This is a genomic window from Acinetobacter sp. DSM 11652 (assembly GCF_900109815.1).
In the GTDB taxonomy this organism is placed as follows: domain Bacteria; phylum Pseudomonadota; class Gammaproteobacteria; order Pseudomonadales; family Moraxellaceae; genus Acinetobacter.
The window spans coordinates 115,343-230,685 of sequence record NZ_FOBK01000003.1; the positions used below are offsets into that span (position 1 = coordinate 115,343).

The following is a 115,343-nucleotide window of genomic DNA, read 5'->3' on the forward strand; positions in this document are numbered from 1 at the left end:
GTTTCCAATGACATCAAGACCAACAAATACCAGCCCCTTCTCACGCAAGAATGGTCCAACTTTAGCAGCAATCACCTTATCATTTTCAGTCAACGGACGTGCTTCACCACGCCCACCAGCAGCAAGGTTACCTCGCGTTTCACCATTTTGTGGGATACGCGCTAAACAATATGGAATTGGCTCACCATTGACCATCAGAATACGCTTATCTCCATCCACAATTTCAGGAATATAACGTTGCGCCATAATCGGTTGCTGCCCCATTTGAGTCAACATTTCCAAAGTTGAACCGATATTTGCCCCTGCAGCAGTTAAACGGAAAATCCCCATACCGCCCATCCCATCTAGCGGTTTTACAATCACATCTTGATGTTCAGCAATAAACTCTCGGATTAAACTTTGCTGTGAAGTTACCAAAGTCGGAACCTGCAGTTCTGGAAATTGTGTAGCGAACAGCTTTTCGTTACAGTCTCGCAAACTTTGAGGTTTATTGATAATCCAGGAACCTTCACGTTCCGCTTGTTCCAGAATATAAGTTGTATAAACAAAGTTCATATCAAAAGGTGGATCTTTACGCATGAGTACAACATCGTATGCGGCTAAAGATTCTTTCTGTTTTTCACCAAGTTCATAGTAATGATTATAATCCTCAAACACTTTAAGTGGTGAGATCAAACCAAAAGCTTTGCCTTGATCGATATATAAATCTTCCTGAAGTGCATACCCTAACTCATGACCGCGACGTGCAGCAGCCCAAAGCATTGCCATGGTCGAATCTTTTTTGAGGTTTACATTTTCGATGGGATCCATCACCACAAGTACGCGCATGATCTGTTCTCTATTTTATCAATGAAGCGATTATAACGAAGTTTAGTGAACGATCTACTGATCTATCAAAGGATCAATTGTATAAATTCAGAGAAGCTCTTTCCTATTTCTGCTGAGCACTAGAATTTGGATTCATATCAAACTACTAAAAAAAATAATAAAAAACGGCGCAATGAGCGTCAGGAAAAATCCACTGAGAATTGCAATTTGTACATCTAATGGTGAACAATTGTTTTTTACAAAGGGTAAAGTCGAGTCCATCGCCGTGGCACCACATACACCAATGATTGGCTTTGGATAACGCTGACCTAATAAATACAACAATGCAATCGCATAAAACTCTCGTACAAGATCTGTGATCAAAGCAAAAGTTCCCTGCTCAGGTCCTAAAACTTTAGCAACTAAAGGACCAGAAAGAGAGAACCAACCAAATCCACTCCCCATCACAACGAGTTCGACAAAAGATTGAGTCATGATATGACTCGTCAAATAAGCCGCAATAAATAGTGCAATGATTGAAAAAAATGGCACTTTAATATGATTCATAGTGAGGGCTTGAATTTTAATCGCAGACAAATCCACTCCGATTAAAAAAATCAACACATACAATAGTATCGCGCTTAACATTTCCCCTGATAAAGTCTTGGGTAATAGCCAATATAGCCCCATCCCGATCAACACCATTCCAATCGCAATCAAGCATTCGGTAATAGGTTTGAGCATATCCTTGAATGATTTTTGGTGCTCAGCCTTAAAGTGGCTACGATTAAATAAAAGCCCAAAGGTAATCACACTTAACACTGTAGAATAAATAAAAGCTTCAATTAATATTTTTGAACCAAGATCTTTATCAAACAAGACACTGCCAAATTGAAAGCCTATAGAGATGAGGAGCAACCACACCAAAAACGTAATTTGACCAACCAATATATTGCGAACTTGAACGTTTGCAGCTTTACCTATGCCCCAACCCAATATAAGAGAAATGAGAATAGGTAAAAGCGAAATTATTAAATTTTGAATCATATTTTTTGCTTTGTAAGAGAGAAATCAATCAAAATCATCCAGCGCTCACCAGCCTCAGCATTTGTGCCTTGATCTATTTTTCTAATAGGTGATACATAATGTGAAACTGCTGGATCGTGTACAGCAAAACTTTCAGAAGCTTGTCTCAACGTAAATTTTTGATAAATATTATAATTATTTACCTCATCTAAACGCTTATTTCTTTCCTGAGGTGATGCAATAAAGTTTTCACCTCCTTCAATGTTATTACTCCTATAAAACAAATGAGCAAATGTGAATGGCTCACCATCCTGATGAAAACAATTAGGCGAACTAATTCCTAGCTGATCGGCATGAGTTGAACGCAGTTTGACAAAATGGACACCCACGTAAATTGGCAGATAGGCATTTTCCAAACCAAAAGTAAGTTGATAATCATCTACAATCAAATCATTAAGATATTGCGTAGATTTAGCTTCTTGGCTCAACGCGTTAAAATAACGAATCGACTGATGCTCGGGATTGTTCCCTCCCTGATCATATCCAGATAACTCCTGCCCTATATTATCACGCACTGTCGGCAACCAAATAGGCTTAAGATCTTTTTCCCAAGGTAAAATTAAGGCATTTCCGTATCTTCTAAACCTTTGAGTATGTGTAGGTGCAAAAGGATCTTTTTCAAGTTTTTCAAACTCTTTAGCTAGTAATAGTTTAGAAAAATGATCCACCTCTATAGATTTATAATGTAGATACCCTTTTGCTTTGAAGGTATTCTTCAAATCAATTTCTTGATGTTTTATAGCAGTCAAATTGCTATACGATTCAGTATTAGCGTCTAATTGATCAAGCACAATTAATCCTTAAGAATAACTAAATAAATATCATAGTCACGCTAAAATTATTACGTTTTTATTAAGGTTTACTCACAAAATAATATTACTATTTCAAATTAAATTATTAAGAAAAATTACAAAATTATTGTTACAACTTCAAATACGAATTACATCAAACGTTAACATCGTTGAATAAAACTAACAGGACTTAATATTCCAACAATAGGTACAAGTCCATGATTAAAATAATTTCTACACTATGTTTACTCACTATCAGTTCAGTTACTTTAGCAGCAGGCAATCCTACACGAGTCGGTGATGTACTCGGTCGAGACCTCAACGTTCCAATTGTTGGTGCATTAGGGCATACAGGTGTATATGTAAGTTCAAACAATATTGTTCAAGTCATGAACAAAACGGCATATGTAGATGTGATTGAATATGTCAGCTTAAGTGGATTTAAAACTACAAAATATTGGGGAGCAAAGGCCAAAACAAGTTTTGGATATAAATCTCCTTACTCATCTGCTGCTAATCAAATCACTGCGGTATCAAATCAGCAACGACCCCATGTCGCTTACACGCTGTATTCAGCAACACCAAACCCAGCTGTGCAAGTCTGTTCACAATATAACTCCAATGGTGCTTGTAGCAAATATACATGGCAAAAGGGAACGTTCCGATGTGACAGCTTTACGAAATGGCTCTACACTCAGACAGGTAATGGTAATCTAGGAGGAAGCACACCGCGTGGAACTTTCAATAGTAGCTTACTCACAATTACACGAGTGTAAATAAATCATTCCATTATATTGCCTTCACATCTCTGATGTTGAAGGCAACGACAGCTTAATATTTTAATATTATGAATAAGAAAAATATTTTTTTGGTTATTTTGATCTTCGTGATCTGTGCAGTAATTTTATGGATGTATTTGAAATCGACAGCAGATACGACTCAAAGTATATCAAATCAAAATAATAATACGTCAACGCTAAAAAGCAATGAAGATCGCGCGACTAGCTTGTCTGAAAATACTGCAGATATGAAACTCAACACTAACCTACCCGTATGGGCAAAAAAGTTACTTCAACTGGATCAATCTGCTGCGAATCGAGAAGAAAAAATACATGATTTAATTCAGCTCCTTGAACAAAACCAGCATGATGAAAATGCAATAGAAGAAATCCTGACTCAACTTACTTCTCTCAATCCTTTAGAAGCAACTGAACAAATTTTGCCATTTCTCACACATCAAAATCCTAAAATTCAAAGCTTAGCGATAGGCGCACTGAATAATGCGATGTTGCTGACTGATCGAGAACATGAACTCAAAAAATCCCTACCTGAAAATGATTTGATTCGACAGAAAATTAGTCACGCTTTAGAGCAACGTTTTCAGGATCCAAATTTAGATCCAAAGGTTAAACAAGTTCTTATTTCTAGCCTACCGCATACCGCATCTGTCCAAACTCAGCACAATCTTGTACAAGAACTTCTTCAACAAAATTCTATCTCACCAAACGAAGCACAATTTCTTTCTCAATATCTGCTAAATGGTCAGGGAAATAACACAACTTTAGAACAACTTGCGCATAAAAATCCGAAGATGATTGAAGACATTATTGCGAATTTAAATAATCAAATTGTCGACCAACCAGCTATTGTTGAAGTTCTGAATAATGATCAAAAAAAGCAACTACATAATTTTATCTTACAGCATCCACCAAGCTCGAAAGATGAAAGCTATGGATATAAAAATGATATATGGCGATTTTCTTTAAACCAACTTCAACAATAAATAAAAGTTAGACTGGTTTTATATGAATATTTTTCAAGCTTATAATTACATAAAATTTACATTTAAAATAATTAAATAACTTCTCACTCCTATTTTAACTATAAATCAACATAGATTTAATACATTAATCTTTTTTATTTTAAGCTAAATTAATATTACATTTTAATCATTCATGATTTCATTTTTTAATCGTGATGACTAAATATTTAGCACTCCAATAATCATAGTTATAAATTTAATGAGGGCATTATGAAAATAGTTTTAATTGGTGCAACAGGCATGGCAGGTTCTCGTATTCTTGAAGAGCTTGTTTCACGTGGACACTACGTCAAAGCGATTGCGCGTAATACAAGCAAAGTTTCAGATACAGAGCGTGTGTTAACTGTAGATTTAGATTTAAATGATCAAGAAGCACTTGTAAATGAGCTGAAAGGTCAAGATGCTGTAATTAGTGCAGTACGTTTCCAAGGTCTTGATATCAATTCACTTCTTAATGCTATTCGTGAATCAAAAGTTAAACGTTATATTGTTGTTGGTGGCGCTGGCGGTTTAACTGTACCAAATCAAAATGTGCGTGTAATCGATACAGAAGACTTCCCTGATGCATATAAAGCTGAGGCGGAAGCAGGCATTCAGTTCTTTGATAAGTTAAAACAAGTGGACGACATTGACTGGACCTTTATTGCTCCTGCAGCGGAATTCGGTCCTGGTAAGCGAACTGGTGAATATCGCTCTGGTAAAGATGAACTTATCGTTGGTGAAGAAGGCAGTAAAATCTCTGCAGAAGATTTCGCAGTAGCGCTCAGTGATGAGCTTGAAAATAATAACCATATTCAAGAGCGCTTTAGCGTAGGTTATTAATATTCAGTGATATTATTAAAAAAGGAAGCTTAGGCTTCCTTTTTTATTATTTATTTCGCTCTATGAGATATTTTAAATAAATGAGATGAATGAAATCTAAAGAGGTTATAATATTTATATAAATAAAATTTAAAAAGTAGTATTTTCATGAATTATCTTGAGTATTTTTTATATATTTTCACTGTCATTATTATGATTGCCACTCCAGGCCCTGTTATGATTTTGGTGGCCAGTGCAGGTGCAAAAGGTGGTTATCGAAAAGCATTACAAACCATTTTAGGCACTAATGTTGCCTCACTATGTTTAATTGCGCTTTCAATTCTTGCACTTAAGGGTGTTCTTCATTTTAATGAGCATATTTTCAACATCATCAAAGTCCTAGGATGTCTTTATATTGGCTATTTAGGTTTTGAAATTCTTAGAGAAACTTTTCAGCACAATCAAACTGCCTCTTCAAAGATCAAGCCGATGGATAGCGGTTTTTCCAAAGGGTTTTTAGTTGGAATTTCCAATCCAAAAGATATTATTTTCTTCACTGCTTTTTTTCCGCAGTTTATTCAAATTACACCAAATATAGATTTAAGTTTGTCGCTGTTAATCATCACATGGATTCTTCTAGATTTTGTCGTACTATCTTTGGTCTATTTAGGTTTTAACGCTATTTCTCAACAACGTATTTATTCAAAAATCTTAGCCTTGTGTGGCGCGATCCTCATGACCATCGCTGGGTATGGGATATTCAGCACAGCGCTCTTTTATGAGTCTCTTTAACTTATTTAAACTACAATTTATGAATGAATTTATTCCCGGGGTTTCTAATGATGCAACCCGCCATGATCGTCTTTTATTCAGAAGATAAAAATCATTGATTAGATGATTCTTGCCTGCGATCAGGTTATGCATTTGATATACCCCACCGTGGCAAAATCGTCCTTGAGTGATGAGGTTACAAGAACTGAATGAAAAGTTGGGCATAACGTAAAAATGTAATTTGTGTGATGCAGATAAGAATTTCGCATAACGCCTATTATGTTAATTTTAGAGAAACTATTACAAATATAATATTACTTTTGCATTCTCAAATAAGCCGTTATATTTCTTAAAAAATCTATAAAGAACTGTTATTGCTGATTATTATTTTTTAAATCAGGCCGAATTTTATAAATATTATTTTGGAGTTCAAAAATATGACTGAGAGCTTTTCCTATCAGTAAAATATTCTCTCTATTTTCTAGTGATGGATCCGATTGAATCTTACTAGGAATACTGTCTAATAATATTGCGGCTTGATATAAATCATCATTTATTTTTTTTAATTGATCCATTTTTCTCTTCTATAGATGTTGGTAAGGATCCCAATCATATTACATTGAGATCCTGATTTATTAGACCGTGGTATATATTGTTTTAGCTTCTCTAGTTTCTGAACTAAAAAGGTTTAATAATCTATTCGATGATGGCACAGGAAGATTTGGTGGATTCCAGTCACCTGTAGTGATGCATGTATTTAAAGAGTTTCCACACTCTGACATTCCACCGCTACCAGTAGACCCATAGACATCAATACAGTCTGCATAATATTCTGCACACAATTTTTAGTTAAATAATATGAAGGCGTTGTAGGATCATATGCAAGAGCAAGACTACTAGTCATTATTGTACTAATTAAAACTATTTTTTTTAATAACATAAGAAAACCAACTTTATTGTTAATTTGATATTTAAATATAGTTTATTAAAAGTTAAGCATTATTAAAATTACTTAAATCAAACATATTTTTAAATAAATTTACTTCTATTTAACATAATGGTCGTTATGCGAAATGAAACTAAAATAATGATTTAAAATCAATAACTTAAAAATTTTCACCCACCCCGAAAAACAGTAAAAAGTCGACTGTGAAACATATCGACTGCTTTTTAAGCAAATTTGTCATTTTTCGCCAATAAAAATGGTTAAAAAGTGATCAAAAACCGCAATTCCCTATAAGATATATGCCTCTCGGAATCAAATCCATCCCCAATTTCTGCGGACAAATTTTTGGATAATTTAAGAGAATTTGAGTATTGGATACTTAGCTTACCTTTATTCAAAATCCAGCTGATATTCATCTGTTGTGATTCTTATTTTTATTTTCTTATATTTTCTTTTCGTAGTACTTAATGCTGAATTGATAACTTCTTCATGAAATTTAGAATCATTCATTAATTCACCAAATAATTTATAACCGATTAGGATTTTCTTTACTTCTTTGTCTGCTTTTCGATATTTTTCAATCAATAAATCTAAATCATTAACGCTAAAATTTTTCATTTCTATTCTAATTGACCTCTAGGTGATGATAAAATACACTCATATTTTTAGATAATATATAATATCTTCATCTATTATTTATCTAGTTTTTAATGACTCGTCTGCATCCTGTTCAGGAAGTATTATTCTTACTTAAAAATGATGAATCTAATATGAAAAGATTATTAAAATTTTCTCTTTTGCTCAGTAACCCTATGGTTGAGCTTTTTTTCATGTATAAAAATTCGAATAAGGTTTGATATTAAATCAAGAGGATTAAGTAAATCCACTTATCAATTTTTGATAAAGTCGTCTAATTAAAGAATAGATAAAATATTGCAGATAGTTAACGTAATTATGCGCCTAATCAAATCATTAAAAGTTGGCGGTTCATCCAAACTGGATACAACTTGCTCTAATTTTATGATTTTAAATGGTTTTTCATTAGATTATGAAAAACCCTGAAGAAGATAGTTATGTATGTCTAAAATTTTGGTGGATACCTAGTATTTTCGATCAAAATCTAATTAAAAATATTTAAGAAAGTGATAGTTATTTAGATAATCTCTTTTAATCACCACGATATGACCAATGTACAGTTTTATAATCTTCATCACTATTTCTATATTCACTAATGAGATCATTTCGTTCATCTAATGCATCTTGATAATCATCTTCATGAAAACAAATAGCCATACGGGCTTGACCACCAAATTCAGCTTCAATAAAAGAATTAAAACTATTTTTTATTCCAATATCTGAGCGAGATATACTCAAGTTATTACGGAAAACTGAAGATACAACCCAAAATGATTTATCCCAAGATATAGCACTTTCTGTAATTAGAGAACGACAAAATGTATATCTAGTATCTTGTGCATTTGTATATGCTGCACCACAGATTAAGGTTATCCCTAGGAATGTAGAAGATAATTTTTTGTAAAAACTCATAGCATCACCGGTAGTTTATTTGTATTTACACTTTTCATGTAAGTAATCAAGAGCTGCATTCATCTTTTTAGCATGACTATCTTTTACGTACCATATAGCAGCACCGCCTGTTCTTGTAGGATCTAACTTCCATCCATTTAATAAAGTATATTGTGAATATTTTACAGGACCAACATAAAGCTTATTAATCGTATATCCATCTCCTCTCACACTAGCTCTTGTCCAATCTATAGAAATTTCTCGCAGATATTTTCCATTATTGCCACTACGATCTTTATCAGTAAACATTATTGAATAACTAGTTGAACATCCTGAACTCTCAAATGAAAAAAGATCAGCTCGGATATTATTACCTACTATTTCTTGGGTATAGAGCCCTGCTTCGTCTATAACCTCATGAGCATCTTGTAATGAAGAAAAACTATCAACTTTTTTTGCGTAAGTAGATGAACAAAAAATAGCAATTAAAGCTAAGCTATAAATTTTCATGATCTGAGCCTTATCTAAAGGTTTAACAATATTTATTTCTTAAAAATATAAGCTTTCTAGTAGTTAGATTGGTGACTAATAGAAATGAGTTAAAACAGGATTTTTTAGTAACCAAATAATATAAAAATGATTTTCACGAGGATCATACGCCTTACTACTCTATTATGAAATATCTTTCTTTAATTCTCATTCTATCTAATTAAAAGAAAGTCTATAGAAATAGTGGTAATTGAATAATCACATCATTTTTTTTATTTACTATTAGCTAACTGACTTAACAGTAGTTCAAGTTTATTAATCTCACTTTTACTAACTTTTTTCGTTAAAGGGAATTCTATTGTATCTGTAACTTCTCTTGTTGGACGGGGTGATTTATAAGTATTTACTTTTATCAACTTTATGTTAGGTTTCTTAAAAAACAAGAACCCATTAACATTTTCCTTATTAATTGTTAAATATTTACCATTATTATTTTTTTTCATGTCTGACCATTTAATATTATCATAGGCTTCAACATAAACTGGACGATCATAATCATACTTCAGTCTTTGTCCAACCATCATCACATCAACGTTTATAGCAGCACTACTATAAAATGTTTCTTGTGGAACTTTTTTATCTTCTACAAATTCATCTACGACATGTTCAGTTAACCAAGAATTAATTTTCTTAATTATTTCACTTTTATCATTAATATCTGATGCATAAGCAGCATTAGCTATTAGTGTAAAAGACATACATAAGAATAAATATAATATATTTCTCATAATATCACCTGAAAATACCTTTTGTGTTTTAAAAAATATTATTATATTATAATTAAGAGTAGATTAAAAAAGGAAATTAATTATGAAATTAAAAAAAATTATTATTGGGGGATTATTAGCTTCATTAGCTACTCTGGTATTTGCTAATAAGCCCTTGTTCCTATTATGTAAACATAATTCTCATGGAGAGACTTGGCATCTAATAGGTGGACCTTATAATAAAATCGCTGATTGTGACAGAGTTGCTGATCGCCATAGAGATTATCATTCTAATCGAGGGGATCAATATCCGACTGTCCAATGTTCATGGAGAACTCAAAGTGAGATCAATGATATGTTGTACAATGGTAGATTGAGCCGTTGGTAATTATTTCTATTAAAAAGCCCGACATCATGTCGGGCTTTTTAATAAGAGGCTTAATGGTGCTGGACGTTTAACATTCCCTGTTTATCCATATCTTATTTTCTAGAACTTCCTGCTCTATATTTATTTATAATAAAAGAACGAATAATTACATCCAAGATGACAAATACTAGAAACAATGTACACCATGGATTACATGGTTGATTAAAAAATACTCATTTAATTTGATTACTCATTTTTCCTTAAAAGAACACCTAATTTCTTTAGTTATTGTTTTAATATATTTCACATAAGAGATTTTATGTTAAATAAATCAAACATAAAAAAATTATTAGATTTTTTATGTTTGATAAAGTATTTCTGAATTAATAGTTAGTTTTTAGAATAATGAAATTTTTTCCTGCAAGTGCTTATCAAGATGAATTGAAAATTCTTTTTAATGAATATGAAAAGAAAATTATAAGATTACTTCCAAATGCTAGAGTTGAGCATATAGGATCTTCAGCAATACCTAATGCATATTCTAAGGGTGATCTCGATATTTTAGTTTGTATCCCTGAAAAAGAGTTTAAAAAATCTATAAATTTATTAAAAAAATTAAATTTTAGAGAGAAAAGCAATACGTTAAGAACAAATGATCTTTGCATGCTAGAAGCTATTAACTCTGAGAAAGATATAGCATTTCAAGTTATTACTGAAGATTCTTTGTACTTAAATTTTCTAACTTTTAGAGATATCTTAATTTCTTCACCACATTTAGTAGATCAATATAATCAGTTAAAAATCGACTGTATTGGATTTGAAGAAGATGATTATAGAAAGGTAAAAGCTTCTTTCATTGAAGAGATATTATATAAAAATATTTCTTAAAATATTTATATTTTCTTAATTTAAATCAAAATGTTACGTTTTGTATTAAGGTCAAAATAGGATCCTTATCTACTATTTTTGATTTCGCATAACGACCATTATGTTAAATGAGGCGGATTTATTTAATCCGCTTACCATTTTTATCGATGATTATTTCACCATCTTCTTTAGTAAAAGCACCTATTTGAGGTGCAGATAAAATATCTAAAACGAGTTCAGATGGTCTACAAAGTTTTACACCGATCTCAGTTACTACGAATGGACGATTAATCAAAATTGGATACTCAAGCATAAAATTAATGAGCTGTTCATCTGTCCAGTGTGGCTGATCCAATTTATGAGTTTCAAAAGGTTCTACATTTTTACGAATAGCTTCATGTACAGAAAGACCTGATTTTTCAATTAAATTAATCAGTTCTCTCTTGCTCGGAGGGTTGAGAAGATACTCAATAATTTCAGGTTCCTCTCCGGTATTTCGAATTAAAGCCAGTGTATTTCTTGATGTTCCGCAAGCAGGGTTGTGATAGATCTTAACTTTTGATGACATTGGATTAACTCAAAGCTTAGTAATATTGCATTTATATACGGATATGCGTATATTCGCAATAGCATATATTGGAGTGTAGATGATGGATCAAGCAGATTTCTTTAAATGCCTATCTGACCCGACACGTCTAGATATTTTAAAAATTATTTTAGCAAGACAAAATGTATGTGTTTGTGAAATCACAGAGATATTACAACTGAGCCAACCCAAAATTTCTCGTCACTTGGCTTTACTCCGTAACCTCTCAATTTTGCTAGATGAGCGCAAGGGACAATGGGTGTATTACCGATTAAATCCTGATTTACCAGAATGGGTAAATGCAGTGCTCAATGTCTTAAATGATGAAGTACTGAATAAACCTGCAAGCAACTTATCTATCTCTATGCAATGCGAGTAATTCAATGTCCGGATCAAAGCTCTCATTCTTAGATCGAAATCTAACGCTATGGATTTTTATTGCCATGGCATTAGGAGTAGGTATTGGTGTATTTTTTCCTCAAGCATCTGTGGTACTCGATCAATTAAGCATTAATTCAGTGAATATCCCTATCGCAATAGGGCTTATTTTGATGATGTATCCACCACTTGCCAAAGTAGACTATGCGACTTTGCCTAAAGTCTTTGAGGACAAGCGAACCCTTACATTATCTCTCGTTCAAAACTGGCTAATAGCACCTTGCTTAATGTTTGGTTTGGCAATCATTTTTTTACATGCCTATCCTGAATACATGACTGGCCTAATTCTCATAGGCTTAGCCCGATGTATTGCGATGGTCCTCGTCTGGAACGATCTGGCATGTGGGGATAATCAATATGTCGCTGCCTTAGTCGCGTTTAACAGTATCTTCCAGATCTTATTCTTTAGTACTTATGCCTGGTTATTCTTAACCTTCTTACCACCATTCTTTGGGGTAGAAGCACAAATCATTAATGTGAGCTTTTGGACAATTACCCATGCTGTTCTTATTTATCTAGGTATTCCGTTCTTACTTGGGTGTTTAACCCGACTGATTTTGGTTAAAAAGAATGGTTTGGCTTGGTATCAGGATAAATTTATCCCAAAGATTAGCCCAATCAGCCTTATTGCCCTTTTATTCACGATTGTAGCCATGTTCAGTCTTAAAGGTGGTGAAGTGATTAGCCTTCCTCTAGACGTGCTTAGAATCGCTATTCCTTTGACAATTTACTTTGTTGCGATGTTCTTCATCAGCTTCTTTATGAGTAAGTGGATGGGCAATGATTACCCTAAAACGACTGCTATTTCCTTTACTGCGGCAGGCAACAATTTTGAATTAGCACTGGCTGTAGCGATTGCCACTTTTGGATTAGCTTCACCTGTAGCTTTCACAACCGTGATTGGTCCGCTTGTTGAAGTTCCTGTATTGATTGCTTTAGTGACAGTGTCGCTATGGCTGAGAAAAAAAGTGTTTAAAGAGGCATGAGTCGAATGAACCTACCAAATATTGATCCTAGTCTTTTAGAAAAACCGACTTTAGAAAAAGTTCAGGCAAAGAACCTTAAACATCCACCAAGAATACTGCTTTTGTATGGCTCAAATCGTGATAGATCATATAGCCGTTTAGCTGTTCAGGAAGCTGGTCGAATTCTTGAATATTTTGGTGCGGAAGTGAAAATCTTCCATCCAAAAGGGCTACCCCTCCCTGAAGATGGTGATATGCAACATACAAAGGTTAAGGAACTCCATGAACTCTTAGCATGGTCAGAAGGCATGGTGTGGTGCTCTCCTGAGCGTCATGGCTCAATGAGTTCGATATTGAAAGCTCAAATTGATTGGATTCCATTAGCAGCGGGTGCAATCCGTGCAACGCAAGGTAAAACCTTAGCTGTAATGCAAGTGTGTGGAGGTTCGCAATCCTTTAATGCTGTAAATCAATTACGTATTTTAGGGCGTTGGATGCGTATGATCACGATACCAAATCAGTCCTCAGTCCCTAAAGCATTTCTAGAGTTTGAAGAGGATGGTCGTATGAAGCCTTCTTCTTATTACATGAGGATTGTCGATGTGATGGAAGAACTTTATAAATTTACGCTTTTAACCAGGGGACAGTCCTCATATCTCACAGACCGTTACTCTGAACGTGTAGAAAGTGCAGAAGAGCTTTCAAAGCGTGTGAATCAAAAGAGTATCTAGATTTCCTAAAATTAACATAATACACCTTATGCGAAATGATTTTTTATTAAATACAAATCAATAACTTATATCAATATAAAAAACCCAGACCTATAGATCTGGGCTTTTTTATAGATTCTTCAAGTTCCACGCTTATTTATTAAGCAATGTTCACATTAATATTAAGTAGAACTTTATAAGACTTAGATTCCGTACTTCACACGGTACGCTTCCATTTTCGCTAAAGCATCTTTGTCGCCTTTAGCATCTAAGTAATCCATTAAATCTTTCATTGTGATAAGCGCATGCACAGGAATTTCAAGCTCTTTTTGAACTTCTTGAATCGCAGACAATTCACCCTGACCTTTTTCTTGACGGTCAAGCGCAACCAATACACCCGCTATTTGCGCGCCTGCATTTTTTAAAATGGTCACAACTTCACGAATGGCTGTACCCGCAGTGATTACATCATCAATGATCCATACCTTTTTACCTTCAACTGAAGCACCAACTAAAACCCCCCCCTCACCGTGATCTTTAACTTCTTTACGGTTGAAGCCCCAAGGTACACTTACACCGTGGTTTTGTGACAATGCCACAGCCGTTGCAGCGACAAATGGAATACCTTTATACGCAGGGCCAAAAATCACTTCAACATTATCACATTCAGTTAATTTTGCTGCATAGCCAGAAGCCAAGCCAGTTAAGGCTTCACCGTCATTTAACAAACCGGCGTTAAAAAAATAAGGACTCACACGACCTGATTTTAAAGTAAACTCACCAAATTTAAGCACACCACGTGATAATGCCAGTTCGATAAAAGCTTGTGGATTAAATGCCGCTTGCGCTGTCATGAGGTGCTCCATTTATTAAATTGAGGTTAAACTCGAGCATGATACCAAAGAGTAGCTATCCTAGTGATCAAAAAATTTTACGTGTCGTATCAATCAACGTAAATGGTCTTCGTTCTGCAGAAAAAAAAGGAATTTTTGACTGGATGGCAACTTCAGATGCCGATGTCATTTGCATGCAAGAATCCCGTATTACACACGAACAATGGACAGATAAATTTAAGCCAGAAGGTTGGTATACACACCTATTCCCAGCTGAGCGTCCTGGCTATGCTGGTACCGCAATCTATAGTCGTTTGCCGTTTATCTCAGTTACCGATGGTCTGGGTTTTGAATTGGCTGATTCACAAGGTCGTTTTATCTCAGCAGAATTTGATCTAGGCTTAGAGAAAACAGCTCATATTTGCTCACTCTATTTACCATCAGGTTCTTCTGGTGAAGAAGCACAAGCACGTAAAGATCACTTCCTAAATGAATACAAGCAGATCTTGAAACAATGGCGTGATGAAGGTAAATCTGTGATTGTTTGCGGTGACTACAATATCGTACATAAACGCATTGATATTAAGAACTGGTCAGGCAATCAAAAAGCTTCAGGTTGTTTACCACATGAACGTGCATGGCTCGATCATATTTATGATGATTTAGGCTATGTCGATACCTTCCGTGAAGTGCGTAAAGAAGCAGAACTTTATTCATGGTGGTCAAACCGAGGACAAGCCCGTGCCAAGAACGTGGGTTGGCGGATTGACTATCAAGCTTGCTCACCAGATTGGAAAGATCGTACTGTGAATGCATGGGTATATAAAGAAACGTGGTTTAGCGATCATGCCCCTGTCATTATCGATTATAAAATTTAGTGCCGTGCAAACTGAGTGAACAACTGTTTACTAAATGCACGCTAATTGCTCACAAATCTTGTCGTGTTAACGTATTTTTATTCCGACTAATTCAGTGCATTATTGTCGCACGGCACAGGGACATGTCAGGATGACAATAGGGATTGGAAGCCGTAGGATGAAAAGAAAATAAATTTCGGTTTATTTTCCAAGGATGAAGACATTGGACGTTGAATTGAGACCCGCATGATCAGGATGATTTAATGCGGGTTTTCTCTATTTAAAAGATCAATACAAATTTTAAGATAAGAAATTTTCCACCATTTTATTGATAACCACCATGAAGCCACACTGTAGATTTCAAACCTATTTAAAATATTCTGATCACATTTATGTTTTTGCGTAAATTTTGCTAAGCTCTAGACTGATCACAATGAATAAGACTGTTAGAGATGATTAAAGTTTACGGCATTAAAAATTGCAACTCGATGAAAAAAGCATTCGATTTACTCAATGAGTTGGGGCTTAGTTATGAGTTCCACGATTATAAGAAACAAGGTATTGATGCTGAAACAGTACAAAAATGGCTAAATGATCTTGGTGCTGAACTTGTCCTCAATAAAAAGGGAACGACTTGGCGTAAATTGTCTGAGGAAGATCAACAAATTGCCCTTGCATCTGAACAGGGTTTGATTGAAGCACTGACTACACATACGAGCCTTATTAAAAGACCAGTGATCACTACTGAATCAGGCTATGTAGTAGGTTTTGATGAGAATGCGATAAAAGCATTAAAGAAATAAGAAATAAAAAAAGCCGAGCAACTACTCGGCTTTTTTATGAATCTTAAATTAGTTCACGCGTACCCAAGTTTGGTTACGACCAAGCGCTGATACGCCGATGAAACCACGAAGTTCGAGCTTTTGACCACCGTCTTTCAATGAACCCTTCAATTTGTAAGTTTTTCCAGATTGTGGGTCTAAGATTGAACCACCATCGTAATTCGTTCCACCTACATTTTTAAGACCCTTCACAATGGTTAAACCTTTTAAAGATTTCTTGTGATAGGGACCTTCACAGTTCGTACATGAATTTTCTTGACCCGGTGTGACAACACTCTGAATCGTTGCATTCAATGTTCCGTTTGGCTGTTCAGTGAATTTTACAAAAGCTTTAGCTTTTTTAGTTTTCTCATCAATCGTATTCCACACGGTACCATTGAGTGGATCTGCAGCATTTGCAAATACTGCTGAAGCGAGTAATCCTAACGCTAGTGCAATTTTTTTCATTGTTTTTTGTTTCCCTTGCTGAATTGACTTTAATATTATTAAAAATTGATAACATTTAAGCAATTTTTGAATGTGACTATTTAGTGTACCATTGTAATGCTGTGTGCTGATAATAAACATAATTTCATTAATATGGAAAAACAATGAAGATCAATCCGGTTTTGAAACAATACATAACAGAGTCTTTTTTAAAAACGAGTCTTCGCTTTCCGAGTCGCTTTAATCTTCCCCCCACCGTACTTCGTGTTGCCTTAGAGCAGATGACGCGTGTTTTTCCACAGTCCAAAGATGTCAGTATTCGAAAACTAAGAATCGCAGGTATTCGTGCCGAAGAAATTTTGCCTCAACCTGAAACGACTCAGCTCATTTTTCACATTCATGGTGGCGCATTCTTTTTAGGATCGTTAAATACACATCGCGCATTGATGACTGAAATGGCACTTCGGACTCAAATGCAAGTGCTACATATCGATTACCCTCTTTCACCTGAACAACGTTTCCCCGATCTCGGAGAAGCAATCTATGATGTGTACCAATTATTGGTAGAGCAAGGTGCTCAACCGAAAGATATTATTTTATCTGGCGATTCTTGTGGTGCCAATTTAGCACTTGCACTGGCTTTACGTTTAAAAGAAGAAAATCCAAAACTTCTTCCAAGTGGCTTGATTTTAATGTCACCCTTTCTTGACTTAACTTTGACCAGTGAATCTCTACGCTACAATCAAAAGCATGATGCTTTATTGTCAATTGAAGCTTTAGAAGCAGGCATAAATCATTATGTTCCTAAAGGTGTAGATGTCTCAATTCCCGAAATTTCCCCAATTTTTGGAGATCTCAAAGGATTGCCACCGACATTGGTTCAGGTGGGTTCAAAAGAAATTTTGTTAGACGACTCTACGCGATTTGAAGAAAAGGCTAAAGCAGCTGGAGTAGATGTTGAGTTTAAGTTATACACCGGTATGTGGCATAACTTCCAAATGTTTAGCGCTTGGTTTGATGAAGCAAAGCAAGCTTTGACCGATATCGCAGAGTTTGCCCATCGTTTGGATAAAGACTGATTGAATCAAAACTGAAGTAAACATAAAAAAGAGTAGCGTAAGCTACTCCTTTTTTATTCATTTAGAATAAGTATGAGACACCAAATCCACCATGATAACTTCGATCGGATCCACTTAGGTCTACACCGATACTTGCATCTAACTGCGCACGATCATTCAACGCATAGATTAAACCAGATGCCAGTCCATACTCTCGCTCTTGGCTTTCTTTCTTGGTAAATACTGCTTCAGAATAGCCCGATAAATTACCCACGATTTTATAACCAATAGTAGGTACAGCAGTCACCAACCAGTCACTATTTTGAGCTGAATAGAACATTCCTATTCCTGTCGTTACAGTATCGTTATATTGATACTCAACAGATGAGCCCAAAGTATAAATATCATCAACATAAGTAAAACGATCATTTCCTGTTGCGATTTTAGCTTGTGCCAAAATTGCCATTTTCAGTTGATCATCTTGTAAGTCAACGTGATGCTTAATCCCAACAGAAACATCACCTAAACCATCATGGTCATCAGTTCGATTTTGGATTCGGGTCCGCTCCCACGCTGGGCCATCCCAACCCAATTGAAGCTCAGTATTCTTACTCAATCCCGTACGCAACAGGACATCAGCATTGAGTCGCAATGATTTATTTTTAAAACCATTTTCAGTACTTTCAACATACTGTGCAGTTGGAAGTCCCTGCTCCCATGCCAATTGACCTACGGGCGTAATGCCTGTGCTGAAACTCGTACCAGGTCGATCGAAGGCAAAATCTGCAGCCATCGCACTTACACTCGCGGTTGAGCAAAGTATCAAGCTCAGTTGTTTTAATTTTGTCATGGGGCACCCAAATTAATTTAATTCTTTCGTCATTTTTGCGCCACGGCTACGTAATAACTCGAGTGTCTCACGTTCTTCCGGTAAAGCCTGTGACCAATCAATGGTATCAAAATCGCAGTCGAAAAATAAATCACTAATTGAACTCAGAATAGTATTCCCCTCTTCATCTTTGGTATTAGGATCAACTTGGTGATCAAGTAAGCGTTGAACTGCTGGTACACAAGCAGCGCTCGCAGCATCCCAAAGTGGGCCGTAACATTCCTCTGCATCCCATAAATGGAAATTAGCTTTCGCTGCAATCAGTGCATCTAGAATATCAAGATGTACTTGTAATTTCTGTTGTTTTTCTTCTGTTGAAAGCGCATTTCCTTGCTCATACGCTTCACAAATTTCTTCCCACCATTGAAATAAAGTATCTGACCACACTGAAACCGCAGGGCCTTTCTCTCCTGCGATAAAGTTTGGATCTAAACCTTCTGCTAACAGGCGCTGTACCTGTGCTAGGTCTAATTCTTCTAAGGCCTGTAAAAACACCTGTTGATGTGCTGTTAGCATTTACTTTCTCTACTATTTATCTATAACGACATTATGCCTAATAATGCAGATCATTATTCAATTAAATAAATCAAAACTGTTCATTCAAAATTTTATTCAAAAAAAAAGCCCCGAAGGGCTTTTTGCTATTCCACATCCACTTCATCTTCTTTCAGTTGGATGGGCGCTCCACGAGGGTTCTCTTTTTTCTCGAATACATGTTCAAGACTACGCTTTAATCGGTCAATCGCACCATGAATCGCTGTGTCGATATTATGACCTCTGTGATTGACCACAACTGGTTTTAGTCCAGCTGGGCGAGCTTCGATCATACATTGAATATCGTCTGCACCGCCTTTATGGGCATTTTCATCACTTAAATGAACCGAAAAATGGGTAATTCTTTCACTATGGCGTTGAAACTCTGTATTTAGTTCTGCACGTACATAATCAATTAATCGCTCACTGTTTTGAATATTCTTATCTGTACGGATTTCTATGTTCATAAATATCATCCTCACTCTTCTTCTGAATCATTTTTGTGCAAAACTTTTTATCTTGGCACGTTTGTAGCTTGCAATCTAATTGCATCGGACATCTTCAATTACTGTTTGGAATACGTCCCTCCACATTGAATGATGAACACTTTTTGAGTCTGCAGAACCGTGTCCTTATACTTTGAATATCGGGCCTAACTCAAAAATATGCAAGTGGTATTTTAAAAAATTAATAAAAGGATTACTCATTGTGACAAGTACTTACTTACGCGGACAGGCGCTTATTGATTCGATTCAAAATGCACCTTATTCCAGAGACTTAAGAGGTTATGGGGCGAATCCACCTCATCCTCATTGGCCTAATCAAGCGCGTATCGCAGTGCAATTTGTCTTAAATTATGAAGAAGGTGGTGAAAACCACATTGAGCACGGTGATCAAGGTTCAGAGCAATTTTTATCTGAAATCGTTGGTGCTGCCAGTTTTAATGCTAAGCATATGTCAATGGATTCAATGTATGAGTATGGGTCAAGAGTCGGTTTTTGGCGTATTCACAATGAGTTCAAGAAACGTCAATTACCCATGACTATTTTTGGTGTGGGAATGGCTTTGGCACGTCTTCCAGATGTGGTCGAAGCAATTAAATCTGCGGATTACGATGTGGTATCGCATGGTCAACGTTGGTTGCATTATCAGAATATGGATATTGAGACCGAAAGGCAGCATATGGATCAAGCCATTAGTGTACTTGAAACGCTATTCGGACAAGCCCCAATCGGTTGGTACACAGGTCGAGATAGTCCCAACACACGTCAACTTTTGACTGAATTTCCTCAAATCAAATACGACTGTGATTATTACGGCGATGATTTACCTTTTTGGACACAGCTCACCCATCCCAATGGGGAGCAGCATCCGCATTTAATTATTCCTTATACCCTAGACACCAACGACATGAAGTTTAGTTCAGCAGGTGGCTTCAATCATGGTGAACAGTTTTATCAATATCTAAAGGATGCCTTTGATGTCTTGTATGCCGAAGGGGAAACTGCACCAAAAATGATGTCTATTGGGATGCACTGCCGTCTTTTAGGACGCCCAGGACGCTTCAAGGCACTACAACAGTTCTTAGACTATGTTCAATCTCATGAACATGTTTGGATTTGTCGTCGTGGAGATATTGCGCAACATTGGATCGATCATTTCGCACCATAATTTCACATTCACGAGAAAAAGAGTGCTTTATAAGGTGCTCTTTTGATCTTTTTTCAGTCACTTTTTCCACCAAATCTACGTTGGCATTGTTATTGCAATTTAAGCCTAAAGTTTCAATGTATAGGTTTGAATTGTGTTGCTTTCAGAATTTAATCAAACATCTGTTGAACATCAGAAAGCATTTTTATTGCAATGTGTTCATATCCCACGATGGGGCGAGGAAATCATTCATTACGGTCCTTTTGACACACGAGAAGGACTATTAAAGTATGCTGAACAACATGCCATTACATGGACATGGGATGAAATTTTAGCAGCCCTAAATACACACCCAAGGATTGGCGAAAGAAAAGCAAAAATTGAATTATCAGAACAAGAACAAACTTTTTCAAGGCGTGAACAAGCACGCATCACACATGATCAAGAAGTTTTAGATGCGTTATATAAAGGCAACTTGGCCTATGAAAAAAAATTCGGTTTTATTTTTCTGATTAAAGCTTCTGGTTTGAATAGTGAAGAGATTCTGACTGCATTGGAATACCGCTTGCTAAACGATTTTGAGACTGAAAAAAGAATCGTCCATCGCCAACTTTTAGAAATTGCTTTACTGCGCCTCTCACAGGAAATTCAAGCATGATCAGCTCACATATTTTAGATACCCACCTTGGACGTCCTGCAAGTAATGTTGAAGTTAAGCTTTTTTCTGCGTCTGGAGAGTTATTAGCGATAGCCAAAACCAATTCTGATGGACGTGTGACAGCAGCAGATTTTGGACTCGATCAAATTGATGTCGCTGAATACAGCATCGAATTTATGACACAAGCTTATTTCTCAGCGCAGAACATCCCAACTTTTTTTCCTAAAGCCGTCATTCATTTTTCAGTAAACGATGCTCACCAACATTACCACATTCCCTTGCTCATTAGCCCTTATGCCTACTCCACCTATCGTGGCAGCTGAGCACTCGCAAATTTAAAATATAGAGGGATTTATTATGACTGCACACGAACAACAACAATCACCCGAACATGAATATCTTGGTGCTGGTAAAAGTGCTGCTTATGGCTTACAACATGTTTTAACCATGTATGGTGGCATTATAGCGCCTCCTCTGATCGTGGGTACGGCTGTAGGCTTATCAGGTATGGAAATTGGGCTACTCATCGCTGCTGCTTTATTTGTCGGTGGCTTAGCGACAATTTTACAAACCATAGGCGTTAAACATATTGGCGCACAATTGCCCTTGGTTCAGGGTGTCTCTTTTGCTGGTGTAGCCACAATGGTCGCAATTGTCACCACAGGTGGCGGATTACAGGCAGTCTATGGTGCCGTCATTGTGGCATCCCTTTTAGGTTTTTTCTTAGCGCCCTACTTCTCTAAAATTATTCGATTTTTTCCCCCAGTTGTTACAGGCTGTGTAATTACAATCATAGGCTTATCACTCCTGCCAGTTGCTGTGCGTTGGATGATGGGCGGCAATAAAAGTGCACCTGATTGGGGAAGTGCTGAAAATATTTGTTTAGCGTTAGCGACGCTTGCAATTGTCATAATATTGAATATGGCTGGCAGTGCCACAATTCGACGCCTTTCAATTTTACTGGCAATTATTCTTGGCACTGTCTTAGCATTTATGTTTGGCTTTGGTGATTTTAGCAAAGTTGGGGAAGGTCATTGGTTACAGGTTCCTAGCTTCTTTGCATTTGGTATGCCGACCTTTGAGTTTACAGCAATACTTTCCATGATCATTGTTACCCTCGTGATTATGACTGAGACTACAGCTGATATTATTGCAGTCGGTGAAATTATCGGTACCGATGTAGATTCAAAACGTATTTCAGATGGTCTACGCGCAGATATGTTATCAAGTGCAGCAGCACCGATCTTTGGTTCATTTATGCAAAGTGCGTTTGCGCAAAACGTTGGTTTAGTTGCAATAACAGGGATTAAAAGTCGCTATGTTGTCGCTGCTGGCGGGATAATTCTGGTCGTACTTGGATTACTCCCAGTGATGGGGCGTTTTATTGCAGCGATTCCTGTGCCTGTACTTGGGGGTGCTGGCCTTGTTTTATTTGGTACAGTAGCCGCGAGTGGTATCCGTACACTGGCAAAAATTGATTATAACGATCAGAAAAACTTAATTATTGTCGCGACTTCCATTGCTGCAGGAATGGTACCCATTATTGACCATTCGTTCTATTCCGACTTCCCAAAATGGGTCCAAACCTTGTTCCATTCGGGTATTAGCTCAACCTGCTTAATGGCGATAATCCTCAATATATTATTTAATCACTTAAAATTATTTGGACCGAAAATTAGTATTAAAAGTAAACAAATAATTGATTCTCATCATTAATTTAAACCATCTTTGTATCAATGCCTGCATACGTGGGCATTAATTTTTCCTTTCATCCACTTTTGGCTTTATTTTTGCAAAAGAATCGTTATTCTGTTACCGCTTTCTCTGGGGATTCTTTTATGAAACTTAATCAAATCGCAGCACTTTGCGCATTAGCTTCTACAGCAGCGTTTACTCAAGCAAGTCCAATTGTTTGGCAAGATTTCAGCCTAACTGGTCTTTATGGTGATAACTACCTAAACCCTTTCTCTCAACAAGAAGGTGAACGCTATACCATCACTGCTGAATATGCTGCAAAGCTTAAGTACTCGGATGTTTTCTTTTTCGTCGATCAACAATGGGGCGGAAAAGATGGTGATTCAACTTATCTTGAATTAGCTCCACGATTAAGTTTAAGTGAAGTTTCTGGCCAAAAACTAAGCGTTGGTCCAATCAAAGATGTATTGATTGCAACGACTTGGGAACACAACGCTGGTTATAACAACAATACTGAGTTCAATAACTTCTTGTATGGCGTAGGCTTTGCTTTAGATATTCCTTACACGCAATATGCAAATATTAACTTCTATCGAGTTGACAATGACTTGACTGAAGATGACTACCAAATGACGATCACTTACGCTGTTCCATTCAAGCTAGGCAATGAAGAATTCTTGGCAGATGCATTCCTTGATTGGTCTACAAATGAAGGTCCTGGTCATGCGAGTGAATTGAACTGGACAAGCCAATATAAATGGAATGTTGGTAAACATATCTCTCCAAAAACCAAATTGTATGTAGGTGTTGAACACTCTGTTTGGAACAATAAATTCGGTCAAAAAGGTCAAGACCAAAACGATGTAAGCGCATTGGTTAAATATCATTTCTAATTGATATTTATAATAAAAAAGCAAGACTAGTGTCTTGCTTTTTTTATGCTCAATAATCAAAATAAAGTTATAAATACTGACGATTAGAATAAAAAATGTCTTTTAAAATTCGTTTCGCAACTGAACAGGATTTAACTCAAATCCAAGATATTTACAACGATGAAATTCTGAATGGTTTTGCAACATGGAATGAGCAAGATCAAGACATTTATTATTATCAGAATTGGTATCGTCAGCATCTAATAGATCATTTCCCTATTTTTGTGGTTGAAAACGAACTCACCCAACAAATTGCAGGTTATGCTGAATACAGTACATTTAGAGCGATCAGTGGTTTTAGACAAACTGTCGAACACTCTGTGTATATTCATCCCAATTTTACACGTTTGGGTTTAGGCAAAGCTTTACTCCAACATTTAATTCAATACGCAAGCCAACATAAAATTCATGTCATGATCGCTGCTATAGATCATGAAAATTTTGCATCCATCAAATTACATGAATACTTTGGATTTAAACAAACAGGCTATTTACCTGAAGTCGGACAAAAATTTGGATCTTGGCGCAATCTCGTCTTATTCCAACTGAATCTAAATACTTAAAAAGGGCATTTAGCCCTTTTAGTTAAAATTTTTTAATCCAAAGGATTTCCAACAATATTACTGATAATACCTTTCATAATATGAGGTCCTTGTTCTTTTCTTAAGTCCTCATACCATTCACGAGTAATCGATTCGTCTTTCATATGCGTCACATCACAACGTTTACGCGCTCTCAATACCATTTCAGCAGTGCGTTCATTACGTTTGTTTTGATAACGTCTTAACGCATCCTGAATTCCCAGTGTATTAATCTGTAATGCCCGAGCCAAATAAATGGCATCTTCCATCGCTTGGCAACCGCCCTGCCCAATATCAGGTGTTGTACTATGTGCTGCATCGCCAACAATCACCACTCGCCCTTTATAGAAATCTGCAAATGGTTCTATATCATGGATTTCAACACGATTGGTTCGCTGTTCATCAATAGCATCAATCAATGTTTGTACTTGCGGACACCAACCGTCAAAATATTGTTTCAATAATTTTTTATATTGAGTACGATCATTTTCCAAACCTAATTCAAGTGGTACATCAAAGAAGAAATAAAAACGATTACCTGCGACTGGCATTAAAGAAGCTCGCTTCCCTTCTCCCACAAAGGTGGTCCACTGATCAGCAGGTGCCAGCGACTCAGAAATTTCGACCAACCCATTCCAATTCACATAACCGGCATAACGACGCTCAACTTGCTCACCTAAAACATAGGCACGCGTGATCGAATGAGTGCCATCCGCGCCGACCAATAAATCCGTGGTGATTTCTGTTCCGTCAGCAAAATGGATTTTGACGTCATCACCTTGATCCTCAAGTCCGATCATTTTTTTTGCAAGATGAATATCTTCACGCCCAAACTCATCCATCAACATATTTTGTAATTCAGCGCGAGAAACTGGATAAGGTCGCTGCCCAACTTCTTCAATCAACGGATATAAATTAAATTGCGTCATGACATCACCCGTGAGCCCATCGACATAAGCAAGGTGATCCATTTTCCCACCAAGTTGAGCGACTTGATCCGTGAGTCCTAGATAGTTCAAACATTTCACACCATTTGACCACAATGAAATCGCAGCACCCACGGGTAAAATTTTTTCAGTTTGTTCATATATTGAAACTTGATGACCAAATTTCTTCAGCGCAATTCCGGTCGTTAATCCTGCCATTCCGGCACCAATAATGGTGATATTCATTTTTACTTCCACAATTTTTTTTGCTTTAACCCACTGCTTAAAGCGAAAAACGTGCCATTTCCACCAATAGAGCGCTACATAAGTGCAAGGTTGGCACATGCTGTGCATTCTTTTTAAAGCCCTTAAGCAGATGCGACATAACAATGCATTACGATTCTAAGAATGCATTCTTTTGATAAGAATCAAGTTTTAAAGCAATAATGGAAGATGACATGGCAACACTATTGGCACCGGAATTTGAAATCCCTACTCCTTTACAGCAACTTACTAACCTTGCAGATGCCCGAATTGGTGCAAAAGTCACAACATGTTCTGATGATTTTTTTGCTGAAGCTCAACGTATGCTTCAGTTTGATGCGCCTATCTTTGTAGAAGGTAAATTTGATGATCATGGCAAGTGGATGGATGGATGGGAAACCCGTCGTAAACGTCACAGTGGTTATGATTGGGCGATTGTTCAGTTAGGTGTTGCAGGTAAAATTAAAGCACTCGATATTGATACCACTTTTTTTAGTGGTAATTATCCCGCTTCTGCTTCAGTAGAAGGGTGTTATGCACCAAATGAAAACTTAGATGATGCTGAATGGCACCAAATTTTACCAAATAGTATATTGGGACCAAGTCAGCACCATGTCTTTGAAGTTTCAATGAATCAGATCTTTACCCATCTTCGTTTAAATATTTTTCCAGATGGGGGTATCGCACGATTCCGCGTATATGGTGAAGTCAGCGTTAAAATCCAAGATCAAAGCCAAACCCTCGACCTGCTTGCACTTGAAAATGGTGGACGTGTTATTGCCTATAGTGATGCACACTTCGGACATCCACGTAATCTGATCAATCCAGGACGTGGGATTAATATGGGTGATGGTTGGGAAACCGCACGCCGTCGTGCACCCGGTTTCGACTGGTGTATTTTAGCTTTAGGGCAAGCTGGTCACATTGAAAAGATCGAGATTGATACAGCCCACTTTAAAGGAAATTATCCTGCTGAAGTGTCCATTCAAGCCATTTATATAGAAGATGCAACGGATCCTCAATTGACTCCACAAAGTATGTTTTGGCCTTTCTTATTAGATGCTCAACCAATGCAAATGGATCACATTCATAACTTTGTAAATGAAGTATTGGGACACGAAAAAATTTCTCATATTCGGGTGAATATGATTCCTGATGGAGGGATTAGCCGTATACGCCTCTGGGGTAAAGTAAATCCTTAGTTGAGCATTTGTTACTTTTAAAGTGATCTTATTTTGACTGCATTTTCGACACAATTCTAAATTGAAAATGCAGTATCTTTTTAGCGAATTTTTATGATGCATACCATTACCCTACAACCTTTAACCTCCGAAAATTTTGCACCTTTTGGTGACGTCATTGCTTGCCAAGGAAATGATTATTTTCATATTAACGATGCGCATACAGAGCGCTATCATGCTTTAGTGACCACTGAAATTATTGGCGATGCCAAAGCCGGGATTAGTATTTTTCGAAATATTCAAAGTACCAATATTCCGTTCAAAATTTCAATGCTTGAACGTCATCCTCATGGATCACAAGCTTTCATCCCGATGCAGGGACAAAAGTTTTTAGTAGTGGTTGCACCAAACTTAAATGCGGATCAGCCCGATATTTCAAACCTACAAGCTTTTATAACCAATGGCTCTCAAGGTGTAAACTATCGGGCAGGGACTTGGCATCATCCACTTTTAACATTGGAAAGCCCGAGTGATTTTGCGGTGGTGGATCGGATTGGTGCTGGGATTAATTGTGATGTGTTTCAGTTTGATTTTTTTAAAATAATTGATCGATAATGTTATTTGGTATGCATAAATTCTGAGCTAATATCGCACTGTACAATATAAAATATACTAGAGGGAATAATGGCGAAGTTCCTAAATACCAGTGCTACTAACTTTTATCTTGAAGAACTCATAAAAAATGCAAAGGAGCGCTTGATTCTAATCAGTCCTTATCTTCGACTAAATGATCGAATTAAAGAATTATTAGAAGATAAAGATCGTCTAAAAATTGATATTCGAATCGTGTATGGGAAAAGTGATTTACACCCTGAAGAAATTAAATGGCTGCAAAAGCTTGATTACGTCCGTCTCAGTTTTTGTAAAAACTTACACGCTAAATGCTACCTAAACGAAGGTGAATGTATTATTTCAAGCCTCAACCTATATGAGTTTAGCCAAGTTAATAATAATGAAATGGGTATTTTAGTCCGTAAATACGAAGATGATGAAGTGTTTAAAGAAGCTTATGAAGAAGCGCAGCGGATTATCCGTATTAGTGAAGAAGTTCGAATTACCTTAGATGAAGTTAAATCGGATAATACAGAACCTGAGCATATAGCTGATAACGAATCTGAGAGTAGCAAATTTAGCAAATTAACTTCAGCAAAACTTGCTGCAAAAGTTGGTTTAAAAACACCTGTTTTATTAGAAAAATTAGTTTCCAAGGGTTATCTCAAACTTGAAAATGAGAAGCATTTTTTAACGGATGCAGGCAAAGCAGCTGGGGGGGAATTTAGATCAGGTCAATTCGGAATTTATTTTTTATGGGATGAAAATTTAGAAATATAAACATCATGTTAATCAAAAAATTAATCTCCAACAGTATTTGGCATTGATTAGGCTTAAAGGAGTTATATCGATTTTCTTTAAGCCATGTTTAATTTTGACAAGCTGACATCACGTGTAATACCGCAGCAGTTCTCGTTTCCACAAACAGCTTCTCAAAAACGTGCTCTAAATGTTTATTGACGGTGCGTGGACTCAACTCCAAAATTTCTGCAATATCTCGGTTGGTTTTGCCAAGCGTTACCCAATGCATAACTTCAGCTTCACGTGGTGTTAAATTCGGACAAGCTTGAGCGATCTCTTCAACACTTGGCATGTGTGTTTGCTCTTTGATCTGAACCAAAACATGTTTAGGTAATTGTCCTTCTTTCAGCTTGGTCAATAAATTTAATTGTAATTGCTGATGCCCATGACCATATTGACCATGTAGCATTTCTTCTTGATACGATTGCTGGAAAAGTGCTTTTAACCAATGATTTATACTCTTTCTAAAATGAGTAATATCAATTCCATGTTGCGTTAATAAACCCTGCACTACAGGTGTCTGCCAAATAATTTCCCCATCCATATTCATCGACAAAATTGCACTGCCTGTTGCATCGAGCATTTGTTTCTGTTGGTGCATTAAACGGGCTTGCAGTAAATGCGTTTTGACACGTGCTTGTACTTCATCGATATTCAGTGGCTTTGTCACATAATCTACGCCCCCGACTTGAAAGCCTTTTACAATATGTTCGGTTTCCGTCAAACCCGTCATAAATATGACAGGGATGTGCTCAGTCATTGGACTCGCTTTAAGCTGTATACAGGTTTCAAAACCATCAATCTCAGGCATACTCCCATCCAATAAAATCATATCTGGCTGTGAACGGTGCGCAATTTCAATAGCAGTAAAACCATTAGTAGCAACTAAGACCTGATAGCCGGCTTGATCAAGACTCTCATGTAATAAACTTAGATTTTCAGGAATATCATCCACAATTAAAATGCTTTCTAACATAGCTTAACTCCCTTCCAAATGAGATCTGATATCAGATTGGTGCTCGTGTAATCGTTGTAATGCACGTTGGGTATCGAAGCGTTGAATATCAAATTCTATGTGCTGCCATATAGAAGGATCACAGACATTGAGTTTCTTGCAAATTTCGAGCATCTCTTTGGCTCCACGGATATAACCAATACTCAAATAATCTTCAAGTTTGATTAGCGCTTGTTCTGGTGCTACATCATCCTCATCAATCACGCTGACAGATAAAGCGTTGCTATCATAGTGTAAGGGTTCAACCTGTTTTTGAGGTTCTTCTGCGACTTGAGTTGGCTCATTCTGATGAACCCAGTTCAAGCCTAATTTATCTCCAATTTTGTTCAGTAGCAGATTTAAGTCCACGGGTTTGACCAGAAAGTCTTCATTCAATACATCGGTTTCAGGGTTCTGCATTCGTTCATTAGCATCTGCAGAAATAATGATGATGGGAACATTGGTCATTTTATTATTTCTCAATAATTTTGCAGTTTCCCACCCTCCCATCAAAGGCATACTCAAATCCATTAAAATTAAATCTGGTCGAAACTCAGGGACTTTTCTTAGACATTGCAATCCCGATTCTGCTTCTTCAAGAATAAAGCCGAGAGGTTTAAGGAAATTTAAAACTAGTCCACGATCAGTTGCTTCATTGTCTACGACCAATATTTTACGGCGATGTCCCATATAGCCAGATACTGTATTCGATGCGACATCAGCAATCGGATGAATGACCGACTTTGAAGGTAAATATAGTTTTATTTTAAAAACTGAACCGTTTTTTAACGTACTGCTTACCTTTAACTCCCCACCGAGAATATCCACCAATAGTTTAACAATTGGTAAACCCAAACCTGTTCCAGCAAAGCTCCCTTGTACGACATTTTGTCCGCGCTCAAAAGGCTGGAATATTCGCTCTAGATCTGCTTCAGCAATCCCGCATCCCGTATCATAAATTTCAAAATATGCCGTCTGAAAGCGATAATCTACTCGAAATTTCACCTCTCCTTCGAGCGTAAATTTCAAAGCATTTCCCATTAAATTGATAAGGATCTGTTCAAGTCTTTTTTTATCTATACGTACGTATTGTGGTATTTTTTCACTAATTTCGACCGTAAATTTCAGTTGTTTTTGTTGGAATTGTGGCTCAAACATATTCACGATTTGTTGGAGAAACTTCGGAAATTCAATATTCGACATTTCTAAAGAAATTTTACCTGTTTCAATCCTTGCAAGATCAAGTAAACCATCAATCAAGGACGTTAAATGCTGTCCACTACGACGAATCACGCCCAGCGCAGCTTTTCCTTGTTCAGAGAGTTGTTCTTGTTTATTGAGTAACTGGCTATATCCTAAAATACTATTTAGAGGTGTTCTCAGTTCATGACTAATTCCAACAACATAACGACTTTTGGCCTCATTGGCTTTTTCAGCTTGAGTTCGTGCATCTTGTAATTGCCGATCTGTAATTTTATGCGCTTCAATTTCGTCCATGAGCAGTTGTGTTTGCATATTACTTTCAAGCTGAGCTTGTCGGCGACTTTCATCATTGAGTACCAACCACCATGCTGCAACACATAACAGTAAAAATAATACGGCATAAATTTTCACAAATAGCATCAGCAACTCATGCTGTTGAGTTGATCCAAATACTGTGCCGAATTTACTCAGTTCTTGTAAATAAACCAGACTTAAACTGACTGCCAAAACCACACTCAGAACAAAGATCATCAAAATATAAAGACTCAATCTAGTATTGATGTATCTCAACCATTGGCGCGGTAGAAACCAAACTGCAAAATGCTTAAGTTGTGCAGACCATCGTGCATGAGGCTTACATAAATCATGGCAACGAGCTTCTAAGGTACAGCATAAAGAACAAATCATATTGTTATAAGCAGGACAAGTCGCCATGTCAGCCATTTCATACTCATGCTCACAAACCACACATCGTTGTGTCTCTATTGGTTTTAATGATTTATCTTCATGACGTGCGATGTAGTATTTGCCACGAGTAAAATAAGCAAGCATAGGGACACAGACGATAGCTGAACCTAAAGCAATAAATCCTGCTAAGGATTTTGCGATATCACCAAATAATCCCCAGTAGCATAAAATCGACAATAAGGATGCAATACATAAACTGCCAACACCGACTGGATTAATGTCATAGAGGTAAGCACGCCTAAACTCAATTCCTTTCGGGCTCAGCCCCAATGGCTTACAGATGACGAGATCAGCAACGATGGCACCCACCCATGCCAAGGCCACATTACTATAAAGCCCTAATACACGCTCCACCGCATGGATGACACCCAGCTCCATCAACAATAGCGCAATAAAAATATTGAATACTAACCAGACCACACGTCCGGGATGACTGTGCGTTAAGCGTGCAAAGAAATTAGACCATGCCAATGAGCCAGCATAAGCATTGGTTACGTTGATCTTTAACTGTGCGATACACACAAACATGACTGTAAGAAATAATGCAGCAGCAGGATGCTCAATCACTTGTTGGTAGGCGATCCAATATAGATAATTCGGATTGCTTAACTCATGATTCGGTACCATAAATTTAAGGGCGAGTACCATTAAAATCATGCCCATAAAAATTTTAATGAATCCCACCAATATCCATGCAGGACCGCCTAAAAATACCGCCCAATTCCATTTCTTTTGAGCATTTTTTTTGTCTGGCAAAAATCTTAAATAATCAGCTTGTTCACCAATCTGCGTAATCAGCGCAAACAAAACAGTGCAAGATGCGCCAAAAAAAGCCAAATTGAATCCTGCGCTTTGACTTTGCGCGCCTTCTATTAGGGCAACTTCAGAAAGCAGAGTCGGATGCTTCACCAAAACAAAGCACCATGGTAGTAATAATAAAAAAATCCATAATGGTTGGGTAAACGCTTGTACTTTATTAATAAATCCTATGCCTTTGATCACTAGGGGCAGAATAATAAGCGCAGAAATTAAATAACCTAGACTCAGCGGCACACCTAAACCAAGCTTAAGCGCCAAAGCCATGATAGCGGCTTCAAAAGCAAAGAAGATGAAAGTAAAACTGGCGTAAATGACTGAAGTTATAGATGAACCGATATAGCCAAAGCCTGCGCCCCGTGTAAGTAGGTCAATATCAACATTGTATTTTGCCGCGTAATATCCAATAGGCCAACTGGTCAAAAAGATAATGATTGAAACGACCACTAAGGCCCAGAATGCATTGCTAAAGCCGTATTGCCATAACATGGTTGCACCAAGCGCTTCCATCGCTAGAAAACTGACTGCTGCAAGCGCTGTATTGGTCACCGTCCAAAGGGACCACCGTCTTACTGACCTCGGTGCGTAGCGTAGTGCATAGTCTTCAATACTCTCATCAACCACCCAGGTATTGTATTTACGGCGTGTATGAATCACCCGTTGCGGTGCTTGAGGAGTATTGCTAGATGAAACCATAAAGCTAGGCAATTTAAATAGACCCTTACAGTTAGCAAAATCTATGCCCAGCTTAACTTTCATCAAAAAACATTTTGAGGAACATCGATATACGTAAAGTGACGTATATGCTCATTTTTTAACACCCCTTAGGCTTAAGTCCATAGCAAGCGCAAACAATAAATCGCGCAATGGCCTTATCCACTTCATCAGGGGAACACCAATGACCTTAAAATCTAAAGTTAAAACATCTGGCTTACTCGCAGGACTACTCGCTGTTCCTTTTTTACTGGCACCTGTCTTGACCACTGCGAGTGCTCCAGCGACAGCAAAAGTAAATACAACCAAACTTAACGTAAATGATAAATTCGTCTATGTCGGTCAGCTTCATTCAGCGACAGGAACGATGGCAATCTCTGAAACAGGAGCCATCCAAGCAGAACGTTTAGCCATTGAGCAGATCAACAAACAAGGTGGTGTATTAGGTCGTCAGATTAAAATTGTTCAAGAAGATGGTGCATCTGACTGGCCAACTTTCGCTGAGAAAGCCCGAAAATTAACTGAAAAGGATCGTGTTGCAGCAATTTTTGGTTGCTGGACTTCAGCTTCTCGTAAAGCCGTATTACCTATTATTGAACGAAATAATTCGCTTCTGTATTACCCAACATTCTATGAAGGTCTAGAACAATCTAAAAATGTGATTTATACCGGTCAAGAAGCTACGCAACAGGTGCTTGAGTCTCTGAATTGGCTTGCACGTGAGAAAAAAGCCAAAACATTCTATTTAATCGGTTCTGACTATATTTGGCCACGTACCACCATGAAAATTGCCCGTACACACATTGAAAAAGTGTTGAAAGGTAAAGTCGTCGGTGAAGAATACTACCCGCTTGGACATACGCAATTTGGTTCTTTAATTAACAAAACCAAACTTCGTAAACCAGATGCAATTGTCGCTGCCGTGGTGGGTGGATCAAACGTTTCATTCTATAAGCAAATGAAAGCTGCAGGCGTGACTGGCGATAAGCAAACACTGCTCACCTTCTCTGTGACAGAAGATGAATTACTGGGGATTGGTGGCGAAAATATGAAGGGCTTCTACTCTTCAATGAAATATTTCCAAAGTCTAAATAATTCAAGTAACGCAGCTTTCGTAAAAGCATTTAAAGCGAAATATGGTCCTAAAGCAGTAATTGGTGATGTGACTCAAGCAGCTTATCTTGGTCCATGGCTATGGAAAGCCGCAGTTGAAAAAGCTGGTAGTTTTGATGTTGCCAAAGTTACCAAAGCCTCTCCAGGCATCGAAATGAAAAATGCGCCTGAAGGTTACGTGAAAATTGATGCCAATCATCATTTATGGAGCAAATCACGTATTGCACAAGTGCAAACCAATGGTCAATTCAAAGTGGTCTACGAATCAAAAGGTTTAATCAAGCCTAATCCATTCCCTAAAGGCTACTAATCGACAGCACATGATCAGGAGAGACCTCTCCTGATCTTTTCATTTCAAACCTATTATTTAAAGCTTGGAGGATGAGGCGATGGATTTATCTTTAGCTGACTTCGGTGCAATATTTGCGATGCAAGGCTTTAATGGTCTTTCTGTTTTCTGTGTGCTGTTGTTAATGGCACTGGGCCTTGCAATTATTTTTGGGCAAATGGGTGTCATCAATATGGCACATGGTGAATTCCTCACAATAGGCGCGTATACCACATTTGTCATTTCAACCCTGACAGAAAGCTATTTTCCTCAATTGCTTCCCTATTATTTTATTGTAGCGATTGTGGCAGCTTTTCTGACAGCAGGCATTATCGGCTATATGGTCGAACGGCTCATGATTAGTCGGCTTTATCAGCGGCCACTCGATACTTTGCTTGCAACTTGGGGCTTGAGCTTAATCATGCAACAAGTGTTTCGCTCTACATTTGGTCCCAAAGAAGTGAGTCCAACACTACCTGATTGGCTTATGGGCTCCTATCAACCGACAGAGACGATTGATATTCCTATTAATGGCTTATTCCTTGTCGGTGTCACACTCACCGTGACTGCTTTCGTCTATTTCCTTATCTATCGTTCTCGCTGGGGCTTACAGCTCCGTGCGACAAACCAAAACCGTTTCATGAGTGGTGCCGTTGGTATTAATACAAAGCGTGTGGACAGTCTAACATTCGCATTAGGTTGTGGTTTGGCCGGTATTGCTGGTGCGGCGTTTACAACAATTGGCTCAACTGGTCCAACTGCAGGCTCTCTCTATATCGTAGACACGTTCTTGGTTGTGGTGTTTGGTGGAGCTGCAAGTCTATTAGGCACTATCGCTTCGGCTTTCAGTATTGCACAAGCCCAGTCAGTCCTAGAATTCTTCCTTTCAGGCTCTGTTGCCAAAGTCATTACCTTAGCGACGGTCATCATCATTTTGATGTTACGTCCTCAAGGTTTGTTCTCAATCAAAGTTCGTAAATAGGTATTCAGGAGAGATTGATATGAGTAATCCAATGAATGCCTTGTTAGGCGGTAAAGAAGGTGCGATTGGACTGGCTATATTGGCAGTACTGATCCTATTTGTAATGCCCATGTTTTTAGATGTTTTCCGTCTCAATTTAATGGGTAAATATCTTACGTTTGCCTTTGTCGCGATTGGTTTAGTGCTGTGCTGGGGTTACGGCGGCATTTTGAGTTTAGGTCAGGGTATTTTCTTTGGGATCGGTGGCTACTGTATGGCCATGTTCCTCAAGCTCGAAGCTTCTGACATGCAATCCACAGCAGCTCAAACCACACCCGGTATTCCTGATTTTATGGACTGGAACCAAATTACCAGCCTACCAATGTTCTGGGAACCATTCCATAGTTTCACATTTACCCTATTCGCGATTGTAATTATTCCAATTTTATTGGCTTTTATTATTGGTTTTGCAATGTTTACTCGTCGTGTAGGAGACGTGTATTTCTCTATCATCATGCAAGCAATTGTGGCGATTTTGACAATTTTGATTATTGGTCAACAAGGCTTTACTGGTGGTATCAACGGTATTACTGATCTCAAGACATTACATGGCTGGGACATCCGTACGGATGAAGCAAAGTACGTTTTGTATTACATCAATGCATTGTTACTCATCGCAGTCATCATGATCAGTCGCTTTGTTCTCAGCTCAAAGTTAGGTCGCTTACTTTCTGCAATGCGTGAAAAAGAAGAACGTGTACGTTTTTCTGGCTATGACGTTTCAATGTACAAAGTCTTTATCTTCTGCTTTGCGGCAGTCGTTTCTTCCGTCGGTGGGGCAATGTTTACACTGCAAGTCGGCTTCATGTCTCCAACAATTATTGGCATCGTCCCATCTATTGAAATGGTGATCTTGGCTGCAGTAGGCGGACGTTTATCACTGATTGGAGCTGTATATGGTGCAGTTTTAGTTAACCTCGGTAAAACTTACTTCTCTGAAGCATTCCCTGAAGTATGGTTGTACTTCCTTGGTGCATTGTTCATAGGCGTTGTGATGTTCTTACCGAATGGTTTAGCTGGCTTATATGAAAAATATGTTCGCCCACTTATCTTCAAAGATAAAAAAACAACGGCTTCGCCTCCCCCCCATCAACCCACGGAGTCCAAAAAAGATAGCAATATTGAAGTAGAAGGAGGTGTGAAATGAGTAAAGTCGGCGTAGAAATGGCAAAACCTGTACTTGTAATTGAAGATCTCACAGTCTCGTTTGACGGCTTTAAAGCCGTCAGCGATCTCAACTTCTATCTCGATAAAAACGAAGTTCACGTGGTGATCGGCCCTAATGGTGCAGGTAAAACAACAGTGTTAGATTTGATTTGCGGTAAAACTAAAGCAACTTCTGGCACGATCAAATTTAATGATATTGAACTGACTAAGCTCAAAGAGTTCGAAATCGTTCGTAAAGGTGTCGGTCGTAAATTTCAAAATCCCAATATTTACGAAAACCTTTCAGTCTATGACAACCTCGAAATGTCTTTCCCACGTGGTCGTAATGTGTTTGGGGCTTTGTTCTTTAAGCGAACCAAAGATGTCGAAGAGCGTATCCAAGAAGTCGCTTCAAAAATTTTCCTCACTGATTTATTACACACCTCCGCAGGCCTATTGTCTCATGGACAAAAACAATGGCTTGAAATAGGGATGTTGCTTATGCAAGACCCCGAGTTGTTAATGCTGGATGAACCTGTGGCAGGCATGAGTGTTTCTGAGCGCGAACAGACAGCACAACTGCTTCGTGAAATCAGTAAAGGACGCTCAGTCCTCGTGATTGAGCACGATATGGAGTTTGTAAAAACCATTGCAGATAAAGTGACAGTATTGCACCAAGGGAAAATCCTCGCAGCAGGAAAAATGGATGATGTGCAAAGTGATCCAAAAGTCATTGAAGTCTATCTCGGACACTAAGGAGGCCTTATGAGCGGATTATTAGAAATTAGTTCTTTGTGTTCAGGTTATAAACAAAGCCAAGTCATTCATGATCTAGAACTTAAAATTCAACCCAAAGAAATTGTGGCGATTATGGGTCGAAATGGGATGGGAAAAACCACACTGTTTAAAACCCTTATCGGTGATATTAAAAATACTCAAGGCGAAATCAAGCTCGATGGTAAAAACTTAGAAAAGCTTGACCCGTATCAACGCGTGGAAAATGGTGTTGCCTATGTTCCTCAAGGTCGTATGATTTTCTCAACCATGTCTGTTCTAGAGAATATTCAAACGGGTCTCCCTGCGTCTGCCCATGGCAAAGTACCTGACGATCTGTATGAGCTTTTCCCTGTACTTTGGGATATGCGTAAACGCAAAGGGGGAAATTTATCTGGTGGACAACAGCAACAATTGGCAATTGCACGTGCACTCGCCACCAATCCCAAAGTATTGCTGCTCGATGAACCTACCGAGGGAATCCAGCCCTCGATTATTAAAGATATTGCGAAAACGCTAAAAGAAATTCGCGATCAACGAGACCTCACTATCGTGGTCTCCGAGCAAGTACTGAGCTTTACTATGGCGATGGCAGATCGCTTCTTGGTCATCGATAAAGGCCGTTTTGCTTATGAAGATGTCAGAGCGAATGTCGATGAAGCGACCATTAGCAAATATCTTTCAGTTTAAAGCACGTCATCTCATCAACTCTTAATTTGGCATCTCCCTCGATTTTTCGGGGGATTTTTTTTTGACCATTTGTTGGAGTGGTATTGTTATTTCGATCTAAAGACTCATTCACAATATCGCTTCATATACGCAATTCACCGTATTTTGCATCGATCAATTTCACGAGAAACTCCTTACATAGATTTTAATTTTAAAGATATGGGGAGTAAGTTGAATGCGTCACGGTGATATCTCAAGTAGTCCAAATACAGTAGGTGTAGCAGTAGTGAACTATAAAATTCCACGCTTGCACACCAAAGCAGAAGTACTTGAGAATGCAAAAAAAATTGCTGAAATGTTGAAAGGAATTAAACAAGGTATTCCAGGTATGGATCTCATTGTTTTTCCTGAATACAGCACCATGGGCATTATGTATGATCATGATGAAATGATGGCAACGGCAGCCACAATCCCAGGTGATGAAACGGCAATTTTCTCTCAAGCTTGTATTGAAGCAAATGTTTGGGGCGTATTCTCAATTACTGGGGAACAGCACGAAGAACACCCGCATAAAGTGCCATATAACACCTTAGTGCTCATCAATAACAAAGGTGAAATCGTTCAAAAATATCGCAAGATTATTCCATGGTGCCCAATTGAAGGCTGGTGCCCTGGAGATACGACTTATGTGACAGAGGGCCCTAAAGGCATCAAGATGTCACTCATTATCTGTGACGACGGCAATTACCCTGAAATTTGGCGCGACTGTGCGATGAAAGGTGCTGAACTTGTGGTGCGATGCCAAGGTTATATGTACCCGGCTGATGAACAGCAAATCAATATGGCCAAATGTATGGCTTGGGCAAATAACGTTTATGTCGCTGTTGCCAATTGTACTGGTTTTGATGGGGTATATACCTACTTTGGACATTCGGCAGTGGTCGGCTTTGACGGACGTACATTAGGTGAATGTGGTACGGAAGAAAATGGTATCCAATACGCACAGTTATCACTCACAGAAATACGTGATGCACGTAAATACGATCAATCACAAAACCACTTGTTCAAGCTGCTACACCGTGGCTATACAGGCGTATACAACAATGGTGATGGTGATAAAGGGGTTGCCGATTGTCCATTCGACTTCTACAAGACATGGGTCTTAGACGCACAAAAAGCACAGGAAAATGTTGAGCAGTTTACGCGTTCAACCATTGGCGTTGCAGAGTGCCCAATTGGCAACTTACCTCACGAAGGGTTAGAGAAAGAAGCTTCTTAAAGAAGCTTCGTCCGACTTGATTTCAGGAGGTTTCGAACATGACATTTGCCAGTGACCGTATACATGCCAATCAGGAAAGTTTGGCAAAACAACGCTATGACATGCAAAGCAAGGAATGTATTGCACGTACTTCCCGATTCAGTTTTGAACCAGATGCCGTGATGACCCATCTACGTGAACATATTATTGGACAAGAAGCCGCACTTGATGAAATTGAAAATATGCTTACCACAGTGAAAGCAGATTTTAACGCAGCTCATCGTCCTTTAAGTGTCACACTGATGTTAGGTCCTACCGGTGTAGGAAAAACGGAAACAGTCCGCCTCATTGCTGAAGCGATACACGGTAAAGCTGATGCATTCTGTCGAATTGATATGAATACATTGGCACAAGAGCATTATGCAGCCGCCCTGACAGGTGCCCCACCAGGCTATGTCGGCTCTAAAGAAGGAAATACTTTATTCGATGAAGCCCTGATTCAAGGGAGTTTCTCCAAACCTGGCATTGTTCTCTTTGATGAAATTGAAAAAGCCAGTACTGAAGTCATTCGAGGGCTACTCAATGTGCTTGAAACAGGAACTTTAAAATTAACTGCGGGTACAAAGGTTTTAGACTTTAAAAACTGCATGATTTTTATGACGAGTAATGTGGGTGCCAAAGATGCTCAAAAGCGTCTGAAACAACTCTGTCAATTACCAAAACCACTCCAGAATTTAGCCAAGCATTTGAAATTAGATGACAGTGAAATCACGACAAAAGCACTCGATAAAAAGTTTGATCCTGAGTTTCTAAATCGAATTGAGCGAATCTTACATTATCAGCCAGTTGAATCTGATTTTGCTGCAACCTTAGTCCAACTCGAAATTGACAAAATGAACCAACGTCTAAAAAAGCAAAGTCGAACCATTGCTTTGACCGATGCTGCCATTCGATTCCTGAGTTCAGGACATGATGTTCGATTTGGTGCTCGGGGTTTAAGCCGTCGTTTTAAAGTGTTAGTTGAACCTGCACTCGCGAAAGCTTTTCTAAACAACAAGCACATTAGTGAATTCATCATCGATTACGACAATACGAAGCTTCAAATTCAGATGATTGAGCCTGCAGTGAAACAACTTGATCCGTTACTGATACACGAAGCATCACAACAACACTGAGACCTAAACTTTATTTGACCTCAATACAGGGGATACATTATGCAACATATTAAAATCAAACCAGGAGTTCCACTTGCGGAGCAAGCCGAAATTGGTCACAACCGTTGGCACCCAGACTTACCTTTTCTGACATCAGTAAAACCTGGTGAAGAAATTCTGATTGAAAGTTTGGATTTCCTTGACGCACAAATTAAAGATACTGACGATATTTCTGATGTTAAAAATGTGGATTTAACACGTGCTCATCCTTTAACAGGTCCATTCTATGTTGAAGGTGCAGAACCAGGTGATTTGTTGGTCATTGATCTACTAGACATTCAACCGATTTCTGATGTGGGTTTTTCGGGTGTTTTTGCCAAGGAAAATGGTGGTGGCTTCTTGGCGGACTATTTCCCAGAGGCAGATAAAGCCATTTGGGATTTGAAAGGTTTATTTGCAACTTCACGTCATATCCCTGGTGTACGTATTGCAGGATTAAAACATCCTGGCTTGATGGGAACTCTACCATCACATGATTTACTGAAAGAATGGAATCGCCGTGAAGCATTGCTCGTTCCTAAAGGTCAGGCAAACCCTCCTGATCCACGTACAGCCGTTCTGCGTGGTGTGAAAGGTCCAGAATTTGATCGTATGGCGGCTGAAGCTGCACGCACAGTTCCTCCACGTGAACATGGGGGTAACACAGACATTAAAGACCTTGCTGCAGGAAGCCGTATTTACTTCCCTGTTTATCAAAAAGGTGCTGGCTTCTCAATGGGCGACCTCCACTTCTCACAAGGTGACGGTGAAATTGGTTTCTGTGGTGCGATTGAAATGGATGGCGTTACACGTGTCGGTTTCGATTTAATCAAAGGTGGAATGGAAAAATACAATATTGATTCACCCATCTTTGTTCCAAGCAATGTACGTCCAAATTATGATCAATGGCTGACTTTCGAAGGGATCAGTGTTGAAGATGGTGTAAATCACTATCTCGATGCGACAGTGGCTTACCGCCAAGCATGTTTAAAAGCCATCAAGTATCTTGAAAACTTTGGCTTTACTGGGTCACAAGCCTACATGTTACTTACCGCTGCACCAGTTGAAGGTCGTATCGGAGGTATTGTAGATATTCCAAACTGTGCATGTACCGTCTCACTCCCAACCTCCATTTTTGAACAAAATATCTTGCCGCAAGGTGCTTTAAATGACGATAAATTTTGGGGGCATAAACGCTAATTAGCGCATTATTGTTGTTACAGGTTTCACCATTTTACGGGGTAGCTTGAGTAAGCATGCGAGCTACCTCCTTTTTAACTTTTAAACATGCGCATGCTTAAAAATAAGTAGGAGCACGACCATGCCATTATACGATTTCCGCTGTGAGCACTGCGAAGGAATTTTTGAACAACGTGTGCCTATTTCTAGGATTGCAACTGACACCATCGAATGCAAATACTGCCAACAACCCACCTTAGCGAAACCGATGATTACTGGCAGACAACAAATCAACATGAAGACCAAATGGCGCCCAGGATCAGGTGCAGAACAACTTGCAGGACCTTTAGTGGGCGGTCCAGGTACTAATAAAAATAGTGCACGCAGTTCAGTGCTACACAACTGTCGTGGTGTGAATTGTTCACTCTGTGAAGTATAAAAAAGCCCGCATCTGCGGGCTTTAATGCTCGTGTCTGCAGAAAATTAAACGACTAATTCAGCTAAGTTGCCTTTTTGTTCCAACCATTCTTTACGATCACTTGCGCGTTTCTTGGCTAATAATTTATCTAATAAACCTGAAGTAAAATGCACATCATCCAAATCTAGTTGCACCAAACGACGAGTATTGGGATCCAATGTTGTTTCACGGAGCTGACTTGCATTCATCTCACCCAAACCTTTAAATCGTGTGATTTGTGGGGATTTAGTTTTGGCTTTTTTCAATATGCCTTCTAATTCTTCTTCGTCAAGCGCGTAATGCACATCTTTACCGTCATCAATACGGAATAAAGGTGGCATCGCAACAAATAAGTGCCCTGCTTCAACTAGGCTTGGGAAGTGCTTCACAAATAATGCACATAGCAAAGTCGCAATATGTAATCCATCTGAGTCTGCATCGGCAAGAATACAGATCTTGCCATAGCGAAGTTCAGACAAATCATCAGAACCCGGATCGACTCCTATTGCGATTGCAATATTATGAACCTCTTGAGAAGCAAGTACTTCATCTGAAGAGACTTCCCAAGTGTTTAAAATTTTTCCGCGGATCGGCATAATCGCTTGGAAATTCTTATCACGCGCCTGTTTGGCAGATCCTCCAGCAGAATCACCTTCCACAATAAATAGTTCTGACTCTTCCAAACTATGTCCCACACAATCAGATAATTTGCCTGGTAAAGTTGGACCTGAAACGATTTTTTTGCGCTCAACTTTCTTTGCAGCTTTTAAACGACGTCCCGCTTTTGAAATCGCCATTTCAGCCAATTGCATTGCAATTTCTGAATTTTGATTCAACCATAAGGCAAAAGCATCTTTTGCGATGTTCTGCACAATCCCAGAGGCTTCACGACTTGAAAGACGCTCTTTGGTTTGACCTGAAAATTGTGGCTCTTGAAATTTCAAAGACAGAATATAGTTCACGCCATCCCACACATCTTCCGCTGAAAGTTTCATATTACGTGGTAAGAGATTACGTAACTCACAGAACTCACGGATCGCATCCGTCACACCTGAACGAAGACCATTCACATGTGTGCCACCTTGCGCCGTTGGAATCAAGTTCACATAAGATTCTTGAATGCTCTCTCCGCCTTCAACATTCCAACAAATCGCAAACTCCGCACTGGCACGTTCCGCGTCACCTGTAGCGACAAATGCAGGCATAGGGATGATTTCACGATCTTCCAACTCATCCATCAAATAATCGACGAGACCATTTTCAAACTGCCAAGTGATCTTTTCGTCGTTAATTTCATCAACATAATTGATTTGTAAGCCAGCAGCTAATACCGCCTTCGCTTTTAAATTATGTTTAAGCGCCTTTAATGCAAATTTAGGAGAATCAAAATATTTCGCTTCAGGCCAAAAGTGAACTGAGGTACCCGATGCACGTTTAGGTGCTTTACCTTCCAAAACTTCAAGTGGTGCCGTTGCTTCACCTTGCTCAAAAGCCATTTTGTATAAATTACCTTGGCGCTGAACTTGGACTTCCACACGTGTGGAAAGCGCATTTACAACAGAAATACCAACCCCGTGCAAACCACCAGAGAATTGATAATTATCTGTGCTGAATTTTCCGCCTGCATGCAGTTTAGTCAGAATGATTTCAATGCCGCTTTGACCATATTCAGGATGAATATCAACTGGCATACCACGCCCGTTATCTTCTACTGACAATGAACCATCTTTATACACAGTCACTGTAATTTTATTCGCGTGTCCTGCCAATGCTTCATCGACCGCATTATCAATGACCTCTTGCGCCAAATGGTTTGGACGTGTGGTATCGGTATACATGCCTGGACGACGGCGTACAGGATCTAAACCAGATAAGACTTCAAGGGATTGGGCCGTATATTGAGACACGTTGAATTGTTTCCTTATTTTAAGCTGTCAGCTAAAAACTGATATACCAAGGGTATTTTATCCGCGAAATCATCCATCGCGTGATTGCCATATGTTTCTGTAATGAGGAACGCTTGATGACCATCGCAATTATAATAACGTTCCGCTTCACGATAATCCAAAACTTCATCACCTTGTTGTAACAAGACCAAGATTTTGTCTGCATCTTGCACAAACGGAACTGCCATATCCTCCAATTGATCAAGCTGAGCTTCATCTAACGACCAATTCGCAGTGACTGGATGAGGAAACTGCGCCGTTGAAAACAAGTTTCTAAATAATTTCCATGGTTGCATAGCGGGATTAATCAGTACAGCTGCGACTCCATGTTTCGCGGCAAGCTGCGTCGCATAAAATCCACCTAAACTGCTCCCAATCAAAACGACATTTGACATAGACTCGATGAGTGTCGAAATCAAAGTAATTACCTGATCAGGCGGCATATTTAAATCAGGCAAATGCACTTGTACATGTTCATGTCTTTCAAAATACTGACGAATCAGTTGCCCTTTAATCGAAAAAGGACTACTTTGAAATCCATGTAGATAGATAATATTCATGAACTGATTAATTGCATTTTCCTCAAAATTGTTCTAATTTTTATTGTGAATCAGATCACATATTTGTTTCTCTTTTGTACGATAACAAATATTGTCAGACAAAAAAATTAGAGCCGATCTGAAATCAAAGTTATCTTAAAAATTGTTCGGGATGAACAACATAAGATAAATACAAGGAATTTTATACAGTGATCATTGCTAAAAATAAAGTGTCTTTAGATGATCATGCACTATCAGGATAAGACTAGATGCCGAGTTTAACGCCACTACATGAAACCTATTGTAAATGGGATCGATCTCCTCCAAGTCAGGCCGATGTGCTTGAAGGTTTGGCACAACTGGTCAGCACTCCAATTAACCTTGCTGTTCAAAATCTCATTCAATCACTTCAACGTGAAGTGCTCTTAACCGTATTTGGTTTAAGTAAAAAAACATCAAAAGAATTTCAAAAGAAAACGTACGTTCGAAAGTTATATCAATTTTCATATGACACGCTTCTAAATTACGGAAATTATTTGGTCGCACCAGCCCTGCGCAAAATCATTGATCAATTTCCGAAACTCCATGATAAGCCCCTCACGCCAAAAATGATTTTTTTGGTCAGTGCTCTTAATGGCGTGATTGGCGACTATTTACTCAAAAATCAAAATCCGTTGGCGATTACCAGTAATCTGTATGATCACTATGGAGAGTTACAACAGGGTGACCTGTCAGGTCGTGTCGTGATCTTTTGCCATGGTCTGTGCATGAATCATCTTGATTGGACCAATCGCAACTATGGCGGTATTGGTGAAAAACTGCTTGCACAACGCGACAACAACACCATGCTTTATTTGCATTACAACACTGGGCGCAGAATTTCAGCGAATGGTCGTTCGTTGGCCAATATGCTTGAAGACTTGGTAAAGCGCAATCCACGTATCACCAGCCTTGATTTAATCGGTCACAGTATGGGTGGTTTGGTTTCTCGAAGTGCTTTGTTTTATGGTAAACAAAATCTCCATCAATGGTTTCACATGGCAGAGAATTTGGTCTGCTTAGGTTCTCCACATCATGGTGCGGTTCTAGAACGTATTGGCTTTGCCGTTCAAGAAAAAATTGGACACTTTCCCATCATCAAGTTAGCCAGCCACATTGTGAATATTCGCAGTGATGGTATTTTGGATTTACGCCATGGTAGTGTCCGTGATGATGACTGGGAACACAATCACGCTCGTATTGGCATGATGGATGATAATCGTAAACCTGCACCGCTGCCTTCACATATCAATACATTCTTAGTAGCTGGAACAATTGAGTTTGAAAATCGTAAAAATCGTACACTTAAAGTCATTGGCGATTACTTAGTGAGTGTGCAAAGTGCTTTGGGTGAGCATCCAAATCCGCGATTCCAACTGAAATTGCCAGAATCACATAAAGCGGTGTTCTACGGGCTCAATCATATGGAAATTCAATACCATTCCAGTGTTGCTGAGCAAATCGTTAAATGGTTCTATCCACATCACGATGAATTAGCTGAAGAGCAAATCCGTAAATATTTAATCAAATTAGAAAGCATGGAAGGAATCGTAGAAACCTGACCATCTTCAATAAAAAAGCCAACTATTAGTTGGCTTTTTTATTTTAAGCAGAATACTTTCTGAATAACTGCCAAATCGAGATGATCACCAAAATACTAAAAAATACCAAAGACCACACAGGTAAAGACTGACCTAGGAAAGTCCAGTCTACTACCGCACATTCGCCTGATCCTGACAGCACTTGTTGAAGCACTGTTTTAAGCGGCAAAGCATCTACCAAATAATCTAAACCAGGCCCACAACTTGGCACTTTATCCGGAGGTAAACTCTGCAGCCAGACATGACGTGCAGCAACACCCGCTGACCATAAAATCGATAATGTCCCTAGGAAAGCATATACTCGTTTTAAACCATTACGGACGGGATTGTGTAGAAACGCAATAAAAGAAATCAGCCCCAATCCGATCAGACCTAACCGTTGAAATACACACAATGGACAAGGTTCAAGACCTTGGACATGTTCGAGATACAACGCGAAGGCCATTCCAATCACGCTGGCTATAAACAACAGGCCACTCACCATGCGGTAATTTTGCCACTGCATATACTTTCCTCAATATTTTTATCGATATGCTTTTAGATATTCTTTAAAGCTTAAACTAGACTCTGCTTCCAACTGTTGTTGCTGCTCAAGTGATTGCACTGTAAGTTGTTCAAAATAGGTGACTTTATCCTGAGATAACACATAATTTTGATAATGATCAGCATGTTGATGCGCGAGCACACTACCTAAGCTCCAAGTACCACTATGTTTTAGTGTATCTTCTACTATTTTCGCAGAGAAGGTTTCATCCACTTCATCTACTCGTGATTGCATAATTTGCATTGCATCAGAATACAACGAGGTCGAGTGAGCTTGATCTAACTTTTCTGCTAAAGGCTGCATCTGTTTGAGATATTGATTTGCCCATGTCTCAATTTCAATTGATTGACCATTTTCAACAATGGCAGCATTTGGCGCACGTCCACGATTCACAACTTCTTGCTGGTTTTGTTCAATCACTTCAAGTTCATCATCTAGCAGCTCAGGACTATCTTTTAATAAACAATAAAGCGCTAATACCTCTAAGAAGCCTGCAGTATCTTCATTGATACCAATAGGGCTGTATGGATTCACATCTACTGCGCGCAATTCTACATACCCTACACCACGGTTTGCTAATGCATCAGATGGTGTTTCACCAGACTGTGGTACTTGTTTAGGGCGTACAAGACTGTAGTACTCATTTTCAATTTGCAGTACGTGATCATTAATTTGGATCGGTTCGCCCGCTTCGTCATCTAATCCCAAACGACTGAAAGCAGCATAAGACGTTTTCACCGCCTTTTGTAAGCCTGCTAAATATCCTTTCAAATCATTGTAATGAATACCTAACTCTTTCTGCGCTGAGTTTTGATATCCAAAGCGCCCCATACGCAATGCAGTGGCATATGGCAAATACAATGTTCCCTTAATTAAAGGCAATAAATGATGTTCACGACCCGTCATAAAACAACGACAGACCGATGGGCTTGCACCTATCAAAAACATAACCAATGGGGTTAAACGAATGAAATTTCGAATTAAAGCGAAATATCGATGGCTGCGATAATCCTGCAAACTGAGCTGTTTTAAAGCTTCATCTTGCTCGTTTGCTTGCAACTGCTCAAACAACGCATCAGGGAATGAAACATTGTAATGTACACCTGAAATCGTCTGCATACGACGACCATAACGTACACCTAAACCACGACGGTATAAGGTTTTGAATTTACCAATATTGGACGAGCCATATTGCGCAAGACGAATACTTTCTTCTTCATCATCCAACATACATGGCATCGACATTGGCCATAGCTTTTCACCATCTTCTAGATGTCGATGAGTGAAAGCATGAATATCTTCTAAGTAGCTTAATGCTTCAGGAATTGAAGATTGAGGAGGCGTAATAAACTCAAGTAAGGCTTCAGAATAATCTGTCGTAATATGAGGATGAGTTAACGCAGAGCCTAAACCCTTAGGATGATCTTTCTGGGAGATAAAGCCATCACTTTGCATCCTTAAGCTTTCGCGCTCAATGCCTCGTAACATACCTTTAAACACCGACGAATCCACCCAATTTGGTAAAATTGTTTCAGAGAGCGCTTCGGGTTGACTCATTACTTACTCGCTTATCTAGAAGAACGACTGAGATAAAAAATTATTGATTTATATCAAGTATACCGTGATTTATATTCCCAAATGCAGTTTGCATATACATTTCAGTTGGATAAACCTTTTATTTTGGCAAATTTTTAACACAATCTTAGTCTTTAAGACATCTGAAATTTGTGATTTTATTGCAGAATAAATGCTAACAAACTGTAAAGAATATGAATTATCACAACGTTATAGATTTTTGGTTCAGTGCTGAAACTCAACCACATTGGTTTACGAAAAGCGATGCTTTCGATCAACTTATTCAAGCGCAATTTGGTCACACCATCCAACAAGCTGCCGCAGGCGAACTATGGACATGGCGGGAAACTGCTTTAGGACGCTTAGCAGAAATCATTGTCTTGGATCAATTTTCTCGTAATGTTTATCGTGGCAAAGCTGAATCTTTTGCCCAAGATCCATTAGCACTTGGGCTAGCTCAAGAAGCGGTTCGTCTTGGTTTAGATCTCGAACTGGAACCTGAACAACGTAGCTTCTTATATATGCCTTTCATGCATAGCGAATCAAAAATCATTCACACTCAAGCGCTTCGTTTGTTTGAGGCATTAGGCAACCCTGTAAATTTAGACTTTGAGAAAAAGCATCAAGTCATCATTGAACGTTTCGGCCGCTATCCTCATCGTAATGAAATTTTAAATCGTCTCTCTACACCTGAGGAAATAGAATTTTTAAAACAGCCAAACAGTAGCTTCTAAATTGATATTGATACAACAGACTTCAGGAGAGCGAAATGAAGAACTTATGCATGATTTTGGGATTATCTGGCATGATCCTGCTGTCTGGTTGTGTCACGACGCCAAGTAAACCGCCTACATTTGATCAGCTTGGGCAATTCGCAACTATTCCCTTGAACCAATCAACGTATCGTATTAGTTTTCAAGGCTCATCCAACATGAGCTATGGTACAGCTGAAGAAATAACCTTACTTAAAGCTGCACAAACAACGGTCAAACAGGGCTTTCATTTTTTTAAAGTCCAAGATGATCCAAGCAATCGCACACAACAACCACCTCGTCAAGCTGTGGTTTATTCCAATCCTTACCCGTATGGTTATGGATATCGTAGACATCCTATGTTCTTTGATCCTTTTTATGATCTGCCACAGGTGGTCAGTTTAGAGCCAGTTCAAGTAGCCTATACCATCACCTGTTTTAAAGATCAAAAAACAGCACCTCAAGATGCTTTTGATGCACGTTTAATTTTACAGGCCTTAGGGTCTAAATATGGTTTAAGTGCTACAGGCGACGTACTGCCTGTACAAACACAGCCTTCTCTATCACAATAAAATAATATTAATACAACAGCTTACATAGGAATTATGCATGAGTGCATCACCAACAATGACTACCCCTAGTCTGGATCGAAGCAAACGATTTGCCATGATCGCACTGGTTGTCGCTGTATTGGCTTGGATATCGCTCATGGTGGCTGCCAAAATTTTTCCAGAATATGTTTGGCTTATTCATATTTTAATGTTGTCTGCTGAAGCAGGTGTGGTTGGTGGTTTAGCAGATTGGTATGCCATTACGGTTTTGTTTCGGAACCCATTCGGTCGTATCCCTATTCCTAAGTTTTTAAAAGATCACACCGAAATTATTCCACGTAACAAAGCGCGTATTGCAGAATCCATGGGACGTTTTGTTCAAGAAAACTTCCTATCGCCACAGATTGTGGCAAAAAGCTTGAGTCAAACAGATGTGAGTTTGGCAGTAGGACAATGGCTAGCCAATCCAGATAACAATCGTCAAGTGACTCAAGTGATTCAACAGACAGTGCCTAAAGTTTTTGAGTTTGTTGGACAAGAACAAGTCGGTAGGTTTATTCAAACTAACAGTGTGCAATGGGTAAAGAACACTCAAATCAATACCCTGGCCAGTGAAATGATTCGTGCCGTATTAGAAAATGACTTCCACCAAGATGTTTTACAACGTGGTCTCGATGTTGCGCACGGTTGGGTGACTTCACATCCTGAACAAACTCGGGAGCTAACCCGCACCCTATTTAAAGAACTCGGAGTGTGGCGTTTAGCCAAAGGCGCAAGTTGGATCGGTATCGATGTTCAACAAAGAACGATTGACTCTTTAATAGAGCGTGTCGAGTCAATGTTGGCAGATCCAGAGCATCCATGGCGTCAAAAAATTGAGAGTATTGCACAGCATTTAATGACTGAACTGGCAAATCCTGAAAGTCAGGCGAGTCTTAAATTAAATGAAACTAAAAATGCATTGTTAGATAGTCCTCAAGTTTTAAATTTTATTACTGGTGCCGTCGTCATTCTGTGCAATGCCATTCGTGAAGATTTGGAGAAAGCAGATTCAGGTATAGCTGAAAATTTACGTGTTGCGATTCAACAAGTCGGTCAAAACATCATTTCCAATCCTGCATTACGCCAATTATTAAATGAAAAAATGAGTTCAATGGCAGTCAATCTCAGTGATCAATACAGCGAAAAAGTCATTTTATTTATCAGTGAACGCATTCACGAATGGGACTCACGAGAAATGATCGATAAAATTGAAAATGAAGTCGGTGGTGACTTACATATGATTCGCGTCAACGGTGTTGTCGTTGGTGCATTTATCGGTTTAGTGTTAGGGATCATCCGAGCAGCAGTTGAATTTTTGATTTAACTTAGAAATGAAATTTAAATTTGGTCGCTAACTAAAATTGAATTCATTGTGAATTGACGTCATCAAAAAGCCCATTTCTGCATGAATGGGCTGTATTTATTATTCTTAATCCATTTAAATAACTAAGCTATCACTAGAGTCATTCCTATCTGCTTCATCTTATATAAACCATAATAATATTATAAGGTTACATAATTTTTTTACGATTTAAATGTGAAATAATATCTTGATAAGAGTCTACTTTACAAAAATAAGCTGGGGAGTTCTTTCTCACGTCTTCTGAGGGTTGAAATAAAAAACCATAATCAACTAAATGCAACATCGAAAAATCATTGAATGCATCACCGATCGCAATACTATTGGTCATTGAAACGTTTTCTTTTTGGAACTTTACAATAATTTCATGTTTCCCTTTATCTCGTGTATACAGAACATTTTCTATAAATCCATCTGGTCCAATTTCTAAGTGATGACAATATGTATTTTTAACAGGAAGATTTAATTTTTCAAAAAAGGGAAATAAAAACTCATAAAAGCAATCTGAAATAATGTTAACTTCAAAATTTTCAGCCTTTTGCAAATATTCTAAAAACTCCTTAGCATCTGGAATGACATCCAGTTCTTTAATGTCATCGATTAATTGTTTTAAAGGAATTTTATTTTCTTTCAGTAAATTAATTCTAAATTCCATCAGAGACTTATAGTCTGCGACTTCTCGAGTTGTAATCGCCAACTCTGGGATATTGTATACATTTGAAAAGTGTTTCCATATTTCAGGGACAAGAACACCTTCCATATCGATAAAAGCCATCTTTTTCATATTGCTACCCTATTATTGAAATTTAGCAAACAGAAGTGCTATCCCTAGCAGACATAATACAGTTCCAATCACTCTGTTAATCTGTACTTGCTTAGCTAACATTTTCTGTCTTAAAACAATCGATGAAAAAAGCAAAGCCACCAATCCAAACCATAAAAAATGAGCAAAAGACATAAATAGCCCATAACCGACCAGAATCGCTTTCGGCGTACTCACACTGATGATCTGAGTGTATGTACTAATCACAAATAAAGTCGTTTTAGGATTAAGTGCATTGGTGAAAAAGCCATATTTCACTGCTTGAAAAGGATTAATTGCAGCAGTTGATGACGTCTCGACAACCGGACTTTGTACAAAAGTTTTATAACCGATATAGATGAGATAGATGGCTCCAATATACTTCACAATATTTAGAATTTGAGGTGTATACGCCATGACAAATGCGACAGCAATGAGCGTATAAGTCACATGAATCAACACACCTAAAGAAATTCCCAGTGAAGTGAGAACACCTATCCTTCTACCATATAAGTAACTGTTTTTTGTCACGATAGCGAAATCAGCACCAGGACTCACAACAGCGAGTATGGTGATGAGAATAACTGCTATAAACTCACCCATTCATTATGCCTTTTTAAACGTGATCACTAATACATCTCTTAATCCAATATCACCCAACGTAAAATCATTGACTTTGATTTCCGTTACGCTGTGATAGACCTGATGATCATCCACAAGTGCGATATCTAAAAAATTTTCAAGCATAAATTCTGCTTTCAAATTCTTATTTAAGTCATAAATTCGGGTCATTCCACCCTGAACATTTTGACGGTTGATCATGGCCATTAAAACGAAATCCACCCCATCGCGATGTATCCCCTCAGGGGTTGGCTTACCACTATCGTTAAATTTTGCTTCAATGCGAAATTGATGCGCTTCGATAAACCAATTTTCAGTTTCAATTTCTGAAAAGGTGAGATATGCGAATTGTAGTAAATTTCTAAAAATTGGATTTTCAATTGTATTTTTATCAATCTCTGAAAAATATCTCGCAATTCCACCATTCAAAGTGTTGTATTCAATCGTCTGAAAATGAGGAATATAAGAATTTTTCAGTAAAATTTTATGCTTATCATTAATAGTAAAGTTGCATGTTTTCTTGTTCGATATTTACCTTTATCCGACATAAATTGATCTAAATCTAGAGCGTTCCAACTGTCTATAAAATCACTGACATCTTGCTCATTAACATCGTGAAAATTATTATTTTTCTGTATTTCTTGGAATGTATTTAAATCAATAAACGCATAACCCTTGTTGATTATCTCTTTTGAATATGTGTATTCATCGAGATGCTGCTTGTTAAATGGACTGAATTTTAATATATTTTCCATTGTATTAGCTTTATTTTGCTTTTGGTAATCTTCATTTTGAACAAAAGTTAAAAAAATAAAATCAATAAAATCGACTAAAAATACATGAGTTTTTGGAATGATAGAAAAAATATCTTTGAATTCACTGAAGTTTTTTTATTTTGTCGCTAAATACAGCAGTGTCACGATTGCAGCAAAGAAATTATTTGTTACGCAAAGTGCCGTCAGTAAGCAAATTTACAATCTCGAAGAAATATTAAATATCACATTATTTGAACGACGAAATAAAACCTTGATACTCACCAAAGAAGGAGAAACTCTTTTTCATTGCGCTCAGAATATTTTCAATCAATTGGATGATTGTTTAATTGGACTAACTCAAAATAAAACTGAAAACAAACAATTGGTACTGTCCTGTGAACCAACCATTTCGATGAAGTGGTTAATTCCACGACTTGTTGAATTTAAAAAACTTGGACATGATTTTGAAATAGTTTTGCTCACAGGTGGTGGTGTAGTCGACTTTGAAAAAGATAATATCGATATCGCTATACGAAGAAATGATTTTGAATGGGGGTCGCATCTGTTTAGTGAGAAAATTGGCGATGAATATATTGTGGCAGTCCAAGCATCTCACCACCCTAAAACCAAAGAATTGTTAATTTCTAAATCACGCCCTTATTTTGCAAAAAAATTACACCAATTGGATGAACTCAAAGATATTTTGAAGAAACATTCCAAAATAGAATTAGAGCATTTTTACTTATGTTTAGAAGGCTGCTTGGCTGGCCTAGGAAAGACGATCATTTCTATCTACATGATTGAAAAAGAATTAGAGCTCAAGTCTGTAAAAAAAATAACACCAATTCTTCAGGATGGTTCTGCCTATTATCTACTGTCCCATACTAGATTTATTGAAGATCCTCGGAAGATTATTTTTTTAAATTGGTTAAAAAATGAAATGAAGCAAAGTCAGATCAATCATTTGTAACATGAGATCACATAGATCATCTAAGGTTTTAAACTTAATTGAAGATCATTAGAATCTTATGAAAATTAAAACGAATATGTCGCAGATATTTGTATTTAGTGCAGGCATTTCAACTGCTAAACTACGAAGAAACGGGCTAAATATTACTATCCAGCATGATTAAAATTGAATCTAAATTACCAGACTTAGGTGTCACTATTTTTAGCGTGATGTCAGCACTCGCCCAAAAGTTGAACGCGTTAAATCTTTCTCAAGGTTTTCCTGATTTTCCACCTCCTCCTGAATTAATTGCAGCTTTAGCTCAAGCCACACAACAAGGCTATAACCAATATCCACCTGGTGACGGTCTGCTGAGTTTAAGACAAAAAATTGCAGCCCAATTCTGCCAACGAGACCAAGTCGATTTAGACCCGATCAGCGAAATCACCATTACACCTGGTGCAACGACTGCAATTTTGTGTGCGATTCAAGCTGTTGTAAATGCTGGAGATGAAGTAATTATTTTCGATCCTGCTTATGATAGTTATGCACCTGCAGTGAAACTCGCTGGGGCGCAAGCGATCCATATCAACTTGATACATCCAGACTTCCATGTTGACTGGAATGTGGTGAAAGATCGAATAAATGAACGAACGCGATTAATCATTGTAAATACACCACATAATCCCTCAGGTGCAATTTGGTCCAAGCAAGATTGGCAACAACTGATCGAGTTGATTCAGGATAAAAACATTTGTGTACTTTCTGACGAGGTCTATGAACATTTAGTGTTTGATGGTCAACAACATTATTCTGCGCTTAGTTTTCCTGAACTTCGAGATCGTAGTTTTGTGATTGGTTCATTCGGAAAAACGTTTCATGTTACTGGTTGGAAAACTGGATATTGCGTTGCACCTCAGGCACTGATGAAAGTATTTCGTCAAATTTATCAATTTGCCAATTTCTGTGGTGTCCATCCGATTCAAGTCGCGCTTAATCAATTCATCGAACAACATCCTGAACATATTTTAGATCTCCCCAATTTTTATCAAGCTAAACGTGACTTATTCATCCATGGAATTCAACATTCAAAATTTCAATATCTGCCGTCACCAGGAACTTATTTTCAAAACTTAGATTTCAGTACACTAAGACCTGAGCTCACAGATATAGAAATGTGCCAATATCTTGCAGAACAACACAAACTGGTAGCGATTCCTATATCAGTGTTTTATCAACAGCCACCTCAAGATCTGAAGCTCATTCGAGTCTGTTTTGCAAAACAAGAAGAAACCTTGCATCTTGCAGGAGAAATTTTAACGAAGGTTTAATCACAATAACGAAAAGAGATGCAACGGATTACTTTATTACTAAAGCAATTTGAATGATAAGGTGCTAAGGTCAATCCGTTGATATAGAAAACAATAATGGATAAGACTTATATATGGCGAGAACCTTACGGCCGATTGATGAACCTGGTTTCTGGAAAGTTTTTTTAGTTTTTTTAGTTCCGCTGATTGCAACCAATATCCTGCAAAATTTATCAGGCACAATTAATACGATCTTCGTCGGGCAAATGATGGGCGTCCAAGCAATTGCTGCTGTTTCAGTCTTCTTCCCTATTTTGTTCTGTCTCTTGGCTTTTGTAATTGGGCTTTCGGCTGGCTCGACGGTATTGGTTGGTCAAGCGTGGGGAGCACAAAATTTAGAAAAAGTTCGAGCAGTTGTCGGCTCTACTATTTTTATGACATTGATCGGCGGGACGATTATTGCCATTTTAGGTGTTCTATCTGCACGCCACATTCTTGAGGCCTTGGGCACAGACCCAAGTGTCATGCATTTATCTTTGCCTTATGTTCAATGGATGTTAGCAGGTAGCCCACTCCTCTTTATCTATATTATTTATACCTCTATCTTACGTGGTGTCGGTGATAGCATTACACCTCTCATCGCTTTGGGAATGACCAGTCTAATTGGGCTCTTTATTACTCCTGTTCTCATCGCTGGATATTTTGGATTTCCTCAATTGGGTATCATTGCACCCGCCATCGCTACGATTGTGGGTTATCTGGCCGTCCTTATTTTTCTGTACGTTTATTTAAATAAAAAAAATCATCCATTACGTCCAGATTTAGCAATGTGTAAACATGTACGCCACAATCCTGAACTGAGCAAAATTATTCTCAGGCTTGGTGTTCCTACAGGCATTCAAATGGTCACGACTTCTGTGGCAGGTTTAGTCATTGTCGGTTTGGTCAATCGCTATGGTTCAGAAGCAACAGCTGCTTATGGCGCAGTCAATCAGGTTTTGAACTATATCCAATTCCCTGCTCTGTCTATCGCAATTGCCGCTTCTATTTTTGGGGCTCAAGCGATTGGTGCTGGTAAAGCCGATTCTTTATCACGTGTAACTAAAACAGCACTGGGCATGAATTTTGTCTTTACAGGCGGGCTCGTAATCTTGGCTTATTTGTTCTCAAAATATCTCATGGCATTATTTATTACAGATGAAAAAGTTGTGATACTCGGGCAACAATTATTGTTTATTGTGCTGTGGTCAATTTTATTTTTTGGCGCGAGTGCTATTTTCGCCTCAATTATGCGTGCAAGTGGCACTGTGACTATGCCAATGATCATCAATATTGTAGCCATACTCTGTATTGAACTCCCAGCAGCTTATCTATTTAGCGCATGGTGGGGGCTGGCGGGAATCTGGTACGCTTATGCTTTGGCTTTCGTTTGCTTATGTGTGATGCAAGGTTTGTATTATCAATTTGTTTGGAAAAAGAAAACTGTTCAAGTACTGATTTAAATTAAAAATCAAGAAAATAAAAAACCCGCATGACGCGGGTTTTTTTAACGATTATTTAGAATCGAAACGTTTACTCATTTTAGTGGCAAATGCAGTCACTTTTTGATAGCCCGTTGGCATCACACGTTGCATTAAATCAATCACTTTCGCATCGTTACCAATCAGTAAACGACGGCGATCTTTTTGCACTGCTTCTAGAATTTGACGCGCTGCTTCTTCAGGTGGACAACGTAATAATTTATCAAATGTCTGTGCAGATTTCTGTGGATTCATGCCCAAAGATTTTAAACTGTCATTCATTTTGGCAGCTTTCGCAATATTGGTACGAATGCCACCTGGATGTACGCAAAGCGCGCTCACACCCACATTTTCAATATCTAGCTCTTGACGAAGAGATTCAGTGAAACCACGTACAGCAAATTTAGTTGCATTATAAGCAGACTGAGTGGGTTGCGCAGTTAAACCGAATAGACTTGAAATGTTGATAATGTGTCCATCACCTGTTTTCTTAATATATGGTAAGAATTCTTTGGTGCCGTATACGACACCCCAGAAGTTAATATTAACAATCCATTCCAACTCTTCGTATGTTGCACCTTCAACGGTCGAACCCAATGCCACCCCAGCATTGTTGAAAATCATGTTCACTGAACCATGATTCTGTACAGTTTCAGCCGCCCATGCTTTAACTTCGTCACGATTCGCAACATCTACTTTTTTGGTTGTGACTCGTACATTTGCATTCTTCGTCAGTTCAACTGTTTCTGCTAAGCCCTTTTCATTTACGTCACTTAAAGACAAATGACAACCTTGCTTAGCCAGTAACACCGCAAGTTGTTGACCAATACCAGAACCTGCACCTGTGATTGCAGCCACTTTGTTTTTAAAATTTTTCATTGTGAATCCTTTTTTTGATTTTTATGCACCACAGCGTTGATCTGGGTCATTCATGTTCACTATAATTTTGACAATTATTATTGTCAATGTAACTATCGACCATTTTTATTGTTACTATAGGCCAATTTAGTATCTTTAGCTGATCAGTACTCTATACTGACCGCAGCATAACACTTTTATAAAAAGACTCGAATTGCTATGAACCCAGAGAACCTCACTCCATCAGAACACGAGCAAGCGATTGAAAAGCCTCCCGCAAAAGAGCGTCAATTTAAAGGGATGTCCTTAACTGAACGCAAACAAGCACGCCGTGAGAAACTTATTGAAGCGGGTATTGAAGCATATGGAGCTCATGGTTTTTTCTCAGTAACCGTTAAAGATATTTGCACACAAGCGAAATTAACTGAACGTTACTTTTATGAATCTTTTAAGAAAAGTGAAAACTTATTCCAAACGATCTTTTTAGAACTGATTGAGAAGCTTCAACAAACATTAATGCAAGCTATTATGAAAGCCTCTCCTGAGCCTCTAAACATGATTGATGCAGGTCTAAATGCGTTCTTTAGTTTTTTAGAAGATGATCCGCGTACCGCTCGGATTATTTATATTGATGCAATGCTCGTCCAAGAACTTCATAATCATGCAACCATTCAAGAAACAATGGGCCGTTTCGACCGAATGATTCATGCCTTTGTCACATTAATGATGCCACATACCCATCTCACTGAAAAAGAGATCTCCTTGATTGCAACTGGTCTAAATGGCTATGTCACTCAAGTTGCTGTTCGCTGGGTAGTAGGTGGTTTTAAACTTCCACGTGCTGAGGTCGTTCAGGCATGTAAAACCGTTTTTCTCGCCCTATTGAATGATCTAATGAAAAAGTAGCATCAAATTAAGATGAAGAAATTGTGACAAATCGTAAGTAAATTTAAGATATTGATTTAATTTCAAATTAATAAATATCAATGAGACAAAATATCAGCTTAATTGTCACAAAACATTGCTATATTTAACTTCGATTTCCATCTTGCAATGATACTGTCATAATTAATCTTTGTAATAAGCCTGTCATAAATATAAAACGGTTCACCGTTCATCATAGGATATTGCGTTGTGAAAGATGACTACATTTTAATTGTCGACGACGAGCTCCCAATTCGGGAAATGATCCATACTTCTTTAGATATGGCAGGCTTTCAATGCTTGGAAGCAGAAGATGCGAAACAAGCACATCAAATGATTGTTGATCAACGTCCAGCGCTTATCCTACTCGACTGGATGTTACCGGGTGGCGTGAGTGGCGTAGATTTGTGTCGTCGCCTTAAGCGTGATGAAACACTTTCAGAAATTCCAGTCATTATGTTGACTGCACGTGGCGAAGAAGACCATAAAGTTCAAGGTCTTGATGCTGGTGCAGATGACTATATGACGAAACCATTTTCAACACGTGAGTTGGTATCCCGTATTAAAGCGGTGTTAAGACGTGCAAATGCGTTAAATGGCGAAAAAACCATTGATGCAAATGGCTTAATTCTTGACCCAGTAAGCCAACGTGTCAGCTATAATCAAAATATTCTTGATATGGGGCCAACAGAATATCGTCTATTGGCATTCTTTATGACTCATCCAGAACGTGCCTATACCCGTGCTCAATTACTTGATCAGGTATGGGGTGGAAATGTGTATATTGAAGACAGAACCATCGACGTCCATATCCGTCGCTTACGTAAGGTGCTCGAACCTTATGGTGCAGACCGTTATGTTCAAACTGTGCGTGGTACTGGCTATCGTTTTTCAACACGAGCTGATGTTGCTTTAGGTTAATTTAGATTTTATGTACGAACCCTACCCCGTCCCAGAATTGGCACGTGAACATCAAAAGTTTCTATATAGCAGTTTATGGACTTTTGCCAAGCAAGACTTACGTTTACTGGTATTTCTACTGATTATTGCGGGCTGTATCGGGTTAGGGATTGGCTATCTTTGGATATGCTTAGGCATTGCCTGTCTCATATTTTTTGGTATCCAATTACGCTCATTATATTTAGTCAATGATTGGATTTCGAATCGTCCTTACGATGTACCACCAAATTTAAATGGAATCTGGGGGGCATTACTGTTCAATGTATATCGGGCTCAACGCCAAGAACGTATTGTTCAGTCTGAAATGGTTGGACTGATCGATCGAACTCAATCTTCTCTCGTGGCTTTATCAGAAGCGATTATTCTTACGGATGATTCCCATCAAATCGAATGGTGGAATCCTGCTGCGGAAAAGTTATTTGGCATTCAAGCTGTTGATCGTGGCCGCAACCTGCTCACGATTATTCGCCAGCCAGATTTTATTGAATATTTTCATAATACCCATCAAGCACCAGATGGTGTAAAAATTAAATTGGTGAACCATGATAATAAGTACGCGCAAATCAAACTGACTCGCTTTGGCAATGAAAGTCGCCTCTTAGTTGCGCACGACATTACGCGTATGAAAAATCTCGAGCAAATGCGTTCAGATTTTGTTGACAATATTTCACATGAATTAAGAACACCACTCACAGTGTTAAGTGGGTATATCGAAACATTCACAGATCAAGAAGATATCAATCCGCGCTGGAAACGTGCCTTTGAACAAATGCAATCGCAAACTAAACGCATGAATGCATTGGTCAATGATCTTTTGCTTTTATCTCGTTTAGAAAATGAAAAACAAATTGCGAAAAATCAAATTATCGAAATGCCAAGTTTAATGAACCATCTGTTCGATGATGCGCAAGCTTACAATATTGATTATGGTCATACACTTAACCTTGATATAGACAGCCACTGTGACTTAATTGGTTCAGATATGGAATTGGCGAGTGCGTTTAGTAACTTAATTACCAATGCCATAAAGTACACCCCGAAAGGTGGCACCATCACCATCGGCTGGCATGATGATGGAGAACGTGGCTATTTTTCTGTTCAGGATACTGGTATTGGAATTGATCCAAAACACTTACCGCGTTTAACTGAACGTTTTTATCGTGTGGATAGTGCACGCAGTCGTCAAACAGGTGGTACTGGTTTAGGCCTTGCCATCGTTAAGCACGTACTTATGCAACATGGCGCACATATTGAAATCGAGTCGAAAGAAAACGAAGGCTCTACATTTATTGCCGTGTTTCCCAAAGAACGCTTGTATAAAATGCACGAATAAAAAAAAGCGCCTAAGGCGCTTTTTTTTATTGAGAAGATATACTCAAATAAGATGACCTAACGCTTCACCCATTACTACAGTTGAGTTCGCCTTAAATGCTTGGTCCCATTGCATTTTATCTTTCTCAAACAAAACTACAGCCGTTGAACCCAAATAAAAACGTCCGAGCTCATCACCTTTTTCAAGTTTCATCGCATGATGGTTCAGCTCTAAGCGACCTGTTGGTTTTACTTTACCTGTCGCAACAGTTTCAATTCCAGCAACAATCATTGCGCCAACTAAAACAACAGCCATACGACCAACATCAGTATCGAATAAACATACCATTCGTTCATTACGTGCAAACAAACCCGGAATATTTTCAGCTGTAGTTTGGTTGACTGAAAATAATTCACCTGGAATATATAAAGTTTCAGTCAATGTACCAGAATAAGGCATATGCACACGATGATAATCACGCGGTGATAAGTACACTGTTGCAAATTCACCATTTTTGAATGGTGCTGCCAATTGAGGATCACCAATTAACTTTTCAACTGAAAAGCTTTGACCTTTTGCCTGAAAAATATCGCCCTCATTGATTTTACCTAATTGTGAAATTGCACCGTCTGCAGGTGACACGACACTTTTAGGATTAGGATCAATTGAACGAACGCCTGTTTTCAAAGAGCGAGTGAAAAACTCATTAAAGGATTTAAATTTCAAGGCATTTTGTTGCTCAGCAATTGACATATCAATGCCATATTTTGCTTTAAATGCTTGAATGACAAAATTCTTTAATACTGGGTTTTCACTGGCTGCGACTTTACCCACCAAACGGCTGAGTTTTTGTTGCGGGACGATTTGCTGCGCTTGAATAAATAGTTTCTTTTTTAAATTTGTCAGACTCACTCAGGTGACTCTCCAGTAATGATTGGACTGTCGAGGCGGTTGCCCCACTCGCTCCACGCACCATCATAAGCTTGGATATCCCAACCCAGTAATCGACCAATAATGTAAGCTAAACCTGAACGGTGATGAGACTGACAATATACGACGACTGGCTGATCAAATTGAAAGCCCAATTGTTCTAAACGTTGTTGCGTGCGTTCTAAGGGGTGCAATTTTAAATGATTTTGACGATTAAGTGCAGTACTCCACTCAAAATGTCTAGCCGTTGGAATATGTCCCCCACGACGTGCCGCGAGACGTTGCCCGGTATACTCCTCAGCCGTTCGGCAGTCCCATACTTGGCAAGTTTTATTTTCAATTTTTTTTATTAAAGTTGAATAATCAATACGGTGTTGATCAACATTGGATGTCTTAACTTGAAAAAGACATGTGACTGGCTGAACCTCTTCAACTTCTGAAGACGTAGGATAGTTGGCGCCTAACCATGCATGAATACCACCATTTAATAAACTGGTGTTATAAAAACCCATACAGTGTAGATTCCAGATCAGTCGACCAGCCCATGCCCCACCTTCATCATCATAGACCACGACATGATGCTCAGGTGATATGTTTAATATCTGGACTAGCTGCTGAAGCCCTTCATCATCAGGCAATAAACCCGTAGCTTGTTCCTCTTGGCGCACTAAAAATTTTGGCTTCAGATGTATAGCATGCGGAATATGTAATTGCTCATAGACCGAACTTCGGGTCAAATCAACAATACGTAACTTTTCACTTCCTAAATGAGGAACAAGTTGTTCTGCTTCAATGAGCAGACCGAAATCAAAAGCGTTAGTGGTCATATTTATTGAATAGTTCTATTGGCCTTGTTCAAATCTTAGCACAAGACTTTTTCAAAATTATTCTGATTTTTTGCATGGTATTAGCAAAAAATCAGAAAAGGGAAATTATGATTAAGGAGACTCAACATCAAATACCTGACGCAAATATGCGAGGAAGGTATCATTATCAGTCATCGTTTTTCCTGGACTATCAGAGAGTTTAGCTACCGATTGACCATTGCATTCGACTAACTTTAAAACAATATTCAAAGCAGTTTGTCCCATATCATTGGTGAGGTTAGTACCAATCCCGAAACTCACTTGGAAACGATCTTTAAAATATTGATGCAAATCCCATGCCTTCTCTAAGTTTAGACCATCACTGAAAGTGAGCATTTTAGTTTTGCTGTCAATTTTTAATTTTTTATAATGTGCGTAGGCTTTATCGCCCCACTCATATGGATCACCACTGTCATGTCGTAGACCATCAAACAATTTGGCAAAATACAAATCAAAGTCTCTTAGGAATGCATCCATACCAACAACATCTGTCAGTGCAATGCCTAAATCTCCGCGATATTCCTGCACCCAAGTTTCAAGTGCAGCTTTTTGGAAATCACGTAAGCGAACATCCAGTGCTTGGAAAGCTTGTAAAAATTCATGTGCCATCGTACCAATGGGTGTAATACCCAACTGCTTTGCCAATAAAACATTACTTGTGCCACGAAAAATATGTGGTGCAGCCTTATTAAACTCTTCCACCACATGTTTCTGCCAGTCAAAACTATAGCGACGGCGTGTTCCAAAATCGGAAACAAGAAATGGTGGATCATTCGGTTGTTGACTACTTTCATAGTGTTTCAACAATTCAATTTTAGCTTTAAGACGGCGCTCTCCTTCTGCCAATACCTGCTCATCGCGAATACGACGAAAATAGAGTTCATTGACGATTGCAAGCACGAAAATTTCAAACATCATTGCTTGAACCATAGGTCCTTCGATACGAATATCTAAACGGCCTTGATCATCGATACTGGCTTTAATAAAGCGGCGCTTAAGTTGGAATAATTCTAAATAGTCTACAAAGTCACTTTTAATAAAGCGTAAACTTCTTAAATATTGTAATTCATCTTCTTTAAATTTGAGCTGACACAGTAAATCTAACTGTTCGTTCAGTTCCTCTAATATATCCACGAGTGGATAGGCTGTATCTTCAAGGTTACGACAACGAAATTGATAGACACTATCCGTTTGAGGAAATTGATGTAATACCACTTGTAACATCGTGAATTTATACAAGTCAGTATCAAGTAAGGATTGAATAATGGCAGACATATTATTTTTCAGTTTTTAGCAACTTATTGCATTAAAGCACATTTTGTTGCGATTCATAGCTCGTTTTAGTAATTGTCGAAGATTATTCGACTAATTACTAAAACTTAAACTGATTATTTTTTTGCATTGTCTTGACTATATGACTCAGTCAAAGCTTTCAATGCTTTATCTTGCCCAATAACTTTTGCGAATTCTTCTGTGGTCTTGTGTCCTGTCTGTTTTGCTTGAGCATCACAATCGACCTGACGTAATTGTTTGGCAATCGACCATTCTAGCTTAAAGATAGCACCCATCAAAGCTGTATTACCCTTATTATCACGAGCACAGCGGTCTGCGCCGTTTTCCAATAGAGTCGTTACAATATCTTGATGACCATAGTAGGTCGCCATCATTAATGGTGTAAAACCAGCATGGTTTTTAATATTGACTGGAAAACCATGTTTCAAAAATTCATGAATAACTTCTTTGTTTCCTGTTTTCGCTGCTGCAAAAAATAAGTCAATCACTTCTTTCTGATCTGATTGTTGTGAGCTACTGACAGACGTCGTTTGAGCTTGAAGCATTACTGAACTTAAACTCAGTAAAGCGATTAATAAACTATATACAATATTTTTCATTCTTCCCTCACCTGAGTTTAAATTCGATAACGAGTGCCTGTAAAACTCCCCTAGGGTTGCAGGAAAGGAATTGAGTTTTACAGGACTTTTTTGAGGTGACACCTTAGACCCTAATCACCAATTCAAGGACTAATCTTGATTAGTCTTTTAAAGCTGCCGCTTTCGCTTTAACAGTCGCTAAGTTACCGTTTACAGCTTTAGTCATACGTGTGCCGTAATCCGCATCTGCTTTATAGAAATAAGACAACATGATGTGTTTAGTTTCTGAATCTTTTACGTTACCAAGATCAGCCGCTAAGTTCATAATGAGGTCAGATTTCTCTTTAGCAGAGTATGAACGGTATAAATCACCCGCTTGCTTAAAGTTTTGCTCTTTCACACCACGTTGCTGAACCGTACCAGAAAGTGGAGTTTCAACAGCACGAGCTTTTGCTGTAGATGGTTTTGGTTCAATACGACTTGGTTCGTAATTCACATTAGATGTCGTAGCACCAACATTCATATAACCATCTTGGTTATTGTTGTTCACATTTACCAATGGACGGTTTACTGGAATTTGTTGGTGATTTGCACCTAAACGGTACATTTGTGTATCAGAGTAAGAGAAGATACGACCTTGAAGTAAGCGGTCTTCTGATGGCTCGATACCTGGTACTAAATTACCTGGTGCTAAAGCAACTTGTTCCGTTTCTTGGAAGAAATTCTTCGGCATACGATTTAATGTCAAAGTGCCCACTTTTGTTTCTGGTACTAAATCAGTAGGCCAGATTTTAGTTGGATCAAGTGGATCGAAATCGAAGCTATTCAAATCTTTAGGATCCAACACTTGGATATAAAGATCCCATTTCGGGAAATTGCCCGCATTGATGTTCTTATAAAGATCATTCGTTAAGTGGTTAAAGTCTTTACCTTGTAATTCAGCAGCTTCTTTAACGTTTAGACCTTTAACACCTTGCTTAGAACGGAAGTTAAATTTAACGTATTTATATTCGCCTTTGTCGTTGTACAATTTAAATGCATGTACACCGAAACCGTCTTGTTCACGGTAGCTCGTAGGAACACCTTGGTTACCATATACATAAGTCAACATATTTGTTGCCCATGGCTGGCTAGACAAGAAGTCAAATACGCGATTAGCGTCTTGAACGTTGTCAATTGGGCTTGGTTTCATTGCGTGGATGAAGTCTGGGAACTTGATCGCATCACGAATGAAGAATACAGGCGTTTGGTTACCAACTAAATCCCAGTTACCTTCTTGAGTATAAAACTTAATTGCGAAGCCATGTGGGTCACGTAAAGTTTCTGGAGAATGCTTACCATGAATTACTGTAGAGAAGCGTAGGAATACTGGAGTTTTCGTACCTGCTTTGAAAAGTGAAGCAATAGTAAGATCTGATAAATCTTTAGTTGCAACGAATTCACCATAAGCTCCCGTACCACGTGCGTGTACAACACGCTCAGGGATACGCTCACGACCGAAACGTTGAAGTTTTTGAATCAACTGTACATCTTGTAATAATACAGAACCATTTGGACCTGCAGTGATTGAGTTTTGGTTATCACCCACTGGTGCGCCGTTATCTTTTGTTAATGGTGCAGCTGATGCTGCTGTCGCAGTTACAAGCATTGCAACCAACATTGAACGCTTAAACATCGTTTTCTCTCTCAAATTTACCTTTCCTGCACGCGTAAATTACCTTCTTTAACAAAATTGGTAAAAAGGTTAATTTTTATTATTTCAATCGCTTTATTAGATTAAAAGTATATACTCCGATTAATTATTTTTTTATCAATGACTTATTAGGATAGATGACGACTTTATCCCTTTTCTTTTTTCCAATTTGATACAATTCATTTGAATTAAAAAACATCAAACTTGGTTGAATTATGCGTGCTTTACTCCAACGCGTCCTTGAAGCGAAAGTCGTTGTGGATGGTGAGATTACTGGTCAAATCGAAAAAGGGATTTTAGTTTTTATTGGTATTGGCAAAGAAGATAACTTTGAAAAAGGTAAGAAGCTCATCGATAAGATTTTAAAATACCGTTTTTTTGATGATGACCAAGGAAAAATGGGTTGGAATCTTAGCCAAGCCGGAGGCGGATTATTATTAGTCTCGCAATTTACCCTGATGGCACAAACCCAAAAAGGTTTGCGTCCTGACTTCGGCCCTGCAATGCCACCTCTCGAAGCAAAAGCACTGTATGAACAGTTAGTTGAATACGCAAAATCTCAGTTTGAACATGTACAAACAGGAATCTTTGCAGCGGATATGAAAGTGCATCTCATCAATGATGGTCCGGTAACCTTCAATCTTGAAGTTGAATGACTAAAAAAGCCCTCTGATGAGGGCTTTTTTTCTTGCATTTAAATACTCATCTCTATAATCAAAACGAGAAAAGTCCGTATTTAGGTGCTGTATTACTTACCTGTCTTTTCTTTAATAAATTGACGAGCAAATTGTATTTTTTCTTTTACAGGTTTAGGAATTTTTGGTGGAATTAATTTAGCGACTTGGTTAAACCATACCAATAAGCTGAAATCACCTTCCATTTTAATACTGCCATTTTGCATACCCGTCATGAATGCAGTTGGATCACCTTTCATCAGGGTTTTAACGCCTTGCTCGCTATCAGCAAACTGAAGTACGAAATCTGCTTTCTCTGCATCACCTGAAACAGAATCAATCTGACCATTGTTGACTAAAATCTGACGTGCAACACCGAGATCTGTACCAATTTGAATACGGAACTGACGATCATGAATTAACTCAATAAATTTTGGACTCGTACGTGACAATTGTTTCATACGCAACGCCAAACCTAACACCAAAAGGTCTAGTGGATCTGTACTTGCATCAACGATAGGTAATTTCACAACAGGTATTGAAGATAGTTTCATGACAATTTAAGTCCGTTTTTTTAATATCAAAAATAATTGATTCATCCTAGCATATCTTATAAGTAAGGAAATGCAGCTTTGTTTAACAAAACGTATAGGCAAAAAAAAGGTATATCATTTTGATACACCTTTAAATATAAAATTGTTACCACGCAGTTTTGGTCTACATATCATTTGTCATGAGTAGGATTTAATCGTCCTCATATACAGGAGTATGTTCAATATAACGACGATTTTCTAAAGCCTTTTGCGCACGACTATCTTCGCGAAGTAAGAAAGCCGTTAAAGCCACCATGGCTAAGCTAATCGCTGTTAAATAACTATATGCCAAAGACATGTCAAATACGTGTTGGACACTATAACGAATACCTTCAAGTAAACCCCAGAAGACCATACCCGCCAACATAAACCCTAGCCAATGACGATAAGGTGAAAAGAATACGGCCGCCAATGCTACAGCGATCAGAGCAAATCCGAGTATCGTTGCAAAAGTTAAAGTGACCATAAAAATCTCCGTCAAAATTTAGATGTTTCAAATACTGCCTAATGGTGTTTCACAACAAATTAAATAACGCTTCACTTTCTTCAATGGTCTTGTTGGCGTCTATGAAAGCATTATGGTGAGTTTTTTTCAGAAAAAAAGACCTGATGCTTTTGTAAGCGACACATATTGTCGCAACATTCTTTTGTCATTACATTTTTTAAGATTAGACATTTTTCATAGAGTCAGAATCAGTCAAACTTGGCGTGTCATTACAAAAAAATACCTCGTAATTTTTTGTCAAAAACATCTTTTTTTCGATGATGACCATCTGTTTTTTCGTCTGAACTTAGCTGATTAAAATTTGTCTAAGAATGATTCACTTAGATAAAAAAAAGCGACCATTTGGTCGCCTTTTTAATAAGCTTTTTTTTGATTTTAAGCTCGACTTAAATCTTTATCATGTACACCTAACAGGTACAGAACACCATCCAAACCAACACTTGAGATGGCTTGATTTGCATTTTGACGCACCAATGGTTTAGCACGGAATGCAACGCCCAAGCCCGCTATAGAGAGCATTGGCAAATCATTCGCACCATCACCTACTGCAATCGTTTGCTCAAGTGAAATGCCCATTTCATCCGCAATTTGGCCTAATAAAAATGCTTTACGAGCGCCATCCACAATATGCCCTTTAACTTCGCCAGTGACCTGCCCATCTTGAACATCCAAGATATTGGCATGAACTTCATCAATCCCAAGTTTTGCTTGTAAATATTCAGCGAAGTATTGAAAGCCACCAGATAAAATAGCCGTACGATAACCCAAAGATTTCAGGGTTGAAATAAGACGTTCTGCACCTTCAGTAATCGTTAAACGTTCTGCAATTTTAGGCAATACAGAAGCATCCATACCTTTGAGTAGCGCCACACGCGCACGGAAACTGCTCTGAAAGTCCAGCTCACCTTGCATAGCACGCTCAGTAATTTCTGCGACTTGTGCACCGACACCTGCTTCAATTGCAAGCTCATCAATCACTTCTTGTTCGATCAGCGTTGAATCCATATCAAAGCAAACTAAACGACGATTACGACGGTACGGCGTGTCTTCTTGTACTGCAACATCGACACTAAGGTCATTTGATAAACTTAAACATGCCGCTCGCATCGTTGCAGCATCTAACATCTGACCGCTCAAACCAAATTGCACACAAGCACGTTTTGGTTCATTTTCAAAATGATTCAATGTTGGGCGACCAGACAAACGAGTGACTGTTTCAATATTAAACCCTTGACTTGAAACAATATTAGTCACTGCTTGCAAATGTGCTGCAGTAAGTTCAGGTGCCAATGCCGTCACGATATATCGTGTACGTCCACCCTCTTTCACCCATTGCTCATAATCTTCTGAATCGATCGGTTTAAAGCGCACAGTAAGACCAATATCGTGTGCTAAAATCAGAATATCTTTCATGGCCAAAGCCGTTGCTGTCTGGTCTTCGGAAGCAACCACGATGCCGAGAGTCAATTGGTTATGGATAACTGCTTGTCCTACATCTAGAATTTGCAAAGAATGTACGGACAACACCTGCATCAATCGAGTAAACTGATTCGGTTGGTCAGGTCCTAAAAATGAAATAAGAATGATTTCTCGCATGAATTGACTCGGGTCTGAGCTACGAATATTGTAAGAATCATAATCGAAATTGAATTAATTTTCTTTGGAAGTTTACGTTGAATGCGCCTAGACAAGGGCTATTTGCTAGCCTGCTGATTGTAAGTTTTGCCTTGCATACCTTTTTATTGGTTATTGCAACGACACATCAATTAAATGAAAACCGTGCAAGCCAAGGTTTGCTAATGACGACTCAACTGGTCGCAGATAGCTTAACTGAACTTGAACCTGCTAATACTGTATCTCTTGCCTTATTAGCCAATCGCTATGCAACGAATCCAAGTGTTGCATATATACGTATTCTTGGCACAGGAGATCAAGTTCTCGCAACTGCAGGCTTGTCTAAGACGCGTCAGGGTGAAATCTTCGTTCGAGATGCACTACAAAATGAAAAGAAAATTGGCAGTGTGGAAATCACATTGGTTAAACCAAGTATCGGTGAAATATTAAGAACACAATGGCTGGCGATCCTCTCTTCACTCTTTATTCATGGCTTATTATGGTTGGCTTATCGTGCCATTGCTCGCCCTACGCGTAGCGAATATCTTGCGAGATTAAATAATGAGTCCCGTTTACGTCATGAGATCAAGCTGCTCACTGAAGCATTAGAACTGGAAAAGAGTCAGCCTAAACAACCTCATACGCCAGAGCAAAATAAAGAACAAGCTGCAATTACGCCAAAAGTACCGACTCTGCAGTTAGATCAGGATGCTTTATCCCTGAATATCCAATTTTATGATCCGAAACAATTAATTAATACGGTTAACAAATCTGTCTCTTTACCTTATTTTAATTTATGTCAAATTTTCTTAAATAAGAGTATCGAACTGTGTACAGCGCATTATCATTTGAATGTTGATGATATCGTTGTGAATCGTAGTTTTGATCAACAAGGCGCTGTCATCAGTATTTCTTCACTCAAGAATAACTCGATTGCTTGCATCTTAATGATTGGTTCGGTGTTTCAATTATTGTCAGAAGTACTCTATAAGCGTTACCGTGAGGATAAACGGTTCGTATTGCAAACGCGCTGTGCTGTAACCGCCCCAGTGGAGGCAATGCAACTCGATTCAGTACAAGCGGCGGAAAGACTCACACATCACCTGATTGCGAAAGAAATGGCGCTATATTTGACCCACGATCAGTTAAAGCATATTGGTGAATGCTATCAATTGGTTCCGATGCCGAATCCAACCAGTGTGTTAACACGTCACGCTTTCATGATTAATGGTATGAACGAAGCCTGTGCCGAACTCGCACAAAATATCCGTACTGAGATTTTGAAAGGCAAAGCCCAAAGCTCCTCGACGGATCGTACAATCAGCTCTTAATTAGATTAAATTTTAATAAGTAAACCAGATTTGATGCTAAGTTAAATCTGGTTTTTCTTTTTAAAAGCTCACAGTCGTGAAAAGTTAGACTAAGCGTCTAGTTTGTATACAAAATTGCTCTTTTGGTAATTTTATCTCTCTTTTCAATGTGCTATGAAGGTGTATGTTGGACTGTGTTGAATGGTACAGTCATAAGCATAGGCAAACTGACTAAAAAAGCGTTAGACTATGGCGCAACAAATTTATTCAAATGTCAGAATGACATAACAAAAAGGTGAAGGTTGATGTCGCTCAATACTGTAGAAGAACTTGTAGCAGATATCCGTGCAGGAAAAATGGTCATCCTGATGGATGATGAAGATCGTGAAAATGAAGGCGACCTCGTTATTGCTGCAACGCACGTACGACCTGAAGACATTAATTTCATGATCACGCATGCTCGTGGCTTGGTTTGCTTAACGTTAAGTCGTGAACGCTGCAAACAATTAAATTTACCGTTAATGGTTGATGCGAATGGCGCTCAACACGGGACAAACTTCACGCTTTCTATTGAAGCTGCAAATGGCATTTCTACAGGTATTTCTCCAGCAGAACGTGCGCACACGATTCAAACAGCAGTTGCGGCACATGCAAAACCAGCAGATATCGTTCAGCCAGGCCATATTTTTCCACTCATGGCACAACCAGGTGGTGTGCTCCATCGTGCAGGTCATACCGAAGCAGGTTGTGATTTAGCTCGTCTTGCAGGTCTTGAACCAGCTTCTGTGATTTGTGAAATTATCAATGAAGACGGGACTATGGCCCGTCGTGCTGACCTTGAAATTTTTGCTGAAAAACACGGTCTAAAAATTGGTACAATTGCTGATCTTATTCACTACCGTATGACCAATGAACAAACGGTAGAGCGTTTGGATCAACAAAAACTCGATACCGAGTATGGTACTTTTGATCTTTACCGTTATCGTGAAGTCGGGAATCCTGATATTCATTTGGCATTGGTTAAAGGTCAACCTGAAGAGGGTGTGACGACTGTTCGCGTTCATGGCTTCAATCCGGCGCGAGACTTATTAAAGCTTAATAAGCAAGATGGTGAAGCAGCTTGGAATTTAGATCGTGCTTTAAAAGAAATTGCTCAAAGCGATCGTGGTGTCTTGGTATGGATTGGACAACGTCAGCCGTCTGATTTAGGTCCAGCATTAGAAGCATTAACTGCGCCAAAACCAGCCAAGTCAAATGCTGCCTTATCGCAGCAATACCAAACCATTGGTGTGGGTGCACAAATTTTACGTGATTTAGGCGTACAGAAAATGAAGCTCCTGAGCTCACCTTTACGCTTCAATGCATTGTCTGGCTTTAATTTAGAAGTGGTCGAATACATCACAGCTGATCAGAGCTCTCATTCATAACTCTTATTAAATATCGAGGTTGCTATGGCGATTCGCCGTATTGAAGGTTTATTACATCTCGCGAGCGAAGATCGTTACGCGATTCTAGTTGGTCGTTTTAACAGCTTTGTTGTTGAACATTTATTAGAAGGTGCAATTGATACATTGCATCGACATGGTGTTAAAGACGATAATATCACTGTCGTTCACGCGCCAGGCGCTTGGGAACTTCCGGTTGTGGCGAAAAAACTCGCAAATTCTGGTAAGTTTGATGCTGTAATTGCACTTGGTGCAGTTATTCGCGGTAGCACTCCTCACTTTGACTTTGTTGCTGGTGAATGTGCAAAAGGCCTTGGTGTTGTTGGTTTAGAAGCTGGTTTACCTGTAATCAATGGCGTATTGACTACAGACAGCATTGAACAAGCCATCGAGCGTTCAGGTACAAAAGCAGGTAATAAAGGTGGTGAAGCTGCCTTGACTGCAATTGAAATGGTTAACTTGCTAAAGGCGATCTAAAGCATGTCGCAGACACTCCAAGCTACTTATGCAGCTAAACGCAAAGCACGTCGTTTTGCTGTACAAGGGATTTATGAATGGCAAATGAGCCACAACCCTGTGCATGAAATTGAAGCACGTACACGTGCTGAAAATGCCATGCATAAAGTGGATCTCAGCTATTATCACGAGTTGCTCACACAAGTGATTGCAAATCATGAAGCATTGGATGCGTTATTAATTCCAGTACTAGATCGTGAGATCTCGGCACTGGACGGCGTTGAATTAGCTACTTTGCGTCTTGGCGCGTATGAATTGAAAGAGCATCTTGAAATTCCATATCGCGTCGTTCTCGATGAAGCAATTGAATTGGCTAAACACTTCGGCGGTGCAGATAGTCACAAATACATCAATGGTGTATTAGACCGTTTGGCACAAAGCCTACGTGAAGCAGAAAAGCAACAAGCAAAATAAGTTGTTGTTGAAATGGCTGAGTTTTCTATTATTGACACCTATTTCAATCGACCGAGTTATTCTTCAGTCGATCTAGGTGTCGGTGATGACTCAGCCCTGCTCACCCCGCCTCCACAGCAACAATTGGTCATTTGTGCCGATACCCTCGTTGCTGGTCGACATTTCCCCATCGATACAGATCCCCATGCGATTGGATGGAAATCTGTAGCTGTGAATCTTTCAGACATTGCAGCCATGGGTGCAAAACCTCAAAGCATTCTCTTGGCATTGAGCCTACCCCAAATTGATCATCACTGGCTAAAAGGGTTTAGTCAGGGTTTGTATGATTGTTGCGATCAATTTGGAGTAAGTTTAATTGGCGGCGACACAACGCAAAGCCCACATCTCACATTATCAGTTACCGCTCTAGGCTGGGTGGATATTGGAAAAGCCGTGCCACGTTCTGGTGCTCAAGCAGGTGATTTAATCTGTGTATCCGGCACTGTCGGTGATGCTGCATTCGGATTAAAATATCCCGATCATGCTTTAAAAAAACGTCTCGATTATCCCACTCCACGTTGTGAACTCGGTCAAGCGCTTAAAGGATTGGCGCATAGTATGATTGACGTATCCGATGGTTTAGCACAAGATCTAGGACATATTCTCAAAGCATCTCATGTTGGTGCCGACCTACACTTAGATCAACTTCCACTTAGTCCTGCCTTACAAGCATTGCCCAATCAACAAAAATGGCAATTGGCTTTAGCAGGTGGTGATGATTATGAATTGTGTTTTACCATTCCTTCACCTGCCTTGGATGAATTAAAAGCTCGACACTGCGATACACCGATCACGGTGATTGGTGTCGTAAAAGAGACTCAGCAATTAGATTTTTATCATCATCAACAACCACAAGAACTAGAATTACAGGGATATCAGCACTTTGCCAAAACAACCAATTAATTTTAAAGCGATGACTTGGTCTGAACGTTTCATTGTTTTTTGTGGCGTTGGATTCGGCTCTGGTTTGGCACCAAAAGCACCGGGTACTTTTGGTTCAGCTTTTGCATTGCTGTTTATCCCTGCTTTCATGACAATAGGTTTTTTGTATAGCACGATTGCCATAATCGTTATGTCATTGATTGGAATATATATTTGTGGAAGAGCCGCTGATATAATGCGCGTCCATGATGACGGACGAATTGTGTGGGATGAATTTGCGGGTCAATCGATCACGTTTCTCCCTTTAATCTACCTAGGTCTGATGAATTGGGTATGGCTTTTGATTGGTTTTGCACTTTTCCGTCTCTTTGATGTTTGGAAACCTTGGCCGATTCGCGTCATTGATCGTCAAGTCGACGGTGGTTTCGGCATTATGCTTGATGACCTGATCGCAGGTCTATGGGCAGCACTTTGTATTATAATTTATCTCTATATTGATATGGCTTAAGCCAAGCTCCAAAGAAAGGATGTTGTATGTCAACCACAGTTGTTATTCTTGCTGCAGGTAAAGGGACGCGAATGCGTTCAAAACTACCAAAAGTATTACAACCTTTAGCAGGACGTCCACTCTTAGGGCATGTCATTGAAACCGCAAAAAAAATACAAGCTGAAAATATTATTACTATTTTCGGTCACGGAGGCGCTCTAGTTAAACAAGCATTTTCGACAGAAAATATTGACTGGGTTGAACAAGCTGAACAACTTGGTACAGGTCACGCTGTTCAAATGACCTTACCTGTCTTACCCAAAGATGGTATTTCTTTAATTTTATCCGGCGATGTTCCTTGTATTACCGCCGATACATTACAAAAATTACTTGAAGCAACACAATCTAAAGGTATTGGCTTAGTCACACTTACACTAGACGATGCTTCAGGTTACGGTCGTATCGTGAGAGAAAACGGTAAAATCCAAGCCATTGTTGAACATAAAGATGCTTCAGAAGCGCAACGTTTAATTCAAGAAATTAATACTGGCATTTATGCAGTAAACAATTCCAAATTGCACGAGTGGTTGCCACGTCTGAATAATAATAATGCGCAAGGCGAATATTATTTAACAGATATCGTAGCAATGGCTATTGACGATGGACTCGAAATTGCTTCAGTTGAACCTGCTTTAGCTTTCGAAGTTGAAGGTGTAAATGATCGTGTGCAATTGGCAGCATTGGAAAGAGAATACCAAAACCACCAAGCGAAATTACTGATGCAGCAAGGTGTACATTTGATCGACCCGAGTCGTTTCGATCTCCGAGGTTCACTCAAGGTTGGTCAAGATGTACGTATCGATATCAATGTCATTATCGAGGGCGAATGTGAACTTGGTGACAATGTCGAAATCGGTGCAGGCTGTGTAATTAAAAACTCCAAAATTGCTGCAGGCACGAAAGTTCAACCGTATAGCGTATTTGATTCAGCCATTGTGGGTGAGCAGACTCAAATTGGACCATTCGCACGTTTGCGCCCTGGTGCTAAATTGGCAAATGAAGTACACATTGGCAACTTTGTTGAAGTGAAAAACACCACCATTGGTTTAGGCTCTAAAGCCAATCATTTTACGTACTTAGGTGATGCTGAAGTGGGTGAGGGTTCAAATATCGGCGCGGGTACGATCACATGTAATTATGATGGTGCCAACAAGTTTAAAACGATCATTGGTGACCAAGCCTTTATAGGTTCAAACAGCTCTTTAGTCGCGCCGGTTAAAATTGGTAATGGTGCAACAGTTGGTGCTGGATCGACGATTACTCGTGATGTGGATGATCATAGTTTAGCGGTAGAACGCTCTAAACAATTTGTGAAAGACAATTATCCACGTCCACAAAAGATTAAGAATTAAGGGGATTACAATATGTGTGGTATCGTCGGCGGTGTAGCAGAACGAAGCATAACGAATATTCTAATTGAAGGCTTAAAGCGTCTTGAATACCGTGGTTATGACTCAGCGGGATTAGCTTTAATCAATGCAGGTCAAGTTTTACGCGAACGTCGTGTCGGTAAAGTTATCAACCTTGAAGAAGCGGTTTCAGAAGCAGCGATCACTGGCGCGCTTGGTATCGCACATACACGTTGGGCTACTCATGGCAAACCTACAGAAAATAATGCACATCCGCATATATCTGGTCAAGTCGCTGTGGTACATAACGGTATTATTGAAAATTACCAAGAGCTTAAAGATGATCTTGAAGCATTAGGATATGTGTTTACATCCCAAACAGATACTGAAGTTGTTGCACACTTAGTTCACGATGCACTGAAGTCTGCTCCTAACCTGCTTAAAGCCGTTGAACAAGTTGTGCCTCAACTCAATGGTGCATTTGCACTCGGTATCGTACATACAGATTACCCAAATGAATTGATCACTGTTCGTGAAGGTTCACCGCTCGTGATCGGTGTGGGAATTGGTGAGAACTTTATCAGTTCTGATCAATTGGCCCTATTACCGATTACCAATCGTTTTATATACCTTGAAGAAGGTGATATTGCGCGTTTAACACGTGATACGATTGAAGTCTATGTACAAGGTGAGCGCGTTGAACGCCCTGTCAAAGAACTTGATGCGACAGTGAGTAATGCTTCAAAAGGTGAATATAAGCATTACATGCTGAAAGAAATTTATGAGCAACCTGAAGCGATCAAGCAAACTATCTCTCAAGCTTTAAATGCCGATCACTTACGTGATGATTTTCTTGCAAATGCTGTAGAAGATTTTTCTCAGATTCAGCAAGTTCAAATCATCGCTTGCGGTACCAGTTACCATGCAGGCATGATCGCAAAATATTGGTTTGAACAACTGATTGATGTACCTTGCCAAGTTGAAATTGCAAGTGAGTTCCGCTATCGCACTCCAGTCATCGTGAACAATACGCTCTATGTGTGTATTTCTCAATCAGGTGAAACTGCCGACACATTGGCTGCTCTTCGTGATACACAAAAACGTGCCAAAGCGAAAAATATTAATATCACCACGATGACGATCTGTAACGTTGCAACATCTTCCATGGTGCGTGAAACAGATTACAGCTTATTGACATTAGCGGGTCCAGAAATTGGGGTTGCGTCGACCAAAGCATTCACCACACAACTTGCTGCCCTGATGCTTCTCGTGCTTAAGTTCGGTCAAGTTAAACAAACGATTTCTAATGAACAAGTAACAGAAATCATTACAGGATTATGGCATACACCTAAAGTGATTCTTGACACATTACAATGTGATAAAGAAATTTTACGCCTATCTGAATTGTTTGTTGAAAAACAACATTGCCTATTTTTAGGTCGTGGAACACAGTTCCCAATCGCGCTTGAAGGAGCGCTTAAGCTGAAAGAAATTTCATATATTCATGCTGAAGGTTATGCAGCTGGTGAGTTGAAACACGGCCCATTGGCCTTAGTTGATAATGATATGCCTGTTGTCATTCTTGCTCCTCAGGATGACATGCTTGATAAGCTCAAATCAAATATGGAAGAGGTTCAAGCACGTGGTGGTGAGCTGTTTGTATTTGCAGATGAAAATAGTGGCATTAAGGAGAAAGAGCGCCAACACGTCGTTCAAGTTCCGAGCGTTTCAGCACTATTATCACCAATCGTATACAGTATTCCTGTGCAGCTTTTGTCCTATCATGTCGCTGTACTACGTGGTACCGATGTAGATCAGCCGCGTAACTTAGCTAAGTCAGTTACGGTTGAATAATTCAATTTGATCTACACTTAAAAAGTGTATGAGAGTAATAAAGTTTCATACCAAGTAATAAAGTCCCATACTGAGTAATAAAGTGTAATACTAGATTGCTCAGATAGTCCGCAGACTGTATGCTCTAGAAGTGCATTCATATGCGGGCTTTTTTATAGCTGATAGTTTTGTCAGAAATAAATATTTTTAGTACTTTAAAAATCAATAGGAATAAAATGAGTCAGGTCAGCACCGAATTTTCTTTTGAAAATCTAGTTGAGAGCTATAACCAACTATTAACTAATATCCAACTTTTCCTTCAAAAAAATCAAAAAAACTTACAAGTATCATCGACTAAGTTAGGGACTTATAAAAAGAAATTAGAAAATATTCTAGAATTAGACAACGAAGAAATCGCGAATTTAATAGGGATAGTGAATAAATACTTACAACTAAATTTTTTTTTGCAAGACGATACTCCTAACTTAAAGTTTAATAAAGAGGATTTTATTAAAGCAATTAAAGGGCAAAGTGTATTACAGGATACGGATGAAACATATAATAATTTCTTTTTTGAGTTATCATTAGGATCAAGATTTATAAAAAAATATAAAACAAGTATAGAAATAAACTTAGACTCTATATGCGATATTATTATTGATAATAAAATTGCGATTGAATGTAAGTACATTCATAGTGAAAAAAAGATTTCTGATAATATAAGCTATGCTATAGATCAAATTAACAAAAGAATTGAGAGTAATTTAGCTGAATTTGGTTTTATTGCTATTGACCTATCACACATTATTGATAAGAATAAAATAAGGAGATTTGCTAAAGGAATTTTTAATGATTTTTTGTCTAATTATGAAACTCTTGAAGAAAAAAGCTGTTTTTCATATGACATAAAAGAAAATGGAATTGAGAACTCTTTACTAAAAGATAAAAATTTTATTCAAATTATTCAATCTTATATTAATCATGAACTAGAAAAAGTATTCTATAGTTCCCTTGAGAATAAAATTCTTTCAAAAATAAATAATAATCAAAGTATTAAAGCTGTTATATTTCAAATTAATGAAAGCTTTTGTTTTGAAAATAATTCGCAACTTTTCCCCATACCAATGAGAGCTATGAATTATTATATTAATCAGTCACAATCAGAGGAAGAATATAAACTCACTCAACAATATTTACATACTTTAGCTGTAGGAATTTGATTAAATATAGTTTATAAAACTAAAATCTATGCAAAAATGTAATACTGGATTGCTCAAAAAATCCACACAAGATATGCTCTAGAAAAGCATGGCTGTGTGGATTTTTTAATGCCTGATTCAAAAGATTCGTATAAAACAAATCTAAAAATACAAAAATGGAAAAAGGAAGGCCGTGGACAAGGTTTCGGGCCTAACTATAAACCATGGATCACGATTAGAGACGTTAGCTCTGATGGGAGATCTCATCGTATATATGGCCACAAATCACAAAGAACGTATCATCTACTTTCAGATTTAGAATTAGCAGCATTTTTATTATTAGAATGGAACCCTTCCACTACTGATATCAGAGAACAATATCCTTTAGATCTTGATCAAACAATTGAAATCGCTAAAGAAGCCCAAATACCGCATCCTAAAATCAGGCAAAACTATCACATCGTTACCAGTGATTTTGTGGTTGATACTGATAAAGCAGAGACTCCAAGATTTGTCGTTCAAGTCAAATATTCTGATGCTTTGAATGATTCTAGAACGATAGAAAAGTTAGAAATTGAGCGGCGCTATTGGGCCAAACAAAACATTCCTTTTTATATTTTCACAGAACATCAAGTTCCCAAAGTGATCTATGAAAATATTATGTGGTTATACCCTTCTTTAAAACAGGAAGAAATTAGCATAGATATTTTGGAACGCTTAGATTTCTATGTCGATATTTTTCAGAGATACAAAGCAAAGAAAATTATTGATATAACTAAAATTATTGATACTCAATATGAGCTTGAAATTGGACAATCCTTACGAGAAGTCCGAGAACTTATAGCCCTACGCTATTTTAATTTTGATCTCAATATTCCTTTTAGAACTCTATTGGTAGAACAAATTAAATTAGGGAAACGAGATTTTTGGAATGAGGTGCTTCATGCTTCAAATCAATGAAGTATTAAAAAAAGATGATTCCTTATTCCGAATATTATCAATTCAGGCAAACACCATCGTCTGGATAAATCTGGATCAGGATAATGCTTTTCCTACACAAGTTAACAAAGTAGATATCTTGGATGGCTTAGAAAATCTGGCTATTGAGAGATCAACCGACCCATACGAATACCTCTCGTTTACGCAACCAGATTACGGTTCTACTCAAGCAATCAAACGTGATCAAAATTATGAGTTAATCAAACCACTTATCAGCCACGAGTTATTCTATATCCCTAAAGAAAGAGGAAGAATTATCGAATCTATCGTTTCCCAACACGGGGGAACTAAACAAACTCTATATCGTTTAGCACGTAGATACTGGCAACGTGGACAAACAAGCAATGCGCTTCTACCAGACTATAAGAATAGTGGAGGCAAAGGTCAAAAACGTATCCCTAAAGAGAAAAAACTAGGCAGACCAAAAGTATATAGTTCAGAACAAGGTGTAAATGTCACAGAAGACATTGAAAAACTTTTCCGTAGAGCCATAACAAAATATTTTCTAAAAGAAAAAAAACATTCTATTCCTTATGTTTATCGTAAGTTCCAAACTACATACAAGAACCTTTACCCGACAGTAACCGAAGCAGAAATACCGACCATTTGGCAATTCAAATACTTTTATGAACGAGAGTTCAAGAAAATAGAAAGTATTAAAGCTCGCATCAATAAGGCTAATTATCGTAAAGACTATCGTCCATTGCACTCTACAGCCACATCACAAGCATTAGGGCCTGGATCACGTTATGAAATTGATGCAACTATTGCTGATATTTATCTAGTTTCGAATTCCAATCCTGAAAGTATTGTTGGTAGACCCACAATTTATTTTGTAATTGATGTATTCAGTAGGTTAGTTGCCGGCTTTTATATTGGTTTTGAATCACCCTCCTATCTAGCCGCAATTCAAGCACTCAATATGGCTATGACAGATAAAGTTAAATTTTGTGCTCAATACGATATCGACATTCGTTCAGAGGATTGGCCAGCTATTGGACTACCAGATGCTCTTTTAGCTGATCGCGGTGAACTATTAGGACACCAAATTGAAGCATTAGAAAAAACATTTGCCGTGAGAATTGAAAATGCACCTGCAAGACGTGGTGACGCGAAAGGTATTGTGGAGCAAGCATTTAGAACAAAACAAGCTTATTTCAAACATGAAGGTCAAGGTATCGTTGAAGATACAATTGTTAAAAAGAAAGGTGGTAAAGATTACCGTCTTGAAGCATCAATAAATATCCATCAATTCACAGAGGTCATCCTAGCATGCGTACTCTGCCACAATCAGTACCTTATTTCGAAAACATATGATCGAGGACATGATTTCCCAGATGATCTACCTGCCATACCTTTGCAATTGTGGAATTGGGGTGTACAGAATAGAACTGGGAAATTAAAAACTGTTTCTCATGATGCCTTACATATCGCTTTATTACCTCGTACAGAAATAACGATCTCTGACTTAGGTCTTAAAGCATTTGGACTATTTTACTTAGCTGATGAAGTAACAGAACTAGGATGGTTGAATAGACAAGGTACAATTACACGTCCTAAAAAACTTTATGCAGCCTATGACCCTTATTCAGTTAATCAAATCTATATTTTTCCAGATACGAATAGCCTGACATACTGGATCGGACAACTTTCCCCTCGATCAAGAGAGTTTCAAGACTGCACTTTATGGGAAGTAAAAGAAAAACGAAAAATTCAAAAGACAAATTTAGTGCCACATGAGTTAGAAGCAACCAAAAGGCTCCGTGAATTGGAAGAATTCATTAGCAATAAACTCAACGTGAAAAATGCTCATCCGACTCAAAAAAGACCGTCTCAACGTATCTCAGAAATACGTGAAAACAAAGGGCGTGAAAAAACGGCTGAACGTAAAAAGAAAATACCGCAACAGATTTCTACAGATACCAATATTATTTCTATGCCAACGCCAAAAAATAGAAAAATTACAATTGAAACTGAAGCAGTTCACTATCCAGACTTAACAGATGAATTATTTGGTGAGGATGAGTAAATGAGTTTACCGTTAAATTTTATTAGCGCAACTTATACGCCTAGTTTTGGTGAATATGCGGGAAATCCATTTATCGAAGCCCTTCCACCAATTATGCAAGAAATTGCTGATATCAAAGCAAATCTGATTGGTAAAGTAGACTACAACCCAGAAGATATTCTTCGATCTAAAAATGAAAGAATCCATCTTACCTCTCAACTCATTCATCAGTTTTTTCAGCCAATTACACGACATATTTCTTTAGAATCAAAAATATCTATATTGATTCGGCAAGGCTATATAGGACGTAACATTGCAGATGGGAAATTGCATCAACATTTGCAAAACGGTTACGAACGTATCATGTCAGGTGATATTAAGGCATTTCGCTTTGATGCCCCGAAATCTACAGCTTTAAGCTATTCACTGATTGGATGCTCTGGTAGTGGGAAAAGTACGACACTACACCGTATTCTGAACCTTTACCCTCAAGTGATTTATCATGAAAAATATAATTTTATGCAGCTTGTTTATCTCAAAATAGACTGCCCTCATGACGGTTCACTAAAAAACCTATGCTTGCATTTCTTCAAAGCAATTGATGTCGCTTTAGGAACAGATTTTGAAAGGAAAGTGGCTTTAAAAAGATTAGGCATTGAGGCTCTTTTAAATTATATGCGTCAAATTACAAATACCTATGCCATAGGTGTACTTGTAATTGATGAAATTCAACATTTGAGTGTCAAAAATTCAGGTGGCGCAGAGAAAATGCTTAACTTCTTCGTGACCTTGATTAATGTTGTCGGTCTACCTGTAGTTATGGTTGGTACACCTAAAGCCAAGTTTATTTTTGATGGAGATTTACGTTCAGCGCGTCGTGGAGCTGGATTCGGGGCTGATATATGGGAACCAATGAAAAATAATATCCCCTCATCAAATACTTCAACCAGAACAGAATGGACAGCCTTCACCAATGCACTCTGGAAATACCAGTGGCTAACCAACAAAGAGCTATTAAGTGAAGAAATTCGAGACTGTTGGTATGAACTCTCCCAAGGAGTACTTGATATTGTAGTCAAACTTTTTGTGTTGGCTCAATGTCGAGCAATCATGACTGGGCTAGAAAGGATTACTCCTCGTCTACTTAGGCAAGTCTATAAGGATGAGCTTAAGTTTGTCCATCCTATGATTGAAGCACTCAAATCTGGTGATCCAAATCGGATTGCTCTTTATTCAGATCTAACAATTCCATATGTAGACAAAACATTACTCTTACTCCAGAGAAAAATAGAGGAAGAACAAGAAAAATTTGAACAATACAACGGGAATGAACAAGCCCAAAGATTGCATAACCTACTTATTGCAACTGGATATCCAGAACACAAGGTTGTCCCGGTTATCAAAAAAGCCTTTGCTGATTTTCCTCAGCTAAACATGCAAGAACTCATGCCTATCGTTTCTAATTGGCTCATTGAAGCAGAAGTTGATACAGACATTAAACCTGCAACTACCAATAGCAAGAGAGTAAAGCAGAATGAATGGATTGGCTTATCATCTGATGATCTAAGGTTTAAGTTCTCACAAAAGGCAAAGCAACAGAATTTTTACGACATTCTGCAATCAAGTGATTTAATTTTTGATACCCAAGCTTGGCTGCAATCAATGTAGTAGTGAAATAGGCATGTTGAACTTTCCTAATCCATACCCAGATGAATTTATTTACAGTGCCATAGCGCGGGCTGGAGTTCACCATGCAATTACAAGTCCGAAGCAGTTACTCGATGAAGTATTTGCCAATCGTAAAGTGATTGCCACGATTGACTTACCAAGCCATCTTTCGTGCGTTTTAAAACATTTACCACCAAACTATACACTTGAAAAACTTGTTTACGAGCATACACTTTTTCCAATCTATGCTCTATTTTGTCCAGAAAATATACGTTTACGTTGCCTTAAATGGATGGGAAACCAATCAAAAGGTTCTATTCACTTAGCATTAGGGGTTGCAGCATCCAAAGTTAAGCAAATATCAACTCATCGATATTGTAGCCTTTGCTTAGAAGACCAATATCACCAATATGGGGAATATTTTTGGCCAAGAATTTGGCATATACAAGGGTCAAATTGCTGTACGAAGCACAAAGTTAAACTATTGGAGTTTGTATTAGCACCTCATTTGCCTGGACGACATCAATTTATTGCTGCGAACAACATCATTAGCCGAAACCAATCTCCTGAAACTGCTCATAAATTAGATCTAATTGTTAGTAGTCGTATCGCTGAGCTCTTACAACTTCCTCCAATATCATCGCCAACATTCCATCAATGGAGCCAATTTTATCATCGTATTGCATGGCAATTAGGATGTGGTAAAGGTAATAAACATATAGACCATACAAAAACCTATGCTGTAATTGTGAAAATATGGGATTTAAATTGGTTACGACAACATCATCTTGATAAACTTCATACAGAAACAAACTGGCTTAGAGCCATTTTTAGAAAACACCGTAAGTCTTTCAGTTATCTTGAACATATTATTGTCTTAGAGGCTTTCTATCCTAAAGGCTGGACGTGGAAATCCATTCTGAGCGAAATCCATCAGATCCCATCTAATCCTTCCAAGACTGATACACAAATTCAAGGAACGGAGTATAAAGACATATCGACACTCACAGAAAAACGTAATGAATGGGTATCTTTGATCCAAAAATATGGAATAAAGCCCTCTAGACTCAAAAATGCCGCTTTATACGCATGGCTTTATCGTAATGATAAAACTTGGTTGCTAATGGAAAATAAAAAATTTCACGCTTTACCTACACCAGGCTGTAAAAAAGTTAACTGGCCTCTGAGGGATTGGCAACTGGTAAGACTGCTGTTCAAAGTATTCTATCAATCATTAGACGATTTGAGTTTGCCTAGACAATCAAGAAATTGGTATTTAAAACAGTTACCGCAACATTCTACTGTAGAAAAAAACCTACATCGACTTCCTTTAACGAATAAATTTCTGGATATTTATTCAGAAGATGTTAGCAGTTATCAAATCCGAAGAATCACTCGAACTATTATTCAATTTCAAATACTTAATAAGCATCACGCTGGTTGGCAAATATTACGAAAGTCGGGACTGAGCGAAGAAAGATTTACCGATGAAACTCTTAAATTTCTAAATCAGATTAAAAGGATTAATCATGGCTAAAATAAGTCACATAGCTAAAGATATGAAAATAAAAAAGATTGGCGCTTTATTTAAAAAACATAATTCTACTACTTGGGCAATTAACTTAAGCCTAGAAAATGAAGATGGTCTGATCTCATCAGACTATACTAATTTTTCCAATGCAAAATTATTGAGGAAAAACAGTCACATCAACCCCACGCAAGAATACACTAAAGGCTACCATTTACGGTTTAAAATCACTTCAACTCAAGATTGGGTGTCCTCTACCAACAATTCAGACTTAACAAAAGGAAAATTTTTAGAACACTATTTCTTATTTGATGCTGTTCGAGTCGATCAGTTTGGGCAGCCAATGTCCGAAACAATCAAAGTTCGACTTCCACAATTTGAACTTGCTAGATCGCTCTTTTTCTACACTCCATATCTTGCAAGATCAGCAGTTTTAGAAAATAGTCTAAGTATTGATTTTGATATTGTTTCAAACCCAGATCACTACCTTATCAACATTCTGCCTGCTTGCTCCTATCCTACCTCTCATTTCAACGATGTGGGTATACGAAGAATCCTATCCTGGATTCTACTTGATAGCGATATTCGACAATCTTTTGAAAGTATCAGCCAATTTTGCACCCAGTATGGCTATGATTTTGATCAATATCGTATCTGGAATTTTTGTTTTAACCCACCTCAACTCAATGGAGTGATCTTTGATTCATATGGATATTACAAGGCTGAAACTTCTGAGTTTTTTGTCAATGAAATATCAGGTTTTGAAAGAATCTCAAGTCGTATTTCAAAAGAAGTCGAGTTCTATAGCAATAAATTCATTGAGTCTAAATCAGGCGGTAAAGGTGAAAACTCTTCAGGAACTAAAAATAATGGCAAAGAGCCGACCATCAAAGATGATGAAGATGGCAATAGCGATGATATTCAAATCATTGATGTTGTACCGACACATTTCGACTTCCTAGAAGCCATTGAAACAAGGAAAACCACTAAGAAATCTAGACTTAGAAATCATGGTACAAAAGATCAAAATTTACCATCTACTAATCCATCATCGGAAGTTAGCACCAACGAACCAGTTTCTGAGGGCTCTGTCCCCTCTGCTGAATTTAATGGTGTTGAAGATGAAACTGAAGATCTTCATCTGTATCTTGATCGTTTCTCTGCATTTCAACAAATGATTGATTTATTTTGCAAAGAAAAATCGGTTAAAAGTTTTAGCTTTCAACTTCACAAATTACCGAACATTCAAGGTCACTCCAAACATATAAAAACCGATGGAAATCCTAGATGTGTGGCAGAAGTTAGTTTTCAATATAATGGCCAAAGTATTGTGATCTTAGAGGTTGACACTTCTGACAATAAGAAACCCCTTTCAACTCGTGTTTTATCACTTAAAAACATGAATCAATGGAACCTAACTGACCGAGCAAAAGTACTTGAGCTGGTCGTTACCCAATGCTTACGTTGGCCTAAAGGAATTTTAAAAAATACTTGCTTTAAAAATAGCACATTAAATCACCCTAGAATGAATACAAAGAAGCAGGAAATATCTGAGCAAGAGTTAAAGGGATGGATGCTAAGATTAGCAAGTATTTTAATAAATTCTTCTGGTTAAATTTTTGCTAATTTTAATATTTCCTGGTATCCTGGCAATTATTTATTTGCTTTTGATGTTGTATGTCTAGCCCTTTAAAATTTCTGGATTTATTTGCTGGTGCTGGAGGCTTGTCTGAGGGTTTTATCCGCGCTGGATTTAAACCAATTGCTCATGTCGAAGCGGATGCTTCAGCCTGCTATACGCTTAAAACACGACAAGCATTTCATTGGCTAAAAAATAATAATGCTTTAGACATCTATTCGAAATATTTAAAAAATGAAGTAACACGTCAAGCACTCTATAATGCTGTTCCTTCCAACGAAATAGATTCAGTGATCAATGAATTCATTGGCCCAGATACTCTAAAAACAATTTTTAAGAAAGTTGATAGCCAATTAAATACCTCAAAACTAGATCTAATTATTGGTGGTCCACCTTGCCAAGCTTATTCACTCATTGGTCGAGCTCGAGGGAATATGGATGATGATCCTCGTAATCATCTATATAAATACTATGCAGAATTTCTAAAAAGATATAAGCCTAAATATTTTGTTTTCGAAAATGTACTAGGACTGTTGACCGCTAAAGATCCGAATGGTGAGTTTTATTTCGATAAAATGAAAAGTCTATTTATCGAAATAGGTTATTCAATTGAGTATAGAGTTTTATCTGCAAATGAATATGGTGTTCTTCAGAAGCGAAAACGAATAATTTTGGTAGGTAAACGAGGACATCGTGGTAAAAAATCTTTTTACCCTGAAATTGAAAAATTGGCTCCAGAAGCAACCGTTTGGGATCTACTCAAAGATCTTCCTAAAATAAATGCTGGTGGAGGTAAATCTTCCCCATTAGAACCAATCTCTGAACCATCGCGATGGCTGAAAGATGCTCAAATATCAACTGATCTTCCTTTAACTTGGCATGAGGCACGTCCACACTCTGAGCAAGATTTAGAAATTTATAAACATGCTGTTAATTTATGGAATACTGAAAAAAGACGTCTTCATTATGACGACTTACCTGAACACCTAAAAAGTCATAAAGGGCGTAATTCTTTTGTTGATCGTTTTAAAGTAGTTGCTGGAGATTTAACCGCCTGCCATACTGTTGTTGCACATATCTCTAAAGATGGACATCATTATATCCATCCTGATATAAATCAAAATCGTTCATTGACGCCTAGAGAAGCAGCAAGAATTCAAAGTTTTCCTGATGATTATTATTTTGAAAATGTTTCAGGAAAACCAGCACGTACAAGTGCCTTTAAACAGATTGGAAATGCAGTACCTGTATTACTTGCACAAAAAATTGCAGAAAAATTATTAAAGGATTGGTAATGACTGAAAATTATATTACTTCAGAAGACTTAGCATTTCGTCCACGAGCACGTCTACTACAAATGCTCGGTGATCAGCTAATTGGTTCTTCTCGTTTAGCAATTTTTGAGCTTGTAAAAAATGCTTATGATGCTGATGCTGATACTGTATTAATCACCTTAGATAAAATTAATACAGAGAATGCAAAAATCATTGTCGAAGATAATGGTGAAGGAATGACAGCTGATATTATTAAAAATATTTGGCTAGTCCCTGCTCACGATCATAAGGAACAACAGAAAAAAGAAAAAAGACGAACCAAAGCTGGTCGCTTACCTTTAGGTGAGAAAGGTTTAGGTCGATTCGCAGTACATAAATTAGGAAATGAAATTCAACTCATCACTAGAGCTAAAGATTCTGATGAGTGTGTTCTTCATATTAATTGGCAAGATTTAATTGATAAACCTTTTTTAGAGGATACTCGAGTAGAGGTAGTTACCAGAACTCCAATTATCTTCACAGGAGAGAATACAGGTACTCAAATTACTATAAGTAACTTAAGAGAACAAAATTGGTCTAGAGGGGATGTAAGAAAACTTTTACGCCAAATTACTTCAATATCTACACCTTTTAATGAAAAACGAAGTGACAAGTTCGAAACATTACTTGAAGTTAAAGGACATCCTGACTGGACTGAAGGCGTTTCAGATATTGATAAATTAAAGGACAGAGCACCTTGGCATATCACATTTTCAATCGCCAAAGGCTTACTATCTTTAAATTATAATTTTATTGGTGTTCCTGGAATTAAAGTAGAACCTCGTCAAGAATTATTAGAAAATGAAAAACTTTTACTACCATCGAATTTGAAAAAAAATAAAGTTGTTGTGGAGCCTGAAGACCTACATGGAATTGGTGATATTAGCGGTGAATTTTTTATCTATGATCGCGATAAACTAGTTATATCTAAGTTTGGAGAACAACAACTTGTTGAAAGTTTCTTAAATGAGAATGGTGGAATTCGTGTATATCGAGACAACATCCGAGTTTATAACTATGGTGAGCCTGGTGATGATTGGCTCGGTTTAGATTTGCGAAGAGTCAATGTACCAGGCAGGCATATTAGTCGAAATATCATTGTTGGATCTTTGGATCTCAGTGTTGAAGATAGTTTTGATTTACAAGAAAAAACTAATCGAGAAGGTTTTATTGAAAATGAGACTTATGAAAGATTTCAACAAATTGTATTAAGTGTACTATCTATTGTTGAGACAGAGCGTCAAAAAGATAAAGAACGTATAAGACAAATAACTGAAACAGGTAAAAATATAGAAGAAAAGAAAATTGAAAAGCCATTAACCGAACTTAGAAAACTGGCAAAGAAACATAATTTAACTGATGAATTAGAACCATTAATTGAAAAAACTGAAAAAAATTATAATGAAATGCGTGAAGTAATGCTCACTTCAGGTTTTAATAATATGGGCTTAGCTATCGTTTTTCATGAAGTCGAACATGGTGTTAGATCATTATATCGAACCATTGAGCATAGTGAAGATATCACTTTAATTAAAGATCACGCATATGAACTTGTAAAAATTTTAGATAGTTTCTCCGATTTATTGAGAAAGGGTGATAATAAGCCAGCAAGTCTTAAAAATTTAATTCGTCGTGCTAGAGATATTGCTTCAATCCGCTTTAGAGCGCATAAGGTTCAGTTCGTTTGTCCATTCCTAGAAGATAATATTCCTGATATCGAACAAAAATATATCTTTAAAATATTAATTGGTTGTTTAAACAATATATTTGATAATTCAATATATTGGCTTCAAGCACGTTGGCCTGAAGATACTATTGGTCAAAGAAAAATTTATATAGATGTACGCAAAGATTTTTATGGAAAAACAGCAATTATTATTGCTGATAATGGTCCTGGTTTCCAAGATGAGCAAGAACAGTTAGTAAAACCTTTCTTTACGAGACGACCTAATGGAATGGGCATTGGCTTGTATTATGTAAATCTTGCAATGGAAGTAAATAAAGGGCGTCTAGTTATCCTTGATGATCAGGATGATGTGCCGACTGAATTTGACGGTGCAGCTATGGCTTTAGTTTTTGATTAATTTTTGAGTTTAATAATAATGTTAACACCTCCTCGCTTTGTTGTACTTGACGATAAGAAAGAACACTTAGAACCTATTATTGAAACATTTAAACTTATTGGCTCCTCATGTATTGGAGTTCAATATAATGAGGAAGATGCTTCTCATTTACAACAAGATTATTACAAAGGCGTGAGAGGTTTATTTATAGATTTAAATCTATCTGGTAGTAGCTCATTGGGATCAAGTACCCATTATGCTGAAATTACTAGAATTTTAGAGACAGTTATTTCATGTGATAATGGTCCTTTTATAATGATTCTATGGACAGATAATCCACAAGAATGTGATCAATTAATTGAATATATAGAAACACGTTTAGATCCAAATAAAAAATATTGCAAACCTTTACTTATCAAATCTTTATCTAAAACTATGTATATTGATGCTAATAGCGCAATAAAAGAAAGCAATCGCGAAACGTTCAAAGAAGAAATTAAAGGTTTTTTTTCGTCTGTCCCACAAATAGCAGCTCTTTTTGATTGGGAGTCAAAAGTTTTGGAAGCCTTAAATCAAACTTTGGTTGAGCTCATGAATTTAGTACCAAGCGAGAAACGCAATTTTGAAAGTTATGCATCAGAAATAGACAAAGTTTTAAGTTGTATTACAAGAGATACTGTAGGAAAAGCACATGTGGTTAGTGATCCCAAAAAAGCATTTAACTTAGCCATAGCTCCAATTCTAGTAGATAAAATGTTAAATAACCAAGCTTCAGAAGATAATATTGAACTATGGAATAGCGCGATTACATTAGTGAACTCAGCTAATATTTCTGATGAAAAATCCATTGGAAAGTTTAATAAGATGCTTCATCTTTCCGTTACAGGGCATGAAAGAATGAGTGCATATGATTGGGGAGCTGTTGTAGAAATTCCTTCTAGTGTATTCACTGATAACTATTGTAAAGATTATTTTGGTTTTACAAAAAAACAGTTAGGAAAAAGCATTTTTTGTTTTAGAGATTTAGATGGGCTCATACCTATTTTAGTTAGAATTGGTGCATCATGTGATTACGCCCAAAATAAAGAAGGACCTATCCCTTACGTTTTTGGTTATTTGGTAGACTATAGAAAATATAATTGTAGACAACAAGATTTTGATAATCCAGAAGAAATACATAGAAATAAAAAAATTTCAGATTGGAATTCACCAATTTTTTACTATGATGATGCCAATAACCCCTTCTATATTATTTTAAATTTACAGATAGTTATAACAGCAGTTAAAGGAAAGTTTGATCACTACCGAACTTTATATAGAATTAGAGAACAACTATTAAATCAAATTATTCTTAGAACTAGTACATTTGCTTCAAGACCAGGAATCACAGAGCTTACAATGCCTCGATAACTTCCATAAAAACTTAAATGTACTTTTTTAAGGCATTAATTCAGAAGCTTTGATGTGTAATGCATTTGATAACTCATAAATTTTTTCTAAGGTAGGATTCACCTCTCCTCTTTCAATCCGCCCTAAATAACTCCGATCCATGTTACAGAGCAATGCCAATTGCTCTTGTGACATGTTTCTTTCTTTTCTATATTTGCGAACCAATTGACCAAACTGAATAGTAAGTTCTGACATAAACATTCAAATGTTTAAAAAACAGAACTATCACTATTTGAGGACTATATATCCACGGACTATAATCCTCTTTTCTAGATTTTCTACTTTTCCATCATGAAACAAATTGCTTCGCCTATCTTCCAATCTTTTTTAGTACTTCTCTCCCAGGATCAAATTGATGGATGGACATCAAACAAAATTTGGAACAACTTGAATCTTTCAAAAGATGAAAAGCAACGAATCAACCAGCAGCAACTTTATAGACTTTTAAGAAAACTAGTGAAACAAGGTTACTTGTCCAAAAATATTCATTCTGACAATCCAAGGCTTTCAACATTTTTTGAAACAGAAAGCATGTCCGAGTTTAGAAAACAATTTGAAAATCATACCGTAATACATGATTCAGAAAAACTTGAATTAAAAACTAAAGAATTAAAAGAAAAGCAAAAGATTTGCGAAAACCAAATCAAAGCTTCTGAGCAAGCACTTATAGATTTCCCAGAATTGAAATCTGAAATTTTGCGTAAAAGAAAAGATTTACAAAAAGATGTAGAGCAATTAGAGGCTTACTCATCATTTATTAACCGACTTATTTCAAACTTTTAAAAGAAGCATGCTCATACAGTTTTAGATTCTAATTCAGTCACAGCAGTCATAGAATATTCCGCAAGCTGTATGAGCACATATATCAAAAGAAGAGCTCACGGTTTCATCGAAACTACTACAAAGATGAAATATTTTTCTTAATTTTTCTACGTAAAAATTCAACCATTCTTCCTGATTTTGAAAGTCTTCGATATTCTTTAACTTGGCATGGAAATCGACTAATAGATGACTTAATTTACTTATATTTTCAGGTCTCATTGTCAATTCAATTGTCATGGGTTCCACGATATTTGAATAGATATTTCCGACTTGATCAGTTGAACATATTTTTAAAATTAAACGATTGTTTTTCCTTGAAGAAAAAAACAACTTTGTTTTTCCAATTTGTTCATGTTCACCTATTTCTGTTTTCCTTCTTTGAATTTCTTTAAAAAAACTGTTGGACAGCATCTCAGATGTAGTTTTGTCCAAAAGCTCGTCTTTCAATCTTCTAATAATTAAGGCATCTCCACTACCAGAGAAAACAATATGCTCCAAATAGGCTATTTTTTTATAAGAATCAGAAACTATTGAAAACTTTAAATCATCTGTTTGATGGGTTAATCGCCGATCCGCAGCAATAATTACGCTATCTTTTAATTGAATTCCAATAATTAAAGTCATGTTAAATTAGTAAAGAAACTTAAGTTTCAATGTTACATCACCTATCTTATTCTGTGATATATTTTGCAAAATACTATTCATAATATTAATAAAAGATGAATTTAGAGCTTAATCTCAAAAATATTATTGCTAGTGCTGGTGGTTCTCAAGTGATCATCAATAAAAATGGGATCACTATTATCACACCAGCGAAGTTTGAAGTTAAAGCTGGACAACATCTCTTTCAAAGTGTGGCCAAAATCCCAATGAATCTTCCTAATCTTCCCACTTGGATACCTCATCAAGAATTTTTTGTGATTACCGATGAAAATGGCAAAGCCATTCACAATCAACACTATATTATGACTGATGAAGATGGCTCTAAAATTGAAGGCTATACCGATAAAAATGGTCGTACAAAAACGTTTAAATCTATGAAACCTAAAGCTGTGAAGATCGAACTTCTAGAACGTAATGATCCTCAATATCATAATTTTGAGGAGGATTTTTATGGCTAAAGGTAGCAAAGGTTCAAGTCAAACGTCTTCCTCGACTACTCAGCCTCAAACAAATGGAAAAGTTGTTAAGTTAGAACCAGGCAAAGAGAAAGATTACCTCTGTGCTCATATTTGTTTTGCTAAAAAAAATCCTATCAAAGGCAAAGCTGGACAGTTTCTAAATCAAAGAGCATGTACATACGCCATATGGAAACAAGAAGAAGCGAATGAATTGATTTGGCGCTATAAAGCTGAAGTTGGCTATCGAATGAGAGACCGCTTTCCGACACCCATTATGAGTGAAAAACAACCTCAGAGAGCAAGCCGATTTCCATTAGGAGTAGCAGCACGTGAAAGTATGTTTAAGCTGTCAGAACTTGAGCAAAGTGCCAAAGGTCGTTTAAGAATCCCTGATGTCATTGTTTTAAAAGTGACTGATCAAGAACTCATAAATATGAGAGTTCAAGGACAGGCCGATTGGAGTAAACTTATTCCAGTTCAAAAAAATATTTCTAAAGTGATTGAAATCAAATTTGGCAAAGATAAATTATCTAGAGAACAAAGAAATGACTACATACAAATTGCAGGTAACAGAAATAATTTCAAGTTACTTGAAGATGTAGATTGCTCTTGTGAACTTAGAGACAATAATTCAAATAGTAGTTCTGCAACTATTGGCTCTAAATACACTTATATTCAAAACATGTTAGTGGCAATTAAAATTAAACAGCAGCAAGGTATACAACATCCACCTGTAAATACACCTAGTCCTATTGCCGATTTTCTAGATAAAGCACCTTTATATGAGATAGCTGTAGGAGTTGGGATTACAGTAGTTGTTGTAGGTGCAATAGTTCTCCTTCCCGTAAGTGCGACAGTAGCTGGTGCTGGTGCATTGGGTGGATATGTATTAGCTACATCTTAATTAGAGAGAATAATGAACGGTTCAGATTTTGAAAAAATTGTAGATGATGCAGATTATATCAATTATGACTATGGAGATCATGGGGAAACTGTACTTTCAGTGCATTTCCAGTCTTGTTTTTACTTTTGGAATGGACATACTTCTGAAATCCGCCAAGCAATCTTAAACTGTTATACAAAATATATTGAGCTCTGGGGAGGCCATATCACATGGGGCTTTGATCCATTAACAGATTGGAAGCAAAAAAAAATAAGCAATCTTCCATCACTTCAAGATGTAATAACTAAACGTGCTGATCCTGATGAAGTTATTGAATGGTACGTAGCAGATGGCAGCTTTGAAGATGACAAAATTGAATATGCAAATAGATACGTATTTTCATTGTTGACTAATCGAGCTTGGCAAATTCAACACGGAAATATTTTGTATTTCAGATTACCTAGGGATCTTTTTTTTAATCAAACAACACACGATGAAATTTTAAGATTCAATCAATACTGCTTACAACAGCTTAGACCATGGTATATGGTGAGTGGGATGCAAGCTGCTACACCTTTTAGTGATGAAGGCGTAAAAATAGATCTTGTATCTCAGGCTAGGGACTTTAAAGGCATCTATATTGAAGACTCTTGGGATACTATGAGAATGCCATACGGTATACGCGGTTTTGATTGGCTTACCTTCGTGAGTAATGATCTTTCAGAAAAAATCGGGGGTGCATTAAAGCTTCAAGATACCCTAACAAAAGCAAAACTTCGATTTCAAACTATTGCTAATGGCGTCCTTATTCAAGCATCTGATTACCCTGAACTCATACCTAATGGAACACCAGATCCACAAGGCTACTTAAAACTAAATCATATTCTTCGGCCTTTAAGAGATGGCAATTACGGCTCCATGGGGGATGCTACCTATTTAGGAGAAAATGACCAAAGTTTCGATATCCCATTAACTGATTTATGGATGCGTCGTTTTGATCACGAAAGAGTATGGAACGATTTAGTTTCAACAGCCAAATCTAGAAAACCTAAATCCATAGTAAAGCTATCAACGAATCACATATGTGAAATTTCTGGACGATATCGATATGAAGATGATTACGATTATGTCCGGAATGAGCCTATGCCTTTTGAAGAGCCAGACAGTAGAGAAAACGATCACCGAAGTTACATTATTTTGAATAAAGGCGATATTGCACCATATTATTTAAAATTAGGTCAGCATGGCGAGCTTTTAGAAACAATGGAAATCGAATGGACTCTCTTCGAAGAATTTAACTATTGACCTCTTATTTGGGTATGAAACTTTATTACTCGATAAAGAGTAAAAATAGAAGAAAAGATAGAGCTGAGTATGAAACTTTATTTTTTCTTCTACTTATTACGAAGTTGAAATATCAATAAGATAGATTGAGATCAGTATGAAACTTTATTACTTTTGTACAAAAAGACCGATAATGAAAATTATCGGTCTTTTTTTTATCAAATGAAATATCTTATCAGTGCATGTTTAGTCGGACATCCAGTTCGCTACGATGGTCAACATTGCCTTCAAGAAAAAATTAAAACGCTGATTGATACCGATCAGGCCGTCGTAATCTGCCCTGAAATTTCTGGAGGACTTAGCACTCCCAGAGCCCCTGCTGAAATTCAAAAAGGAACAGGCTCCGATGTTTTGAGTGGCCATGCAAAAGTATTTGATCTTTCGGGAAAAGATGTTACCGAAGCATTTATTTTAGGTGCCAAACAGACCTTAGCTTTTGCGAAAAAACATGGGATTACTCATGCGATTTTGAAAGCTAAAAGTCCATCATGTGGTTTTGGTCAGATTTATGATGGCTCTTTTTCGGGGTCAAAAATAAATGCGGACGGTGTTACAGCAGCGCTTTTAAAGCAACATGGTATTCACATCATGACTGAAAAAGAATTTCTAGATCAGTTAATGAAATAAAATCAGCTACTTAATCACATCATCGTCATATTCATGTTTTTTAAGGTGAGCTTTGTCACGCGTCGCCCAATAACTTGCCAAGACGGGTCCAGAAATATTGTGCCACAAACTAAAAATTGCACTTGGAAGTGCTGTAATGGGGGTTGCCGCAAAATGAACAGCAGCTAAAGCAACGCCTAAGCCAGAATTTTGCATCCCTACTTCTATCGAAACTGCTTTAGCATCTGCTTGATTGAGCTGCAATAATTTTGCAGCCCAATAACCTATAAAATATCCTAATCCATTATGTAAAATTACAACAGCAAGGATCAGTAACCCTGACTGTAAAATTTGCACTTTACTTCCAGCAATAATCGCAGCCACAATCAATACAATCGCGATGACTGAAACCATAGGCATCATTTCAATATATTGATCTATTTTTTGCTTAAATAGACCGCTCACGATCACCCCTAAAATGATAGGGAACAAAATCACTTGCATTACCGATACAAGCATTGCTACCGCATCTATATCGATCCACTGACTCGCTAAGAGATAAAAAATCAATGGTGTCAGCAAAGGTGCTAACATCGTTGAAACTGAGGTACACGCGACGGACAAAGCCACATTTGCCTTTGCCATATAAGCAATGACGTTAGATGCTGTACCTCCGGGACAACATCCAACAAGGAGTACGCCAATGGCAATTTCAGCGGGTAATCGAAATGCTATGCACAGGCCCCATGCCAATAATGGCATCACTATAAATTGAGCACCCACCCCAATGGCAACCGCCTTAGGCTGACTGAGAACACTTTTAAAATCTTCCCACGACAGGGTCATTCCCATGCCAAACATGATAATCCCGAGCATCCAAGTGATATAAGACTTAAGCCAAATAAAAGCTTCTGGCATATACATGGCAATTCCTGCAAAAAGGAGTACCCACAGCGCAAAGGTTTTCTGCAAGAATTGATTGATGGCTTTCATTTAAAAAGTTCACTTATTGGATTAACGACGTATGATCTTGAACCATGACCTTTAAATGGTCTGCGCTGAATGCCTGAGAGTCATTAGTTCTTTGGCGTAAATTCGTTTCACACCTTGTGCAAGCATTTCTTGCCATGCATGTTGTAAAGAACCATTTAAATCGATGCCTTTGGTCGCATCTGACACGACATAACTATTAAAACCTAATTTTGCAGCATCAATTGCTGTCCAAGCCACGCAAAAATCAGTGGCAATCCCGACAATGAAGACATCACGAATTCCACGCTCATGCAGATATCCTGCTAAGCCAGTCGATGTTCGATGATCAGCTTCTAAAAAGGCAGAATAACTATCAATATGCGGATGAAAACCTTTACGAATGATCAACTGCGCTTTGGGTATATTCAACTCTGGATGGAAATCTGCATCATGTGTACCCTGCACACAATGTGATGGCCATAACACCTGACGACCATAAGCTAATTCAATCGTCTCATAAGCAGACTTTCCAGGATGGTTTTCAAAAAATGAAATATGGTTTTGAGGATGCCAATCTTGGGTAAGGACAACATTGTCAAAATGCTGAGCAAGCGAATTAATGGTTGGAATAATTTGATCTGAATTCGCTACCGCCAAATTTCCCCCAGGGGTAAATCCATTCTGAACATCAACAACGATAAGTGCACTTTGTTGTGGTTGGAACATCCTTTTCAGCTCCCAATATTTTTGAAATTGTTAGGGACTATTGCATAGGATCATGAGAACTACAATTGTTTGAGTAGAAAATTTGATAAGAAAACTCTATAAAAAAAGCCTGCATCAAGCAGGCTTTAATCTATGTTTTTGTCTTAATTCTGGATACGACGTACCAACATTAACATGAAGATCGCAGAAATAATAATACAAGGGATTGCTGCAGAGATTACGCCTGCTGCACCAAATCCTGCCGTTAACAATGATCCTGCAATTGCTGGCCCAAGCATAGCACCGATACGACCTACTGCCGATGCTACACCAACACCTGTACCACGTACTTCTGTTGGGTACACAATACCACCAAATGCGTAAAGCACACCTTGACAGCCAATCACGAAAGCACCAACCAATGCTGAAGCCAAATACATTTGTGTGAGTGAGCTTGCTGCATTCAACGCAAGAAGGCCAGCCAAAATACCACCGTACATTAACAAGATCACATAAGCTTTTTTCCAGCGGTCAGTTAATACACCTAAAATCACAGTACCTACAGTAGCACTTACCATGAAGTAGAATTGCGCTGTCGCACCTTCTTTTCTCGAAAAACCTAATTCTTGGAATAGAGAAGGTAACCAGCTGAGCATGATGTAAACCACCATGAGCGTGAAGAAATAGCTACACCAGATGAACATCGTACGAAGAAGATTCTGTGAATTAAACAAATCTTTAAACGAACCTTGTGGAGCTTCTGCAATTTCAGCTTCAGTTCTATTTTGCGTTTTCAAAAATTCTTTAGATTCAGGTAAGAATTTCATCATCACTGGTATAACAATTAATGGTAATAAACCACCAAGATAGAAAATATTTTTCCAATTAGCACCGAAATCTGTACTTGCAATTAAAGATAAGATCGCAGCACCGACAGGCATACCACAGTACATTAGCCCTACAGCACGACCACGATTTTGTGGGGTTACTGCTTCAGAAGCCAAAGTGATGAGAATTGGCATTGCTGCACCTAGCCCTGCACCTGCAAGGAAACGTACAGCCAATAAACTGTTAAAACTATTTACCCATACCGTACATAAAGTGAATACAGCGAAAACAGCAACAGACCAAATTAAAACTGTTTTACGACCAATACGGTCCGCAATACGCCCACCTACCAGTGCCCCAGGTAACAGACCTAAAATACCAGCACTAAAAAACACACCTAATTGTGAACTATCTAAACCAAAATGTTCACGAATACCCGCAGCTGCAATACCTGCAGCCTGAATATCTAAGCCTTCAATTACTGCAATGAGGAAGCAGATACCTACCGTCAAAATTGCATGTTTGTTACTTACTGATTCTTGCATTGAACTTCCCTCTCTCATCAGCATTTGAGTCCGATGCCCGATTATCTATGTAAGTCAATGAAAGTGAGAGTTATCAAATGGTGTAATAAAATGTAATCAAAATAAGATTAAATTTCATACCTCTTGCCAACCAAAATAAATTCTAGTCTTCAAAACGATTAATTATTTTTTTTATTTAAAAAAAAACCAAGAAAAATCTATTATAAAATCTGTAAGTATTAGAATAATTTAACCTTTAAGTAAAAAAATTAAGACGTTTTATAAATTATAATAATCACATAATTTAAAAATTATTAGTTTATTCACCTTTATATACATACATCTTAAATCTGATGTAAGTGATATAAGCTATTAATTCAGGGTAAATTGGTCAGATTTTAGTTCGAATTTTCATTTTTATCCGCAATACTTTCATAGACGAACATCTATCTTCACTGTTATTTAAATGCCTAACCATAAGGTCTTAAAATTGCTTTTTTTAAAAAAAGTTACTTGTTTTAACTAAACTTTTTTTTGACTGAAGTGAATTCATATTGTTCTTATTGGTTGCTTAGTTCATAATTTGCATACGCATTATCCAGTATGCAGGCATATTGGATCGTGATATAAATCAAAATACATACCCATCCAAACTTCGCTTCTCAACCTTCACTGGATGGAAAAATAGGATCGTGTTTTAAAATGACTACTCAGCAAGCTCAGGTAATTCAAGGCTCAATCGTCGCAATCGTCACTCCAATGTTTGAAGATGGAACTGTTGATTGGAAGGGTCTCGAGAAGCTTGTTGAATGGCACATTGAACAAGGTACAAATAGTATCGTTGCCGTGGGAACAACAGGTGAAGCTTCGACCTTAAGCATGGCTGAACACACTCAAGTGATCAAAGAAATCATTCGTGTAGCCAATAAACGCATTCCAATTATTGCCGGCACAGGCGCAAACTCAACGCATGAAGCGATTGAGCTTACCAAAGAAGCTAAAGAGCTTGGTGCAGATGCTGCACTTTTAGTAACGCCATATTATAACAAACCGACTCAAGAAGGCTTGTATCAGCATTACAAAGCAATTGCTGAAGCTGTTGATTTACCGCAAATTCTTTATAACGTACCTGGCCGTACTGGCGTTGATATGAGCAATGAAACTGTAGTTCGTCTTGCTGATATTCCTCAAATCGTAGGGATTAAAGATGCAACAGGTGATGTTCCTCGCGGTGCTGAGCTTTTAAAAGCACTTGAAGGCAAAGATATGGTGGTCTATTCAGGTGATGATGCAACAGCATATCAACTGATTGAGCATGGTGCGAAAGGTAATATTTCTGTGACCGCTAACGTTGCTCCAAAGCAAATGAGCCAAGTGTGTGCCGCTGGTTTAGTGGGTAATGCAGCTCAAGCAAAAGCAATTAATGATCAAGTTGCAAATTTACACGAAATTCTATTTTGTGAATCAAACCCAATTCCTGTGAAATGGGCACTTCATGAAATGGGATTAATTGGTACAGGTATCCGTTTACCACTTACTCCATTAGCAGAACAATATCGAGCTTCACTGCGTGATGCATTAAAAGCTGCGAGCATTATTTAAAGAAGAGTTTAACAACTATGCAACTACGTTTTGGTTTACCCCTTGCCCTTTCAGCCCTCAGCATGGTCGGTTGTAGTACGATTGGTATCGATAATGGTTCACTCGATTATAAAAAATCTACTGCACAAGCCCCGCTTAAATTCCCTGAAGGTTCAATGGTTAGACCAGCAACACCGCTTTATCCAGCGCCTGTTGTTGAACAGCTTGCAATAGACAATGCGCCACAAATGGTTAATAAGCGAGGTAATCGTTTTGAGCTACCTCGTCCTAATGTGGCACCAACCGTTTCTAATCCTGTTGAGAGTGAACAATCAACTGCTGTCGGTCGTCCACAACTTTTAACTGATGGAAATGGCAATCCGTTGATCAAAATTGACGGAAATTCTGCTACAATTTGGCAATACACAATCGCCACCCTCAGTAGCCTCAACTACAACTTTGTCAATCAACCTAAGAATCCCCATTCCGCGACAATTCAAGTGGATGGTGAAAGTTTAGTGCTTAAACTGACATCTGTAGGTTCGAGTCATACCTTGGCCGTGTTTACCCCAACTAACGCGTTTGCAGACAAACAAAAAGCTGCGAGCCTGTTAACCCAGATTTATCAAAACTGGCCAGCCTAGTCGTTCTAGGCATATTTTTTCTGAAAAAGGTTCCACCATGTTAAAACAAACCTTGCTCTATACTGGTAAAGCTAAATCCGTTTATGAAACCGATAGTGCAGACCACCTGATTTTAGTCTTTCGTGATGATGCCTCAGCATTTAATGGCGAAAAAATCGAACAGCTAGATCGCAAAGGTAAGGTGAACAACCGTTTTAACGCCTTTATCATGGAAAAACTTGCAGCTGCAGGTATCGAAACTCATTTCGAAAAACTTTTAACACCAAACGAAGTTTTGGTTAAAAAGTTAAACATGATTCCAGTTGAATGTGTAATCCGTAACTATGCAGCTGGTTCGCTTTGCCGTCGTTTGGGTGTTGAAGAAGGTTTAGAACTTACACCACCTACATTTGAATTATTTTTCAAAGATGACGCTTTGGGCGACCCAATGGTGAATGAATCTCAAGCCATTGCTTTAGGTTGGGCTACTGCTGAACAACTTGAGCGTATGAAAGAGTTAACTCACCAAGTAAACGTAGTGTTAAAAGATCTTTTTGCTCAAGGCAACATGCTTTTAGTTGATTTTAAACTTGAATTTGGTGTGTTCCATGACCGTATCGTTCTTGGTGATGAGTTCTCTCCAGATGGTTGCCGTCTATGGGACAAAGATACCAAGAAAAAATTAGATAAAGACCGTTTCCGCCAAGGTTTAGGTGGTGTGGTTGAAGCTTATGAAGAAGTTGCTACACGTATCGGTGTTGACCTTTCTGATATCTAAATCAAAATTTAGATAAAATAAAGCCGAGTCATATGACTCGGCTTTTTTGTATCTGTTGATATTATTTTTATATTTTCAAATTATTGTTATACATTCATTATTTTTGTTAAGTCGCATTACCAATGCTCTCTCCTCATTGGTAATGCTATTAATTTATCGAATCGATATTTAAATAAGATGACAAATTTGGGTCATTGATCATTAAAAAACTCAATTGTTGTTTTTGTTTTAAATTTACCCCCATTAATCGAATAAATTAATGCTATTTATTAAAATGATCGTTTTTACAATATCACTAAGTTCAACTAATATATTTTTATACCAGGCAACTACAGGAGTTGGTGGCTCAAGAGAGAGACTGTAGTTGCCGACCAGATGAATCGCTTTTCGCCCAGCTTCCTATAGAACTGGGCTTTTTTTTTATTGTTGTTGCTGCTCTTGCTGCCAACGTCGCTGCTGTAAACGCTCTGCTTCGACTTCACGCTTATTACGAGCTGATTCGTACAATTTGGTGCCTTTCAGCTCTGGAGGCATATAATCCTGCAACACGAAATGTTCTGGATAGTGATGTGGATATAAGTAATCTACACCATATCCCTGCTCTTTCATTAACTTGGTTGGAGCATTTCTTAAATGCAATGGAACTGGAAGATTTGACGTACGTTCAGCCAACTCTAATGCTTTATTGATTGCTAAGTAAGTGCTGTTACTTTTCGCGCTTGTGGCCAAATACACTGCACATTGTCCTAAAATAATACGGCATTCTGGCATCCCAACCGCTTGAACGGACCTAAAACACTCCCCAGCCAATAACAACGCATTAGGATTAGAATTTCCAATATCTTCCGAAGCGGCTATCAACATCCGACGCGCAATAAAGACTGGATCTTCCCCCCCCTTTAACATTCTCGCCATCCAATATAGTGCAGCGTCAGGATCACTTCCACGAATTGATTTAATGAAAGCTGAGACTAAATCATAGTGCTGCTCACCAGATTTGTCATATCGCGCAATATTTTGTTGAGCTACTTTTACCACGATGGCATTGGTGACAATATTTTCAACATCAGCTTCAAATGTGCTCGCAATGAGATCCAATAAATTGAGTGCTTTACGAGCATCGCCTGCGGCAAATTGAATTAATGCATCATATTCTTCGATGTGAATATGACGGTCTTTCAAAAATTGGTCTTGCTTGAGTGCACGTTCAATTAAATGTTGAATATCATGCTCAGATAATGCATTCAGCGTATACACCTGACAGCGCGACAACAAAGCATTATTGACTTCAAAAGAAGGATTTTCTGTGGTTGCACCAACCAGAGTAATCTTGCCTTTTTCTACTGCGCTCAGTAAGGCATCTTGTTGAGATTTATTAAAGCGATGAATTTCATCAATAAAAACCACTGGCACAATGAGATCGCCACTTTCCCCAATGATTTCTCGAAGCTCTTTAACACCAGTGTTGAGTGCAGACAAGCTAATAAAAGTACGATCTACAGCTTGAGCTAACAATAGCGCAATGGTGGTCTTGCCGACCCCTGGAGGCCCCCAAAAAATAATCGAAGGTAAATGTCCTTGGTCGATCATTTGACGTAAAGGTGCGTCTTCACCAAGTAAATGATCTTGTCCGATAATCTCAGACAAATCACGTGGACGTAAGCGTTCAGGTAGCGGAATTTGTGTATCGGACATATTTTTTATAGATCTCAAAGTGCTGTTGACTAGTCTACTATGTAATAGTCAAATTCCAATATTAATAGTCAAAACAACCATCACTATTCAACATTTTTCATTTTACTCAGATTCGAGTTTTGCTTTTAATTTGAATAAATAAGCTTGCGGTCCATCTTCTATTCCCCAAATTGTGCCATCCTTCGCTTCATGCAAGTCTCGTACTCGAACCCCCATATCCAAGCGCTGAATTTCTCGTACAGGTTCAGATTGTGGATCTACCACAATAATGGCTTTCGATGATAATCCACCGATTAAGGCTTTGTTCTTCCATTGTGGAAAATAGTTAGATTTATAAAAAATCAGACTCGAGGGTGAAATCACTGGAGACCAATCAAGTTTAGGGGCTATAAATTCAGGTCGCGTTTCATGATTCGGAATCTGTTTCCCATCATAGTGATCACCATTAGATACAATTGGATAGCCATAATTCTTACCTTTTTCAATAAGATTGAACTCATCGCCACCTTTAGGGCCCATTTCTGCCACCCACAAACGATTTTGATGATCAAATGCCATACCTAAAGGATTACGATGACCTAAACTCCAAATCTGCGCTGAGACACCACCTTGCTTGGCAAATGGATTAGATTCTTGAGCACGACCATCATCATACAAATATACAATTTTACCTAGATTAGACTGCATATCTTGTGCAGGCTGAAACTTCTGCCGTTCCCCTGAACTAATCCATAAATTCGCTTGCTGGTCAAACACTATACGATGTGCATAATGCCCCTGACCCGACACTTTAGGGACTTGCTCCCATATGCGTTCGATATCCGTCAGTTTCGGTGCTTCGATATTCGATAAATCCAATTTCGCTCGGATTACCACTGCACCAAACAATCCATTTTTTTCTTCGGCATAACTGAGATATAACCAAGCGTTATTATTGAAATTAGGATGAATCGAAACATCACCTAACCCACCTTGTCCGCCATAAGCAACTTGAGGCACAGCAGCCACGTTAAAACTACGTTTTGATTGTGGGTCAAACAACTTAAGTATGCCTGACTTTTCTGTAATTAACAGTTGACCATTTGGTAAAGTTGCAATCGCCCATGGTTCATTAAATAGAGCAATTTTTTCAACTTGATATCGTTGTTCTTGAGCTTTTGAATTCTCGTTTTTGACTGTTGATTCCTGCGGATTCTGTGCTTCACTGGCTTTATTTTGATTGGCATGACACGCCATTATGATTCCGCTCAAACCAACAATCCAAATCAGTTTTGCAGCTTTTAACATGCCTTTCCCTTTTTAAATCCTTGAATATCAGTCTCAAGGATTAAACGGCAATGATCATTTTAAAAGTGTTTTTATATTACAAAATATGTGTTGTCTAGCAATTGAATGTACTAGCGTACCCACCGCACGATGTATTCATCTATTTCATTTTCATTAACAAGCTGTTCAGATATACAACGACCTGCTACAGATTTTCGAGCACTAATCACACTTTGTTTATTGCCTGTCACCAAGTGATGCCAATTCGGTAGCTTTTTACCTTCATTAATACGTCGATATGCACAACTCGGAGGTAGCCAGCGTATTTGTTGTAATTTTTCAGGCGTTAACTGAATACAGTCAGGTACATGCACCTGACGATTTTCATAATCTGAACAATGCCCCGTCTGACAATCTAGAAGTTTGCACGCAACTTTGGTATATGCGATTTCTTCGGTTTCATCATCTTCTAATTTAACCAAACAACACATACCACAACCATCACACAGTGCCTCCCATTCTGCTTGGTTCATTTCAAACAGTGAATAATGTTTCCAAAATTCAGGGCGTAAAGATGTGCTCATGATTCAGCTAAATATCAAAAATTTGAGTCAGTATATCACTAATAATTCTCATAAAATTTCATCAATCTCAGTTACAGTTGATTAACTAAAGAATATCAATACTCTACGTTAAAATACCCTTTGTATACATTTTGCTCAGTTTATTTTCTTATACTGAATGAACATTAATAAAAATTTATGGAGAATCAAAATGTTCCGTTGGGCGATTATTTTTGCAGTGATTGCATTGATAGCAAGTTTGCTAGGGTTTGGTGGTGTAGCAGGCTTATCTAAAGATTTCGCAATTATCTTACTTGTGATTGCAGTGATTCTCGCAATTGTAGGCTTTATCTCAAGAGGCAAAGTCTAGTGTTCTAAATCACTAGATTAAATTGAAAACACAAGATTGATGAAAAGAAGAAGGTACTCCTTCTTCTTTTTTATTTCTTTTTATCTGTTCATTGATACGCGTTTTATATATTCCAATCTTTCATAAATTCTCACATTTGATTTTACTTTCTTATTACAAATTCATCACTTCGGAAAACATTTATGCTTTAATCTTTGCTGATTTTCATAAACGAAAGGACTTTCAATAATGACTTCAGCAATTCAAACAAGAGAAATTCAGTATAAAGCGGCAGATGGTACTCAATTGATTGGTTATTTTGCCGCACCTGAAAACTCTTCAGGAGCTGCAGGTATTATTGTAGCCCCAGAGTGGTGGGGTCGTAATGAATATACAGAACAACGTGCTCGAGAACTTGCAGAACAAGGATATGCTGCTTTTGCCATTGATATGTACGGCGACAAAAAGGTAACCACTGAAGCTTCTCAAGCAAATGAGTGGATGATGCAAACTTTCGCACAGCCTGAAACGATTGTACAACGCGCTACAGCTGCGTTAGACACTTTATCTGCACAGCCTGAAGTTGACGCAACTCGATTAGCTGCGATTGGTTTTTGTTACGGCGGAAAAGTTGTTTTAGATCTTGCTCGCTCTGGTGCGAACTTAAAAGCAGTTGCTACCTTCCATGCTAATTTATCTGCGCAAACACCTGCTCAACAAGGTCAAGTAAAAGCTGAAATTCTGGTTTTGCATGGTGAGCTAGATAGCATGGTCACGCTAGATGATGTGGCACAATTTAAAGAAGAAATGTTTGCAGCTCAGGTGCCACATGAGGTCATTATCTTTGAGGATGCAAAACATGGTTTTAGCAATCCACAAGCTGATGAACGGGCAAAAGCCAATGATGTAGATCTCGGTTATAACGCTGAAGCTGAGGAAAAAAGCTTAGCTGCGATGTATGAGTTACTGTCGCGTCACTTAGATTAATTACTTTCAAAGTTTATTAGCGCTAAGATTATTGAAGAAAGAAGATAAAATATAAGAGGAATATAAGGATGAGTGAACAATGTACTTATTGCAATCACGATGAATATGATGTGATTGATAAAAATGAATTCGGTGTGATTTTGCCAGAACAGCAGCCGTTGACTAAAGGACATTCCGTTATTATTCCTTTACGTCATGTGAGTTCTTTTTTTGAAATTACCGATAAAGAGCGTAAAAGTTTACAGTCATTGTTAGAACTGGCACGTAACGAGTTAAAAATCCGTCATCATCCGGAAGGCTTTCATATCGCTTTTAATGATGGCAAAGTTTTTGGCGATGAAGAGTCGGAACATTTACACATCCATATTATTCCTCGTTACAAAAACCAACCGCTTAAATTAGATAGTCGTTGGGGCATTATTCAAGAGTAATGTTGATTTTACAAAAAGGCGCAATATGCGCCTTTTTTCATGCTTTTTTAAAAGGTCTTTGCCTAGATTGGTTATACTGAGCACAGATTGTATTAATGGTATTTTCATGTTTTCTTTTTCAACTGCGTTACTGGATTGGTTTGATGTACATGGTCGACATGACCTGCCATGGCAAGTCGCAGATGATCCTTACAAAGTTTGGGTCTCTGAAATTATGTTGCAGCAAACCCAAGTGAAAACTGTTCTGAAATACTATGATCGTTTTATTGAGCGCTTTCCGACGGTCACCGATTTAGGTCGTGCTACTTGGGATGAAGTTGCTCCTTACTGGGCAGGTCTAGGCTATTATGCGCGTGCTCGCAACCTGCATAAAGCAGCCACAATCGTAAGTCAAAATGGACATTTTCCAGAGACTTTAGAAGCTTGGATGGCCCTGCCAGGAATAGGTAGATCAACTGCTGGTGCATTGATGTCACTTGGATTACGCAAATACGGCGTGATAATGGATGGAAATGTTAAGCGTGTTTTAGCACGTTTCTTTGCCATTGAAGATGATTTATCAAAGCCTGTCCATGAACGTGCAATGTGGGAATTAGCCGAGCAACTCTGTCCTGAACAACGCAACCATGATTACACGCAAGCCATTATGGATTTGGGTGCAACAATTTGTACTCCTAAAAAACCACTTTGCCTGTACTGTCCAATGCAGTCAGAATGCCAAGCTTTAAAGCAGGGTCTGACACAAGAGTTACCATTTAAAAAGCCAAAAAAAGCAGTGCCTATAAAGACTGCGGATGTTTTATTACTGCGAAGTACTGAAAATACATGGTTATGGCAACAACGTCCGCATTCAGGCTTATGGGGTGGTTTATGGACCTTACCCATCATTGATGAAACTTCAGAATTTAGTCAATTGACTCAGCAATATGGTTTGGTGAGTAATCAATTACCAACTCAAATTTCACACAGTTTCACCCACTTTACCTGGTTACTGAATGCACATATTTTCCATGTTGATCTCGACCAGATGGAATACCTCCAAACAGAATTAGGAGGTGAATGGCTCGCTCCACAAGTTGTAACAGAAATGGGCATTCCAACTGCGATGAAAAAATTGATCTCAGCCGTGAATTTGTGACATAGTCGATTCAAATAAGTGTGGCTGTATCATATCAAGGAGTTCGAGTGACTAAGTATTTGCGACATTACATCATCCTAAGTGTAGCTATTTTACTTGTCGCCTGCAGTAGCCAACCTCCAAAACAAACGCCGCTTGATCCAACCCTCGTTGCTCGCTTACATATGCTTCCTTTGGATCGAAAATTACCTATCCCAGTACAAGGTGTAAAAGCGAGACAACTGACAGACACTTGGGGTGCATCACGAAGTCACGGTCGAACACATGAAGGCATTGATATCTTGGCGGCTCGTGGTACAAAAGTTTATAGTGCAACTGATGGAATTGTTCGCAGTATGCGCGATAATAAGCTGGGTGGGAAAGTCATTTGGATTTTAGGACCCGCTGGTTCTTGGCATTATTATGCGCATTTAGATCAGCATAAAAAAGGTCTCAATGAGGGTGACTTCGTGCGACGAGGTGACCATATTGGTTATGTCGGCAATACGGGTAATGCTCGACATACTGCCCCTCATTTACATTATGGAATTTACTTAGATGGTCGCGGTCGAGGCCCTGTCAATCCATACCCTTATTTACGTTAAATTAAAGTTTTTATTTTTAGGAAGTTTTCATGTCAGAAGCCTTGATTAATCGTCTAGTTGAATTTGCAGAATCTGGCAATCAACAACGTATTGTCTTAAATGGACAAAGCCATCAGGGCTGGATTATGGAAATTACTGAAGAAGCTCTGTTGATTAGCACTGGTTTTGCGGATAAAGCAGGTAAAGATTTCTGGATTAATTTTTCAGATTTAGAACAAGCAGAGTTGTTCTTTTGGGACAATCAAAACGATCAGTGGGTTGCTTTTACCATTTGATCACTCTGGAGCATTCGCATGACGATTCAACGCTGTGGCTGGTGCTCCGATGAGCAGATTTATATTAATTATCACGATCAAGAATGGGGTGTGCCTGTATATGATGAACACACCTTATTTGAAATGCTCTGTTTAGAAGGTCAGCAAGCAGGACTCGCTTGGGTTATTGTTTTAAAAAAACGCGAGCGATATCGATATCATTTCTTTCAATACACCATTGAAGAAATTGCGACTTTTACAGATGAGCATTTAATCGAAATAGCACAAGATCCGGGCATAATTCGTCATTTAGGTAAACTAAAGGCGATTCGAGATAATGCTCGAGCATGGTTGAATATGCGCCAAATCATGCCTGATATGGTCAAATGGTTATGGAGTTTTGTAGGGCATCAACCCAAAGTTCATTCTGTGCCAGACTATCGCTTAGCACCAACACAAAGCGAATTAAGCCTGCAACTGTCTAAAACTCTAAAAAAGAACGGTTTTAAATTCGTCGGTCCAACCATTATCTATTCTTATCTGCAAGCGGTAGGAATGATTGATGATCATGAAAATCACTGCTTTAAAAAGCTTAGTTTAGCGCCATAATCTTTTTAAGAAGGTGCTTGGGATGATGACCTCATTTTTTGTTTCACCCAATCCGCTAAAAACACGATGGAGTCATGAATTTCATGAGTCAGTTCATGCCCTGCATTTAAGCGAATATAATTTTTATAACGGCGCTCTTCTCCAAAAACATCACCGGGAACAATGTTAATACCATATTGACGTGCGGCATAATAGAGTTCTAAACCATCAATATGTGTCGGCAATTGCAGCCATAAAACATAACCACCATCCGGCTGACTTAACCCAATATCGATCCCGAGAAAAGCGTTTAATATCGTTTTTCGATATGCATCAACTTGATGATTTAATTTTGGTTTTAATCGAAGTAGATGCTCACGATAGGCTCTACTATACATCAGGTCAGCCAAAGCCAATTGCAAAGGTGTATTCACACTGACATTTTGAATGACAATTTGACGATGTAAATGTTTAAGCCTTGGCGGTAAACAAAACCAACCTACTCGATATGCGCTGGACAATGATTTTGATATTGAACTGCATAAAATGACATAGCCTGCTTCATCCCAATGCTTAATCGGTAAAGGTCGTTGTAAATTAAAACTACATTCAGCATAAATATCATCTTCAATCACATAGCATTGATATTGTTCAGCCAATTGCACAATTTTCTGCTTATCATGATTTGAAAGCTCAAATCCTAGTGGATTTTGATAATTCACAGTCAATAGACAGGCTTTGGTATCGGGGTGCTGCATAGCTCTTTCTAGACGTTCTAAATCAAAACCATCCACATTTGCAGGTATCTCAATCAACTTGCGTTTCAGTGTCCCTAACAACTGTAATTGACCATTAAAATTTGGGGTTGGAATCACAATGCCATCCCCTTCCTTGGTCAAGAGCTGAACCACGAGTGATAACGCAGCCATACAGCCATTGGTGATATAAATCTCGTCTGGATTGATATAAAACCCATCTTCAGCCCAATGGTCTGATAAAGCTTGTCTCAATCTCAAATGCCCTTGTCGATTACTGTAAAGGAAATCTTCAGGTTGACTGTGTTTTAAAGCACGTTGAATTGACTTTCGGATTGCGTCTACAGGCACGTGATTTGGAGAGATTTGTACTGCACCTAAATGAATTGATCGATTATTGGTTGAAGACTCCTGTATTTCAATTTGCAAATCTAAGTTACTGATATCCTTTGCTTCAACTTCAAATTCACGATGATAAGGCAATACTGGCGGATCGTTTCTGGATTTCAAATGTTGAACAAAATAACCCGATTTATTTTTAACAGTAATGAGCCCTTCCGATTCCAATAATGTATAACAATTTTTTGCTGTATTTAAACTGACGGCATGTAATGCTGAAAATTGCCGAAGAGAAATGAGCTTCTGTCCTGAACACAGTTCTCCACTCAGAATTTTCTGTTTGATATGTTTGGCTAAGATTTGATACTGAAACATGAACTGTGCTCATTTTTATAAAATGTGTGTATCTGTATCTATAAACCTAGCAAATTTATGATGGTCTTACAGCTAAAAAAACACAGGAGGCCACATGAACAACGATAAATTATATTTGATATTACCCTTGGTAACACTTTTGACAGCTTGCCAACCAGAGCGTGCGATCGATCAAGCTGCACTTGAGCAAAAATTTATTTGTACATCGTTAATTGATGGATTCTTAAAAGTGACACACAACAGTCATTATCGTTTTACAAAAAGTATTGAATCTCCAGATCAGCAGAAAATTTACCTCTACACCGTGTCTTCTGATCATGCAGTCAAGCTCAATAGCCCCACACAAAAAAATTTAAATTTTCAATGTGATGATTCCAAAAAACAAATCTATCAAGTTTTTCTATTGGATCAGACGTCTAAGACTAAGCAACCAATTTTGAGTTTTCATTTGCCTCAAGCAGCAGAGTTAAAGCAATTTACAGCTTACACTTTGAAAAATGATTAAATGACTGATATAAAGTCATTATTTCAAAATATCTGGTAACGATATCTGCGCAGATTGAGATTTTGCTAATTCAGTTTTCATTTTTTGCAACATTTGATAAGGCTGCTGTTGTACAAACATATTGGTCACACTTTGTGGAATTGCACCTTCTGGATCCGCATATCCTGAAGTGCTGACCTTCACCTTATTCGGTCCAATCTGTTCAAAGCTCCAGTCTCCAACATAGTGTTGCAGCCGAATATACTGAGGATTCTTCGATTTTCCCGTTTGCGAAGCTTTATTCTTAATATGAACAATACCTTTTGAATCCTTATACATTTTCCCTTGCACAATCAGATCTCGATCTTTCAAAGGAAATGGAAAATCTAACACCATGTAGAGTTTAAATTCCCCTTGCTTCAAATCTTGAGAAATCACCTGTGCTGAACCGACATTGGGTACCCATGATTTTGCATTTTCCACATCCAAAACTATTGCAACTGCTCTTTCGAGTGAAGCATCCACTACTGTTTCAGCACGATAGGACAACACAGGATGATCAGGATTTTGCATCGTCCACACTTTAATATTGTTTTTGTTAATGGTGAGTCGAGAGGCTTCATTGGCTTGAACTTGGCTTGTCAGGCCAATGGCACTGACAAGCAAGCAGATCATAGAAATTTTCTTCATTTTTATTCTTCATATTTAACATTATTATTTAGATGATCACGCAGTATTTTTAAACTTAAACTTTGATATCGTTGAAGCCTAAAACGTCTTTCATGTCATATTTTTTCGGTGCTTTACCTACAACCCAAGCAGCGGCACGTACTGCACCTGCAGCAAAATTCATGCGATTCGTGGCTTTATGTGTGATTTCTACACGTTCACCTTCACCAATAAACATTACCGTATGTTCACCCACAATATCGCCACCACGAATGGTTTGGAAACCAATACTTTGACGTTCACGAGGACCAGTATGCCCTTCACGGTGATACACAGCATCTTGCTTCAAATCACGACCTAATGCATCAGCAATCGCCTCACCCATCATTAAAGCAGTACCTGATGGCGCATCAACTTTATGACGATGATGTGCTTCGATCACTTCAATATCGACACTGTCACCAAAGACTTTAGATGCTAATTCTAAAAGTTTAATGGATACATTCACGCCTACGGAGTAGTTTGCTGCGTACACTACAGGAGCAATCGTTGCACTTTCATCTAAAAATGCTTTTTGCTCATCGTTCATTCCCGTCGTACCGATCACTAATGCAACACCAGCCTCACGGCACAGTTTCAAATGCTGTTCAGTTGCAACTGGTGCAGTAAAATCAATAAATACATCGCAATCATTTAAAACATCTTGGATATCACCCACGACTTTCACACCAAGTGTACCAATACCCGCTAATTCGCCTGCATCCGCGCCAATAAGGCTACTGCCTGGACGCTCTACCGCTGCTGCTAATTGATAACCAGCATCTTGAACTGCTTGAATCAATGTACGACCCATACGGCCACCAGCACCTAAAATCCCAATACGCGGAGCGACAGACATAACCTATTCCTAGTGTTGCTTTAAAATTGTTCTTACTATAACAAAAGTCTATACATACGCTAAGTTTATCGATATAAAAAATTATGCTGTCTTCTAAGCATTTGATTCGAACATTAATCGAATAATCAGATTAAATTGAGAAAAATATTCGGTTTTTTATATTTATAAATTTTAACTATGATCAATGCCATGAAATTCAACACTTTTATAAGGAAATAATATGGCAGACCAAGCTCGAAAATTATCAACGATCCAAACGATCGAACAGTTACAGTTGGATGCTTCATTAGTTCAAGGTTTAGATCATGCCGAAACTGCGTGGATCATTATCGAAGCTATTCAACAATTGCAGGAATATCATAATCAGTGGCACTGAGATGAAACGGATCAGATGATTTTTCTTATTTAAAAGAAAATCATCTTCTGTGTTATTAAAATATTTACAATTTAAAAATCATATTAGGATTCAAAATTTAAAATTGCTCAAAGCATTGATTGCTCAGCTAAAGCATCGGTTTCTATTTTCATTCCTATTAAAATATGTTCTTATTATCTCGTTATTTTTAATCTAAATTACATTCTATCTTCACAGTTTCTCTGCATTTTTTCAGTACATTAGTGTGAACCCCAATTTATAAGGTCAACGAGGGCGGAATATGAAAAAGATTATGACAGTTTTGACATTATCTTTAAGTGCAATATTTACAGCAAATATTGCCAATGCTGCTCCTTACTCTGATGACTACCAAGATAAAGGTTCACGTGAACGTGGTAAAGGATTTGAGAAACGTACTCAATATGATGCTTCATCAGATCAAGAGTTCCAAGATCGTCGTAAAAACAGAGAAGAGCGTGGCGTAAAACGTTTACGTCAACATAAATGGCAAACTGGCTACGTCATGCCTCAACACTATCGTGGCAATAGTTATAAAACCGAATATAAAGATCATAACCTACCAAAACCTGGTAAAAACCAACAATGGTACAAAGTGAATAATGACTTTATTCTGGTGGATTCAAACAGCAATAGCATTTTGAAAATCCAGCAAGATTAATTTTGACGTTTAAATCGACCCGACTTCATGTCGGGTTTTTTGTTGAGTTCAATCCTAATCATTCATCTTCATCACTTCTTCATACATTTCACAAATTGACTATATCTCTCCACGGTTTATCTCAAATC

The 115,343-nt window shown here is 38.0% G+C and carries 121 protein-coding genes (1 of these 121 cut by a window edge); 76 read left to right on the forward strand and 45 right to left on the reverse strand.

Translation table 11 applies throughout. From position 1 onward, the window contains the following. The 3 genes from gshB to BMW42_RS04205 all read right to left on the reverse strand — a co-directional run. Window positions 1-828, reverse strand: the 5' portion of a protein-coding gene (gene gshB / locus BMW42_RS04195; RefSeq protein ID WP_035270267.1) for a glutathione synthase. Its footprint begins 111 nt before the window's first position; only the first 828 of its 939 coding nucleotides appear in the window; it begins with the start codon at window positions 826-828; its stop codon lies beyond the left edge, outside the window. A gap of 132 nt (window positions 829-960) precedes the next feature. After that, the gene (locus BMW42_RS04200; RefSeq protein ID WP_092766518.1) at window positions 961-1,854 is read right to left on the reverse strand and encodes a lysine exporter LysO family protein; all 894 of its coding nucleotides are present in this window, start codon (window positions 1,852-1,854) and stop codon (window positions 961-963) included. Next, window positions 1,851-2,642, reverse strand: a complete 792-nt coding sequence (locus tag BMW42_RS04205) for a 2OG-Fe dioxygenase family protein (protein ID WP_051586645.1) — start codon at window positions 2,640-2,642, stop codon at window positions 1,851-1,853. Before BMW42_RS04205 ends, BMW42_RS04200 begins: the two co-directional genes overlap by 4 nt. 260 nt (window positions 2,643-2,902) lie before the next feature. Here BMW42_RS04205 and BMW42_RS04210 point away from each other — a divergent pair, with 260 nt between their 5' ends. The 4 genes from BMW42_RS04210 (at window position 2,903) to BMW42_RS04225 (ending at window position 6,099) form a co-directional block, all read left to right on the forward strand. Then, entirely contained in the window at window positions 2,903-3,460 is a 558-nt protein-coding gene (locus BMW42_RS04210) for a hypothetical protein (protein WP_092766519.1), read from the forward strand. Between the two features lie 140 nt (window positions 3,461-3,600). After that, window positions 3,601-4,467, forward strand: coding sequence for a hypothetical protein (locus tag BMW42_RS04215; RefSeq protein ID WP_143047396.1), 867 nt, complete (start codon window positions 3,601-3,603; stop codon window positions 4,465-4,467). A 249-nt stretch (window positions 4,468-4,716) separates the two neighbouring features. Beyond that, complete coding sequence (locus BMW42_RS04220) at window positions 4,717-5,328, forward strand: NAD(P)-dependent oxidoreductase (protein ID WP_092766521.1); 612 nt, start codon at window positions 4,717-4,719, stop codon at window positions 5,326-5,328. Between the two features lie 147 nt (window positions 5,329-5,475). Beyond that, the gene (locus tag BMW42_RS04225) at window positions 5,476-6,099 is read left to right on the forward strand and encodes a LysE family translocator (protein ID WP_092766522.1); all 624 of its coding nucleotides are present in this window, start codon (window positions 5,476-5,478) and stop codon (window positions 6,097-6,099) included. Window positions 6,100-6,449: 350 nt separating this feature from the next. Here BMW42_RS04225 and BMW42_RS04230 read toward each other — a convergent pair whose 3' ends face one another. From BMW42_RS04230 to BMW42_RS04250, 5 genes are all read right to left on the reverse strand, one after another. Further along, window positions 6,450-6,653 carry a hypothetical protein gene (locus BMW42_RS04230; protein ID WP_035270252.1) on the reverse strand — a complete coding sequence of 68 codons (204 nt, stop codon included), beginning with the start codon at window positions 6,651-6,653 and terminating at the stop codon, window positions 6,450-6,452. 761 nt (window positions 6,654-7,414) lie between these two features. After that, a complete protein-coding gene (locus BMW42_RS04235) occupies window positions 7,415-7,642 on the reverse strand; it encodes a hypothetical protein (RefSeq protein ID WP_035270938.1) in 228 nt (75 codons plus the stop codon). Between the two features lie 549 nt (window positions 7,643-8,191). Then, entirely contained in the window at window positions 8,192-8,572 is a 381-nt protein-coding gene (locus BMW42_RS04240) for a hypothetical protein (protein WP_035270939.1), read from the reverse strand. Between the two features lie 15 nt (window positions 8,573-8,587). Next, window positions 8,588-9,061 (reverse strand): hypothetical protein, encoded by a 474-nt coding sequence (locus tag BMW42_RS04245; protein WP_092766523.1) that lies wholly within the window; start codon window positions 9,059-9,061, stop codon window positions 8,588-8,590. Window positions 9,062-9,312: 251 nt separating this feature from the next. Beyond that, window positions 9,313-9,828 carry a hypothetical protein gene (locus tag BMW42_RS04250; RefSeq protein ID WP_143047397.1) on the reverse strand — a complete coding sequence of 172 codons (516 nt, stop codon included), beginning with the start codon at window positions 9,826-9,828 and terminating at the stop codon, window positions 9,313-9,315. Window positions 9,829-9,910: 82 nt separating this feature from the next. Between BMW42_RS04250 and BMW42_RS04255 the strand changes: the two genes are divergently transcribed. Together BMW42_RS04255 and BMW42_RS04260 are read left to right on the forward strand one after the other, a co-directional pair. Further along, window positions 9,911-10,195 carry a hypothetical protein gene (locus tag BMW42_RS04255; protein ID WP_035270248.1) on the forward strand — a complete coding sequence of 95 codons (285 nt, stop codon included), beginning with the start codon at window positions 9,911-9,913 and terminating at the stop codon, window positions 10,193-10,195. Window positions 10,196-10,579: 384 nt separating this feature from the next. Next, window positions 10,580-11,062, forward strand: a complete 483-nt coding sequence (locus tag BMW42_RS04260; protein WP_092766524.1) for a GrpB family protein — start codon at window positions 10,580-10,582, stop codon at window positions 11,060-11,062. A 118-nt stretch (window positions 11,063-11,180) separates the two neighbouring features. Here BMW42_RS04260 and arsC read toward each other — a convergent pair whose 3' ends face one another. Beyond that, complete coding sequence (arsC, locus tag BMW42_RS04265; RefSeq protein WP_035264681.1) at window positions 11,181-11,609, reverse strand: arsenate reductase (glutaredoxin); 429 nt, start codon at window positions 11,607-11,609, stop codon at window positions 11,181-11,183. A gap of 82 nt (window positions 11,610-11,691) precedes the next feature. Between arsC and BMW42_RS04270 the strand changes: the two genes are divergently transcribed. Genes BMW42_RS04270 through arsH form a run of 3 tightly spaced genes read left to right on the forward strand, consistent with a single transcriptional unit; the run spans window position 11,692 to window position 13,761 of the window. After that, a complete protein-coding gene (locus BMW42_RS04270) occupies window positions 11,692-12,006 on the forward strand; it encodes an ArsR/SmtB family transcription factor (protein ID WP_035264683.1) in 315 nt (104 codons plus the stop codon). A 4-nt stretch (window positions 12,007-12,010) separates the two neighbouring features. Then, a complete protein-coding gene (gene arsB, locus BMW42_RS04275; protein WP_035264685.1) occupies window positions 12,011-13,051 on the forward strand; it encodes an ACR3 family arsenite efflux transporter in 1,041 nt (346 codons plus the stop codon). 5 nt (window positions 13,052-13,056) lie between these two features. Continuing rightward, window positions 13,057-13,761 (forward strand): arsenical resistance protein ArsH, encoded by a 705-nt coding sequence (gene arsH, locus BMW42_RS04280; RefSeq protein ID WP_035264925.1) that lies wholly within the window; start codon window positions 13,057-13,059, stop codon window positions 13,759-13,761. 182 nt (window positions 13,762-13,943) lie between these two features. Here arsH and pyrE read toward each other — a convergent pair whose 3' ends face one another. Continuing rightward, window positions 13,944-14,594, reverse strand: a complete 651-nt coding sequence (pyrE, locus tag BMW42_RS04285; protein WP_035264688.1) for an orotate phosphoribosyltransferase — start codon at window positions 14,592-14,594, stop codon at window positions 13,944-13,946. 38 nt (window positions 14,595-14,632) lie between these two features. On the opposite strand from pyrE, the gene BMW42_RS04290 reads away from it, so the two are divergent. After that, a complete protein-coding gene (locus tag BMW42_RS04290) occupies window positions 14,633-15,451 on the forward strand; it encodes an exodeoxyribonuclease III (RefSeq protein WP_092766525.1) in 819 nt (272 codons plus the stop codon). A gap of 431 nt (window positions 15,452-15,882) precedes the next feature. Beyond that, window positions 15,883-16,233 (forward strand): Spx/MgsR family RNA polymerase-binding regulatory protein, encoded by a 351-nt coding sequence (locus BMW42_RS04295; protein WP_092766526.1) that lies wholly within the window; start codon window positions 15,883-15,885, stop codon window positions 16,231-16,233. A 48-nt stretch (window positions 16,234-16,281) separates the two neighbouring features. Here the strand turns inward: BMW42_RS04295 and BMW42_RS04300 are convergent, their stop codons facing one another. Continuing rightward, window positions 16,282-16,719: a DUF2147 domain-containing protein gene (locus tag BMW42_RS04300; RefSeq protein WP_035264927.1), complete on the reverse strand. Its 438-nt coding sequence runs from the start codon at window positions 16,717-16,719 to the stop codon at window positions 16,282-16,284. A gap of 143 nt (window positions 16,720-16,862) precedes the next feature. Here BMW42_RS04300 and BMW42_RS04305 point away from each other — a divergent pair, with 143 nt between their 5' ends. Then, a complete protein-coding gene (locus tag BMW42_RS04305; protein ID WP_035264694.1) occupies window positions 16,863-17,777 on the forward strand; it encodes an alpha/beta hydrolase in 915 nt (304 codons plus the stop codon). A 61-nt stretch (window positions 17,778-17,838) separates the two neighbouring features. On the opposite strand, the gene BMW42_RS04310 is transcribed toward BMW42_RS04305, so the two are convergent. The 3 genes from BMW42_RS04310 to BMW42_RS04320 form a co-directional block, all read right to left on the reverse strand. Continuing rightward, complete coding sequence (locus BMW42_RS04310) at window positions 17,839-18,606, reverse strand: transporter (protein WP_092766527.1); 768 nt, start codon at window positions 18,604-18,606, stop codon at window positions 17,839-17,841. 12 nt (window positions 18,607-18,618) lie between these two features. Then, window positions 18,619-19,161 carry an ankyrin repeat domain-containing protein gene (locus BMW42_RS04315; protein ID WP_035264700.1) on the reverse strand — a complete coding sequence of 181 codons (543 nt, stop codon included), beginning with the start codon at window positions 19,159-19,161 and terminating at the stop codon, window positions 18,619-18,621. A gap of 125 nt (window positions 19,162-19,286) precedes the next feature. Then, entirely contained in the window at window positions 19,287-19,646 is a 360-nt protein-coding gene (locus BMW42_RS04320) for an HPF/RaiA family ribosome-associated protein (protein ID WP_035264715.1), read from the reverse strand. A gap of 241 nt (window positions 19,647-19,887) precedes the next feature. On the opposite strand from BMW42_RS04320, the gene puuE reads away from it, so the two are divergent. From puuE to BMW42_RS04350, 6 genes are all read left to right on the forward strand, one after another. Beyond that, on the forward strand, window positions 19,888-20,850 hold the full coding sequence (gene puuE, locus BMW42_RS04325) for an allantoinase PuuE (RefSeq protein ID WP_092766528.1): 963 nt from the start codon (window positions 19,888-19,890) through the stop codon (window positions 20,848-20,850). 133 nt (window positions 20,851-20,983) lie between these two features. After that, entirely contained in the window at window positions 20,984-21,487 is a 504-nt protein-coding gene (gene uraD, locus BMW42_RS04330; RefSeq protein WP_035264722.1) for a 2-oxo-4-hydroxy-4-carboxy-5-ureidoimidazoline decarboxylase, read from the forward strand. Next, window positions 21,484-21,810 carry a hydroxyisourate hydrolase gene (gene uraH / locus BMW42_RS04335; protein ID WP_035264724.1) on the forward strand — a complete coding sequence of 109 codons (327 nt, stop codon included), beginning with the start codon at window positions 21,484-21,486 and terminating at the stop codon, window positions 21,808-21,810. Before uraD ends, uraH begins: the two co-directional genes overlap by 4 nt. 34 nt (window positions 21,811-21,844) lie before the next feature. Beyond that, complete coding sequence (locus BMW42_RS04340) at window positions 21,845-23,203, forward strand: nucleobase:cation symporter-2 family protein (protein ID WP_092766529.1); 1,359 nt, start codon at window positions 21,845-21,847, stop codon at window positions 23,201-23,203. Window positions 23,204-23,325: 122 nt separating this feature from the next. Further along, window positions 23,326-24,075 carry an outer membrane protein OmpK gene (locus tag BMW42_RS04345; protein WP_092766621.1) on the forward strand — a complete coding sequence of 250 codons (750 nt, stop codon included), beginning with the start codon at window positions 23,326-23,328 and terminating at the stop codon, window positions 24,073-24,075. A gap of 95 nt (window positions 24,076-24,170) precedes the next feature. Continuing rightward, on the forward strand, window positions 24,171-24,677 hold the full coding sequence (locus tag BMW42_RS04350; protein ID WP_092766530.1) for a GNAT family N-acetyltransferase: 507 nt from the start codon (window positions 24,171-24,173) through the stop codon (window positions 24,675-24,677). A 32-nt stretch (window positions 24,678-24,709) separates the two neighbouring features. Here the strand turns inward: BMW42_RS04350 and hpxO are convergent, their stop codons facing one another. Further along, window positions 24,710-25,867 (reverse strand): FAD-dependent urate hydroxylase HpxO, encoded by a 1,158-nt coding sequence (hpxO, locus tag BMW42_RS04355; RefSeq protein WP_092766622.1) that lies wholly within the window; start codon window positions 25,865-25,867, stop codon window positions 24,710-24,712. A gap of 212 nt (window positions 25,868-26,079) precedes the next feature. Here hpxO and alc point away from each other — a divergent pair, with 212 nt between their 5' ends. The 3 genes from alc (at window position 26,080) to BMW42_RS04370 (ending at window position 28,458) form a co-directional block, all read left to right on the forward strand. Next, a complete protein-coding gene (gene alc / locus BMW42_RS04360) occupies window positions 26,080-27,087 on the forward strand; it encodes an allantoicase (RefSeq protein WP_092766531.1) in 1,008 nt (335 codons plus the stop codon). A 93-nt stretch (window positions 27,088-27,180) separates the two neighbouring features. Further along, the gene (locus BMW42_RS04365; protein WP_092766532.1) at window positions 27,181-27,681 is read left to right on the forward strand and encodes an ureidoglycolate lyase; all 501 of its coding nucleotides are present in this window, start codon (window positions 27,181-27,183) and stop codon (window positions 27,679-27,681) included. A gap of 69 nt (window positions 27,682-27,750) precedes the next feature. Next, window positions 27,751-28,458 (forward strand): phospholipase D family protein, encoded by a 708-nt coding sequence (locus BMW42_RS04370; RefSeq protein ID WP_092766533.1) that lies wholly within the window; start codon window positions 27,751-27,753, stop codon window positions 28,456-28,458. Between the two features lie 88 nt (window positions 28,459-28,546). Here the strand turns inward: BMW42_RS04370 and BMW42_RS04375 are convergent, their stop codons facing one another. Next, entirely contained in the window at window positions 28,547-29,455 is a 909-nt protein-coding gene (locus BMW42_RS04375; RefSeq protein ID WP_092766534.1) for a response regulator transcription factor, read from the reverse strand. Window positions 29,456-29,458: 3 nt separating this feature from the next. Further along, a complete protein-coding gene (locus tag BMW42_RS04380) occupies window positions 29,459-32,935 on the reverse strand; it encodes a hybrid sensor histidine kinase/response regulator (RefSeq protein ID WP_092766535.1) in 3,477 nt (1,158 codons plus the stop codon). A 202-nt stretch (window positions 32,936-33,137) separates the two neighbouring features. On the opposite strand from BMW42_RS04380, the gene urtA reads away from it, so the two are divergent. The 9 genes from urtA (at window position 33,138) to BMW42_RS04425 (ending at window position 42,073) form a co-directional block, all read left to right on the forward strand. After that, window positions 33,138-34,376 carry an urea ABC transporter substrate-binding protein gene (gene urtA, locus BMW42_RS04385; RefSeq protein ID WP_035264741.1) on the forward strand — a complete coding sequence of 413 codons (1,239 nt, stop codon included), beginning with the start codon at window positions 33,138-33,140 and terminating at the stop codon, window positions 34,374-34,376. Between the two features lie 79 nt (window positions 34,377-34,455). Beyond that, on the forward strand, window positions 34,456-35,376 hold the full coding sequence (gene urtB, locus BMW42_RS04390; RefSeq protein ID WP_092766536.1) for an urea ABC transporter permease subunit UrtB: 921 nt from the start codon (window positions 34,456-34,458) through the stop codon (window positions 35,374-35,376). A 19-nt stretch (window positions 35,377-35,395) separates the two neighbouring features. After that, entirely contained in the window at window positions 35,396-36,562 is a 1,167-nt protein-coding gene (urtC, locus tag BMW42_RS04395) for an urea ABC transporter permease subunit UrtC (RefSeq protein ID WP_092766537.1), read from the forward strand. Then, a complete protein-coding gene (urtD, locus tag BMW42_RS04400) occupies window positions 36,559-37,317 on the forward strand; it encodes an urea ABC transporter ATP-binding protein UrtD (RefSeq protein WP_092766538.1) in 759 nt (252 codons plus the stop codon). Before urtC ends, urtD begins: the two co-directional genes overlap by 4 nt. A gap of 9 nt (window positions 37,318-37,326) precedes the next feature. Further along, window positions 37,327-38,025, forward strand: a complete 699-nt coding sequence (gene urtE, locus BMW42_RS04405) for an urea ABC transporter ATP-binding subunit UrtE (protein ID WP_035264750.1) — start codon at window positions 37,327-37,329, stop codon at window positions 38,023-38,025. 214 nt (window positions 38,026-38,239) lie between these two features. Further along, window positions 38,240-39,283 carry an aliphatic amidase gene (locus tag BMW42_RS04410; protein WP_035264753.1) on the forward strand — a complete coding sequence of 348 codons (1,044 nt, stop codon included), beginning with the start codon at window positions 38,240-38,242 and terminating at the stop codon, window positions 39,281-39,283. A gap of 38 nt (window positions 39,284-39,321) precedes the next feature. After that, window positions 39,322-40,437, forward strand: coding sequence for an AAA family ATPase (locus BMW42_RS04415; RefSeq protein WP_092766539.1), 1,116 nt, complete (start codon window positions 39,322-39,324; stop codon window positions 40,435-40,437). Window positions 40,438-40,476: 39 nt separating this feature from the next. Next, window positions 40,477-41,655 (forward strand): formamidase, encoded by a 1,179-nt coding sequence (gene fmdA, locus BMW42_RS04420; RefSeq protein WP_092766540.1) that lies wholly within the window; start codon window positions 40,477-40,479, stop codon window positions 41,653-41,655. Window positions 41,656-41,776: 121 nt separating this feature from the next. Further along, window positions 41,777-42,073, forward strand: coding sequence for an FmdB family zinc ribbon protein (locus tag BMW42_RS04425; RefSeq protein ID WP_035264759.1), 297 nt, complete (start codon window positions 41,777-41,779; stop codon window positions 42,071-42,073). A gap of 44 nt (window positions 42,074-42,117) precedes the next feature. On the opposite strand, the gene parE is transcribed toward BMW42_RS04425, so the two are convergent. After that, on the reverse strand, window positions 42,118-43,998 hold the full coding sequence (gene parE / locus BMW42_RS04430; RefSeq protein WP_092766541.1) for a DNA topoisomerase IV subunit B: 1,881 nt from the start codon (window positions 43,996-43,998) through the stop codon (window positions 42,118-42,120). Window positions 43,999-44,012: 14 nt separating this feature from the next. Continuing rightward, window positions 44,013-44,597 (reverse strand): YqiA/YcfP family alpha/beta fold hydrolase, encoded by a 585-nt coding sequence (locus BMW42_RS04435; protein ID WP_092766542.1) that lies wholly within the window; start codon window positions 44,595-44,597, stop codon window positions 44,013-44,015. A gap of 248 nt (window positions 44,598-44,845) precedes the next feature. Between BMW42_RS04435 and BMW42_RS04440 the strand changes: the two genes are divergently transcribed. Beyond that, window positions 44,846-46,177: a PGAP1-like alpha/beta domain-containing protein gene (locus BMW42_RS04440; protein ID WP_092766543.1), complete on the forward strand. Its 1,332-nt coding sequence runs from the start codon at window positions 44,846-44,848 to the stop codon at window positions 46,175-46,177. A 43-nt stretch (window positions 46,178-46,220) separates the two neighbouring features. Here BMW42_RS04440 and BMW42_RS04445 read toward each other — a convergent pair whose 3' ends face one another. Then, window positions 46,221-46,721 (reverse strand): disulfide bond formation protein B, encoded by a 501-nt coding sequence (locus BMW42_RS04445; RefSeq protein WP_092766544.1) that lies wholly within the window; start codon window positions 46,719-46,721, stop codon window positions 46,221-46,223. A gap of 18 nt (window positions 46,722-46,739) precedes the next feature. Next, window positions 46,740-48,317: a glutamate--cysteine ligase gene (gshA, locus tag BMW42_RS04450; protein WP_092766545.1), complete on the reverse strand. Its 1,578-nt coding sequence runs from the start codon at window positions 48,315-48,317 to the stop codon at window positions 46,740-46,742. A gap of 212 nt (window positions 48,318-48,529) precedes the next feature. On the opposite strand from gshA, the gene BMW42_RS04455 reads away from it, so the two are divergent. From BMW42_RS04455 to BMW42_RS04465, 3 genes are read left to right on the forward strand one after another with little or no spacing between them, the layout of a single operon-like run. Beyond that, window positions 48,530-49,069 carry a DUF924 family protein gene (locus BMW42_RS04455; protein WP_092766546.1) on the forward strand — a complete coding sequence of 180 codons (540 nt, stop codon included), beginning with the start codon at window positions 48,530-48,532 and terminating at the stop codon, window positions 49,067-49,069. A 35-nt stretch (window positions 49,070-49,104) separates the two neighbouring features. After that, window positions 49,105-49,659: a CC0125/CC1285 family lipoprotein gene (locus BMW42_RS04460; protein ID WP_092766547.1), complete on the forward strand. Its 555-nt coding sequence runs from the start codon at window positions 49,105-49,107 to the stop codon at window positions 49,657-49,659. 37 nt (window positions 49,660-49,696) lie between these two features. Next, window positions 49,697-51,004, forward strand: coding sequence for a DUF445 domain-containing protein (locus BMW42_RS04465; RefSeq protein WP_092766548.1), 1,308 nt, complete (start codon window positions 49,697-49,699; stop codon window positions 51,002-51,004). A 187-nt stretch (window positions 51,005-51,191) separates the two neighbouring features. On the opposite strand, the gene thrH is transcribed toward BMW42_RS04465, so the two are convergent. Genes thrH through BMW42_RS04485 form a run of 4 tightly spaced genes read right to left on the reverse strand, consistent with a single transcriptional unit; the run spans window position 51,192 to window position 53,218 of the window. Further along, window positions 51,192-51,824: a bifunctional phosphoserine phosphatase/homoserine phosphotransferase ThrH gene (gene thrH, locus BMW42_RS04470; protein ID WP_092766549.1), complete on the reverse strand. Its 633-nt coding sequence runs from the start codon at window positions 51,822-51,824 to the stop codon at window positions 51,192-51,194. 12 nt (window positions 51,825-51,836) lie between these two features. Next, window positions 51,837-52,445 (reverse strand): LysE family translocator, encoded by a 609-nt coding sequence (locus BMW42_RS04475; RefSeq protein ID WP_035264787.1) that lies wholly within the window; start codon window positions 52,443-52,445, stop codon window positions 51,837-51,839. Window positions 52,446-52,448: 3 nt separating this feature from the next. Beyond that, window positions 52,449-52,994: a 2OG-Fe dioxygenase family protein gene (locus tag BMW42_RS04480; RefSeq protein WP_092766550.1), complete on the reverse strand. Its 546-nt coding sequence runs from the start codon at window positions 52,992-52,994 to the stop codon at window positions 52,449-52,451. Further along, window positions 52,937-53,218, reverse strand: a complete 282-nt coding sequence (locus tag BMW42_RS04485; RefSeq protein WP_092766551.1) for a hypothetical protein — start codon at window positions 53,216-53,218, stop codon at window positions 52,937-52,939. The genes BMW42_RS04480 and BMW42_RS04485 overlap by 58 nt, the downstream gene beginning before the upstream one ends. Window positions 53,219-53,315: 97 nt before the next feature. On the opposite strand from BMW42_RS04485, the gene BMW42_RS04490 reads away from it, so the two are divergent. The 3 genes from BMW42_RS04490 to BMW42_RS04500 all read left to right on the forward strand — a co-directional run bounded on the left by BMW42_RS04490 (window position 53,316) and on the right by BMW42_RS04500 (window position 56,979). After that, on the forward strand, window positions 53,316-54,188 hold the full coding sequence (locus BMW42_RS04490; RefSeq protein WP_092766552.1) for a LysR family transcriptional regulator: 873 nt from the start codon (window positions 53,316-53,318) through the stop codon (window positions 54,186-54,188). Between the two features lie 155 nt (window positions 54,189-54,343). Continuing rightward, complete coding sequence (locus BMW42_RS04495; protein ID WP_092766553.1) at window positions 54,344-55,498, forward strand: methionine aminotransferase; 1,155 nt, start codon at window positions 54,344-54,346, stop codon at window positions 55,496-55,498. A gap of 113 nt (window positions 55,499-55,611) precedes the next feature. Continuing rightward, window positions 55,612-56,979 carry an MATE family efflux transporter gene (locus BMW42_RS04500; protein WP_092766554.1) on the forward strand — a complete coding sequence of 456 codons (1,368 nt, stop codon included), beginning with the start codon at window positions 55,612-55,614 and terminating at the stop codon, window positions 56,977-56,979. Window positions 56,980-57,030: 51 nt separating this feature from the next. Here BMW42_RS04500 and BMW42_RS04505 read toward each other — a convergent pair whose 3' ends face one another. Then, window positions 57,031-57,876 carry an SDR family NAD(P)-dependent oxidoreductase gene (locus BMW42_RS04505; RefSeq protein WP_035264797.1) on the reverse strand — a complete coding sequence of 282 codons (846 nt, stop codon included), beginning with the start codon at window positions 57,874-57,876 and terminating at the stop codon, window positions 57,031-57,033. A gap of 198 nt (window positions 57,877-58,074) precedes the next feature. On the opposite strand from BMW42_RS04505, the gene BMW42_RS04510 reads away from it, so the two are divergent. From BMW42_RS04510 to phoR, 3 genes are all read left to right on the forward strand, one after another. Beyond that, the gene (locus tag BMW42_RS04510; protein ID WP_092766555.1) at window positions 58,075-58,761 is read left to right on the forward strand and encodes a TetR/AcrR family transcriptional regulator; all 687 of its coding nucleotides are present in this window, start codon (window positions 58,075-58,077) and stop codon (window positions 58,759-58,761) included. Between the two features lie 228 nt (window positions 58,762-58,989). Further along, window positions 58,990-59,700 carry a phosphate regulon transcriptional regulator PhoB gene (gene phoB / locus BMW42_RS04515; RefSeq protein WP_035264799.1) on the forward strand — a complete coding sequence of 237 codons (711 nt, stop codon included), beginning with the start codon at window positions 58,990-58,992 and terminating at the stop codon, window positions 59,698-59,700. A gap of 10 nt (window positions 59,701-59,710) precedes the next feature. Continuing rightward, the gene (phoR, locus tag BMW42_RS04520; RefSeq protein WP_035264800.1) at window positions 59,711-61,072 is read left to right on the forward strand and encodes a phosphate regulon sensor histidine kinase PhoR; all 1,362 of its coding nucleotides are present in this window, start codon (window positions 59,711-59,713) and stop codon (window positions 61,070-61,072) included. A 42-nt stretch (window positions 61,073-61,114) separates the two neighbouring features. On the opposite strand, the gene asd is transcribed toward phoR, so the two are convergent. The 5 genes from asd to BMW42_RS04545 all read right to left on the reverse strand — a co-directional run bounded on the left by asd (window position 61,115) and on the right by BMW42_RS04545 (window position 66,393). Next, window positions 61,115-61,963 carry an archaetidylserine decarboxylase gene (gene asd / locus BMW42_RS04525; RefSeq protein WP_092766556.1) on the reverse strand — a complete coding sequence of 283 codons (849 nt, stop codon included), beginning with the start codon at window positions 61,961-61,963 and terminating at the stop codon, window positions 61,115-61,117. Beyond that, window positions 61,960-62,808 (reverse strand): sulfurtransferase, encoded by an 849-nt coding sequence (locus BMW42_RS04530; protein ID WP_092766557.1) that lies wholly within the window; start codon window positions 62,806-62,808, stop codon window positions 61,960-61,962. The genes asd and BMW42_RS04530 overlap by 4 nt, the downstream gene beginning before the upstream one ends. Window positions 62,809-62,919: 111 nt before the next feature. Beyond that, window positions 62,920-64,122: a nicotinate phosphoribosyltransferase gene (pncB, locus tag BMW42_RS04535; protein ID WP_035264803.1), complete on the reverse strand. Its 1,203-nt coding sequence runs from the start codon at window positions 64,120-64,122 to the stop codon at window positions 62,920-62,922. A 113-nt stretch (window positions 64,123-64,235) separates the two neighbouring features. Continuing rightward, window positions 64,236-64,739 carry an ankyrin repeat domain-containing protein gene (locus BMW42_RS04540; RefSeq protein ID WP_092766558.1) on the reverse strand — a complete coding sequence of 168 codons (504 nt, stop codon included), beginning with the start codon at window positions 64,737-64,739 and terminating at the stop codon, window positions 64,236-64,238. A gap of 139 nt (window positions 64,740-64,878) precedes the next feature. Continuing rightward, window positions 64,879-66,393, reverse strand: a complete 1,515-nt coding sequence (locus BMW42_RS04545) for a catalase (RefSeq protein ID WP_092766559.1) — start codon at window positions 66,391-66,393, stop codon at window positions 64,879-64,881. A 233-nt stretch (window positions 66,394-66,626) separates the two neighbouring features. On the opposite strand from BMW42_RS04545, the gene dtd reads away from it, so the two are divergent. Next, on the forward strand, window positions 66,627-67,067 hold the full coding sequence (gene dtd / locus BMW42_RS04550) for a D-aminoacyl-tRNA deacylase (RefSeq protein WP_092766560.1): 441 nt from the start codon (window positions 66,627-66,629) through the stop codon (window positions 67,065-67,067). 92 nt (window positions 67,068-67,159) lie between these two features. Here the strand turns inward: dtd and BMW42_RS04555 are convergent, their stop codons facing one another. From BMW42_RS04555 to serB, 3 genes are all read right to left on the reverse strand, one after another. Then, window positions 67,160-67,639, reverse strand: coding sequence for an SCP-2 sterol transfer family protein (locus tag BMW42_RS04555; protein WP_092766561.1), 480 nt, complete (start codon window positions 67,637-67,639; stop codon window positions 67,160-67,162). A 190-nt stretch (window positions 67,640-67,829) separates the two neighbouring features. After that, the gene (gene aciT / locus BMW42_RS04560; RefSeq protein ID WP_035264816.1) at window positions 67,830-68,144 is read right to left on the reverse strand and encodes a ciprofloxacin tolerance protein AciT; all 315 of its coding nucleotides are present in this window, start codon (window positions 68,142-68,144) and stop codon (window positions 67,830-67,832) included. Between the two features lie 414 nt (window positions 68,145-68,558). Further along, window positions 68,559-69,779: a phosphoserine phosphatase SerB gene (serB, locus tag BMW42_RS04570; protein ID WP_035264823.1), complete on the reverse strand. Its 1,221-nt coding sequence runs from the start codon at window positions 69,777-69,779 to the stop codon at window positions 68,559-68,561. Between the two features lie 77 nt (window positions 69,780-69,856). Between serB and BMW42_RS04575 the strand changes: the two genes are divergently transcribed. From BMW42_RS04575 to BMW42_RS04655, 17 genes are all read left to right on the forward strand, one after another. Continuing rightward, entirely contained in the window at window positions 69,857-71,128 is a 1,272-nt protein-coding gene (locus BMW42_RS04575; protein ID WP_092766563.1) for a hypothetical protein, read from the forward strand. Between the two features lie 284 nt (window positions 71,129-71,412). After that, the gene (gene ribBA / locus BMW42_RS04580) at window positions 71,413-72,534 is read left to right on the forward strand and encodes a bifunctional 3,4-dihydroxy-2-butanone-4-phosphate synthase/GTP cyclohydrolase II (RefSeq protein WP_035264829.1); all 1,122 of its coding nucleotides are present in this window, start codon (window positions 71,413-71,415) and stop codon (window positions 72,532-72,534) included. 24 nt (window positions 72,535-72,558) lie between these two features. Beyond that, window positions 72,559-73,029, forward strand: a complete 471-nt coding sequence (gene ribE, locus BMW42_RS04585; protein ID WP_035264832.1) for a 6,7-dimethyl-8-ribityllumazine synthase — start codon at window positions 72,559-72,561, stop codon at window positions 73,027-73,029. Window positions 73,030-73,032: 3 nt separating this feature from the next. Next, a complete protein-coding gene (gene nusB, locus BMW42_RS04590; RefSeq protein ID WP_035264834.1) occupies window positions 73,033-73,482 on the forward strand; it encodes a transcription antitermination factor NusB in 450 nt (149 codons plus the stop codon). Window positions 73,483-73,494: 12 nt separating this feature from the next. Beyond that, window positions 73,495-74,424 carry a thiamine-phosphate kinase gene (gene thiL / locus BMW42_RS04595; protein ID WP_092766564.1) on the forward strand — a complete coding sequence of 310 codons (930 nt, stop codon included), beginning with the start codon at window positions 73,495-73,497 and terminating at the stop codon, window positions 74,422-74,424. Window positions 74,425-74,434: 10 nt separating this feature from the next. Then, window positions 74,435-74,911 carry a phosphatidylglycerophosphatase A family protein gene (locus tag BMW42_RS04600; protein WP_092766623.1) on the forward strand — a complete coding sequence of 159 codons (477 nt, stop codon included), beginning with the start codon at window positions 74,435-74,437 and terminating at the stop codon, window positions 74,909-74,911. A gap of 26 nt (window positions 74,912-74,937) precedes the next feature. Continuing rightward, on the forward strand, window positions 74,938-76,302 hold the full coding sequence (gene glmU, locus BMW42_RS04605) for a bifunctional UDP-N-acetylglucosamine diphosphorylase/glucosamine-1-phosphate N-acetyltransferase GlmU (protein WP_092766565.1): 1,365 nt from the start codon (window positions 74,938-74,940) through the stop codon (window positions 76,300-76,302). Window positions 76,303-76,314: 12 nt separating this feature from the next. Continuing rightward, window positions 76,315-78,153 carry a glutamine--fructose-6-phosphate transaminase (isomerizing) gene (glmS, locus tag BMW42_RS04610; protein ID WP_092766566.1) on the forward strand — a complete coding sequence of 613 codons (1,839 nt, stop codon included), beginning with the start codon at window positions 76,315-76,317 and terminating at the stop codon, window positions 78,151-78,153. Window positions 78,154-78,368: 215 nt separating this feature from the next. Continuing rightward, window positions 78,369-79,352, forward strand: coding sequence for a hypothetical protein (locus BMW42_RS04615; protein WP_092766567.1), 984 nt, complete (start codon window positions 78,369-78,371; stop codon window positions 79,350-79,352). Between the two features lie 108 nt (window positions 79,353-79,460). Then, window positions 79,461-80,291, forward strand: coding sequence for a TnsA endonuclease N-terminal domain-containing protein (locus BMW42_RS04620; protein WP_092766568.1), 831 nt, complete (start codon window positions 79,461-79,463; stop codon window positions 80,289-80,291). Continuing rightward, window positions 80,275-82,359: a DDE-type integrase/transposase/recombinase gene (locus BMW42_RS04625; RefSeq protein WP_092766569.1), complete on the forward strand. Its 2,085-nt coding sequence runs from the start codon at window positions 80,275-80,277 to the stop codon at window positions 82,357-82,359. Before BMW42_RS04620 ends, BMW42_RS04625 begins: the two co-directional genes overlap by 17 nt. Beyond that, window positions 82,360-84,006 (forward strand): AAA family ATPase, encoded by a 1,647-nt coding sequence (locus BMW42_RS04630; RefSeq protein ID WP_039047215.1) that lies wholly within the window; start codon window positions 82,360-82,362, stop codon window positions 84,004-84,006. Between the two features lie 13 nt (window positions 84,007-84,019). Then, window positions 84,020-85,543: a TnsD family Tn7-like transposition protein gene (locus BMW42_RS04635; protein ID WP_092766570.1), complete on the forward strand. Its 1,524-nt coding sequence runs from the start codon at window positions 84,020-84,022 to the stop codon at window positions 85,541-85,543. Then, window positions 85,536-87,149, forward strand: a complete 1,614-nt coding sequence (locus BMW42_RS04640) for a Tn7-like element transposition protein TnsE (protein WP_092766571.1) — start codon at window positions 85,536-85,538, stop codon at window positions 87,147-87,149. Before BMW42_RS04635 ends, BMW42_RS04640 begins: the two co-directional genes overlap by 8 nt. 62 nt (window positions 87,150-87,211) lie before the next feature. Continuing rightward, window positions 87,212-88,468: a DNA cytosine methyltransferase gene (locus tag BMW42_RS04645; protein ID WP_092766572.1), complete on the forward strand. Its 1,257-nt coding sequence runs from the start codon at window positions 87,212-87,214 to the stop codon at window positions 88,466-88,468. Continuing rightward, window positions 88,468-90,570: an ATP-binding protein gene (locus BMW42_RS04650; protein ID WP_092766573.1), complete on the forward strand. Its 2,103-nt coding sequence runs from the start codon at window positions 88,468-88,470 to the stop codon at window positions 90,568-90,570. Before BMW42_RS04645 ends, BMW42_RS04650 begins: the two co-directional genes overlap by 1 nt. 18 nt (window positions 90,571-90,588) lie before the next feature. After that, window positions 90,589-91,959, forward strand: a complete 1,371-nt coding sequence (locus tag BMW42_RS04655; RefSeq protein WP_092766574.1) for a hypothetical protein — start codon at window positions 90,589-90,591, stop codon at window positions 91,957-91,959. 27 nt (window positions 91,960-91,986) lie between these two features. Here the strand turns inward: BMW42_RS04655 and BMW42_RS04660 are convergent, their stop codons facing one another. Then, window positions 91,987-92,199: a helix-turn-helix domain-containing protein gene (locus tag BMW42_RS04660; RefSeq protein WP_092766575.1), complete on the reverse strand. Its 213-nt coding sequence runs from the start codon at window positions 92,197-92,199 to the stop codon at window positions 91,987-91,989. Window positions 92,200-92,289: 90 nt separating this feature from the next. Here BMW42_RS04660 and BMW42_RS04665 point away from each other — a divergent pair, with 90 nt between their 5' ends. Beyond that, window positions 92,290-92,781, forward strand: a complete 492-nt coding sequence (locus BMW42_RS04665; RefSeq protein ID WP_092766576.1) for a hypothetical protein — start codon at window positions 92,290-92,292, stop codon at window positions 92,779-92,781. A 33-nt stretch (window positions 92,782-92,814) separates the two neighbouring features. Here BMW42_RS04665 and BMW42_RS04670 read toward each other — a convergent pair whose 3' ends face one another. Beyond that, a complete protein-coding gene (locus tag BMW42_RS04670) occupies window positions 92,815-93,444 on the reverse strand; it encodes a hypothetical protein (protein WP_092766577.1) in 630 nt (209 codons plus the stop codon). Window positions 93,445-93,539: 95 nt separating this feature from the next. On the opposite strand from BMW42_RS04670, the gene BMW42_RS04675 reads away from it, so the two are divergent. From BMW42_RS04675 to BMW42_RS04690, 4 genes are all read left to right on the forward strand, one after another. Beyond that, a complete protein-coding gene (locus tag BMW42_RS04675; RefSeq protein WP_092766578.1) occupies window positions 93,540-93,941 on the forward strand; it encodes a hypothetical protein in 402 nt (133 codons plus the stop codon). Then, the gene (locus tag BMW42_RS04680; RefSeq protein ID WP_171260677.1) at window positions 93,934-94,845 is read left to right on the forward strand and encodes a VRR-NUC domain-containing protein; all 912 of its coding nucleotides are present in this window, start codon (window positions 93,934-93,936) and stop codon (window positions 94,843-94,845) included. Before BMW42_RS04675 ends, BMW42_RS04680 begins: the two co-directional genes overlap by 8 nt. Window positions 94,846-94,857: 12 nt before the next feature. Beyond that, window positions 94,858-96,129 (forward strand): type VI immunity family protein, encoded by a 1,272-nt coding sequence (locus BMW42_RS04685; protein WP_092766580.1) that lies wholly within the window; start codon window positions 94,858-94,860, stop codon window positions 96,127-96,129. 201 nt (window positions 96,130-96,330) lie between these two features. Beyond that, window positions 96,331-96,795: a DUF523 domain-containing protein gene (locus tag BMW42_RS04690; RefSeq protein ID WP_035264844.1), complete on the forward strand. Its 465-nt coding sequence runs from the start codon at window positions 96,331-96,333 to the stop codon at window positions 96,793-96,795. Window positions 96,796-96,801: 6 nt separating this feature from the next. On the opposite strand, the gene BMW42_RS04695 is transcribed toward BMW42_RS04690, so the two are convergent. The 3 genes from BMW42_RS04695 to mhpT form a co-directional block, all read right to left on the reverse strand. Continuing rightward, window positions 96,802-97,767, reverse strand: a complete 966-nt coding sequence (locus BMW42_RS04695; protein WP_092766581.1) for a bile acid:sodium symporter family protein — start codon at window positions 97,765-97,767, stop codon at window positions 96,802-96,804. 51 nt (window positions 97,768-97,818) lie between these two features. Beyond that, window positions 97,819-98,472 carry a bifunctional nicotinamidase/pyrazinamidase gene (gene pncA / locus BMW42_RS04700; protein ID WP_092766582.1) on the reverse strand — a complete coding sequence of 218 codons (654 nt, stop codon included), beginning with the start codon at window positions 98,470-98,472 and terminating at the stop codon, window positions 97,819-97,821. 143 nt (window positions 98,473-98,615) lie between these two features. After that, window positions 98,616-99,824 carry a 3-(3-hydroxy-phenyl)propionate transporter MhpT gene (gene mhpT, locus BMW42_RS04705; RefSeq protein ID WP_035264856.1) on the reverse strand — a complete coding sequence of 403 codons (1,209 nt, stop codon included), beginning with the start codon at window positions 99,822-99,824 and terminating at the stop codon, window positions 98,616-98,618. A gap of 681 nt (window positions 99,825-100,505) precedes the next feature. On the opposite strand from mhpT, the gene dapA reads away from it, so the two are divergent. Genes dapA through purC form a run of 3 tightly spaced genes read left to right on the forward strand, consistent with a single transcriptional unit; the run spans window position 100,506 to window position 102,785 of the window. Continuing rightward, complete coding sequence (gene dapA / locus BMW42_RS04710; RefSeq protein WP_092766583.1) at window positions 100,506-101,405, forward strand: 4-hydroxy-tetrahydrodipicolinate synthase; 900 nt, start codon at window positions 100,506-100,508, stop codon at window positions 101,403-101,405. Window positions 101,406-101,422: 17 nt separating this feature from the next. Continuing rightward, window positions 101,423-102,028: a lipoprotein-34 precursor (NlpB) gene (locus BMW42_RS04715; protein ID WP_092766584.1), complete on the forward strand. Its 606-nt coding sequence runs from the start codon at window positions 101,423-101,425 to the stop codon at window positions 102,026-102,028. Window positions 102,029-102,065: 37 nt separating this feature from the next. After that, window positions 102,066-102,785: a phosphoribosylaminoimidazolesuccinocarboxamide synthase gene (gene purC, locus BMW42_RS04720; RefSeq protein WP_092766585.1), complete on the forward strand. Its 720-nt coding sequence runs from the start codon at window positions 102,066-102,068 to the stop codon at window positions 102,783-102,785. Window positions 102,786-103,205: 420 nt separating this feature from the next. On the opposite strand, the gene BMW42_RS04725 is transcribed toward purC, so the two are convergent. From BMW42_RS04725 to BMW42_RS04735, 3 genes are all read right to left on the reverse strand, one after another. Further along, the gene (locus tag BMW42_RS04725; RefSeq protein WP_092766586.1) at window positions 103,206-104,480 is read right to left on the reverse strand and encodes a replication-associated recombination protein A; all 1,275 of its coding nucleotides are present in this window, start codon (window positions 104,478-104,480) and stop codon (window positions 103,206-103,208) included. 102 nt (window positions 104,481-104,582) lie between these two features. Beyond that, window positions 104,583-105,767, reverse strand: a complete 1,185-nt coding sequence (locus BMW42_RS04730; protein WP_092766587.1) for a PQQ-dependent sugar dehydrogenase — start codon at window positions 105,765-105,767, stop codon at window positions 104,583-104,585. A gap of 110 nt (window positions 105,768-105,877) precedes the next feature. Next, entirely contained in the window at window positions 105,878-106,330 is a 453-nt protein-coding gene (locus BMW42_RS04735) for a YcgN family cysteine cluster protein (RefSeq protein WP_092766588.1), read from the reverse strand. 190 nt (window positions 106,331-106,520) lie between these two features. Here BMW42_RS04735 and BMW42_RS04740 point away from each other — a divergent pair, with 190 nt between their 5' ends. The 7 genes from BMW42_RS04740 to BMW42_RS04770 all read left to right on the forward strand — a co-directional run bounded on the left by BMW42_RS04740 (window position 106,521) and on the right by BMW42_RS04770 (window position 110,661). Next, entirely contained in the window at window positions 106,521-106,679 is a 159-nt protein-coding gene (locus tag BMW42_RS04740) for a DUF1328 domain-containing protein (protein WP_035264869.1), read from the forward strand. 228 nt (window positions 106,680-106,907) lie between these two features. Beyond that, entirely contained in the window at window positions 106,908-107,645 is a 738-nt protein-coding gene (locus BMW42_RS04745; protein WP_092766589.1) for a dienelactone hydrolase family protein, read from the forward strand. Between the two features lie 62 nt (window positions 107,646-107,707). Further along, entirely contained in the window at window positions 107,708-108,076 is a 369-nt protein-coding gene (locus BMW42_RS04750; protein WP_265596980.1) for an HIT family protein, read from the forward strand. 106 nt (window positions 108,077-108,182) lie between these two features. Beyond that, on the forward strand, window positions 108,183-109,214 hold the full coding sequence (gene mutY, locus BMW42_RS04755; RefSeq protein WP_416224315.1) for an A/G-specific adenine glycosylase: 1,032 nt from the start codon (window positions 108,183-108,185) through the stop codon (window positions 109,212-109,214). Between the two features lie 59 nt (window positions 109,215-109,273). Continuing rightward, window positions 109,274-109,798 (forward strand): M23 family metallopeptidase, encoded by a 525-nt coding sequence (locus BMW42_RS04760; protein WP_035264946.1) that lies wholly within the window; start codon window positions 109,274-109,276, stop codon window positions 109,796-109,798. A 29-nt stretch (window positions 109,799-109,827) separates the two neighbouring features. Then, complete coding sequence (locus tag BMW42_RS04765; RefSeq protein WP_035264881.1) at window positions 109,828-110,073, forward strand: hypothetical protein; 246 nt, start codon at window positions 109,828-109,830, stop codon at window positions 110,071-110,073. 18 nt (window positions 110,074-110,091) lie between these two features. After that, window positions 110,092-110,661 (forward strand): DNA-3-methyladenine glycosylase I, encoded by a 570-nt coding sequence (locus tag BMW42_RS04770; protein WP_035264883.1) that lies wholly within the window; start codon window positions 110,092-110,094, stop codon window positions 110,659-110,661. 5 nt (window positions 110,662-110,666) lie between these two features. On the opposite strand, the gene BMW42_RS04775 is transcribed toward BMW42_RS04770, so the two are convergent. Continuing rightward, entirely contained in the window at window positions 110,667-112,109 is a 1,443-nt protein-coding gene (locus tag BMW42_RS04775; protein WP_092766590.1) for an aminotransferase-like domain-containing protein, read from the reverse strand. A 94-nt stretch (window positions 112,110-112,203) separates the two neighbouring features. On the opposite strand from BMW42_RS04775, the gene BMW42_RS04780 reads away from it, so the two are divergent. Continuing rightward, on the forward strand, window positions 112,204-112,614 hold the full coding sequence (locus BMW42_RS04780; protein WP_092766591.1) for a hypothetical protein: 411 nt from the start codon (window positions 112,204-112,206) through the stop codon (window positions 112,612-112,614). Window positions 112,615-112,632: 18 nt separating this feature from the next. On the opposite strand, the gene BMW42_RS04785 is transcribed toward BMW42_RS04780, so the two are convergent. Together BMW42_RS04785 and dapB are read right to left on the reverse strand one after the other, a co-directional pair. Further along, window positions 112,633-113,283, reverse strand: coding sequence for an START domain-containing protein (locus BMW42_RS04785; RefSeq protein ID WP_092766592.1), 651 nt, complete (start codon window positions 113,281-113,283; stop codon window positions 112,633-112,635). 55 nt (window positions 113,284-113,338) lie between these two features. Continuing rightward, on the reverse strand, window positions 113,339-114,160 hold the full coding sequence (gene dapB, locus BMW42_RS04790; RefSeq protein WP_035264896.1) for a 4-hydroxy-tetrahydrodipicolinate reductase: 822 nt from the start codon (window positions 114,158-114,160) through the stop codon (window positions 113,339-113,341). 220 nt (window positions 114,161-114,380) lie between these two features. On the opposite strand from dapB, the gene BMW42_RS14710 reads away from it, so the two are divergent. Both BMW42_RS14710 and BMW42_RS04795 read left to right on the forward strand, forming a co-directional pair. Further along, window positions 114,381-114,536: a hypothetical protein gene (locus BMW42_RS14710; protein WP_171076739.1), complete on the forward strand. Its 156-nt coding sequence runs from the start codon at window positions 114,381-114,383 to the stop codon at window positions 114,534-114,536. Window positions 114,537-114,816: 280 nt separating this feature from the next. Beyond that, window positions 114,817-115,215, forward strand: a complete 399-nt coding sequence (locus BMW42_RS04795) for an RcnB family protein (RefSeq protein ID WP_092766593.1) — start codon at window positions 114,817-114,819, stop codon at window positions 115,213-115,215. Window positions 115,216-115,343: the final 128 nt, after the last annotated feature.

Bases quoted from the DNA above. Each gene is read 5' to 3' on its own strand.
- BMW42_RS04200 (WP_092766518.1), bottom strand. From the start codon at position 1,854: ATGATTCAAAATTTAATAATTTCGCTTTTACCTATTCTCATTTCTCTT.
- BMW42_RS04210 (WP_092766519.1), top strand. From the start codon at position 2,903: ATGATTAAAATAATTTCTACACTATGTTTACTCACTATCAGTTCAGTT.
- BMW42_RS04220 (WP_092766521.1), top strand. From the start codon at position 4,717: ATGAAAATAGTTTTAATTGGTGCAACAGGCATGGCAGGTTCTCGTATT.
- BMW42_RS04225 (WP_092766522.1), top strand. From the start codon at position 5,476: ATGAATTATCTTGAGTATTTTTTATATATTTTCACTGTCATTATTATG.
- BMW42_RS04230 (WP_035270252.1), bottom strand. From the start codon at position 6,653: ATGGATCAATTAAAAAAAATAAATGATGATTTATATCAAGCCGCAATA.
- BMW42_RS04235 (WP_035270938.1), bottom strand. From the start codon at position 7,642: ATGAAAAATTTTAGCGTTAATGATTTAGATTTATTGATTGAAAAATAT.
- BMW42_RS04240 (WP_035270939.1), bottom strand. From the start codon at position 8,572: ATGAGTTTTTACAAAAAATTATCTTCTACATTCCTAGGGATAACCTTA.
- BMW42_RS04245 (WP_092766523.1), bottom strand. From the start codon at position 9,061: ATGAAAATTTATAGCTTAGCTTTAATTGCTATTTTTTGTTCATCTACT.
- BMW42_RS04250 (WP_143047397.1), bottom strand. From the start codon at position 9,828: ATGAGAAATATATTATATTTATTCTTATGTATGTCTTTTACACTAATA.
- BMW42_RS04255 (WP_035270248.1), top strand. From the start codon at position 9,911: ATGAAATTAAAAAAAATTATTATTGGGGGATTATTAGCTTCATTAGCT.
- BMW42_RS04260 (WP_092766524.1), top strand. From the start codon at position 10,580: ATGAAATTTTTTCCTGCAAGTGCTTATCAAGATGAATTGAAAATTCTT.
- arsC (WP_035264681.1), bottom strand. From the start codon at position 11,609: ATGTCATCAAAAGTTAAGATCTATCACAACCCTGCTTGCGGAACATCA.
- BMW42_RS04270 (WP_035264683.1), top strand. From the start codon at position 11,692: ATGGATCAAGCAGATTTCTTTAAATGCCTATCTGACCCGACACGTCTA.
- arsB (WP_035264685.1), top strand. From the start codon at position 12,011: ATGTCCGGATCAAAGCTCTCATTCTTAGATCGAAATCTAACGCTATGG.
- arsH (WP_035264925.1), top strand. From the start codon at position 13,057: ATGAACCTACCAAATATTGATCCTAGTCTTTTAGAAAAACCGACTTTA.
- pyrE (WP_035264688.1), bottom strand. From the start codon at position 14,594: ATGACAGCGCAAGCGGCATTTAATCCACAAGCTTTTATCGAACTGGCA.
- BMW42_RS04290 (WP_092766525.1), top strand. From the start codon at position 14,633: ATGATACCAAAGAGTAGCTATCCTAGTGATCAAAAAATTTTACGTGTC.
- BMW42_RS04295 (WP_092766526.1), top strand. From the start codon at position 15,883: ATGATTAAAGTTTACGGCATTAAAAATTGCAACTCGATGAAAAAAGCA.
- BMW42_RS04300 (WP_035264927.1), bottom strand. From the start codon at position 16,719: ATGAAAAAAATTGCACTAGCGTTAGGATTACTCGCTTCAGCAGTATTT.
- BMW42_RS04305 (WP_035264694.1), top strand. From the start codon at position 16,863: ATGAAGATCAATCCGGTTTTGAAACAATACATAACAGAGTCTTTTTTA.
- BMW42_RS04310 (WP_092766527.1), bottom strand. From the start codon at position 18,606: ATGACAAAATTAAAACAACTGAGCTTGATACTTTGCTCAACCGCGAGT.
- BMW42_RS04315 (WP_035264700.1), bottom strand. From the start codon at position 19,161: ATGCTAACAGCACATCAACAGGTGTTTTTACAGGCCTTAGAAGAATTA.
- BMW42_RS04320 (WP_035264715.1), bottom strand. From the start codon at position 19,646: ATGAACATAGAAATCCGTACAGATAAGAATATTCAAAACAGTGAGCGA.
- uraH (WP_035264724.1), top strand. From the start codon at position 21,484: ATGATCAGCTCACATATTTTAGATACCCACCTTGGACGTCCTGCAAGT.
- BMW42_RS04340 (WP_092766529.1), top strand. From the start codon at position 21,845: ATGACTGCACACGAACAACAACAATCACCCGAACATGAATATCTTGGT.
- BMW42_RS04345 (WP_092766621.1), top strand. From the start codon at position 23,326: ATGAAACTTAATCAAATCGCAGCACTTTGCGCATTAGCTTCTACAGCA.
- BMW42_RS04350 (WP_092766530.1), top strand. From the start codon at position 24,171: ATGTCTTTTAAAATTCGTTTCGCAACTGAACAGGATTTAACTCAAATC.
- hpxO (WP_092766622.1), bottom strand. From the start codon at position 25,867: ATGAATATCACCATTATTGGTGCCGGAATGGCAGGATTAACGACCGGA.
- alc (WP_092766531.1), top strand. From the start codon at position 26,080: ATGGCAACACTATTGGCACCGGAATTTGAAATCCCTACTCCTTTACAG.
- BMW42_RS04365 (WP_092766532.1), top strand. From the start codon at position 27,181: ATGATGCATACCATTACCCTACAACCTTTAACCTCCGAAAATTTTGCA.
- BMW42_RS04370 (WP_092766533.1), top strand. From the start codon at position 27,751: ATGGCGAAGTTCCTAAATACCAGTGCTACTAACTTTTATCTTGAAGAA.
- BMW42_RS04375 (WP_092766534.1), bottom strand. From the start codon at position 29,455: ATGTTAGAAAGCATTTTAATTGTGGATGATATTCCTGAAAATCTAAGT.
- BMW42_RS04380 (WP_092766535.1), bottom strand. From the start codon at position 32,935: ATGGTTTCATCTAGCAATACTCCTCAAGCACCGCAACGGGTGATTCAT.
- urtA (WP_035264741.1), top strand. From the start codon at position 33,138: ATGACCTTAAAATCTAAAGTTAAAACATCTGGCTTACTCGCAGGACTA.
- urtB (WP_092766536.1), top strand. From the start codon at position 34,456: ATGGATTTATCTTTAGCTGACTTCGGTGCAATATTTGCGATGCAAGGC.
- urtC (WP_092766537.1), top strand. From the start codon at position 35,396: ATGAGTAATCCAATGAATGCCTTGTTAGGCGGTAAAGAAGGTGCGATT.
- urtD (WP_092766538.1), top strand. From the start codon at position 36,559: ATGAGTAAAGTCGGCGTAGAAATGGCAAAACCTGTACTTGTAATTGAA.
- urtE (WP_035264750.1), top strand. From the start codon at position 37,327: ATGAGCGGATTATTAGAAATTAGTTCTTTGTGTTCAGGTTATAAACAA.
- BMW42_RS04410 (WP_035264753.1), top strand. From the start codon at position 38,240: ATGCGTCACGGTGATATCTCAAGTAGTCCAAATACAGTAGGTGTAGCA.
- BMW42_RS04415 (WP_092766539.1), top strand. From the start codon at position 39,322: ATGACATTTGCCAGTGACCGTATACATGCCAATCAGGAAAGTTTGGCA.
- fmdA (WP_092766540.1), top strand. From the start codon at position 40,477: ATGCAACATATTAAAATCAAACCAGGAGTTCCACTTGCGGAGCAAGCC.
- BMW42_RS04425 (WP_035264759.1), top strand. From the start codon at position 41,777: ATGCCATTATACGATTTCCGCTGTGAGCACTGCGAAGGAATTTTTGAA.
- BMW42_RS04435 (WP_092766542.1), bottom strand. From the start codon at position 44,597: ATGAATATTATCTATCTACATGGATTTCAAAGTAGTCCTTTTTCGATT.
- BMW42_RS04440 (WP_092766543.1), top strand. From the start codon at position 44,846: ATGCCGAGTTTAACGCCACTACATGAAACCTATTGTAAATGGGATCGA.
- BMW42_RS04445 (WP_092766544.1), bottom strand. From the start codon at position 46,721: ATGCAGTGGCAAAATTACCGCATGGTGAGTGGCCTGTTGTTTATAGCC.
- gshA (WP_092766545.1), bottom strand. From the start codon at position 48,317: ATGAGTCAACCCGAAGCGCTCTCTGAAACAATTTTACCAAATTGGGTG.
- BMW42_RS04455 (WP_092766546.1), top strand. From the start codon at position 48,530: ATGAATTATCACAACGTTATAGATTTTTGGTTCAGTGCTGAAACTCAA.
- BMW42_RS04460 (WP_092766547.1), top strand. From the start codon at position 49,105: ATGAAGAACTTATGCATGATTTTGGGATTATCTGGCATGATCCTGCTG.
- BMW42_RS04465 (WP_092766548.1), top strand. From the start codon at position 49,697: ATGAGTGCATCACCAACAATGACTACCCCTAGTCTGGATCGAAGCAAA.
- thrH (WP_092766549.1), bottom strand. From the start codon at position 51,824: ATGAAAAAGATGGCTTTTATCGATATGGAAGGTGTTCTTGTCCCTGAA.
- BMW42_RS04475 (WP_035264787.1), bottom strand. From the start codon at position 52,445: ATGGGTGAGTTTATAGCAGTTATTCTCATCACCATACTCGCTGTTGTG.
- BMW42_RS04485 (WP_092766551.1), bottom strand. From the start codon at position 53,218: ATGGAAAATATATTAAAATTCAGTCCATTTAACAAGCAGCATCTCGAT.
- BMW42_RS04490 (WP_092766552.1), top strand. From the start codon at position 53,316: ATGATAGAAAAAATATCTTTGAATTCACTGAAGTTTTTTTATTTTGTC.
- BMW42_RS04495 (WP_092766553.1), top strand. From the start codon at position 54,344: ATGATTAAAATTGAATCTAAATTACCAGACTTAGGTGTCACTATTTTT.
- BMW42_RS04500 (WP_092766554.1), top strand. From the start codon at position 55,612: ATGGCGAGAACCTTACGGCCGATTGATGAACCTGGTTTCTGGAAAGTT.
- BMW42_RS04505 (WP_035264797.1), bottom strand. From the start codon at position 57,876: ATGAAAAATTTTAAAAACAAAGTGGCTGCAATCACAGGTGCAGGTTCT.
- BMW42_RS04510 (WP_092766555.1), top strand. From the start codon at position 58,075: ATGAACCCAGAGAACCTCACTCCATCAGAACACGAGCAAGCGATTGAA.
- phoR (WP_035264800.1), top strand. From the start codon at position 59,711: ATGTACGAACCCTACCCCGTCCCAGAATTGGCACGTGAACATCAAAAG.
- BMW42_RS04530 (WP_092766557.1), bottom strand. From the start codon at position 62,808: ATGACCACTAACGCTTTTGATTTCGGTCTGCTCATTGAAGCAGAACAA.
- pncB (WP_035264803.1), bottom strand. From the start codon at position 64,122: ATGTCTGCCATTATTCAATCCTTACTTGATACTGACTTGTATAAATTC.
- BMW42_RS04540 (WP_092766558.1), bottom strand. From the start codon at position 64,739: ATGAAAAATATTGTATATAGTTTATTAATCGCTTTACTGAGTTTAAGT.
- BMW42_RS04545 (WP_092766559.1), bottom strand. From the start codon at position 66,393: ATGTTTAAGCGTTCAATGTTGGTTGCAATGCTTGTAACTGCGACAGCA.
- dtd (WP_092766560.1), top strand. From the start codon at position 66,627: ATGCGTGCTTTACTCCAACGCGTCCTTGAAGCGAAAGTCGTTGTGGAT.
- BMW42_RS04555 (WP_092766561.1), bottom strand. From the start codon at position 67,639: ATGAAACTATCTTCAATACCTGTTGTGAAATTACCTATCGTTGATGCA.
- aciT (WP_035264816.1), bottom strand. From the start codon at position 68,144: ATGGTCACTTTAACTTTTGCAACGATACTCGGATTTGCTCTGATCGCT.
- serB (WP_035264823.1), bottom strand. From the start codon at position 69,779: ATGCGAGAAATCATTCTTATTTCATTTTTAGGACCTGACCAACCGAAT.
- ribBA (WP_035264829.1), top strand. From the start codon at position 71,413: ATGTCGCTCAATACTGTAGAAGAACTTGTAGCAGATATCCGTGCAGGA.
- ribE (WP_035264832.1), top strand. From the start codon at position 72,559: ATGGCGATTCGCCGTATTGAAGGTTTATTACATCTCGCGAGCGAAGAT.
- nusB (WP_035264834.1), top strand. From the start codon at position 73,033: ATGTCGCAGACACTCCAAGCTACTTATGCAGCTAAACGCAAAGCACGT.
- thiL (WP_092766564.1), top strand. From the start codon at position 73,495: ATGGCTGAGTTTTCTATTATTGACACCTATTTCAATCGACCGAGTTAT.
- BMW42_RS04600 (WP_092766623.1), top strand. From the start codon at position 74,435: ATGACTTGGTCTGAACGTTTCATTGTTTTTTGTGGCGTTGGATTCGGC.
- glmU (WP_092766565.1), top strand. From the start codon at position 74,938: ATGTCAACCACAGTTGTTATTCTTGCTGCAGGTAAAGGGACGCGAATG.
- glmS (WP_092766566.1), top strand. From the start codon at position 76,315: ATGTGTGGTATCGTCGGCGGTGTAGCAGAACGAAGCATAACGAATATT.
- BMW42_RS04615 (WP_092766567.1), top strand. From the start codon at position 78,369: ATGAGTCAGGTCAGCACCGAATTTTCTTTTGAAAATCTAGTTGAGAGC.
- BMW42_RS04620 (WP_092766568.1), top strand. From the start codon at position 79,461: ATGCCTGATTCAAAAGATTCGTATAAAACAAATCTAAAAATACAAAAA.
- BMW42_RS04625 (WP_092766569.1), top strand. From the start codon at position 80,275: ATGCTTCAAATCAATGAAGTATTAAAAAAAGATGATTCCTTATTCCGA.
- BMW42_RS04630 (WP_039047215.1), top strand. From the start codon at position 82,360: ATGAGTTTACCGTTAAATTTTATTAGCGCAACTTATACGCCTAGTTTT.
- BMW42_RS04635 (WP_092766570.1), top strand. From the start codon at position 84,020: ATGTTGAACTTTCCTAATCCATACCCAGATGAATTTATTTACAGTGCC.
- BMW42_RS04640 (WP_092766571.1), top strand. From the start codon at position 85,536: ATGGCTAAAATAAGTCACATAGCTAAAGATATGAAAATAAAAAAGATT.
- BMW42_RS04645 (WP_092766572.1), top strand. From the start codon at position 87,212: ATGTCTAGCCCTTTAAAATTTCTGGATTTATTTGCTGGTGCTGGAGGC.
- BMW42_RS04650 (WP_092766573.1), top strand. From the start codon at position 88,468: ATGACTGAAAATTATATTACTTCAGAAGACTTAGCATTTCGTCCACGA.
- BMW42_RS04655 (WP_092766574.1), top strand. From the start codon at position 90,589: ATGTTAACACCTCCTCGCTTTGTTGTACTTGACGATAAGAAAGAACAC.
- BMW42_RS04660 (WP_092766575.1), bottom strand. From the start codon at position 92,199: ATGTTTATGTCAGAACTTACTATTCAGTTTGGTCAATTGGTTCGCAAA.
- BMW42_RS04665 (WP_092766576.1), top strand. From the start codon at position 92,290: ATGAAACAAATTGCTTCGCCTATCTTCCAATCTTTTTTAGTACTTCTC.
- BMW42_RS04670 (WP_092766577.1), bottom strand. From the start codon at position 93,444: ATGACTTTAATTATTGGAATTCAATTAAAAGATAGCGTAATTATTGCT.
- BMW42_RS04675 (WP_092766578.1), top strand. From the start codon at position 93,540: ATGAATTTAGAGCTTAATCTCAAAAATATTATTGCTAGTGCTGGTGGT.
- BMW42_RS04680 (WP_171260677.1), top strand. From the start codon at position 93,934: ATGGCTAAAGGTAGCAAAGGTTCAAGTCAAACGTCTTCCTCGACTACT.
- BMW42_RS04685 (WP_092766580.1), top strand. From the start codon at position 94,858: ATGAACGGTTCAGATTTTGAAAAAATTGTAGATGATGCAGATTATATC.
- BMW42_RS04690 (WP_035264844.1), top strand. From the start codon at position 96,331: ATGAAATATCTTATCAGTGCATGTTTAGTCGGACATCCAGTTCGCTAC.
- BMW42_RS04695 (WP_092766581.1), bottom strand. From the start codon at position 97,767: ATGAAAGCCATCAATCAATTCTTGCAGAAAACCTTTGCGCTGTGGGTA.
- pncA (WP_092766582.1), bottom strand. From the start codon at position 98,472: ATGTTCCAACCACAACAAAGTGCACTTATCGTTGTTGATGTTCAGAAT.
- mhpT (WP_035264856.1), bottom strand. From the start codon at position 99,824: ATGCAAGAATCAGTAAGTAACAAACATGCAATTTTGACGGTAGGTATC.
- dapA (WP_092766583.1), top strand. From the start codon at position 100,506: ATGACTACTCAGCAAGCTCAGGTAATTCAAGGCTCAATCGTCGCAATC.
- BMW42_RS04715 (WP_092766584.1), top strand. From the start codon at position 101,423: ATGCAACTACGTTTTGGTTTACCCCTTGCCCTTTCAGCCCTCAGCATG.
- purC (WP_092766585.1), top strand. From the start codon at position 102,066: ATGTTAAAACAAACCTTGCTCTATACTGGTAAAGCTAAATCCGTTTAT.
- BMW42_RS04725 (WP_092766586.1), bottom strand. From the start codon at position 104,480: ATGTCCGATACACAAATTCCGCTACCTGAACGCTTACGTCCACGTGAT.
- BMW42_RS04730 (WP_092766587.1), bottom strand. From the start codon at position 105,767: ATGTTAAAAGCTGCAAAACTGATTTGGATTGTTGGTTTGAGCGGAATC.
- BMW42_RS04735 (WP_092766588.1), bottom strand. From the start codon at position 106,330: ATGAGCACATCTTTACGCCCTGAATTTTGGAAACATTATTCACTGTTT.
- BMW42_RS04740 (WP_035264869.1), top strand. From the start codon at position 106,521: ATGTTCCGTTGGGCGATTATTTTTGCAGTGATTGCATTGATAGCAAGT.
- BMW42_RS04745 (WP_092766589.1), top strand. From the start codon at position 106,908: ATGACTTCAGCAATTCAAACAAGAGAAATTCAGTATAAAGCGGCAGAT.
- mutY (WP_416224315.1), top strand. From the start codon at position 108,183: ATGTTTTCTTTTTCAACTGCGTTACTGGATTGGTTTGATGTACATGGT.
- BMW42_RS04765 (WP_035264881.1), top strand. From the start codon at position 109,828: ATGTCAGAAGCCTTGATTAATCGTCTAGTTGAATTTGCAGAATCTGGC.
- BMW42_RS04770 (WP_035264883.1), top strand. From the start codon at position 110,092: ATGACGATTCAACGCTGTGGCTGGTGCTCCGATGAGCAGATTTATATT.
- BMW42_RS04775 (WP_092766590.1), bottom strand. From the start codon at position 112,109: ATGTTTCAGTATCAAATCTTAGCCAAACATATCAAACAGAAAATTCTG.
- BMW42_RS04780 (WP_092766591.1), top strand. From the start codon at position 112,204: ATGAACAACGATAAATTATATTTGATATTACCCTTGGTAACACTTTTG.
- BMW42_RS04785 (WP_092766592.1), bottom strand. From the start codon at position 113,283: ATGAAGAAAATTTCTATGATCTGCTTGCTTGTCAGTGCCATTGGCCTG.
- dapB (WP_035264896.1), bottom strand. From the start codon at position 114,160: ATGTCTGTCGCTCCGCGTATTGGGATTTTAGGTGCTGGTGGCCGTATG.
- BMW42_RS14710 (WP_171076739.1), top strand. From the start codon at position 114,381: ATGGCAGACCAAGCTCGAAAATTATCAACGATCCAAACGATCGAACAG.
- BMW42_RS04795 (WP_092766593.1), top strand. From the start codon at position 114,817: ATGAAAAAGATTATGACAGTTTTGACATTATCTTTAAGTGCAATATTT.